Annotated in this window: 96 protein-coding genes and 3 pseudogenes (1 of these 99 running past the window's edge); 83 read left to right on the forward strand and 16 right to left on the reverse strand. The window is 38.1% G+C overall.

The window, feature by feature from the left end:
• Nucleotides 1–130 precede the first annotated feature (130 nt).
• The 4 genes from GF867_RS06785 (at nucleotide 131) to GF867_RS06800 (ending at nucleotide 4719) form a co-directional block, all read left to right on the forward strand.
• On the forward strand, nucleotides 131–847 hold the full coding sequence (locus GF867_RS06785; protein ID WP_311453963.1) for a metal ABC transporter ATP-binding protein: 717 nt from the start codon (nucleotides 131–133) through the stop codon (nucleotides 845–847).
• Entirely contained in the window at nucleotides 784–1602 is an 819-nt protein-coding gene (locus GF867_RS06790; RefSeq protein ID WP_153832356.1) for a metal ABC transporter permease, read from the forward strand. Before GF867_RS06785 ends, GF867_RS06790 begins: the two co-directional genes overlap by 64 nt.
• Nucleotides 1603–2051: 449 nt before the next feature.
• Nucleotides 2052–2837, forward strand: a complete 786-nt coding sequence (locus GF867_RS06795) for a hypothetical protein (RefSeq protein WP_153832357.1) — start codon at nucleotides 2052–2054, stop codon at nucleotides 2835–2837.
• A 208-nt stretch (nucleotides 2838–3045) separates the two neighbouring features.
• Complete coding sequence (locus tag GF867_RS06800; RefSeq protein WP_172973979.1) at nucleotides 3046–4719, forward strand: muramidase family protein; 1674 nt, start codon at nucleotides 3046–3048, stop codon at nucleotides 4717–4719.
• A gap of 286 nt (nucleotides 4720–5005) precedes the next feature.
• On the opposite strand, the gene GF867_RS06805 is transcribed toward GF867_RS06800, so the two are convergent.
• Together GF867_RS06805 and GF867_RS06810 are read right to left on the reverse strand one after the other, a co-directional pair.
• Nucleotides 5006–6148: a DUF1648 domain-containing protein gene (locus tag GF867_RS06805; protein WP_153832359.1), complete on the reverse strand. Its 1143-nt coding sequence runs from the start codon at nucleotides 6146–6148 to the stop codon at nucleotides 5006–5008.
• Between the two features lie 24 nt (nucleotides 6149–6172).
• Nucleotides 6173–6577, reverse strand: coding sequence for a GntR family transcriptional regulator (locus GF867_RS06810; RefSeq protein WP_153832360.1), 405 nt, complete (start codon nucleotides 6575–6577; stop codon nucleotides 6173–6175).
• Nucleotides 6578–6773: 196 nt separating this feature from the next.
• Here GF867_RS06810 and GF867_RS06815 point away from each other — a divergent pair, with 196 nt between their 5' ends.
• The 12 genes and pseudogenes from GF867_RS06815 to GF867_RS06870 all read left to right on the forward strand — a co-directional run bounded on the left by GF867_RS06815 (nucleotide 6774) and on the right by GF867_RS06870 (nucleotide 21233).
• Nucleotides 6774–7046 carry a hypothetical protein gene (locus tag GF867_RS06815; RefSeq protein WP_366927789.1) on the forward strand — a complete coding sequence of 91 codons (273 nt, stop codon included), beginning with the start codon at nucleotides 6774–6776 and terminating at the stop codon, nucleotides 7044–7046.
• Nucleotides 7034–8002, forward strand: a pseudogene (locus tag GF867_RS06820) (mannitol-1-phosphate 5-dehydrogenase); the annotation flags it as partial. The gene GF867_RS06815 and the pseudogene GF867_RS06820, both read left to right, overlap by 13 nt.
• Nucleotides 8003–8187: 185 nt before the next feature.
• Nucleotides 8188–9027, forward strand: coding sequence for a pur operon repressor (gene purR / locus GF867_RS06825; RefSeq protein WP_246168140.1), 840 nt, complete (start codon nucleotides 8188–8190; stop codon nucleotides 9025–9027).
• A gap of 100 nt (nucleotides 9028–9127) precedes the next feature.
• Nucleotides 9128–10498: a bifunctional UDP-N-acetylglucosamine diphosphorylase/glucosamine-1-phosphate N-acetyltransferase GlmU gene (glmU, locus tag GF867_RS06830; RefSeq protein ID WP_153832361.1), complete on the forward strand. Its 1371-nt coding sequence runs from the start codon at nucleotides 9128–9130 to the stop codon at nucleotides 10496–10498.
• 94 nt (nucleotides 10499–10592) lie between these two features.
• On the forward strand, nucleotides 10593–11570 hold the full coding sequence (locus GF867_RS06835; RefSeq protein WP_311454007.1) for a ribose-phosphate diphosphokinase: 978 nt from the start codon (nucleotides 10593–10595) through the stop codon (nucleotides 11568–11570).
• A 756-nt stretch (nucleotides 11571–12326) separates the two neighbouring features.
• On the forward strand, nucleotides 12327–13727 hold the full coding sequence (locus tag GF867_RS06840) for a sugar transferase (protein ID WP_153832362.1): 1401 nt from the start codon (nucleotides 12327–12329) through the stop codon (nucleotides 13725–13727).
• 139 nt (nucleotides 13728–13866) lie between these two features.
• A complete protein-coding gene (locus tag GF867_RS06845; RefSeq protein WP_153832363.1) occupies nucleotides 13867–14769 on the forward strand; it encodes a hypothetical protein in 903 nt (300 codons plus the stop codon).
• Nucleotides 14770–14918: 149 nt separating this feature from the next.
• Nucleotides 14919–16010 carry a hypothetical protein gene (locus GF867_RS06850; RefSeq protein WP_153832364.1) on the forward strand — a complete coding sequence of 364 codons (1092 nt, stop codon included), beginning with the start codon at nucleotides 14919–14921 and terminating at the stop codon, nucleotides 16008–16010.
• Between the two features lie 293 nt (nucleotides 16011–16303).
• On the forward strand, nucleotides 16304–17791 hold the full coding sequence (locus GF867_RS06855; protein WP_153832365.1) for a nicotinate phosphoribosyltransferase: 1488 nt from the start codon (nucleotides 16304–16306) through the stop codon (nucleotides 17789–17791).
• A gap of 31 nt (nucleotides 17792–17822) precedes the next feature.
• Entirely contained in the window at nucleotides 17823–18653 is an 831-nt protein-coding gene (nadE, locus tag GF867_RS06860) for an NAD(+) synthase (protein ID WP_153832366.1), read from the forward strand.
• Between the two features lie 29 nt (nucleotides 18654–18682).
• Nucleotides 18683–19711: an MraY family glycosyltransferase gene (locus GF867_RS06865; protein WP_153832367.1), complete on the forward strand. Its 1029-nt coding sequence runs from the start codon at nucleotides 18683–18685 to the stop codon at nucleotides 19709–19711.
• 652 nt (nucleotides 19712–20363) lie between these two features.
• Nucleotides 20364–21233, forward strand: coding sequence for a DegV family protein (locus GF867_RS06870; RefSeq protein ID WP_153832368.1), 870 nt, complete (start codon nucleotides 20364–20366; stop codon nucleotides 21231–21233).
• A gap of 75 nt (nucleotides 21234–21308) precedes the next feature.
• Here GF867_RS06870 and GF867_RS06875 read toward each other — a convergent pair whose 3' ends face one another.
• A complete protein-coding gene (locus GF867_RS06875; protein ID WP_153832369.1) occupies nucleotides 21309–21947 on the reverse strand; it encodes a YigZ family protein in 639 nt (212 codons plus the stop codon).
• A 134-nt stretch (nucleotides 21948–22081) separates the two neighbouring features.
• On the opposite strand from GF867_RS06875, the gene GF867_RS06880 reads away from it, so the two are divergent.
• From GF867_RS06880 to GF867_RS06900, 5 genes are all read left to right on the forward strand, one after another.
• Nucleotides 22082–23086 (forward strand): nucleoside hydrolase, encoded by a 1005-nt coding sequence (locus GF867_RS06880; protein WP_153832370.1) that lies wholly within the window; start codon nucleotides 22082–22084, stop codon nucleotides 23084–23086.
• 68 nt (nucleotides 23087–23154) lie between these two features.
• Nucleotides 23155–24024, forward strand: coding sequence for a DegV family protein (locus tag GF867_RS06885; RefSeq protein WP_153832371.1), 870 nt, complete (start codon nucleotides 23155–23157; stop codon nucleotides 24022–24024).
• An 814-nt stretch (nucleotides 24025–24838) separates the two neighbouring features.
• Nucleotides 24839–25915 (forward strand): LLM class flavin-dependent oxidoreductase, encoded by a 1077-nt coding sequence (locus GF867_RS06890; RefSeq protein ID WP_153832372.1) that lies wholly within the window; start codon nucleotides 24839–24841, stop codon nucleotides 25913–25915.
• Between the two features lie 20 nt (nucleotides 25916–25935).
• A complete protein-coding gene (locus GF867_RS06895) occupies nucleotides 25936–26502 on the forward strand; it encodes an NADPH-dependent FMN reductase (RefSeq protein WP_153832373.1) in 567 nt (188 codons plus the stop codon).
• Nucleotides 26503–26521: 19 nt separating this feature from the next.
• Nucleotides 26522–26698: a hypothetical protein gene (locus tag GF867_RS06900; RefSeq protein ID WP_153832374.1), complete on the forward strand. Its 177-nt coding sequence runs from the start codon at nucleotides 26522–26524 to the stop codon at nucleotides 26696–26698.
• Nucleotides 26699–26761: 63 nt separating this feature from the next.
• On the opposite strand, the gene GF867_RS06905 is transcribed toward GF867_RS06900, so the two are convergent.
• Nucleotides 26762–28117 (reverse strand): FAD-binding oxidoreductase, encoded by a 1356-nt coding sequence (locus tag GF867_RS06905; protein WP_153832375.1) that lies wholly within the window; start codon nucleotides 28115–28117, stop codon nucleotides 26762–26764.
• A gap of 168 nt (nucleotides 28118–28285) precedes the next feature.
• Between GF867_RS06905 and GF867_RS06910 the strand changes: the two genes are divergently transcribed.
• The 38 genes from GF867_RS06910 (at nucleotide 28286) to GF867_RS07095 (ending at nucleotide 73554) form a co-directional block, all read left to right on the forward strand.
• A complete protein-coding gene (locus GF867_RS06910; protein ID WP_153832376.1) occupies nucleotides 28286–29674 on the forward strand; it encodes an ATP-dependent helicase ComFA in 1389 nt (462 codons plus the stop codon).
• Nucleotides 29671–30501: a ComF family protein gene (locus GF867_RS06915; RefSeq protein WP_153832377.1), complete on the forward strand. Its 831-nt coding sequence runs from the start codon at nucleotides 29671–29673 to the stop codon at nucleotides 30499–30501. Before GF867_RS06910 ends, GF867_RS06915 begins: the two co-directional genes overlap by 4 nt.
• A gap of 249 nt (nucleotides 30502–30750) precedes the next feature.
• On the forward strand, nucleotides 30751–31317 hold the full coding sequence (gene hpf / locus GF867_RS06920; protein ID WP_153832378.1) for a ribosome hibernation-promoting factor, HPF/YfiA family: 567 nt from the start codon (nucleotides 30751–30753) through the stop codon (nucleotides 31315–31317).
• Between the two features lie 556 nt (nucleotides 31318–31873).
• On the forward strand, nucleotides 31874–34318 hold the full coding sequence (secA, locus tag GF867_RS06925; RefSeq protein WP_153832379.1) for a preprotein translocase subunit SecA: 2445 nt from the start codon (nucleotides 31874–31876) through the stop codon (nucleotides 34316–34318).
• Between the two features lie 147 nt (nucleotides 34319–34465).
• Nucleotides 34466–35576, forward strand: a protein-coding gene (gene prfB / locus GF867_RS06930; RefSeq protein WP_153832380.1) for a peptide chain release factor 2 whose coding sequence is annotated in 2 segments (ribosomal slippage) — nucleotides 34466–34537 and nucleotides 34539–35576 — 1110 coding nt in all. Because the reading frame shifts where the segments join, the coding sequence is not laid out codon by codon here.
• A 158-nt stretch (nucleotides 35577–35734) separates the two neighbouring features.
• Nucleotides 35735–36421 (forward strand): cell division ATP-binding protein FtsE, encoded by a 687-nt coding sequence (gene ftsE, locus GF867_RS06935; protein ID WP_153832381.1) that lies wholly within the window; start codon nucleotides 35735–35737, stop codon nucleotides 36419–36421.
• Nucleotides 36408–37298 (forward strand): permease-like cell division protein FtsX, encoded by an 891-nt coding sequence (gene ftsX / locus GF867_RS06940; protein ID WP_311453945.1) that lies wholly within the window; start codon nucleotides 36408–36410, stop codon nucleotides 37296–37298. The genes ftsE and ftsX overlap by 14 nt, the downstream gene beginning before the upstream one ends.
• A 527-nt stretch (nucleotides 37299–37825) precedes the next feature.
• Nucleotides 37826–38581, forward strand: coding sequence for a response regulator transcription factor (locus tag GF867_RS06945; RefSeq protein ID WP_153832382.1), 756 nt, complete (start codon nucleotides 37826–37828; stop codon nucleotides 38579–38581).
• Nucleotides 38578–40347 carry a two-component system histidine kinase PnpS gene (gene pnpS / locus GF867_RS06950; protein ID WP_153832383.1) on the forward strand — a complete coding sequence of 590 codons (1770 nt, stop codon included), beginning with the start codon at nucleotides 38578–38580 and terminating at the stop codon, nucleotides 40345–40347. Before GF867_RS06945 ends, pnpS begins: the two co-directional genes overlap by 4 nt.
• Before the next feature lie 339 nt (nucleotides 40348–40686).
• The gene (pstC, locus tag GF867_RS06955; RefSeq protein WP_153832384.1) at nucleotides 40687–41598 is read left to right on the forward strand and encodes a phosphate ABC transporter permease subunit PstC; all 912 of its coding nucleotides are present in this window, start codon (nucleotides 40687–40689) and stop codon (nucleotides 41596–41598) included.
• Entirely contained in the window at nucleotides 41598–42416 is an 819-nt protein-coding gene (gene pstA / locus GF867_RS06960) for a phosphate ABC transporter permease PstA (RefSeq protein WP_153832385.1), read from the forward strand. Before pstC ends, pstA begins: the two co-directional genes overlap by 1 nt.
• Nucleotides 42417–42429: 13 nt before the next feature.
• Nucleotides 42430–43233: a phosphate ABC transporter ATP-binding protein PstB gene (gene pstB / locus GF867_RS06965; RefSeq protein ID WP_153832443.1), complete on the forward strand. Its 804-nt coding sequence runs from the start codon at nucleotides 42430–42432 to the stop codon at nucleotides 43231–43233.
• A gap of 32 nt (nucleotides 43234–43265) precedes the next feature.
• A complete protein-coding gene (phoU, locus tag GF867_RS06970; RefSeq protein WP_153832386.1) occupies nucleotides 43266–43925 on the forward strand; it encodes a phosphate signaling complex protein PhoU in 660 nt (219 codons plus the stop codon).
• A 467-nt stretch (nucleotides 43926–44392) separates the two neighbouring features.
• Nucleotides 44393–45313 carry a substrate-binding domain-containing protein gene (locus GF867_RS06975; protein ID WP_153832387.1) on the forward strand — a complete coding sequence of 307 codons (921 nt, stop codon included), beginning with the start codon at nucleotides 44393–44395 and terminating at the stop codon, nucleotides 45311–45313.
• A gap of 256 nt (nucleotides 45314–45569) precedes the next feature.
• Nucleotides 45570–48398 carry an excinuclease ABC subunit UvrA gene (gene uvrA / locus GF867_RS06980; protein WP_153832388.1) on the forward strand — a complete coding sequence of 943 codons (2829 nt, stop codon included), beginning with the start codon at nucleotides 45570–45572 and terminating at the stop codon, nucleotides 48396–48398.
• A 658-nt stretch (nucleotides 48399–49056) separates the two neighbouring features.
• The gene (locus GF867_RS06985) at nucleotides 49057–50970 is read left to right on the forward strand and encodes a DUF4097 family beta strand repeat-containing protein (protein WP_153832389.1); all 1914 of its coding nucleotides are present in this window, start codon (nucleotides 49057–49059) and stop codon (nucleotides 50968–50970) included.
• Nucleotides 50971–51031: 61 nt separating this feature from the next.
• Nucleotides 51032–51214 carry a PspC domain-containing protein gene (locus GF867_RS06990; RefSeq protein WP_153832390.1) on the forward strand — a complete coding sequence of 61 codons (183 nt, stop codon included), beginning with the start codon at nucleotides 51032–51034 and terminating at the stop codon, nucleotides 51212–51214.
• 24 nt (nucleotides 51215–51238) lie between these two features.
• Nucleotides 51239–51550, forward strand: coding sequence for a PspC domain-containing protein (locus tag GF867_RS06995; RefSeq protein WP_153832391.1), 312 nt, complete (start codon nucleotides 51239–51241; stop codon nucleotides 51548–51550).
• A gap of 21 nt (nucleotides 51551–51571) precedes the next feature.
• Nucleotides 51572–51907 (forward strand): phage holin family protein, encoded by a 336-nt coding sequence (locus tag GF867_RS07000; protein ID WP_153832392.1) that lies wholly within the window; start codon nucleotides 51572–51574, stop codon nucleotides 51905–51907.
• A gap of 486 nt (nucleotides 51908–52393) precedes the next feature.
• Nucleotides 52394–53326, forward strand: coding sequence for an HPr(Ser) kinase/phosphatase (hprK, locus tag GF867_RS07005; RefSeq protein WP_153832393.1), 933 nt, complete (start codon nucleotides 52394–52396; stop codon nucleotides 53324–53326).
• Between the two features lie 5 nt (nucleotides 53327–53331).
• A complete protein-coding gene (gene lgt, locus GF867_RS07010; protein WP_436718602.1) occupies nucleotides 53332–54177 on the forward strand; it encodes a prolipoprotein diacylglyceryl transferase in 846 nt (281 codons plus the stop codon).
• Between the two features lie 17 nt (nucleotides 54178–54194).
• Nucleotides 54195–55226 carry an NAD(P)H-dependent glycerol-3-phosphate dehydrogenase gene (locus GF867_RS07015; protein ID WP_366927784.1) on the forward strand — a complete coding sequence of 344 codons (1032 nt, stop codon included), beginning with the start codon at nucleotides 54195–54197 and terminating at the stop codon, nucleotides 55224–55226.
• A 93-nt stretch (nucleotides 55227–55319) separates the two neighbouring features.
• Nucleotides 55320–56264, forward strand: coding sequence for a thioredoxin-disulfide reductase (gene trxB / locus GF867_RS07020; RefSeq protein WP_153832394.1), 945 nt, complete (start codon nucleotides 55320–55322; stop codon nucleotides 56262–56264).
• Between the two features lie 1317 nt (nucleotides 56265–57581).
• On the forward strand, nucleotides 57582–59303 hold the full coding sequence (locus GF867_RS07025) for a phospho-sugar mutase (RefSeq protein WP_153832395.1): 1722 nt from the start codon (nucleotides 57582–57584) through the stop codon (nucleotides 59301–59303).
• Between the two features lie 202 nt (nucleotides 59304–59505).
• Nucleotides 59506–60393 (forward strand): RNase adapter RapZ, encoded by an 888-nt coding sequence (rapZ, locus tag GF867_RS07030; RefSeq protein WP_153832396.1) that lies wholly within the window; start codon nucleotides 59506–59508, stop codon nucleotides 60391–60393.
• Nucleotides 60393–61421, forward strand: a complete 1029-nt coding sequence (locus GF867_RS07035) for a gluconeogenesis factor YvcK family protein (RefSeq protein WP_153832444.1) — start codon at nucleotides 60393–60395, stop codon at nucleotides 61419–61421. The genes rapZ and GF867_RS07035 overlap by 1 nt, the downstream gene beginning before the upstream one ends.
• 18 nt (nucleotides 61422–61439) lie before the next feature.
• Nucleotides 61440–62375 carry a DNA-binding protein WhiA gene (gene whiA, locus GF867_RS07040; protein WP_311453931.1) on the forward strand — a complete coding sequence of 312 codons (936 nt, stop codon included), beginning with the start codon at nucleotides 61440–61442 and terminating at the stop codon, nucleotides 62373–62375.
• 85 nt (nucleotides 62376–62460) lie between these two features.
• Nucleotides 62461–62865, forward strand: coding sequence for a single-stranded DNA-binding protein (locus GF867_RS07045; protein WP_153832398.1), 405 nt, complete (start codon nucleotides 62461–62463; stop codon nucleotides 62863–62865).
• Nucleotides 62866–63047: 182 nt separating this feature from the next.
• A complete protein-coding gene (locus GF867_RS07050) occupies nucleotides 63048–63761 on the forward strand; it encodes a response regulator transcription factor (protein WP_153832399.1) in 714 nt (237 codons plus the stop codon).
• Nucleotides 63761–65197, forward strand: coding sequence for an ATP-binding protein (locus tag GF867_RS07055; RefSeq protein WP_153832400.1), 1437 nt, complete (start codon nucleotides 63761–63763; stop codon nucleotides 65195–65197). The genes GF867_RS07050 and GF867_RS07055 overlap by 1 nt, the downstream gene beginning before the upstream one ends.
• A gap of 159 nt (nucleotides 65198–65356) precedes the next feature.
• Entirely contained in the window at nucleotides 65357–66502 is a 1146-nt protein-coding gene (locus GF867_RS13835; protein ID WP_216650279.1) for a cell division site-positioning protein MapZ family protein, read from the forward strand.
• A 167-nt stretch (nucleotides 66503–66669) separates the two neighbouring features.
• Nucleotides 66670–67371, forward strand: a complete 702-nt coding sequence (locus GF867_RS07065) for an NAD(P)H-dependent oxidoreductase (protein ID WP_153832401.1) — start codon at nucleotides 66670–66672, stop codon at nucleotides 67369–67371.
• 12 nt (nucleotides 67372–67383) lie between these two features.
• Nucleotides 67384–67563 carry a hypothetical protein gene (locus tag GF867_RS07070; protein WP_153832402.1) on the forward strand — a complete coding sequence of 60 codons (180 nt, stop codon included), beginning with the start codon at nucleotides 67384–67386 and terminating at the stop codon, nucleotides 67561–67563.
• A 162-nt stretch (nucleotides 67564–67725) separates the two neighbouring features.
• Entirely contained in the window at nucleotides 67726–69351 is a 1626-nt protein-coding gene (locus GF867_RS07075) for a peptide ABC transporter substrate-binding protein (RefSeq protein WP_153832403.1), read from the forward strand.
• A 370-nt stretch (nucleotides 69352–69721) separates the two neighbouring features.
• Nucleotides 69722–70654 carry an ABC transporter permease gene (locus GF867_RS07080; RefSeq protein WP_153832404.1) on the forward strand — a complete coding sequence of 311 codons (933 nt, stop codon included), beginning with the start codon at nucleotides 69722–69724 and terminating at the stop codon, nucleotides 70652–70654.
• Nucleotides 70655–70656: 2 nt separating this feature from the next.
• Entirely contained in the window at nucleotides 70657–71580 is a 924-nt protein-coding gene (locus tag GF867_RS07085; RefSeq protein ID WP_153832405.1) for an ABC transporter permease, read from the forward strand.
• An 11-nt stretch (nucleotides 71581–71591) separates the two neighbouring features.
• Nucleotides 71592–72653 carry an ABC transporter ATP-binding protein gene (locus tag GF867_RS07090; protein ID WP_153832406.1) on the forward strand — a complete coding sequence of 354 codons (1062 nt, stop codon included), beginning with the start codon at nucleotides 71592–71594 and terminating at the stop codon, nucleotides 72651–72653.
• A complete protein-coding gene (locus GF867_RS07095) occupies nucleotides 72646–73554 on the forward strand; it encodes an ABC transporter ATP-binding protein (RefSeq protein WP_153832407.1) in 909 nt (302 codons plus the stop codon). Before GF867_RS07090 ends, GF867_RS07095 begins: the two co-directional genes overlap by 8 nt.
• Before the next feature lie 446 nt (nucleotides 73555–74000).
• Here the strand turns inward: GF867_RS07095 and tyrS are convergent, their stop codons facing one another.
• Entirely contained in the window at nucleotides 74001–75269 is a 1269-nt protein-coding gene (tyrS, locus tag GF867_RS07100) for a tyrosine--tRNA ligase (protein ID WP_153832445.1), read from the reverse strand.
• Nucleotides 75270–76004: 735 nt separating this feature from the next.
• Between tyrS and GF867_RS07105 the strand changes: the two genes are divergently transcribed.
• From GF867_RS07105 to metG, 3 genes are all read left to right on the forward strand, one after another.
• Nucleotides 76005–77762, forward strand: coding sequence for an NlpC/P60 family protein (locus GF867_RS07105; RefSeq protein ID WP_153832408.1), 1758 nt, complete (start codon nucleotides 76005–76007; stop codon nucleotides 77760–77762).
• Nucleotides 77763–78296: 534 nt separating this feature from the next.
• Complete coding sequence (locus GF867_RS07110; RefSeq protein WP_153832409.1) at nucleotides 78297–79502, forward strand: MFS transporter; 1206 nt, start codon at nucleotides 78297–78299, stop codon at nucleotides 79500–79502.
• A gap of 188 nt (nucleotides 79503–79690) precedes the next feature.
• The gene (metG, locus tag GF867_RS07115; RefSeq protein ID WP_366927785.1) at nucleotides 79691–81739 is read left to right on the forward strand and encodes a methionine--tRNA ligase; all 2049 of its coding nucleotides are present in this window, start codon (nucleotides 79691–79693) and stop codon (nucleotides 81737–81739) included.
• A 97-nt stretch (nucleotides 81740–81836) separates the two neighbouring features.
• Here metG and GF867_RS07120 read toward each other — a convergent pair whose 3' ends face one another.
• The 7 genes from GF867_RS07120 to GF867_RS07150 form a co-directional block, all read right to left on the reverse strand.
• A complete protein-coding gene (locus GF867_RS07120) occupies nucleotides 81837–82166 on the reverse strand; it encodes an FUSC family protein (RefSeq protein ID WP_153832410.1) in 330 nt (109 codons plus the stop codon).
• 17 nt (nucleotides 82167–82183) lie between these two features.
• Nucleotides 82184–82777: a hypothetical protein gene (locus tag GF867_RS07125; RefSeq protein ID WP_153832411.1), complete on the reverse strand. Its 594-nt coding sequence runs from the start codon at nucleotides 82775–82777 to the stop codon at nucleotides 82184–82186.
• Between the two features lie 369 nt (nucleotides 82778–83146).
• Nucleotides 83147–84280: a metallophosphoesterase gene (locus GF867_RS07130; RefSeq protein WP_153832412.1), complete on the reverse strand. Its 1134-nt coding sequence runs from the start codon at nucleotides 84278–84280 to the stop codon at nucleotides 83147–83149.
• A gap of 30 nt (nucleotides 84281–84310) precedes the next feature.
• Entirely contained in the window at nucleotides 84311–85087 is a 777-nt protein-coding gene (gene phnE / locus GF867_RS07135; RefSeq protein WP_153832413.1) for a phosphonate ABC transporter, permease protein PhnE, read from the reverse strand.
• Nucleotides 85087–85866, reverse strand: a complete 780-nt coding sequence (phnE, locus tag GF867_RS07140) for a phosphonate ABC transporter, permease protein PhnE (RefSeq protein ID WP_153832414.1) — start codon at nucleotides 85864–85866, stop codon at nucleotides 85087–85089. Before phnE (GF867_RS07140) ends, phnE (GF867_RS07135) begins: the two co-directional genes overlap by 1 nt.
• 17 nt (nucleotides 85867–85883) lie before the next feature.
• Nucleotides 85884–86708: a phosphonate ABC transporter ATP-binding protein gene (gene phnC, locus GF867_RS07145; RefSeq protein WP_153832415.1), complete on the reverse strand. Its 825-nt coding sequence runs from the start codon at nucleotides 86706–86708 to the stop codon at nucleotides 85884–85886.
• A 92-nt stretch (nucleotides 86709–86800) separates the two neighbouring features.
• The gene (locus tag GF867_RS07150; protein ID WP_153832416.1) at nucleotides 86801–87721 is read right to left on the reverse strand and encodes a phosphate/phosphite/phosphonate ABC transporter substrate-binding protein; all 921 of its coding nucleotides are present in this window, start codon (nucleotides 87719–87721) and stop codon (nucleotides 86801–86803) included.
• A gap of 284 nt (nucleotides 87722–88005) precedes the next feature.
• On the opposite strand from GF867_RS07150, the pseudogene GF867_RS14040 reads away from it, so the two are divergent.
• Together GF867_RS14040 and GF867_RS07155 are read left to right on the forward strand one after the other, a co-directional pair.
• Nucleotides 88006–88299 (forward strand): annotated as a pseudogene (locus GF867_RS14040) (nucleotide pyrophosphohydrolase); the annotation flags it as partial.
• A gap of 108 nt (nucleotides 88300–88407) precedes the next feature.
• Nucleotides 88408–88650: pseudogene (locus tag GF867_RS07155) on the forward strand (MazG-like family protein); the annotation flags it as partial.
• Between the two features lie 427 nt (nucleotides 88651–89077).
• On the opposite strand, the gene GF867_RS07160 reads toward GF867_RS07155, so the two are convergent.
• On the reverse strand, nucleotides 89078–89857 hold the full coding sequence (locus tag GF867_RS07160; RefSeq protein WP_153832417.1) for a superoxide dismutase family protein: 780 nt from the start codon (nucleotides 89855–89857) through the stop codon (nucleotides 89078–89080).
• A gap of 277 nt (nucleotides 89858–90134) precedes the next feature.
• Between GF867_RS07160 and GF867_RS07165 the strand changes: the two genes are divergently transcribed.
• From GF867_RS07165 to GF867_RS07180, 4 genes are all read left to right on the forward strand, one after another.
• On the forward strand, nucleotides 90135–90914 hold the full coding sequence (locus tag GF867_RS07165; RefSeq protein ID WP_153832418.1) for a TatD family hydrolase: 780 nt from the start codon (nucleotides 90135–90137) through the stop codon (nucleotides 90912–90914).
• A 1-nt stretch (nucleotide 90915) separates the two neighbouring features.
• On the forward strand, nucleotides 90916–91524 hold the full coding sequence (gene rnmV, locus GF867_RS07170; protein WP_153832419.1) for a ribonuclease M5: 609 nt from the start codon (nucleotides 90916–90918) through the stop codon (nucleotides 91522–91524).
• Complete coding sequence (rsmA, locus tag GF867_RS07175) at nucleotides 91514–92395, forward strand: 16S rRNA (adenine(1518)-N(6)/adenine(1519)-N(6))-dimethyltransferase RsmA (RefSeq protein WP_153832420.1); 882 nt, start codon at nucleotides 91514–91516, stop codon at nucleotides 92393–92395. The genes rnmV and rsmA overlap by 11 nt, the downstream gene beginning before the upstream one ends.
• Before the next feature lie 103 nt (nucleotides 92396–92498).
• Nucleotides 92499–92732 (forward strand): Veg family protein, encoded by a 234-nt coding sequence (locus GF867_RS07180; protein ID WP_153832421.1) that lies wholly within the window; start codon nucleotides 92499–92501, stop codon nucleotides 92730–92732.
• A 472-nt stretch (nucleotides 92733–93204) separates the two neighbouring features.
• Here GF867_RS07180 and GF867_RS07185 read toward each other — a convergent pair whose 3' ends face one another.
• Nucleotides 93205–94173 carry an L-lactate dehydrogenase gene (locus tag GF867_RS07185; protein ID WP_153832422.1) on the reverse strand — a complete coding sequence of 323 codons (969 nt, stop codon included), beginning with the start codon at nucleotides 94171–94173 and terminating at the stop codon, nucleotides 93205–93207.
• Between the two features lie 169 nt (nucleotides 94174–94342).
• Between GF867_RS07185 and pth the strand changes: the two genes are divergently transcribed.
• The 6 genes from pth (at nucleotide 94343) to GF867_RS07215 (ending at nucleotide 102415) form a co-directional block, all read left to right on the forward strand.
• A complete protein-coding gene (pth, locus tag GF867_RS07190; protein WP_366927786.1) occupies nucleotides 94343–94912 on the forward strand; it encodes an aminoacyl-tRNA hydrolase in 570 nt (189 codons plus the stop codon).
• A gap of 99 nt (nucleotides 94913–95011) precedes the next feature.
• Entirely contained in the window at nucleotides 95012–98569 is a 3558-nt protein-coding gene (gene mfd, locus GF867_RS07195; RefSeq protein ID WP_153832423.1) for a transcription-repair coupling factor, read from the forward strand.
• Nucleotides 98570–98594: 25 nt separating this feature from the next.
• Nucleotides 98595–98876: an RNA-binding S4 domain-containing protein gene (locus tag GF867_RS07200; protein WP_153832424.1), complete on the forward strand. Its 282-nt coding sequence runs from the start codon at nucleotides 98595–98597 to the stop codon at nucleotides 98874–98876.
• 149 nt (nucleotides 98877–99025) lie between these two features.
• The gene (locus GF867_RS07205; RefSeq protein ID WP_153832425.1) at nucleotides 99026–99517 is read left to right on the forward strand and encodes an FtsB family cell division protein; all 492 of its coding nucleotides are present in this window, start codon (nucleotides 99026–99028) and stop codon (nucleotides 99515–99517) included.
• A gap of 98 nt (nucleotides 99518–99615) precedes the next feature.
• Complete coding sequence (locus tag GF867_RS07210; protein WP_153832426.1) at nucleotides 99616–100140, forward strand: S1 domain-containing RNA-binding protein; 525 nt, start codon at nucleotides 99616–99618, stop codon at nucleotides 100138–100140.
• A gap of 841 nt (nucleotides 100141–100981) precedes the next feature.
• Nucleotides 100982–102415 (forward strand): N-acetylmuramoyl-L-alanine amidase family protein, encoded by a 1434-nt coding sequence (locus GF867_RS07215; protein ID WP_153832427.1) that lies wholly within the window; start codon nucleotides 100982–100984, stop codon nucleotides 102413–102415.
• A 429-nt stretch (nucleotides 102416–102844) separates the two neighbouring features.
• On the opposite strand, the gene GF867_RS07220 is transcribed toward GF867_RS07215, so the two are convergent.
• On the reverse strand, nucleotides 102845–103903 hold the full coding sequence (locus GF867_RS07220) for a HAMP domain-containing sensor histidine kinase (RefSeq protein WP_153832428.1): 1059 nt from the start codon (nucleotides 103901–103903) through the stop codon (nucleotides 102845–102847).
• Nucleotides 103900–104571: a response regulator transcription factor gene (locus tag GF867_RS07225; protein ID WP_153832429.1), complete on the reverse strand. Its 672-nt coding sequence runs from the start codon at nucleotides 104569–104571 to the stop codon at nucleotides 103900–103902. Before GF867_RS07225 ends, GF867_RS07220 begins: the two co-directional genes overlap by 4 nt.
• A gap of 231 nt (nucleotides 104572–104802) precedes the next feature.
• Between GF867_RS07225 and tilS the strand changes: the two genes are divergently transcribed.
• The 9 genes from tilS to fusA all read left to right on the forward strand — a co-directional run.
• Nucleotides 104803–106263: a tRNA lysidine(34) synthetase TilS gene (gene tilS / locus GF867_RS07230; protein ID WP_153832430.1), complete on the forward strand. Its 1461-nt coding sequence runs from the start codon at nucleotides 104803–104805 to the stop codon at nucleotides 106261–106263.
• A gap of 64 nt (nucleotides 106264–106327) precedes the next feature.
• The gene (hpt, locus tag GF867_RS07235; protein WP_153832431.1) at nucleotides 106328–106882 is read left to right on the forward strand and encodes a hypoxanthine phosphoribosyltransferase; all 555 of its coding nucleotides are present in this window, start codon (nucleotides 106328–106330) and stop codon (nucleotides 106880–106882) included.
• Nucleotides 106883–106955: 73 nt separating this feature from the next.
• Complete coding sequence (ftsH, locus tag GF867_RS07240) at nucleotides 106956–109010, forward strand: ATP-dependent zinc metalloprotease FtsH (protein ID WP_153832432.1); 2055 nt, start codon at nucleotides 106956–106958, stop codon at nucleotides 109008–109010.
• A gap of 159 nt (nucleotides 109011–109169) precedes the next feature.
• Nucleotides 109170–110057, forward strand: coding sequence for an Hsp33 family molecular chaperone HslO (gene hslO / locus GF867_RS07245; protein ID WP_153832433.1), 888 nt, complete (start codon nucleotides 109170–109172; stop codon nucleotides 110055–110057).
• Nucleotides 110058–110214: 157 nt separating this feature from the next.
• Complete coding sequence (gene lysS / locus GF867_RS07250; RefSeq protein WP_153832434.1) at nucleotides 110215–111720, forward strand: lysine--tRNA ligase; 1506 nt, start codon at nucleotides 110215–110217, stop codon at nucleotides 111718–111720.
• Between the two features lie 86 nt (nucleotides 111721–111806).
• Nucleotides 111807–112091 (forward strand): GNAT family N-acetyltransferase, encoded by a 285-nt coding sequence (locus GF867_RS07255; protein WP_153832435.1) that lies wholly within the window; start codon nucleotides 111807–111809, stop codon nucleotides 112089–112091.
• A 290-nt stretch (nucleotides 112092–112381) separates the two neighbouring features.
• Nucleotides 112382–112798: a 30S ribosomal protein S12 gene (gene rpsL / locus GF867_RS07260; RefSeq protein WP_153832436.1), complete on the forward strand. Its 417-nt coding sequence runs from the start codon at nucleotides 112382–112384 to the stop codon at nucleotides 112796–112798.
• A 65-nt stretch (nucleotides 112799–112863) separates the two neighbouring features.
• Entirely contained in the window at nucleotides 112864–113334 is a 471-nt protein-coding gene (gene rpsG, locus GF867_RS07265) for a 30S ribosomal protein S7 (RefSeq protein WP_153832437.1), read from the forward strand.
• 88 nt (nucleotides 113335–113422) lie between these two features.
• A protein-coding gene (gene fusA / locus GF867_RS07270; protein WP_153832438.1) for an elongation factor G crosses the window boundary here: on the forward strand, nucleotides 113423–115343 show its 5' portion. 170 nt of this gene lie beyond the right edge of the window; only the first 1921 of its 2091 coding nucleotides appear in the window; it begins with the start codon at nucleotides 113423–113425; its stop codon lies beyond the right edge, outside the window.

The raw sequence follows: 115343 nt of genomic DNA on the forward strand, positions 1-115343 counted from the left end.
TAGCCTCTCAATCCAATAAACTAATTATCTCATATCTTAGGAGATGAGGTAATCGAAAAGAGGTTCATAGGGTTATCCAGTAAAAACCGGAAGGTTAAAACCCTAAATATAATATACAAGGATGAGTAGAGTGTCAATATTAGAAGTAAACAATCTTTCTTATTATTATGATAACGAAAAAGTATTGAACGATATTAGTTTTACCGTTGAACCCGGCGAGTTTATCATTTTAACAGGTGAAAACGGTGCTGCAAAATCAACACTCATTAAAAATATTATTGGTTTACTTAAACCAGCAACTGGCACAATTGATTTAGCTAAGAAAAATCATAATGGCGAGAAATTATCAATTGGTTACGTTGCGCAGAATGTCAGTTCATTTAACGCGGGTTTTCCAAGTACGGTTCAAGAATTTGTAGAATCAGGTCGTTATGCTAAAGGGCGTTGGTTTAAACGCTTAGACGATACTGATTATGAACATGTTGATCGAGCATTAAAATCTGTTGGGATGGATAAGTTACGTCATAAAAAGATTGGAGAATTATCTGGTGGACAAAAACAACGAATCAGTCTGGCGCGTATCTTTGCGACTGATCCAGATTTCTTTGTTTTAGATGAACCAACTACGGGAATGGATATCGAATCTCGTCGTTCATTCTATGAATTATTAAAGCATAATATTGATTATCATAATAAAACTATTTTGATGGTCACACATGCAGACGCTGAGATTGAAGGCTATTATAGCCGCGAAATTCGTTTAGTGCGAGAGGAGGGTTCACCATGGAGATGTTTCAGTATGACTTCATCCAACGCGCATTCATCGCCGGCGCAGCCATTTCATTAATTACTCCCATTTTAGGATTGTTCTTAATCTTAAAAAGACAATCTTTAATGGCGGATACTTTGTCGCACATCTCGTTGGCCGGTGTAGCGCTCGGGACCTTTCTAGGGATTATGCCAACTTACACCACTTTAATTGTGGTCATTATTGGGGCAATCCTTATCGAATATTTACGCCAAGTATACCGTGACTTCTCTGATGTTTCGGTTGCGATTATGATGGCTACCGGAATGGCAGTTGCGTTAATCTTAATGAGTTTGAATACCAATAGCGGTACTTTCCAAATAGACCAATATTTATTTGGGTCAATTATTCTGATTTCACCAGAAGAAGTAAAACTTTTACTGATACTAGCAGCGGCACTTGTTATTTTATACGCTATCTTTAGAAAGCCATTATACGTTATGAGCTTCGATGAAGCAGCCGCAAAAACTGCGGGTTTACCTGTGCGTTTTATTTCAATTGTGTTTTCAATTGTGACGGGAATTACGATAAGTATTATGATGCCAATTGTCGGTGCTTTACTTGTATCGGCTTTGATTGTCATTCCATCCGCAACTGCGATTAAAGTATCGCGTAGTTTTACGCAAACAATTTTTTTAGGTATTCTGATTAATGTGATTGGAATATTTGGCGGTTTGACAGCCTCTTACCAATTTGACACACCACCAGGTGCGTCGATTACAATCGGTTTTGTGATAATTTTTGTGATAGTCTCAATCTTTACTGCCGTTAAAAACCGTCTTGATCGTCAATAAATAATCAGCTGAATTAAAGCTAGTCTTCTTAATGGAGGCTAGTTTTTTTTATTTGCGTGTGCTCGCCATGTAAGTTCGCTAGGGTGGTAGCTTCTTTCAAAGCTTCACATTAGCTACTTTATATGCTTTACATTGAATTATCAGAGAATAGAGACGAGGCATTCTTACATAACTGGGCAATTCTATTTCAATGTTTAAACTCAGAGTATGAGTTTAAACATTGAAATAAAAACACTGCCTGTAAAATAATCTTCGCTTCACGGACCATGTCAGCTTTCCAAGACAGAGGTCACTACCACCCCACACTGACACACTTACTTTTCCAGCTAAATCGGCTAGTCTTCACTATACCAATGGACCTCGTATTTTTTATATAAAATTGCCATCAAAATCATATGGTTTGATAACTCGAGAGATGAGCGGTAAAGTTTAATTAGGAGGCGAAGAATATGGATTTCATTCGTAAAGTAACAGTCATCGGTATACTCAGTCTATTAACCGGTGCTCAAATAATTGTTCCCAGTAATCACACGTCACGAGAAAATTTCCCAATTTCAATCGCAACAGTTCAAGCTGCAACAATCACGCCGAAAGCGCATGCAGAAGACATTATTCAGACACTCGCAACAGCTTTTCCAGACGATGACTTACCGACATTTATGCTGATGGACTCAATGCCTCATTATATTACCGCCGCAACGACAGGTACGCATGATCAGGCCAACTATAATATTCTTTATTTTGCAGAAGACGAACCAATCGCGATTGATGACAAACAACTGAATGATTTGACGCCAATCGCTAGTTTTAATAAACAAACCTTTGACAGTGAAGAAGAAGCTACAGAAGCTGTCAACCAAGTGCTAGACCTTCAAGGTGAAGCCGTCGATTTAGGATTTGGGATAACAGGGTATTTACAAGGAGCAGCAGGTTCAACCTACTTAAATTGGCAAGAAGGGAATTGGAGTCTAGTTGTCAAAATGTTAAACCAATCGGACGATGACCCCACTCAACTTGCTCAAGCCGTCGTGACTTATTTGGAGGAAGTGTTCCTGCCAGCACCTCAATCAGTTGGACAGATTACTCTAAACGGCTCGACTAATGAAACAGAAACGACCTACCAATCACAAATAATTATTTGGCAAGCCGGACGCACAGTCTATCAAGTTAGCCACTCTGATCCAATGCAGGCTATTAAGATGGTAGGCTCTATCTCAGAACCAACTGAACAATAAACTTTATTTAAGGAATCATCTAATAAAAAGGAGGTTCCTTTTTCCAAAATATTAACCCAAATCACCTCGCCTAATGTGTGAATTTTCCATGAGTTTTCCGCGTAAAATCAATAAATGTATCCGCTTCCCTTGATTGTCAACCTTTTTGGGTGTAAACTTATAGTAAAGACAGTGTAATCTAATTGTAATATAGAAAGAGGTGTAAGAAGTGAGAAAGCGGATGGAAAGACAAAGAGGTCTAGCGTTTCCGTTGACCTTATTTGCAAGCGTAGTTGTATTATCAATGTCGAGTGAACTCATAACGATTCAAGCCCAAGCAGACACTGAAACCAACCAAACCTCAGAAAGTATTATTACAACTCCTGAGTCACTTCCTCCTTCTGAAGTAACAGAAGCGGAAGTAACGGAAGTAACAGAAGAAACGATTGTTGAAACCGTGGAGACGCCAGAAGTAGCACCAGTAGAAACCGATCTAGTTATTGAAACATTAAGTGTTGAGGAAGAAGACTACAGCACAGGAACGGTTATTAATCATACCGTTGTTGCTGGAGAGTATTTAACATTAATTGCACGCAACTATGGAGTGACCGTTAACGAATTGCGTCTTTGGAACCATTTAACAACGGATACGCTTCAAATTGGTCAAGTTTTAAAAGTAATCCCAGGTACTACAACGCCGGTTGAAACACCAAGCGAAGATGATGATCATAGTGGGGACGTTGTCAGCTATGTTGTAAAAGCAGGCGATAATCTCTGGTCAATTAGCCAAAGATTTGGTGTGACAATGAATGATTTACGTCTTTGGAACCATTTGACAAGTGACACATTACAAATTGGTCAAGTCTTGAAAGTAATTCCAGACATCACGGATCCGACTTATCCAGAAGATCCAGATGATCATAGTGGAGATGTCGTGACTTACATTGTCAAAGCAGGCGACACACTTTGGGGAATTGCCAATCGATTTGATGTCAGCTTGAATAATTTAAGACTATGGAACCATTTGACAACAGATTTATTGAGAATTGGTCAAGAACTAAAAATGATTCCACCTTTACCTGGACCTACTGATCCTGTTGAAGAACCAGGTTCTGTAACGACTTATACTGTTAAAGCAGGCGATACCCTATGGGCAATTAGCCAACGTTTTGGTGTAACCGTTCAGCAGTTACGTACTTGGAATCAGTTAACCAGTGATATCTTACAAATTGGTAAACAATTGACATTAGTAGCTAAAGATACCACTCCACCACCAACAAGTGAGAATACAATACATGTTGTTCAAGCAGGCGATACCCTATGGGCAATTGGTCAGCAGTATGGTGTATCTGTCAACCAAATTAAACAATGGAACCAACTGACTAGCAATTTCTTGTCAATTGGCCAACGTTTGTCAATCGGCACACCTACGACAACACCACCGGTTGATAATCAAACTAAGTATATTGTGAAATCTGGAGACACTTTATGGTCAATCGCGAATCGCTATGGAGTGACCGTTTCACATTTGAAACAATGGAATAACTTGACGTCAAATTTACTTGCGATTGGTCAGATATTAATCGTATCTGGAGAAGTTGAGGCGCAACCACCAGTTACTACGCGTTATACAGTTAAAGCTGGTGATACGTTGTGGTCAATTAGTCGTCATTACGGTGTGACAGTGAGTCAATTGATGTCTTGGAATAACTTAACCTCAAACTTTTTAGCAATTGGCCAAGTATTGAATGTTAACCAACCGAATGTTACTTATACTGTCAAATCTGGCGACTCCTTATGGAAAATTGCCGTGCAGTTTGGTGTGACAATCGAACAACTTAAAAACTGGAATGGTTTAACTTCAAATGTTATCTATGTCAATCAACAACTGATTGTCAAATAGATAGGACAAAGAAACCCATGAATAGTATTCTACCTGGTGTAAAATACTAAGTCATGGGTTTTGTTATTTTATAAGGGAGTGTAAGTTTTATGTTGATTTATCGTGATTTATGCTTCGCTCAGCTAATTGTTTTCTAAGGCGGTGGTCGCTTTCAAAGCCTCACGATTGTGAGGGCTTATCCAGCTCAATCGGCTAGGCTCTGACTGTTTTTACCACTTTGAGTAAGCTGTGCGTGATTTTCTTACTGTAGTTATAAAAATCAAGTTAACTGAAATTTCGTAAATGATTAACCGAGCATGATAGACCAAATAATTGTGATGACGAGGAATGCTATTAAACCAAGTACGGTTACCCAAGCTTGCCAACGAGCCATGTTTAATGTCGAGCCAATACCAAAACGTTTTTCAACAAAAATCGCAGCATCATCCGGATTATAATAGAAAATTCCTGCAATCCATTTGGCATCTTCTTCTGCATCTTGATAAACAGCTAAATCTTCATCAGAGTCACCAGGTAAAGATAATTTTTCTCCAGCTTGACCATAACGTAAAGATAGGTAAATGCTACCACCCAAGCTATAAAGCAGATAAATAATTGTGAGTGTCATTAGCCAGCCGAAGTGGCTATCTTGAATGAACAGTGAGTAAAGGTAAAGACTTGATAAAAGTAATTGCGTTAAAACAGCCAGAATAAAGATGAAGCGAGCCCAAGCTTCACGAAATAAACGACTTTTTTCGCTTGAAATCAAAGGAGCGACTGGCGAAAGCTTTTGACGCGATTTGATAAAACTGTAATAACCGAACTGCATGATGGGAATAAGTAATAATTGAATACCTGGAAGAGCTAGAACGATTTTCCAACTCTTTTCGACTGTTCGAGAGACTTCGAAATTTAAGTTCCAATTTAATGGAATCAATTCATGTATGCGATCATAATTAAGTACCGCAAGCAAAATAGTCACTAGCCAAATGACAAACTGGGCTAAGAAAAAAGTTGTAAAAGGAATTGCTGTTAATTTGTCATGATAGTGTGTGTCAATGATGATTCTATTATGTTGATTAAATGCTTCAGTAGGTAGACTTTGTTTCCATTGTTGAAGGGCCTTGCGGTATTTTAAGTAAAGCACAAAACTAAGAATAAGTTGCAATGTAATCGCAACTGTTACATAAATACTTAAGATTAATTCCAATTGTTGTTCAAAAGTAAAGAGCAATGGCAAGCCTAACATAGGAAAAATTAATAGAGCACTTATGCTTATAATCCAAATGGCATATTGCTTAACATATTTATGGACAGTGGGGTCTTTTACATATTGACTGGGTAAGCTAATACCGAAAGGTGTTGCTTGTCGGCTAATTAAAGGTGTGATCCCTACTATAAAGCCTGTAGCAACGACTGTAAGAATCATAATCGTATTAAAAATCCACATATAGTTTCCTCCTTGTAAATAAGTTTAGTTTGAATTGAATGATTCATTTTCAGAAAGATTCAATTCTTCAGCGATTTCTTGGGACCACTCTTGGAATTGTGTGAATGTAATTCCATGAATAAGACCATCAATTAAGACCGACTTAAATTGTTCTTGGACCTCTGTTCTAAAATTTGGAGCTTCTCGCAGTGTTTCGTTAAACTGAATACTATAGCCTTGCTGACTCTTGCGCAGAATCCCTTCATCGACAAGAATGTTGTAGGCTTTATTGACGGTATGCATGTTAACCCCAAGATCACTGGCTAAACTTCTTACGCTTGGCAATGTTTCGCCAATGTTTGCCTGACCATTTAAAATCGCTTGTTTAATTTGTTGAGTTAGTTGAGTATAGATCGGAATAGTAGTATCGGTTTCGATTTCAAAAATCATTGTAGCCCCTCCTTTTCACTTGTTCTATAACAACTATAACACAAAATGCATATTCAGTCTATAATGTTTGAGACGGTATATAGTAGAAATGGAGCCTGTCACTAAAGTTTGTGCCAAAACTATAGGTGAAAGAAATTGAAACCGCATCCAAATAGACGTACAATAAATTTGAAAGTAAATCAAAGGAGGAAATATTATGGCGCAAAACAATAAGGGCTTAAAGGCAAGTGTCCAAAAGCTCGGTAGTCATTTGAGTGGAATGGTTATGCCAAATATCGGTGCATTTATCGCTTGGGGGATTATTACAGCGCTCTTTATTGAACCAGCTAAAATTTTATTCTTAAATAATGCGATTAACCATGGTATCTTAACACCATTGGGAACACAACAAGTAGCTGAAGCTGGAAAATCAATTCTATACTTATTAGAAGCGAACCCTGGACCAGGTCTAGGTGTGTTACCAACGTGACGGGTTTGAATAATCAACAGGAACCTGAAGCGGTAGTCGCAGCGATTGCAGAAGCGGACCTAGTGACGACTGCAATCGGGCCGAACGTCTTGCCTTTTATTGCGGAGTTGATTGCAAAAGGTATCCAAGCTCGACGTGCTGCTGATATTCAACAGCCGATTGATGTTATTGCATGTGAGAATATGATTGGTGGTTCGGATTTCTTAAAAGAAAAAGTATTCACTTACTTGTCAGACGAGGATTTAACTTATGTCGAGGCTTATGTCGGTTTCCCGAATGCGGCTGTAGACCGAATTGTACCAATTCAGTCTCATGAAGATCCGCTATTTGTTTCGGTTGAACCATTCAGCGAGTGGGTCATTGATGCCAATATGTCGAAAGCTAAGCAGCTTCATTTGGAAGGTGTCACCTATGTTGAAGATTTAGAACCTTACATCGAACGTAAATTATTCTCTGTCAACACTGGACACGCAACAGTTGCTTATAACGGTAGCTATCAAGGTTACGAGACAATTGATGAATCGTTAAAAGACCCAGAAGTTTTGGCACAATTAAAGGCAGTTCTCAACGAAACAGGCGCCTTACTTGAAGCGAAGTGGCAGTTTGATCACGAAACCCATCAAGCCTATATTAATAAAATTGTTGGACGCTTTGAGAATCCTAATCTATCTGACTTGAATTCCCGAGTTGCGAGAACACCAATTCGCAAGCTAGGTTATGATGAACGTTTTATCCGTCCTTTACGTGAGGCGAGTGAACGCGGTTTAAGTTACCAAGCCTTACTTCAAACAATTGCCCGTATTTTCAAATATGATGATCAACAAGATGAACAAAGCGTTGAATTACAAACTCTATTAGCGGAGAAGCCTTTAGAAGCGGTTATTAAACAGGTAACTGGCTTAGAGAATGCACAGTTAATCAATGAAATCAAGGCAGCTGTGGATGCTTTAGCCTAATAAGAAGACTTAGCTGTTCTGCTCAAGATATGAGTGGAACAGCTTTTAGTCATGCACTCGCTTGATAGAAATAAACAAAACTCTTCCAAAATATGACTTACCAACACGAACAATGTTCATAAAAATATATCTTAACGTTAATTATTTTGGTATAATATATTTATTAAACAATGAGGAGTCATAATATGAGTGAAAGTCCAATGAAAATCAAACGGAATCACCGAATGTTATATATTAGTAATTACTTAACGGATCGTCCTAATCAATTAATCAGTCTGTCTTATTTCGTACAGTATTTTGACTGTGCTAAATCTTCAATTAGTGAGGATATTGATTTTATTCGTGAGGTATTTGCATACAATAAAATCGGTCAAATTTCGACTGTTGCGGGTGTTGCAGGTGGGGTTATCTTCTATCCACAAGTATCGCCAGCTGAGACACAGAAGTTATTAACTGGTATTGAGGATAAGTTAAAAACAGGTAAACGTATTATGCCAGGTAATTATATTTATTTAGCGGATATTCTTCAAGAAGCGGATACCTTGAATTTAATTGCACGTCATATTGCGGAACATTATCAAGAAGCGGATATTGATGCGGTAATGACAATCGAAACCAAAGGGATTGGCCTGACGGTAGCAGTAGCCCGTTATTTAAACGTGCCACACGTGATTGTACGTCGTGATTCTACAGATACAGAAGGTTCAACGATTTCAGTTAATTATATTTCAGGCTCACATCAGACGGTTAAAAAGATGGAGTTAACGAAGAGTAGTTTACCTACCGGTAGTAAAGTGTTAATAATTGACGATTTTCTACGTAATGGTGGAACAATCAATGGCTTAATTTCTTTATTGGAAGAGTTTGAGTGTGAACCAGCAGGAGTATGTGTGTTTGCTGAGAATACACATAAGGAACGTGTGCCCATCGAAAATTATGTTTCTTTTCTGAAAATTGAAATTGTTTACAATAAGGAAGCAGGGCATTTTGAGCTTCAGATGCTTCCAGGGAATTTTTTTGAATAGAAATATTTAATAGACCTAAGGGGTTCAAATCGTTATAATATATAATGGTAAAAAAATAATTGGATAAATTATATTTTAAATTAGAATGAGGAGTGTAGAAATGAGTAATCGGATGGCGATCGTTTTAGCCGCAGGTAAAGGAACACGCATGAAGTCTAGTCTTTATAAAGTGTTACATCCTGTGTGTGGTTTACCGATGGTAGAACATGTCATTCGCTCTGTTAAACAGAGTGGTGTCGAACAAATTGTAACAATAGTGGGTCATGGAGCCGAAAAGGTTCAAGAGGTTTTAGGTGATTCATCTGAATATGCTTTACAAGCAGAGCAATTAGGAACAGGACATGCGGTATTACAAGCTAAAGATTTACTAGCATCTCAAGAAGGAACAACACTAGTTATTTGTGGGGACACACCTCTTTTAACTGGAGAAACGTTACAGCAATTGTTTGAAACGCATGAAACAACTGGAGCGAAAGCAACTATCTTAACCGCGGTAGCGGAAGATTCGACTGGTTATGGTCGTATTGTTCGTTCAGCTAATGGTGAAGTTTCTAAAATTGTTGAACAAAAAGACGCAAGCGAAGCAGAACTAGAAATTAAAGAAATCAATACCGGAACGTATGTATTTGATAATCAAGCTTTGTTTGTAGCTTTAGCTAGTGTTAAAAATGACAATGCACAAGGTGAATATTACTTACCCGATGTGATTGAGTTAATTAAAGCTGACGGTGATAGTGTGTCAGCACATATTATGGATGACATGGATGAAGCAATCGGTGTAAATGATCGTGTTGCCTTAAGCCAAGCACAACGAACAATGATGCGTCGTATCAACTTAATGCACATGCGAAACGGTGTAACGTTTGGGAATGCAGATTCGACTTATATTGAACCTGATGTGGTGATTGGTAATGATACAGTGCTTGAGGCTGGTGTTCAATTAAAAGGACAAACTACAATTGGTTCAAATTGTTTCATTGGCATGAATTCAGAAATTATTGACAGCCAAATTGCGGATAATGTGAAGATTACTCAATCAGTCATTGAACATTCAAGCGTAGGTGAATTGTCAGATATCGGCCCATTCGCTCATTTACGACCAAACAGTGTGCTGGGTCAACATGTACATATCGGAAATTTTGTAGAAGTGAAAAATAGCAATATCGGTGATGAAACTAAGGCAGGACACTTAGCTTATATTGGCGATGCGGATTTAGGTAAAGATATTAATGTAGGTTGCGGCACGATTTTTGTTAACTATAATGGCAAGAGCAAAGCACGTTCAGTAATCGGAGATCAAGCATTTATCGGAAGTAATGCGAATATTGTTGCGCCAGTAAACATTGGCGATAAAGCATTTATTGCAGCAGGTTCAACAATTATTAATGATATTCCAGAAGAAGCATTAGCTATTTCACGTTCTGAACAGAAGAATGTTCCAAACTATTGGGAAAAATTATCGAAAAAATAGTCGATAAGGATAGGTTTTAACCTTAGTTAGCGTTATAATTGAGTTAGCAGAAGACAAGACTCAGACATAATTAAATGGAGGGAAAAAAGTGGCCATCAAACATTATAATGATCCGAAATTAAAGATTTTTTCTTTACGCTCAAACGAGCCATTGGCAGAAAAAATTGCAGAGGCGATTGGACTAGAATTAGGAAAAATTGAGATTTCACACTTCTCAGATGGAGAAATCAAAGTAAATATCGAAGAAAGTATTCGTGGTGATCATGTTTATATTATTCAATCTACGTCATATCCAGTAAGTGACAACTTGATGGAGTTATTGATTACGATTGATGCGTTGAGACGTGCAAGTGCCAAAACAATTAACGTTGTAATGCCATATTATGGCTATGCGCGCCAAGATCGCAAAGCTCAATCGCGTGAACCGATCACTGCAAAATTAGTAGCAAATATGTTACAAATGGCAGGTGCAACTCGTATGGTTACACTTGATCTACATGCTGTTCAAATTCAAGGATTCTTTGATATTCCTGTTGATCATTTAATGGGAGCGCCATTATTAGCTAACTACTTCTTGGATAACCAACTACACGGCGATGATGTCGTAGTTGTTTCGCCAGACCACGGTGGGGTAACTCGTGCGCGTAAATTAGCAGAGTTCTTAAAATCACCAATTGCGATTATTGATAAGCGTCGTCCACGTGCGAACGTTGCAGAAGTAATGAACATCGTTGGTGAAGTATCGGGTAAAACGTGTGTATTAATCGACGATATGATTGATACAGCGGGAACAATTACGCTTGCAGCAAGTGCTTTAAAAGAAAAAGGGGCTAAAGCAGTTTACGCTTGTTGTACGCATCCTGTTTTATCAGGACCAGCAATTGATCGTTTACGTGATTCTGAAATTGAAAAAGTGATTGTAACAGATTCAATTTTATTACCTGAAGATCGTCAATTACCGAACATGGAAATTGTATCTGTTTCTCAATTAATTGGTGAAGCAATTAAACGTATCCACGAAAACCGTTCGGTTAGTCCATTATTTATTGAAAAATTCAAAATCATCGACTAATCATTAAATAGTAAAACCATGTGTTCATTGAAAAAATGAACGCATGGTTTTTTAGTTTATAAGGGATTATGGGTTTAGGGTTGGTTTACCAAGGTTTGTCTTCGCTCAGCTTACTGGTTTCCAAGGCGGTGGTCGCTTTCAAAGCCTCACTGAAGTTCGTGCTTTTTCAGCTCAATCGGCTAGGGTGTGACTACTTCGCTGTGCTCAAAGTCACACCAAGCTGCGCCGATTGCCCTTTGTACCGTTTTGGAAAACAATTCGCTGAGCTGCGTTAAATATTCCAACAAAAGTAAAGTTATATGATCAAGTTAAAACTGCTAACCGGAATTTAAAGTCCTCGACTCGTCCGAGGTTTCATCGTTTAATTTTAAAGAACTTCGGTAAGTATTTTGTAGTTAAATATTTATTGAAAATTATTTTTTGTGCCTTGCTTTCAATGATAATGAGGGTTTCTATACCTAAATAAAATAATAAGATTATCTTATTCAAATGCTCAAAAGTAGCAAGTTGTGCGAAAAAACAATATAATAGTGTGGATGAAAAAGATTGTTTTCTGCCAAAGTCATGCTATGATAATAACTGTTGTAAAAATTGATTTACTTATGGCGAGATAATGACGAGGCAAGGTTATTTAATTTTGATGAAGCATTAAATCCTTAAGAACAGAAAAATAATTAAAAGCAGCTGGACCTATTATGTGATGGTGAGCTGTTTAAAGATGAAATGTAATCGTGTACTCGATTGGAGGTATTTAAAATGAATAAATTCCGAAACCGTTATGACTGGAATAAATTTCTGGTATTAGGTGTGACAGGAGTTGGAGCAGTCGTATCACTGTTTTGTATCTACATATCTTTCTTTTTGAAATTTTGGGGAGATATTCCTGCTCGTAACTTTAGAGCTTTTGAGGTAAGTTACCTTTGGATATTAGTTGGTTTTATTTTTATCAATATGTTGTTTGAAACATATGTCTTCTATAATAAGTCGCTCTTAGACTTATTTTATTTTACAATGTTAAGTCAATTTATGCTGAGTGTTTTCATGATGGCATTGACTTATGCAGGTAGTTGGTTAACTTTCCCACGCTCTGTTATTTTGGTTAATTTCTTTGTGGGAACGGCTGGTATCTATATTTATAATTCGATAGTGTACTTATTGTATCATCGTATACGTGGTAAAAAGCATGTACTAGTAGTGGGGAATCAAGAACGAGCGCTAGAAGCAGTACGTAACTTTGATCTGATGCAAAATCGTCGTCATGAAGTGACGCACGTAGTCTTATCTAATTACTATTATCATGTGCGTGAATTAGCGGATAAAGTGGATATTGTATATTTAACAGGCTATATTGAGGAAACGGAAAGAATTAAGATATATGATTTCTTGATGCGTCAGAATAAGAAGTTATTTATCAGTACTGAATTCCAAAACTTAATGATGGTAAACCCAAATATCATGAACTTTGAAGATGAAAGTATTATTGAAGTATCACCATTTAAAATTTCTGGTGAAGAAGAAATGATCAAACGCTTATTTGATGTATTCGTTTCATTAATTTTGTTAGTGATAACGTCGCCTGTCTTATTGATTACAGCAATTGTCGTAAAATTAGATTCACCCGGACCGATTTTTTATAAGCAAGAACGTGTAACGATGAATCATCGTTCGTTCAATATTCTGAAATTTAGATCAATGTCTTCAACCGCTGAGGCCGAATCAGGTCCAGTACTAGCAACCTCAAATGATAGTCGTGTAACTAAAGTAGGTAAAGTCATTCGTAGCACACGTATTGATGAATTACCTCAGTTGATTAATGTGTTAAAAGGCGATATGTCTTTAGTTGGACCTCGTCCAGAACGACCTTTCTTTGTGAACCAATTTAAAGCTGAAAACCCTTATTATTCACTTAGACATCATGTGCGCGCCGGAATTACAGGTTATGCGCAAGTTTATGGTAAGTACAGTACAGACTTTAACAGCAAGTTGAATTTTGATTTATTGTATATTAAAAATTACTCTTTAGCCTTTGATTTTAAATTACTATTCCAAACAGTAAAAATTTTATTTGATAAAGTAAGCTCACGCGGTGTCGATGCTGATAATATGGCACTACCAAGCTGGAGTGATTACGAAGAAAAAGTAAAAATCATTCGTTAAACACCCAATATTATCAAAATAGGACTCCCGGTTCTGTTCCTTTCACAAGGAATGGGCCGGGGGTCTTTTGTGACTTATTTTATATTAGGTTAATTATATGCCAGCATGCTATAATTTAGATGAAGTGAGGAGGGATTATGTGAAAAAAATTAGACGCAAGCTACTGATGCTATCTGTATTGTTTATTAGTGTGTTGTTTGGAAGTGTCAATCGTGTACAAGCTGTTACTACAGAATCTGTTATTGAAGCAATGCAAGAAAGAATACCTACGTTAGATTGGTCAGCAATGGCCTTGGAAGGTAAACTTGATATTGCGATGTCAACTGCTACACAATCAGCGGACTTAGCTCAAATTAAGGGGGATTTCCGTTATGATTTCACAGAAGCCTTACAAATGGAAGGCCACTTAAATATTTTGTCGCCGTTTGCTTCAAATCTACCAGCCTTTTCGCTATATTATTTAGACGGTGTATCCTATTCAACTGATGGTCAAGAATGGTACGTTCAGAATAATCAAAAGACAGAAGCTGAAATAAGAAAAGAACTTCAAAAGACTGCTGATCAATTTGACGCTGACCTTCATTCAATTACAACTGAACAAATTCAATTTATCGACACCTATATGAATTTAGATGAGACGACTGAATATTATGCGTTTCGTTTAAAAACTGATATTGATCCACAAGCGATGTGGGATGATTTACAAGAACTTGTGGATATAGAAAGTCTCCAGGAAAACGTTGATCAACTGGATAGTTATGGGGAATTAGATGGTATCGAAGATTATGAAGACTTGGCAGATTACGAAGCATTTGCGACCTTTATTACATCAAATCCAGTACTAGAACTACGTTTTGAAAAAGAGAATTATCGCCCGACTTATTTCTTGTTGGATGTAAGTGTCGATCCTGAAGCATATGGAGCAGAATCTTCAGATTTTGGGACAGTCAATGTAAGATTAGAGCTAAACTTTTCTGATTTTGGACAAACGTTTGATGTAATTGTTCCTTCCGAAGCCCTCGAAAGTACGGTAGATTATTGAATAATGTTGTAGAATTAGGTGGTAATCCTCCCTCTTTTCTGAGTTTCTTATTCGCAATATTGTAATACATTCGTAAGGCATTTGATTGGTAATGGATAAAATGTATGTGCTATACTTAACACATAACAAAGAAAGAAAAGGTGATTTTAATGAAAAAAGGATTTAAACTTCTAGGTAGCTTATTAGTAGCTTTACTAATGGCAATCAACGTTTTGCCAACTGTTTCAGCACAATCAACTGCACGTGATGTTTTAACACAAATTAATGCAGCAGGTCAAAACCAGTTGGAATCTATGAATGCGAATGGATTTGTATCGGTAGCATTCCAATCAGGTGAACAAACTGCAGATATTGGTCAATTCAATTTTGACATGTCTTTTAATATTGATCCACGTTTTTCAATGGAATTCCAAGGTGAAGTTGTCTCTCCATTCTTAGGATCAGAAACATACACTTTATCAGCTTGGGCACTTGAAGGTATTGCTTACCTTTATGATGGTTTAAATGATGATTGGACAATTGAAGATTACTCAGCACAAGAACAAGAAATCTCTGATCAAGTTTACGCTGCAATTAATGAAGCACAAGCACAACAAGGTGAGTTAACTGAAGAGCAGTTTGCATTAACTGAAAAATATTCAGACTTTAGTGAGACAGAAACTGACTATGTATTTACTTTAAAACAAGATATTGATGCAAATGAATTATGGGCAGACTTAAATTCAGCAATGGATATGGAAGCTTTAATTAATGATGCAATCGAACAAGCTAAAGCAACGGGTGCAGAACAAGGTGTAGAATTCACTGCTGAAGACGAAGAAATGATTCGCTCTTTATATAGCGTTGAAACATTAGAAGCTGTATTAGGTACAAACCCAGTTATTTCTGCAAGTTACGACAAAACAACTTACAAACCGACAGGCATCTCAGCTGTTTTAACTATTAACCCTAACGACTTTATGGGTACAACAGAAGAAGAAGCTGCTGCATCAGGAATGCCAGAAACGATTATTGTTACAAGCGAAATAACATTCGGTGGCCACGGTGAAACATTTGAAATTGTAGTTCCAGAAGCAGCATTTACAGCTCCAACTGAAGATGCAACAGAAGAAACAACTGAAGACGCTACTGAAGAAGAAGCTACTGAGGAAGATGCAGTAGAAGATACTGAAGAAGAGGCTCCAGCTGAGGAAGAAACAGAAGAAACTGTTGAAGAGACAGAAGAAACTGACGCAGAATAATCAGTAACACTCTATAAGCCGGTTTAGCTATCGCTAAGCCGGCTTTTTTTTATGCGGTTTTATAAGTTTAGTGTTAATTTAGTAGCTTTTTAGCTTCGCTCAGCTTAATGTTTTCAAGGTGTTGGTCACATTTCAGACAATCACTATTTTATTCGTTTAATTGAGACACACATAGTGACTGAAAGCTCATGCAGATTATATTTCGTAGCATTGTATGTTACAATAAGTAAAAGTTTTAAAACAAATGTTTACCAAGATTAACTAAATTAGGCTAATAAAAGGGGCTTATGGAAATGTATAAATTTGAAGATGATAGCTTGATGATGCATACGGATTTATATCAGATTAATATGTTGAAAACATACTGGGAAAAAGGAATAGATAAGAAACGAGCTGTTTTTGAAGCGTATTTCCGTTCAAATCCATTTGAGAATGGTTTTGCGATTTTTGCAGGTTTAGAACGTATTATTCACTACATCAATCGTTTGACGTTTACTGAATCGGATATTGACTATTTGCGTGAATTAGGTTTATATCCTGAAGGATTTTTAACTTACTTAAAAGAAATGAAATTTTCTTGTTCAATCCGCTCAATGGTTGAAGGTGAATTGTGTTTCGCTAATGAGCCTTTGATTCAAGTAGAAGGTCCTTTAGGTGAGTGTCAATTGATTGAAACAGCTTTATTAAATATCTTAAATTATCAAACATTAATTGCGACTAAAGCAGCTCGTATTCGCAATGTTATTGGTGAAGGTGATAAATTATCTGAATTTGGTACACGTCGTGCGCAAGAAATGGAGGCAGCTATCTGGGGAACACGCGCTGCTTATATTGGTGGTTTTGATAATACGAGTAATGTGCGTGCAGGTAAGTTATTCGGAATTCCAGTTTCGGGGACACATGCTCACTCGTTAGTTCAAGCATATCGAGATGAGTATGAAGCATTTAAAGCTTATGCCGAAACGCATAAAGATGTTGTCTTCCTAGTGGATACCTATGATACATTACGTTCAGGTGTACCAACTGCAATTAAAGTTGCCAAAGAAATGGGCGATAAAATTAATTTTATTGGCGTTCGTATTGATTCAGGCGATATGGCTTATTTATCAAAGAAAATACGTAAACAATTAGATGAAGCTGGCTTCCCAGATGCACATATCATTGCTTCTAATGATTTGGATGAATTAACGATTTTAAACTTGCGCATGCAAGGGGCTAAAATTAATGATTGGGGTGTAGGGACTAAATTAATTACAGCCTTTGATCAACCATCTTTAGGTGGTGTTTATAAATTAGTAAGTATTGAAAATGACGAAGGTGAAATGGTACCGACGATGAAAGTATCAAGCAACGCTTCGAAAATGTCAACGCCAGGTGTGAAACAGGTATGGCGTATTACGCGTAACCGTGATGGTAAATCTGAAGGTGACTATGTGGCATTAATCGAAGAACGTCCAGATCAATTAGATTCTCTATTCATGTTCCACCCTGTACATACTTATATCAATAAGACTGTTAAAGATTATACAGCTAGACCTTTGTTGCAAGATATTTACCGTGATGGTGAGCAGGTTTATCAATTACCAAGTTTGCTAGACATTCGTGAATATGCGGAACAGAATGTAACCCAATTATGGGATGAATATAAACGTATTCTTAACCCGGAACAATATCCAGTCGATTTATCACAAAAACTTTACGATAATAAAATGGAGAGTATTAGCGAAATTCGTCAGAATGTTAAAGAGAAAGCTAAGCAGTTAGAACAGGAAGAAGCATAATTCCGTTTGTTTTTAAACGAAGGAGATTGACATGAGACCATTACAAAAAGAAATTATAGATGCTTTAAAAGTACAACCCAAGATTGATCCAGCAGCGGAAGTTGCGCGCAGTGTAAATTTTCTAAAAGATTATTTAATAGCTAATCCAGGCTTATCAAGTTTGGTTTTAGGGATTAGTGGAGGACAAGATTCAACATTAGCAGGTAGACTCGCACAAATGGCTGTAGAAGCAGTGCGACAAGAGACGGGTGATAATCGTTACCAATTTATCGCAGTTCGACTACCGCATGGCGTCCAAGCTGATGAGGACGATGCTCAAGCGGCTTTAGCTTTTATTCAAGCAGACCGTGTGATGACTGTAAATATTGAACCAGCCACAAGTGCGATCAAAGCAGCAGTTGAAGCCAATGGTATTGTTATTAGTGACTACAACAATGGGAATATTAAAGCCCGCGAGCGCATGATTGCCCAATATGCGATTGCTGGTCAGACTGCAGGGGCAGTAATTGGAACCGATCATGCAGCCGAAGCAGTGACTGGCTTTTTCACGAAATTTGGTGATGGAGCGGCAGACGTCGTACCTTTATTCCGCTTAACGAAACAACAAGGTCGTGAGTTGTTAGCTTATTTAAATGCACCTGAGGAACTATATTTAAAAGTTCCAACAGCTGATTTAGAAGATAATAAGCCAATGCTTCCTGATGAAGTTGCTTTAGGTGTGAGTTATGAAGCGATTGATGCTTATTTAACGGGTCAAACCGTGGCAGAACATGACGCTGAAGTCATTGAGAAGTGGTATACGAAGTCTCATCACAAACGTCACTTGCCAATTACTGTTTTTGATGATTTTTGGCGCTCTTAATAACGCATAAAATTAAGTAAGAAGGAGGGATGCTTATTTTTCTAATTCAAACAATGTACCGTTTATTAGGAACTGCTTTATTTTCTGCTGTGCTGACGTTTAGCTTAATTAAGCTTTATCAGAAGTTCACGAATAAGCAAACGAAGCGTCAAGTCATTCCTCCATTAGGTGGTATTGCGATTTTTATTAGTTTTTGGACTGGCTTTTTTAGCCTGTTTCCCAGTTTAATGTTCAATAGTAGTCAGTGGAATGTTTTCCTAGCGTCTGGAATTATTTTGTTAACAGGCATCGTTGATGATCGATTCGTTTTGAATCCTCGGCAAAAATCGTTCGGTATTTTGTTAGCGGCGAATGTCATCTATTTTATGGCAGATATTGAATTTTCAACAGCATTGCTACCAGCTATTTCACCGAATGTATTCAATATATTGTCTTATGTGCTGACGATTGCGTGGATCTATTTTGTAACGAATGCCATTAATTTATTGGATGGGCTCGATGGTTTAGCGAGTAGTGTATCGGTGGTAAGTTTATTGACTTTAGCCATTACCACCTATTATTTCAGCTTATCAATTCGTATTGTCGTACTGATGATGTTGTTATTATTGGCTGCTTCCATTATAGGATTCTTACCTTTTAATTGGTTTCCGGCGCGTATTTACTTAGGGGATACGGGGGCTTTGTTTATAGGGTTTATGTATGCGACTTTGACGGTAACGAATTTAAAGAATGCGTCTTTTTTCTCGTTGATTATACCGGTCATTCTCTATATTGTGCCACTGTTTGATACATCTTATGCGATTTTTCGTCGTCTTATGACAGGTCGTTCATTAATTGAACGTGATGAGGACCATATACATCACCGGTTATTACGCTTAGGGATGAGCGAACCACAAGTTGTCTTGATTATGTTAGGGACAACGTTAGTATTTTCGATACTAGCAATTTTATCCCATGCTTATCCGCATTGGCGCAATTATATCTTAGGAGCTGTGATTTTTATCACGGCTGCAATGTTCGTAGCCATGCTTAAGTTATCAGATACCCGAAAAAAATAAGGGTATCTTTTTTGATTTGTCGAGCTTCATGCTTTGCTCAGTTTGTTGTTTTCCAAGGAGGTGGTCGCTTCCAAATCCTTCGCTGGCGTTTGTCTTTTCCAGCTAAATCGGCTAGGTTGTGACTAATTCGCTATGCTCAAAGTCACAGCAAGCGCCCTGTGTACGGCTTTGGAAAACAAGCCGCTAAGCTACGTTAAGTATTGCAACAAAAGTCAGTGCTAAAATTAAGTTAAAATTGCTAATTGGAATTTAAAAACCTCGGACGAGTCTGAGGTATTTAATATTATAAGAGATTAATCATTTAGTTCCAATGTACTTTTCACACCGTTTTGAAAATCATCAATATGAGCCGAGTTTTATGGACTAATTAGAATAATCCAAGAATAAGGTCGAGCAATTCTTACTTAGCTAGTCATACCAATTCAATGTTTAAACTCGCAGTTTGAGTTTGAACATTGAGTGCTTCAATCATCAAACTCAGAAGCCGAGTTAACACATTGAAAGAGAATTATCATCTTAAGGCGAAATGCAATTCATGTTCTGACAAATATTTCTCGAAATCTCAATAATAAACTTGTTCATATTCAGTTATTTTTATTTGCTACAATGATTTAAGATTATGGCTTAGAAATTAAGATGAGGGATGTAAAAAATGAAAACAGCAATTATTGTAGATAGTACGGCTAGCTTGGCAGAAGATTTGGCAAATCATCCTGATATTTACCAAATAAATTTACTGGTTACTTATGCGAATGGTGATGTGATTACCGATACGACTGATCCAGTGGTATTGAAGGAGTTTTATTACCGTATTACGAAGGATAAAGAATTACCGAAAACCTCTCAACCAGAACCGGTCCATCTGTATAAATTATTGAAAGAAGTAGTTGATAAAGGCTATCAATCAGTAATTTGTATCCATTTATCGGATAAAATAAGCGGAACATTCAAAACGAGTTCAATGATTACAGATGAGTTCAGAGATGCTTTGAACATTTATATGATTGACTCAAAAGGAACTTCTTTTGTCATCGAGAGCATGGTTAAACAAACGCTCCATATGTTAGAAAAAGGATTATCTGGCGAAGTTATCCAAGCGAAATTAGAGTGGTTGGCGGATAATTCTACGATTTATGTGATGTTTGAAAACCTAGAAAATTTAGTCAAAGGTGGCCGGTTAGGCACAATCAGTGCCTTTCTAGGGACTGCATTGAGAATTAAGCCAATTGTTGTCTTTGACCAAGGTGAAGTAAAGGTTTTTGAAAAAGTACGTGCTACTAAAAAAGTTGTGCGTCGTTGGCAAGAATTAGTGAGAGAAGCAGTTAAAGACTATCCAAATGGCATAGACATAGTGTTTGCTCATGGCGATGCTGAGACAGAAATCATTGAAATTAAAGAATTGATTCAGGCGGAGTTTCCGCAGTTCGAATACCGTGTTGGTTATCTAACACCTGTTTTAGGTGTTCATGGTGGGAAAGGCTGCAAAGGTATGGGATTAATTCCCAAGGTGACATTAGATTAAATCGCAAAAAAGCAGATGATTCAACCTTAAGTTAAATTATCTGCTTTTTATTTGCTGATGTATTTTGATTGGATTTTAACGGACTGGCAAGTTAACAGTCTGTTCGCCCAGCTCTGTCCAACTTAACTGACCACTAAAACGGTTTGTTAGTTCATCGTGAACCTCAGTGACAGCTTCTAAATTTATGGCTAAATTAAAGGTAACTGTATCGGTATAAACCTTGTCCTTGAGGGTAATCGGCAGTTCAGTTTGACTCATATAATAAGTAAAACTATCCATTTGGTCATAACGTAATTCAACATTAACCATCATTTGATTAATATTCTTAATAATCGTGGCCTCTTTTAAAGCTTCGCTGACAGCATTACTATATGCGCGAATCAAGCCGCCACTACCTAATTTAACCCCGCCAAAATATCGAACAACGACGGCCATTACATAGGTTAGATTTTCTTGTTTTAATACTTCTAGCATAGGTACACCGGCAGTGCCAGCTGGTTCACCATCATCACTCATCCTTTGAATCATGGAGTCATCGCCAAGAATAAAAGCTTGGCAATGATGGGTTGCTTTATAATGTTCTTTTCGAATCGCTGCTAATTCTTCTTGGAAGTCAGCTTCGCTTTCAATTGGTATTAAATAAGTCAAAAAACGTGATTTCTTAATTTCAATTTCGTGGATGAGTGGGGCCTCAATACTATAATAATTAACCATGTAGCTACATCTCCTTACTTGCGAACTATCTGATTCATTGTAGCATGTAAGTTAAGATAATTCATCGCCTTCGACATTAATCTTGAGTATAATAAAAGCTGTGAGACTAAAGCGATTGAAAAGGAGCAACTAAAATGAACAAACGTAAGGTAATTATTGATACGGATCCAGGTATCGATGATGCTTTAGCCATTATTGCGGCATTGAAGCATCCGGATTTAGAAGTATTAGGTTTAACCTCAGTAGCAGGAAACAAAGGGATTCAATTTACTACAGATAACGCAGCGCGTGTGTTGACGTACTTTGACAGTGGGGTAAAGGTTTATCGCGGTGCCACAAATGATTATCTGTCACTTAAAGCAGGTGCTGGTGAAAGAGCAGATGAGGCTGGTTTTGTTCATGGTGCGACTGGTTTGGGTTCAGTGGATTTACCGATTAATTCGGATGTGTATGCTGATCAGAATGCGATTGATTTTATTCTTGAGACAATCCAGGCTAACCCAGGCGAAGTAGATATTATCGCACTAGGCCCTTTAACGAATTTGGCTTTATGTGTTGAAAAAGATTTAGAGACGATGAAGCAAGTGCGCTCGATTCATAGTATGGGTGGAGGCGTGCACCGTGGTAACCGTTCGCCTGTGGCGGAGTTTAATTATTGGTTTGATCCAACAGCTGTTGATTTAGTGTTTACAGAGTTGGGACCGCATGCGCCGATTTGGATGATTGGTTTAGATGTGACACATCAAGGGATTATTGATATGAATGATCTGACTTTTATGAAGATGGCCGGTGGAGAATTAGGTGAAATGCTTTATGAGATGATGCAATTTTATGTGAATACTTATTGGCATCAAAATGGTTATATGGGTGCGGTTATCCATGATTTAATGGCTGTAATTGGCTATATTTATCCAGATATGTATTCTGAAATCTACCATGCCAACTTACGCTGTGTGTCGGATAGTGAGTTGGCAAAAGGGCAATGTATTGTTGATTTGCATGATCAATTCAAGTGGGAGAAAAATGCTTATGTGCCGATGAAGGCGGATATTGCGTTTTATAAGGAGCAAACGATGGCTATTTTATTTGGAGATGAGGCTGCTGAAGATTATAAAAAACGCGTAAAGTCTCTGGGATAAGAAGACATTTTGAAAGGTGTTTGATATAATTTGACTACTATTATTAACTATTATGAAAGGAAAGTGTGATGAAAACAGCATTTATTATTGATAGTACGGCCTACTTAAGTGGTAAAACTGCCCATCATCCGGATGTTTATCGGGTTAATTTGACGGTAAACTTTAGTGATGGCACTCTTGGCGAAGATGCTCAGGATTTGGCGGCCCAGCATATTTTTTATGAACGTTTAAAAACGGAAGTATCCATTCCTACAACCTCTCAACCTACGCCCGCTGTTTATTACGAGGTGATGGACAACATTATCGCTAAAGGTTATGAAGCAGTCATTGCGATTCACTTATCCGCAGGGATTAGTGGAACCTATCAAACTTCAAATATGGTTTTAAGTGAGTATGCGGATCGTATTAAATTATTCTGCTTGAATAGTAAAGCCGCTTCGGTTGTTATGGAAAGTTTATTAGAACAGGCGATGGATTTGTTAGACGCTGGTTTAACGCCTGAAGTGGTGTTTGAAAAGCTACAATGGGTTGCCGATAACAGTCATATTTATTTAATGGTTGAAGATTTGGATAACCTTGTCAAAGGTGGTCGTCTTAATGCAACCGGCGCGTTAGTCGGAGGCTTATTGAAAATTCGTCCTGTATTATTTTTCGATGAAGAAGGAAAAATTGTTCTTTTTGAAAAAGTCCGTACGAATAAGAAAGTTTATCAGCGTTGGATAGAAATTGCCAAGGAACGTCAGGCTTTGTTTCCAGACGGTATTAAAATTTCATTTGCTCACTCAGATGCCTTAGAAGAAATTCAGAGTGTGCGCGAATTATTTGCAAAAGAATTACCTACAATTGATTATCATATTTCGGGTCTTGGTCCTGTTGTTGGTGCCCATACTGGTGCCGGATCAAAAGGCTGTGCGATTATTCCAATCGCCAAACCGTAAGTTATTATTGAAATTATTATTATATTTTATTTTAAAGTCGCGCAAGCGGCTTTTTTTCGTGATAAAAGGCTTTTAAGTTTGGGAGTGCTTTAATAGCTTTTGAGCTTCGCTCAGCTTATTGTTTATCTAAGGCGGTGGTCGCTTTCAAAGCCTCACTGAAGTTCGTGCTTTTCCAGCTCAATCGGCTAGGCTCTGTCTACTTCGCTTTGCTCATAGTCAGAGCAAGCTACGCCGATTGCCCTTTGTACCGCTTTAGAAAACAAGTCGCTGAGCTACGCTTAGTATCTCAATAGAAGTAACGCTGTGTTATCAAGCTAAGACTGCTAAAAATAATTTGAAAGTCATCGAAATCGTCCGAAGTTTTCTCACGTGATAAAAGGCTTTTAAGTTTGGGAGTGCTTTAATAGCTTTTGATATGCTCAGCTTATTGTTTTCCAAGGCGGTGTCGCTTTCAAAGCCTCACTGAAGTTCGTGCTTTTCCAGCTCAATCGGCTAGGCTCTGTCTACTTCGCTTTGCCCAAAGCCACACCAAGCCATTATATAATAGCGATGCCTTGCCCTTTATACCACTATGGCAAACAAGTCGCTAAGTTACGCATAGTTTTTCAATAAAAGAAACGCTGTATTATCCTGCTAAAGCGATGAACTGTTTTGAAAAAAACAAAAGGTTTTCTGGGTGGGTTTGAGTATTTTGCTATGTGAGAATTTGAGAGTTTTAATCTGATTACTGACAGGGTCTTCATTTACAAAACACACTTTCAAATAACCACTTGAATATGATATAATGACTTTAAATGCCAAAGGAGTGTGAGAAATGAAAGCCAATCCACATGTTTTACCTAAATTTGATCTAAGTAATGGTCTTGAATTTGGCCTCTATACGCTTGGTGAACATGTGCCGGATCCACATACTGACAAACAGATTTCAGCTCAAGAGCGTATTAAACAAATGATTGAAATGGCTCAGTTAGCTGAACAAGCTGGCATGGATATCTTTCAATTAGGGGAATCTCATCAAGAATATTTCGTATCACAAGCACATTTAGTGATTCTTGCTGCGATTGCGCAGGCGACCTCAACAATAAAATTAGGAACGTCAGCTACCATTATTAGCACTTCTGACCCAGTGCGAGTTTTCGAAGATGCTGCAACGATTGACTTACTATCGAACGGACGGATGGAAATAGCGGCAGGACGAGCTTCGAGGACAGGTTTATATGATTTATTGGGCTATAACCGTGAAGATTATGAAGAATTATTTGAAGAGAAATTTGAACTACTATTGAAAATTAATGAAACGGAACGCGTGAACTGGTCAGGAAAGTTTCGTCCACCCCTCAAGGATGCAAATATATTGCCACGTCCACATAACGATAAGAAAGGTTTGCCAATCTGGCGAGCGGTTGGGAATTCAGCTGCCTCGGCGCAAAAGGCTGGCACATTAGGCGTGCCAATTTATCAAGCCCATCTTGGTGGTGCAGCATCGGTCTACCAAAGTCGTATCCGCCAGTTTAGGCAAGCGGCAACAGAGGCTGGCTTTGATGCGAAGGCAATACCTGTGACGACGGGCGGTTTCTTCTACGTCAGACAGAATACACTGGATGCTTACCGTGAATACTATCCTCACATCAACGAAGGTATGAAGTGCACCAATGGTTATGGCTTCCCTAAAAACGCATTTGCACAAGGGCAAGATGTCCGTAGCATTGTAAATGTTGGTGATCCAGAATTAGTCATTGAAAAACTCTTACAACAACATGAGTTATTTCAACATCAACGGTACGTGGCACAAATCGATTCAGGTGGAGTCAGTATGGACAACATTAAACGCACCATTGATATTATTGGTAATAAAATATTACCCAAAGTTAAACACTATACGAGAAAATAAACTTAAAAGGAGCAAACAGTTTGAAAATATTAGTACTATCAGCTTCAAATGTAGGCAACAAAACAGGTATTGTTACTCAAAAAGCTTACGAGATGTTACAAGCAAAACACTCAGAACATGACTTAACTTACTTAAATTTAAAAGATAAAGAACTTATCTTTAGTGATGGTCGTCATTATTTAGACTACACAGGAGATACTTTAGAAGTGACACAAGCGGTCATGGCGGCGGATGTGATTATCCTAGGCACGCCAATTTTTCAAGCATCTATTCCAGGAGTACTAAAGAATTTATTTGACCTACTCCCGCAAAATGCTTTGCTAGATAAAACGGTCAGTATGATTGTTACAGCTGGATCAGACAAGCACTTCTTAGTGGCTGAACAACAATTGAAACCAATTTTGGCCTATATGAAGGCCAATGTTTTACAAAATTATGTTTTTGTACGTGATATCGATTTTGGCTTAGATAGCATTGAAAATGATGACATTTATTTCCGTCTTGATACACTGGTGGAAGATACGGTTATGTTGGGCAAGACGTATCAAGAAGTATTACAAGCAAAAGAAGCAGCATTTGGTTTTTAAACAGGAGGAGACTTAGTCTATGGCAAAAGAAAACATTGAAAAAAAACAGTTAGAGGTTGAATCAACTGGTTTAAATGAAAAAATTAAGACGGTAAACGATTCAACAACTGTCAAACCATTTCCAACCTTAGTTAGCTTTGGTGACGGTACAGGCGCAAGTTGCCGTATTGTAGATGGAGAAATACATTGCAATTAATAAAATAAGGCGACCTATTTTGAGTATCATTACATCTCAAAATAGGTCGCTATATTTCTTTAACTAAACTAATTTTCCTGGATTTAAGCGATTCTCTGGATCAAAAGCTAGTTTAATTTGTTTTAAATAATGACGATAACTACTGTCAAAGACTTGATCGAAATATGGTTTCTTTGTCAAACCAATACCGTGTTCAGCAGAGGGTAAGCCCCCAATATCATGTACATATTGATACAATTCCGATAAAACTTCATGTCGTTTAACGGCCCATTCTGCTTCACTTAAGTCTCCGCGTAAGACGCAAGCATGGATGTTTCCGTCCCCAGCGTGGCCAAAGCTTACAAAGCGCAAACCACTTTTAGCTTCAACTTCTTTCGTATAATTAAACAAAGTCGCAATTTTATTCGTCGGAACAGATAAATCTAAAGGTTCATTCTCAGAAAGTTCCACTACTGCTGTCAGTATGCTGTCACGTAGTTTCCAAGCGGTCACTGTATCCGCTTCATTTAACAAGACAATTTCTTCAGGAGCATGCGTTTTAATTGTTGCTTCTAAACGGGCAATTTCAGCTAAAACAGATTCTTGGCTGGAGCCGTCAAAAGTCATCAATAGGTACGCTTGGCCTTTTTGGCTTGGGAAAGGTGTGTTTAACAATTTCTCACTGAGCGCGATCGCATCACGTTCGAAAAATTCACAAGCTGTAATATCAAGTCCGTTGCGCATAATTGAAATAACAGCCTCACATGCGACAGGTAAAGAAGGAAAGGCAGCAATGACTGATTGATTGACTGTCGGTAAAGGAATGATTTTTAAATCAATGCGCGTCGTCAAACCGAGTGTCCCTTCGCTTCCGATAAATAAGTGCTTCAAGTTGTATCCTGAACTGTTTTTAATCGCTAAACTTCCGACTTCTAAGACTTCACCCGAAATGAGTACCACTTCCATTTGACGCACATAATCACGCGTAGTTCCGTATTTGACAGCACGCATGCCACCAGCGTTGGTTGCGACATTACCACCAATCGTTGAGTGTTTAGAAGCTGGATCAGGCGGGTAGAAAAAGCCACGTTCTTGGACATACTTTTGAACTTCACCGATTGTAATTCCAGGCTCAACGCTAAGCGTTAAGGTATCCAAATCAAAATCCAAGATGCGATTCATTTTGCTGAAATCAATTAGTAACTCGCCTTCATGGGCTTCGGTAGCATGTGCTAGACCGGAATTTGCACCTGAAGGAATCACGACTAATTGTTTTTCTTTAGCATAATGCATTAAGTCTACTACTTCACCCTTTGTCAAAGGGTAAGCTAAGGCATGCAAATTTTTTGCCTTAGTTTGTTTTTCGTTTAAATAATCGCGAGGAATCTCATCGCCAATAAAAAGACGATCAGCATCCAGAATAATTTCTGATAAATTCATTCATTACACTCCATTTCACATATATACTTTTTTACGTATTATACCAAAATACGACCCAATTAACTTTTTTTAACACTTGTGTCGAAAAAAAGCACAAATTGCGAAAAAAATTGTATTTATATAGAGAGGGAGAAATAACAAGTAAACATAATGAAGGAGATGATGACGATGATACCAACATTTGAAAAAGCTTTGAGTTTACTAGAAGGGCGCTTACTGACTTATCACGAAGTTGTTCATACCCTGAAAGAATACCAACTCAATCAGCATTTGTCAGAACTACTTGAACGAGCTGACAAACAACCAGCTATTTTGACAAAACCAACAATGTGCTGCCAACGCTGTAATAATCAAGTGTTAGATAGATTTGAGCAGTTAACGGCAGACAAACATTATTGTTTAAATTGTTTGAATATGGGACGGATTTTACAAGGAGAATACTTATATTCTCTAAGAGAGCGAATAAGTAATGCGCCCCAAAAATCAGCAAGTGAACTGCTAACTTGGCAAGGACAATTATCAGCTGAACAGGCGAGAGCAGCGAATGATTTAATTAACAGTTTAGCTGATCCGCAACATCCGCATAGTATCATTGCTGTAACAGGTGCTGGGAAAACCGAAATGATCTTCCCGGTCATTGCGAAAGTACTCGCAGCTGGCGGACGTGTAGCCATTGCTTCTCCGCGAATCGATGTATGCCGCGAACTGTATCCTCGCTTACAAACTGCTTTTGCCTATACAGATAGTTGTTTACTTTATGGAGGAACAGATACGCCTTATGATTCGGTTCCGTTAATTGTCTCAACTACGCATCAATTATTGAGGTTTGCTGAAGCCTTTGATTTACTCATTGTGGATGAAGTGGATGCTTTTCCGTATGCCGGAGATGAGAGTTTACATTTCGCTGTCAAACGGGCTGTCAAAGCAGAAGGGAAATTAGTCTATTTGACCGCTACTCCAGATAAGACATTAGAAAAAGCCATGCGTAAAAAAGAAATAACCAGTACGACTTTGCCAGCAAGATATCATGGCTTTCCTTTGCCAGAACCTGTTTATTATTGGCTAGGTGATTGGCGCAAGGCTATAAGAAAACAACAAAATAATTCTAAGTTAGCTCGGTTACTAAAGGAGTTTAGTCAAATTCAAGGTGTAAAATTGATTTTTATGCCAAATATTTATTTAGCCGAGTGTTTATTTGCTTGGCTCCAGACATTGCTGCCGCAACAGTCACTAGCGTGCGTGCATTCGAAAGATCCTGATCGAAAAATAAAAGTTCAAGCGGTGCGTGAAGGGACAGTCGAACTGCTAATTTCAACGACAATTCTTGAAAGAGGCGTCACCTTCACCAATTGCCATGTGTGCATAGTAGGCGCAGAAAGCAAACTGTTTTCGCGGGCTGCTTTAGTTCAAATGAGTGGTCGAGTGGGGCGTAAGCAAGATTTCCCAACGGGGACACTTATTTATGCACATGAAGGCGTTAGTTTGGCGATGGCAAGCGCTAGAAAGCAAATTAAATTAATGAATCAACAAGCACGCGCGAGGGGGCTAATCAAATGAATCTACCGATAAAAAACTGTATTTGGTGTAATAGCGTCTTGCCTTTGGAGTTACAATTCGAGCAACTGTTTAGTTTTAAACCGTTAACCTTTGCGAATATATGTAAAGAATGCTGGCAGCAAATTTTACCGTATAAGGAAGCAGGCGATACTTGTAGGGCTTGTGGACGTGCGGTGAATAAAAGTGACGTGAGCTATGAAGCGATGCAGGGCATAGAAGATAATTTTCAATTTGGTTTTGTTCGTGTTTCTCAGACGGGATTTGAAGAAATATTTTGTTATGATTGTGTGAGGTGGTTGGAAGTTTATCCACGGACTTTGCTTGAGCATAAAGCTGTCTTGCAATATAATGATTTCTTTCGTGAGTGGCTCTATCGGTATAAGTATCAAGGTGATTTTCGATTGCGTTTAGTGATGCGGGATTTCTTGCAGGAGTTTTACCGTAATTATGTCGATTACCAATGGTTAATTTTGCCGAGTTCACCTAATAGTATGCGAGAGCGAGGGTTTAATGCGACGGCAGCTTTGTTAGAAGCGGCTGATATACCCTGTATGTGTCCTTTTGAGTATATCGGGGACGGTCAAAAGCAGGCTCAGAAAGATCGTTTGAGTCGCTTACAAATGCGACAACCCTTTGCTTTGTCGGACAAAAATTTTAAAAAAATATCGCGAAAAATTATTGTCTTTGATGACGTGTATACAACTGGAAGAACCTTGTTACATGCTAAAAGTTTATTGAGAGAAAAAGATCAGCAAGAAGCCTACAAAGCTGATAATATCAGTATTATAGGCGTGAGTCTAGCACGGGACCAGCAATTAAAAGATTGATAAAATTAAAAAATAATGAGAAAACATGAAAAAAAGATAGTGTTTGCGTTTTCAATTTTGTCATAGTGTGTTATAATTATAAAAAGCGAAGCAATCTAAGCTTTTTTATACTAAGAGTGTAAAACTAATCAAAATTATAAATTATTTTGAGAAGCTTGATGTGTAGTTGAGAGTTTCATTCGATTATAAATTTGATAACAGCGATTAGTTTTAGCTATTAGAAAATATAATGTGAAATGAGGGATTAGGATGTTTAATTATAACGTTCGAGGAGAAAATATTGAAGTTACAAAGGCGATTCGAGACTATGCAGAGAAAAAGGTCGCAAAATTAGAGCGTTTCTTTACAGATGTTCCAGATGCGACAGCTTATGTAAATTTAAAAGTTTATCCCGATAAAACAGCGAAAGCCGAAGTAACAATTCCACTATCATTTTTAGTATTGCGTGCCGAAGAAACTACTCCAGATTTATACGCAAGTATTGACTTTGTAGTGGACAAATTAGAACGTCAAGTTCGTAAATATAAAACAAAAATTAACCGCAAATCAAGAGAAAAAGGGTTTGACGGAATTAAACAAGCTGACTTAGCAGATGCAGTTGTCGTAGAAGAAAAACATGAAGAACCAGAATTAGAAATTGTTCGTTCTAAGCGAATCAATCTTAAACCGATGGACAGTGAAGAAGCTGTGTTACAAATGAACATGTTAGGCCATGACTTCTTTATCTATACAGACGCTGAAACAATGGAAATCAGTATTGTGTACCGTCGTAAAGATGGACGTTACGGTTTAATCGAAACGTCAGCACTATCATAATAAAAAGCATTAAATAAATTCGCTAGCTTCTTGATACGGATGTATTGAGAAGCTAGTTTTTGTTTATAGTATAAGAGATTATAAGTTTTATGTTGATTGACTAAGCTTTGTAATTCGCTCAACTTATTGCTTCCAAGGCGGTGGTCGCTTTCAAAGTCTCACTGGCGTTCGTGCTTTTTCAGCTCAGTCGGCTAGGCACTGTCTACTTCGCTTTCTATATCGATAGTCAGAGCAAGCGATTCTATTAGTAGCGATAGATTGCCCTTTATATCGCTTGGTAAAACAAGTTGCTGATCTACATTAAGTTTTCCAATAAAAGTAAAGCGATATAATCAAGTTAAAACTGCTAAACGGAATTTAAAGTCCTCGGACTCGCCCGAGGTTTTCTGAAACGAGAGTGAATATTGACAAATTTAGAAAACTCTGAATAAAGCGTTAAATAATGTTTCATTTTTACGGTTTGTCATGTTAAACTACAATAGTGAACGAATTTTATACATAACACTTTCGCTATATTTAGGGAAGTATTGAGAAGATACATAAAAGGAGCAGAGTAATGGCTAATTTTCTAAAGAATATATTTGAAAATGATAAAGCAGAATTAAAGCGTACGGGCAAACTTGCTGACCAAGTGATGGCTTTAGAGGCAGAATATGCTGCGTTATCAGATGAACAGTTACGTGCAAAGACAGTCGACTTTAGAGACCGTTTAAGCAAAGGTGCTAAGCTAGATGATATCCAAATTGAAGCATTCGCAACAGTACGTGAAGCTGCAAAACGAGTACTAGGTTTATTCCCTTACCGTGTGCAAATTCAAGGTGGTTTTGTTATTCATAACGGCGATATTGCTGAGATGAAAACAGGTGAAGGTAAAACTTTAACCGCAACAATGCCAGTATATTTAAATGCATTATCTGGTAAAGGGGTTCACGTTGTAACAGTTAACGAATACTTAGCGACACGTGACTCGAAAGAGATGGGGGAAGTATACCGTTTCTTAGGTTTAACAGTAGGATTAAACTTAAACAGTATGAACGCTACTCAAAAACGTGAAGCTTATAACTGTGATGTTACTTATAGTACAAACAACGAACTTGGTTTTGACTACTTGCGTGATAACATGGTAGTTTACAAAAATCAAATGGTACAACGCGATTTAAACTTTGCGGTTGTGGATGAGGTTGACTCAATCTTAATTGATGAGGCGCGTACACCATTAATCATCTCAGGGCAAGGAGAGAAATCAACAGCTCTTTACACTCGTGCAGATTATTTTGTAAAAGGTTTGCGTGAAGATGACGATTATACAATCGATTTGACATCAAAAACAATTGTGTTAACAGATACAGGGGTAGATAAAGCTGAGAAAGTTTTCCGTTTAGAAAACTTATATGATATTAATAATTCCGCTTTAGTTCACCACATTGACCAAGCTTTACGCGCTAACTATATTATGATTCATGACATTGATTATGTGGTTGATGAAGGTAAAGTGAAGATTGTTGATGGCTTTACAGGTCGTATTATGGAAGGTCGTCGCTACTCTGATGGTTTACATCAAGCGATTGAAGCAAAAGAAGCGGTTGAAATCGAAGATGAATCGAAAACAATGGCAACGATCACTTTCCAAAACTATTTCCGTATGTATAACAAGTTATCAGGTATGACAGGTACAGCAAAAACTGAAGAAGAAGAGTTCCGTGAAATTTACAACATGAACGTAACATCGATTCCAACAAATAAACCAGTTGTTCGTGATGATGCGCCAGATTTATTATACCCAAACTTAAAAGCTAAATTTAAAGCAGTAGTAAAAGATATTACAGAAAGACATGCGAAAGGTCAACCTGTCCTTGTAGGTACGGTTGCGGTTGAAACGTCTGAATATCTATCAAAATTATTAAATCAAGCAGGCATTCCGCATGAAGTATTAAATGCGAAAAACCACTTTAAAGAAGCTGAAATTATCATGCAAGCAGGTCAACGTGGAGCGGTAACAATCGCAACAAACATGGCTGGTCGTGGTACTGACATTAAGTTAGGAAGTGGCGTACTTGAAGCAGGTGGACTAGCTGTATTAGGTACAGAACGTCACGAATCACGCCGTATTGATAACCAATTACGTGGTCGTGCTGGACGTCAAGGTGACCCTGGTGCATCACAATTCTACTTATCATTGGAAGATGATTTAATGAGACGCTTTGGTTCAGACCGTATTCAAGCTGTATGGCAAAAATTGAACATGGATGAAGATGGCGACGATTTAGCAATCCAAAGTGGTATGTTATCGAAACAAGTTGAATCAGCACAGAAACGTGTTGAAGGAAATAACTACGATACGCGTAAAAACGTACTGGAGTACGATGAAGTAATGCGTGAACAACGTGAAGTTATTTACGGACAACGTATGGACGTTATTCAAGCTGAAGGTGGCTTAACACCTTACGTTAAAGGCATGATGAAACGCACGATTGAGCGTCAAGTAGCTGTTGCGACAGAAGGCGAGAAGAAAAACTGGAACTTAGACAGTTTATTAGACTTTGCCCATGCTGCCTTATTATCACCTGAAGCCATCGCTTTAAGTGACTTAGAAGGTAAATCAGCCACTGAATTAGTGAACTATTTATACGATCAAACAGTTGCCGTTTACGATGAGAAAACAGCAGCATTAAATGGTCCAGAACAAGTAGCTGAATTTGAGAAAGTTATTATTTTACGTGTAGTTGATAATAAATGGACTGATCATATTGATATGATGGACCACTTACGTCAAGGAGTTGGCCTACGTGCTTACGCGCAAACTAACCCGTTAACTGAATATCAAACTGAAGGTTACGAACGTTTCCAAGAAATGATCGCATCGATTGAATATGAAGTAACACGTTACGTGATGAAAGCTCAAATCCGTCAAAACTTAGAACGTGAACAAGTAAATACAACAGTCGTTAAAGGCCGCCCGGGCTCTTTACCAACTGAAGTAACGAAAGCAAGAACTAACTAATAGGCTTTAAGACTGGAGAACCGTATGCAACTGCTACGGTTTTTCCTGTTCCTAGGTTAAAATTGTACATATGAGCGAAGAGAACCCGAAATCATGCTAGCTAACGTTAGTCTCAATCTACGAGGTATGTAAAAAGGAGAATGTAAGATGGAATTATACGAAATAAAACAATTTGTTGAATCTGCTAAACAATTATTATCGAGTTTTAGGGGGTCTCTTTGACTTAGATCAATTGGAAGCAGACATTGCAGACTATGAGTATCAAATGTCAGCCCCAGGCTTTTGGGACGATAATGAGGCGGCTCAACAGACGATTTCTCAATTAAATATTGCCAAAGGGACCTATCAAACGATTCAAGATTTAGAGAGCCAACTAGAAGAAATTGAGATGGCGCTTGAATTATATGACGAATCACAAGATCAAGAAATTTTCGATGAAGCAGTCGCGCAAACTGAGACACTGAAACAACAAATTAATGACTATGAATTAAAATTACTTTTATCCGATCCTTTAGATGCTAATAATGCCATTCTGGAAATTCATCCAGGTGCAGGTGGTACGGAGTCACAAGACTGGGGTAGCATGTTATTACGTATGTATCAAAGATATGCAGAAAAACAAGGCTTTAAAGTCAATGTACTCGATTATCAAGATGGTGACGAAGCGGGTATTAAAAGTGTGACGCTAGAAATCGAAGGCCATAATGCCTATGGTTACTTAAAATCTGAGAAAGGTGTTCACCGACTGGTTAGAATCTCGCCCTTCGATTCTAATAGCCGCCGTCATACCTCTTTCTGTTCGATTGATGTCACACCAATGCTAGATGATAATATTGAGATTGAGATCAATTCGGATGACCTACGCATTGATACATATCGCGCGAGTGGTGCAGGTGGACAGCATATTAACAAGACTTCTTCAGCAGTGCGAATTACCCATATTCCCACTGGTTTAGTCGCTCAAAGTCAATCGCAAAGATCACAATTTCAAAACCGTGATTTAGCGATGAATATGTTGAAAGCCAAATTATATCAACGTGAAGAAGAAGAGAAAGCGAAAGAATTAGCCGCTATTAAAGGCGAGCAAAAAGAAATTGCGTGGGGTTCTCAAATACGCTCTTACGTCTTCCATCCCTATTCAATGGTTAAAGATCACCGCACAGATTACGAAGTAGGGAATACTCAACCTGTCATGGATGGAGATTTAACAGGATTTATCGATGCCTATCTAAAATGGTCAATGCAAGCGAACGATTAACGAGCTAAAATGTAAGAATTCGTTAATGGATTGTTAAGTGTTTGTGATTCGTTCGAGTTTACGCCATGTTATGGTAGAATAGTGGCACTAATAGAGAAAAGTTTGAGTATCCTTAAACTGACTTTCACCCAATAGAGCTAGAGAAAGAGAGAAAGCAAATGATTCAATTAACGAATATAAGTAAACAATATGATAATGGTATTGTTGCTGTGAATGATATTACGTTGCGCATTGAGCAAGGCGAGTTTGTCTATGTCGTTGGACCAAGTGGTTCAGGTAAATCAACATTTATGAAATTACTCAACCGTGAAGTGAAGGCAACAACAGGCAGTCTAACGGTCGGTAAATTTAAATTAGACCGCATTAAGAAAAGAGAATTACCGATGTTAAGACGTGAAGTTGGGGTAGTCTTCCAAGATTTTAAATTATTACCTAACTTAACAGCTTTTGAGAATATCGCTTATGCGCTTGAAGTGACTGGCGCAAGCGGTAAAGAAATCAAAAAACGCGTTAATGAAGTCTTGCAATTAATTGGCTTGAGTCATAAGATTCATCAATACCCTGATGAATTATCAGGTGGTGAACAACAAAGAATTGCGATTGCACGTGCGATTGCGAATAAACCACGTATTCTGGTAGCGGACGAGCCAACTGGGAACTTGGACCCTGATACAGCAATGGAAATTATGGAAATTTTAGAAGACATTAACCGCACGGGAACAACCGTTATTATGGGAACGCATAATGACTATCTTGTGAACCAACGTAAACACCGTGTGTTGAGATTAGAACGTGGTCGCTTAATCAGTGATTTGTATAAGGGGGATTATCGTGAAATTAATTAGAAACTTCTTTCGTCATATTCGCGACTCCTTCCGAAATTTATTTAGAAACGGCTGGATGACCACAGCATCAATCTTGGCGATGACCGTTACAATGTTTATGGTTGGAAGCCTTGTGTTAGTCTTTGCGAATGTTCAAAAATTAACTAACGAAGTTGAACAAGAAATTCAAGTGCGTGTTAACATTGATCCTGTTGCAAGCGAAGCAGATGAAGAAACATTGGGTGAAGAAATTGCATCCATTGAGTTTGTCGAAGAAGTGATTTATCGATCAAAAGAAGATGAATTAGCAGAATATCAGGAAATTATTACAGAGAATTTTGATGAACTTGAAGGTGATTCAAATCCACTCAACAACATGTACTTAGTTCATGTAACAGGACCGCAAAATATTGAAATAGTCGTAGATCAAATTAACGCTCTAGATAATGTGCTGGTGGCTAACTTAGGATCGATTGACCTAAGTGGTTTAATCAATGCGATTGAAGTAACGCGTTATGTGCTTGCTTTATTAGCAGCGGTCTTTGTAGTTATTGCAGTCTTACTCATTTCAAATACAATTCGTCTAACGATTTATGCCCGTCAAACAGAGATTGAAATTATGCGTTTAGTTGGAGCTAAGAATAGCTTTATCCGTGCACCTTTTGTTTACGAAGGGGCGACGATCGGACTAATTGGTTCTGCTTTTGCCATCGCGGTTTTATATGCTGTTTACCAAGGATTGCAGAATGCAGCGGGTGAGTTATTTGCCATCAATACCAGTTTCTTAATACCGACGATGCCAAGTATTATTTTTATCGGAATTGGCATAGGAATCCTAGGGATTTTACTAGGTGTTATGGGCGCAAGACGTTCAGTTAGAAAATTATTAGTGAATTAATATCAACTTGGGGCTGAGAATTTAGGAACCATCTGTGAGAAAAAGCAGTTTTGTATCATAGCTTTTATAAGCTTGATACGAAGCTGTTTTTGTATTATAAGAGAAGATTAGTTGTATGTTGATTACCGTGCTTGATGCTTCGTTCAGCTTATTGTTTTTCCAATGCTGTGGTCGCTTTCATAGCCTTCGCTATCGTTCAAGCTTTTCCAGCTCAATCGGTTAAGCTTTGTCTACTTCGCTTAGCTTATAGTGAGAGCAGCTGTGCCAATTATACCGCTTTGGAAACAAGTCGCTTAGCTATGCTGAACTAAATTTCGGGTAGCGATTCAACTAAAAGCTCGGAATATTATTGGCAAAGAAAATAAACTGTTCTAGATAGGCTTCGGGCACAGTTCGAGGCGTATTTGTCAAATAAGTTTGTGGTTCAAATCTTTCATTCTTGAATTTATTTTGTTACGATAGGAAAAGGTAAGGCTTGAAAACTTACAAGACAAAGCACGATTGTTTGGTCTAATAGGAGGCAGAAAATGAAAAAGGTTTTAGTCGTAGATGACGAAATATCGATTTTAACGTTGCTAGAATATAATTTAACGCAAGCGGGTTACCAGGTTGAAACCGCAGGAGATGGTGAGCAAGCCTATAAGCTTATCAGAGAAAATAAGTATGATTTTATTATTTTAGATATTATGTTGCCAGGTATGGATGGGATGGATGTTTGCCGCCGAGTACGTCAAGATCGCATCAAAACACCGATTCTTATGTTAACTGCTAAAGGTGATGAGTACGATAAGATTATCGGCTTAGAGCTAGGGGCAGATGATTATATGACCAAACCTTTTAGCCCGCGTGAAGTATTAGCGCGTATTAAAGCTATATTTAGAAGAACAGAAGTAGAACCAGTTTTAGATTTATCTTCTAATTCAGTGGATAAAGATTCTAACAGTTCAGCATTTCTTGAAGATGATGACGAAGAAACAGTGATTCGTTTGGGCGAAATTGAAATCTACTCGGAGCGTTATGAAGTGAAAGTAGGTGGAAAGGAAGTCGAAGTTACACCAAAAGAGTTTGAGTTGCTTTTATATATGGCAACACGTAAAGGCCGAATTTTAAGCCGCGACCAACTTCTAAACCGTATTTGGAACTTTGATTATGCGGGTGAAACGCGTATTGTAGATGTTCATATTAGCCATCTACGTGAGAAAATTGAAAAAGATACGAAAAATCCAGAGTATATTAAAACCGTTCGTGGTTTTGGATATAAATTTGAGGTGCCAGGCGAATGATGTGGGGGCAGAAAATACGACGGAATCGTCGCATGTTGTTGAGCTTAATCGCAATTATTGGCTTAATAATAGGTTTTGCCCACTTACTTCAGAATGAAATAAACGAAGATCTAAATGCATCCTTAGTAGCAAATGCTGAGATTCATGCACAAAGTATCGAGTCAGTGATTGAAGAGGTTTCTTTAGATGCTTATATTGACGAAATTAAACTATACTCACAGCTTATTCCAGATGAACGTGCTGTTTTACTAGTAGAAGATGATCAAATAAGAAACAAAGCCGTGCCTGAATTTTTATGGACACAAATAGATAATCAAGCAATTGAACGACCTCATATTATGGCAATTCAGTCAGCGATTAAGTCAACTGATGATGAAGTTGTCCGTTGGAAAAGCCAAGGACTTAATGGAATCGCCTATAGAATTGGGCAGGCAGATGTTGACTTATGGATTATTGAAAGCTTGCCGGAAGATTATTTTAAACTTCATGAACATATCTTTTGGCTAACAGTTGTCTTGATGTTGGTTTTAATTTCTGTGTTAACTTTTATTGTTTACCGCGAAGTGTTACAAAACTTTAGCGTACCCTTGGAGAAGATTGAAAGTGGTGTCAAAGGCTTACTTGATTCTAATGAGACAATAGAATATATCAACCACGATTTACCCGTTGTCGACCGAGTGGGACAAACTTTAAATCAGACTGGACAACGTTTACTGAGACAAAGAAAGGTGTTACTCGCTAGCCAACAACAATTATCTGTTTTGCTAGATCACATTAACTTGGGCGTAGTTGTCGTTAATCGTAGAGGCTTGGTTGAATTATTTAATCCAACAGCGCGGAAGTTATTGGCGCTCGACATTACTTCTTTAGGTAAATCCTATGAGTCAGTTATTAAGAGTTTCCTACTCATCAATATGATCAAATTAGTGGGTGAATCTGGAGAGGCGATGAGTGATGAGGTTGAGATGTTCATCCCTACTTCGAGGTATATCGATGTGAACATTGTACCCTTTACACAAGACGCAACGCGTATGGAAGGCTCTGTGCTAGTGCTGCTTTACGATGTGACTGAAATACATCGCTTAGAGACTGTCAGATCAGAATTTGTGGCCAATGCCTCGCACGAACTTAGAACGCCAGTCACTTCGATTAAGGGTTTTGCGGAAACTTTACAAGCTGGTGCATTGAAAGATCCTGAGAAGGCTGAAACTTTTGTTGGTATTATTGCCAATGAAAGTCAAAGATTAGAGACGATTATTAACGATATACTCGAACTATCACGTGTAGAAAAACGTGCCGTACCAGTTATAAATACAGAAATAGATCTTGTGCAAGTCGCACATGATATGGCAGACTTCTTTAGAAAGAAAGCCAAGAAAAAAAACATATCAATTGCGGTCATTGCTGATAAGCCAGTTATTTATCGAGGCGACAAGCACCGAATTGAACAAATTTTAACCAATTTAATCGATAACGCGATTAACTATTCAGATTTAGGGGATCACATTGATATCCTTTTATGGGACAAAAAACGCCACATCAAATTTGCGGTTAAAGACACCGGAATGGGCATCCCTGAAGAAAACAAAGAAAGAATTTTTGAAAGATTTTACCGTGTTGATAAAGGTAGAAGCCGAAACTCTGGTGGTACCGGACTAGGTTTATCAATCGTACGCAATCTAATCAAAAACATGAATGGAAAGTTAGATTTAGATAGTGAAGTCGGTAAAGGGTCAACCTTCTCCGTCACATTACCGAAAAATTAATCTGAAGACTATGTGGATAATTCCATGTAGTCTTTTTATTTAACCGAAATATTTGAATTTATCATTGTGGGTGACAACTTTAGATATAACGATCTAATTTCTCTTGAAAAATCAAAGCTTGGTTTAACGATTGTGCCTCCTTATGGAAATTCAAGAGAAATATTGCGATAACAACGTAAAGGCTTACATATTAAGACTGGCTAAGAAAGCGCAATTGACGTAAAATTTACACTAAATTTACAAGAAATTTACAAAGCAACTGTACAATGGATGAGAATTAGTTTGTTAAAATGACCCAGTAGTCATCGTGTGTGAAAATACATGTGGAGGAGAAAAATTATGCAACGTGATTTTAGTGAGAAATTTATGAAATATGTGTTTATGTTCTGTGCACTTATTTCAATCATCTCTATTTTATTGATTTTCTACTTTATTTTTATCGGAGGTAGAGTAGTAGATACACCAAATGGAAGAATTCTTGAATTTGATGGAGGCTTACCATTCTTAACAGAAAAAGGCTTCTTGGATGTAATTTTCGGAACAAATTGGAGACCAAACGCTTCAACCCCTTCATTTGGAATCTTACCAATGATTATTGGATCAATTCTAGTAACTTTGGGAGCAATTATTGTAGGTGTGCCAATTGGAGTATTAACTGCAATATTTATGGCAAAGTTCTGCCCCCCAAAATTATATAAAATTTTTAAGCCAGCTATTAACTTAATGGCTGCTATTCCATCAATTGTTTATGGTTTCTTTGCACTACAAATTCTAGTACCACTAATGAGAAATATCATGCCAGGTAATGGTATGAACATGGTGACGGCATCAATTCTTTTAGGAATTATGATCTTACCGACGATTATCGGGATGTCAGAAGCATCAATTCGTGCCGTACCAGATTCTTTCTATCAAGCGAGTGTCGGCTTAGGCGCAACCCATGAGCGATCAGTAATGAGAGTAGTTGTACCAGCAGCGAGTTCAGGGATTTTATCTTCGATTATTCTAGGAATTGGTCGTGCAATTGGTGAAACGATGGCCGTAGTATTGGTTGCTGGTAACCAACCAAGAATTCCAGATAGCCTATCTGATGGTGTACGTACATTGACAACGAACATTGTCCTTGAAATGGGCTATGCTTCAGGAGATCACCGTCAAGCTCTAATTGCGACGGCGGCAGTCTTGTTCGTCTTTATTATTGTGATTAACTCAGTCTTCATGGTAGTTAAGGCGAGAGGAGAGCAAAAATAATGAAAAAATTTAACTTAACAAAATTTCTAGTTTGGGGCTCAGCACTATTTACATTAGGTGTACTGGCCTATATTATCCTATTTATTTTATGGAATGGTATTCCAGCAATGAACTTAGGTTTGTTCGAATGGAAATACACATCTAATAACGTTTCGATGATGCCGGCCATTATTTCAACGTTGATTATAATTGGTTTATCATTACTTATCGCAGCACCGATTGGCGTGTTTACAGCTTTCTACTTAGTAGAATATGCCGACCGTGGCAGTCGTTTCTTACGAGTGATTCGTTTAGCAACGGATACTTTAGCAGCAGTGCCATCTATTGTATTTGGTTTATTCGGGATGTTATTCTTCGTCATTCAAATGGAAATGGGCTACTCACATATTGCAGGTATTCTAACATTAACGATTATGATTTTGCCTGTCATTATTTCTTCAACAGAAGAAGCCTTACTATCTGTAGATAACTCATTAAGAATGGGTAGTTTAGCTTTAGGAGCAGGAAAATTAAGAACAATCTTTACCGTAGTACTACCCGTCGCAATGCCTGGAATTCTTTCAGGAATTATTCTAGCAATTGGTCGTATTGTCGGTGAATCAGCAGCTCTACTTTATACAATGGGATCATCAAGTGGTATGATTAGCAGTTTAACTTCATCAGGACGAACATTAGCAGTTCACATGTATGTGTTATCGAATGAAGGTTTCCATGTGAAAGAAGCGTATGCGACAGCGACAGTATTAATTGTCATTGTTTTGATTATCAACAGTCTATCGACATTCATCGGTAACAAATTAGGTTCGGGAGGAAAATAATATGGCGAACAATATGTCTGTAACACTAAAAGCAAAAGATGCCAACGCAAGTAACGGTACTGGTAAAACAAAATTCAAAATAAGTGATCTTGATTTCTATTATGGCGATTTCCACGCTTTGAAAAATTTAAATATGGATATTGAAGAGAGTATCGTAACGGCCTTTATTGGACCTTCTGGTTGTGGGAAGTCAACGTTCCTAAAAACATTAAATAGAATGCAAGACTTAGTATCTTATGCAAAAGTTGACGGTTTAATTTCTTTAGACGGACAAGATATTTACCAAAAAAACTATGATGTCAATGAATTAAGAAAACGCGTTGGAATGGTATTCCAACATCCAAACCCATTCCCTAAAAGTATTTATGACAACATTGCGTATGGACCTCGTACGCACGGAATCAAAGATTCAGCGCAATTAGATCAAATCGTTGAAGAAAGTCTTCGTGGTGCAGCAATTTGGGATGAAGTTAAAGACAAATTACACCGTAAAGCTACAGATATTTCAGGAGGGCAACAACAACGTATTTGTATCGCCCGTGCGATTGCGAATGGACCAGAAGTATTATTAATGGATGAGCCAACATCAGCGCTTGACCCGATTTCTACAAACAAAATTGAAGATTTAATCAATGAATTAAAAGAAAAATATACAGTAGTTATCGTAACTCACAACATGCAACAAGCAGCACGTATTTCGGATAAAACCGCTTTCTTCTTGAACGGAGAAGTGGTAGAATTTGATGATACAGAAACAATTTTTAGTACGCCAAAAGACCAAAGAACTAACGATTATATCTCAGGTCGATTCGGATAATCTAAACAACACCCAAATTAGGAGGGGTACTTTTGAGAAAAGTCTTTGAAAAAGAATTAAAATCTTTATTTGTTCACTTAACTAAATTAGGTATTGCAGCAAATGAAGCCGTACATAAATCAATTAAAGCCCATAATACAGGCGATAAAGAATTGGCTAAGGAGCTATTCGCAGATGATCTAAAGATTAATGCCTTAACTATTGAAATCGAAAAAGAAGCTTATCGTATTATTGCATTACAACAGCCGGTGGCTTCAGATTTACGTTTAGTTTTCACGGTATTAACAGCTAGCTTGGATATTGAAAGAATTGCTGACCATGCGGTATCAATTGGCCGAGCGGTTATTCGTCGTAATGAGTCCGATCAACAAGTTGAAGGCTTAAATGATGTAGTCAATAAAATGGCAGAGACAGCTCAAGGTATGATTTCAGATGCAATGGACGCTTTTGTAAACCGTAATGCTGATCAAGCACGTGAAGTTGCTTTGCGTGATGAAACTGTCGATGCTGGATTAAAAGAAATCTATCAAGAAAGTGCAAAACGCATGCAAAAAAATACTGAAATGGTTCCAAGTGGTATTAGCTATATCAATATTGGAAACAGTTTAGAGCGTATTGGTGACTACGTCACAAATATCTGTGAACGTGTGGTTTACCTAAACACGGGCGAGATTGTTGAATTAAATAAATAGAAAGTATGCAAAACTGATGTTGAAAAACATTGGTTTTTTTTACTTAAAAGGATTATAAGTTTAACGTTGTTTTACCCAGCTTATGCTTCGCACAGCTTATTGGTTTCCAAGGCGGTGGTTGCCTCCAAAACTTTCGCTGGCGCTTCGGGATTTTCTAGCTCAATCGGATCGGTACTTTAGTTAAACTACTATTCAATGTTTGTACTCGCGAACTGGGTAAGTACGTTGAAACATGCCTCGTTAATTGGAATAGTATTGTGGCTATGTTGATGGTGTTAGTTGAAATTTCTTAAACAGCCTATTAAGACGGCACCGAAAGGACTTTACACAAAATTTACATTAGATTTACATGGAATTTATAATGCATCGCTATAATAATAGATGTACTGATAAGTAAGTGCTTATTAGACGATTGATTAATGTATGTTGACAGTCGATCAGAGTTAAAATCAAAGGAGATGTAATTAATGAAAAAATCATTAAAAGCTTTACCATTATTAGCAGTTGCAGGATTAGCATTCTCAGCAGTAACACCTGTTTTAGCACAAGAAGGTTCAATTGGTGTTGTATCTCGTGAGGATGGTTCAGGTACTCGTGGCGCATTCGTTGAAATCGTTGGTGTAGTTGACGAAGACGACAACGACATGACAACATTAGATGCAGTTATCCAAAACTCTACAAACGGAGTAATGCAAACTGTTGCGGGTGACTCACAAGCAATTGGTTATATCTCTTTAGGATCAGTAGATGATTCAATTAAAGTAGTGCCAATCGATGGCGTTGAAGCATCAGCTGAGAACGTTACAAACGGTACTTATCCAATCGCACGTCCATTCAACGTCGCATGGTCAAATGAAGGTGATTTATCAGAAGTTGCAGCAGACTTCTTAACATTCATTCACTCAGCTGACGGACAAGCAATTGTTGAAGAAGAAGGTTACGTACAAGTAACACCAAAAGCTGATGAAGAAGCAGCAACAGAAGAAGAGTCTACTGAAGAATCATCAGAAGAAGCAGTTGAATTACCAGCTTACGAAGTAGCTGGTTTAGAAGGAACAGTAGAGGTAGTTGGATCAACTTCAGTAACACCAGTAATGGAAAAATTAGCAGAAGCATACTCAGCATTAAACGAAGGTGTAACAATCAACATTACATCTAACGGATCATCAGCAGGTATGGAAGCAGCAATGAACGGAACAGCTGACTTAGGTATGGCTTCACGTGAATTAGACGAAGAAGAACAAGCAGCATTAAACTTCGACGCAATCGCAATTGACGGAATCGCCGTGATTGCTCACCCAGAAAACCCAATCTCAGGTTTAACACTAGAAAACGTTAAACAAATCTTCTTAGGTGAAGTAACAGAGTGGGAAGAAGTAGCTCAATAATCACTAACCCCAACTAAAACTCCTAACACACTACTGACTCTAAACAATCAGTAGTGTGTTTTTTTGCTCTAAATATGCCCCCACATAAGCAAGCACAAAACTAAATCTAAACCAACCACTCCCCATAACTTGGCAAAGAGTTGACTAACAAAAGTATAAGAATTCAATAAATGCGAACATACATTCTGCTTGTTCCTGGAAAATGTGATATAATAATACAGTGAAAATCCAAATGATGAAATGAGGACACTTTGGGATGGCAAAAGATAAAATAATCGTGCGCGGCGCACGCTCACATAACTTAAAGAATGTCGACGTAGAAATTCCACGCGATCAACTCGTCGTAATGACAGGACTCTCAGGGTCAGGGAAAAGTTCATTAGCCTTTGATACGCTATACGCTGAAGGACAAAGACGTTACGTTGAGAGTCTTTCTGCATATGCTCGTCAATTCTTAGGGCAAATGGATAAGCCTGACGTCGATTCAATTGAAGGCCTAAGTCCAGCGATTTCAATTGACCAGAAGACAACTAGCCATAATCCGCGTTCAACCGTCGGAACGGCTACCGAAATCAATGACTATTTAAGATTACTCTATGCGCGTGTAGGCGTTCCTTACTGTCCAACGCACCATATTCCAATTGAAAAACAATCAGCTGAACAAATGGTTGATCGTATTCTGGAATTGGAAGAACGCACTCGCATTCAATTATTGGCTCCGGCAGTCCGTAATCAAAAAGGGCAACATAAGAAATTGCTCGAGAAAATTTCGAAAGATGGTTTTGTACGTGTACGCGTTGACGAAGAAATTTATGATGTGACAGAAGTACCAGAATTATCTAAAAACAAAAAACATACCATTGAAGTCGTGGTTGACCGCCTTGTCATTAAAGAAGGTATTCGCTCACGCTTATATGACTCAGTAGAACAAGCCTTACGCTTCTCAGATGGTTATATGGTCGTGGATGTTATCGGCGAAGAACCTCTTTATTTCAATGAACATTATGCGTGTCCATTTTGTGATTTTTCGGTTGATGAATTACAGCCACGTTTATTCTCTTTTAATGCGCCTTTCGGTGCATGTGCGAGCTGTGACGGGATTGGTTCACGTTTAACGGTCGATCCAGAATTAGTCATACCAGATGAGAACTTAACATTAGCTGAAGGAGCTTTTGCACCTTGGCAGTCGATTAGTTCAAATTATTATCCATCAATGTTGGAACAATTTGCGAACAGTCGCAATATTCCAATGGATGTACCCTATAAGGATTTAGATAAAGACACGCAAAAATTACTGAAATACGGTGCAGCAGATGCAACGTTCAGATTTACTTATACACAAATGTCAGGTGCTAAACGGACCGTTGATCACGTGTTTGAAGGGATTTTTAATAACGTTGAAAGACGTTATAACGAAACATCTTCTGACTTTACGCGCGACGTGATGCGTCAATATATGTATGAATTAGAATGTCCGACTTGTCGCGGCCAACGTTTAAATGATTCAGCTTTATCAGTTAAAGTAGGCGATAAGAATATCGCAGAAGTATCTGAACTATCAATTGGTGATGCGCTAGAATATTTCAATAATATGAAGTTCTCAACGAATCAATCAATTATTTCGGGCCCAATTATCAAAGAAATTCGCGACCGTCTCACTTTTTTAGACAATGTCGGTTTGGATTACTTGACGATGAATCGAATTGCAGGTTCCTTGTCAGGTGGTGAAGCTCAAAGAATTCGACTTGCGACTCAAATTGGTTCACAACTAAGCGGTGTGATGTATATTTTGGATGAGCCTTCGATTGGTTTACATCAAAGAGATAACGCACGTTTAATTGAATCGTTACAAACAATGCGTGACTTAGGGAATACGCTAATCGTAGTCGAACATGATGAAGAAACGATGTTAGCAGCTGATTATTTGATTGACATTGGACCAGGTGCTGGTGAAAAGGGTGGTCAAATTGTGGCTCAGGGGACTCCTGAGGAAGTCATGGCCAATCCAGCTTCTCTAACCGGTAAATATTTAGCGGGTATTGAAAGTATTCCAATCCCAAGCGAACGTCGTCAAGAGGATTTAGGCTGGGTTAAAATAACCGGTGCGAGCGAAAATAACTTAAAAAATATTGACGCTGAGTTTCCAATTGGTCGCCTAACTTGTGTAACTGGTGTGTCAGGTTCTGGTAAAAGTACGTTAGTTAATCGAATTGCGAAAGTAGCTTTAACGAAATTAACCACCAGTACCAAAGAAAAACCAGGTAAATTTGACGAGATTTCTGGATACGAGAGTATTGAGAAAGTGATTGATATTGATCAATCACCAATTGGCCGAACACCAAGAAGTAACCCAGCTACTTATACGAGTGTGTTTGATGATATTCGTGCTTTGTTTGCGATGACGAATGAAGCGAAATTGCGCGGTTATAGTAAAGGGCGCTTTAGTTTTAACGTTAAAGGTGGGCGCTGTGAAGCTTGTCAAGGTGGCGGAATCAATAAAATCGAAATGCATTTCTTACCAGATGTCTATGTTCCTTGTGAGGTATGTGGTGGCGCGCGTTATAATTCAGAAACGCTTGAAATCAAATATAAAGGCAAGAACATTTCTGAAGTATTAAACATGACGATTGACGAATCTGTGGACTATTTCTCAGCGCATCCGAAAATTGCACGTAAACTTCAAACGCTTGTTGATGTTGGTTTAGGCTATGTGCGCTTAGGTCAATCAGCGACAACTTTATCTGGTGGGGAAGCTCAACGAATGAAACTTGCTGCTGAGTTACAAAGAGTTTCAACTGGTAATACTTTCTATATTCTGGATGAACCCACAACTGGTTTGCATCATCATGATATTCGTCGCTTGATTAAAGTAATCAATCGTTTGGTAGAATCTGGTAATACAGTTGTTATCATTGAACATAACTTAGATGTAATTAAAACAGCAGATTATGTCATTGATCTTGGACCAGAAGGCGGTGTCAACGGAGGACAAATAGTCGCTACAGGGACTCCAGAAGAAGTTGCTGAAGTTAAAGGTAGCTATACAGGACAGTATTTGAAACAGATACTGGCTAAAAATAAATAATATTACTTAAATAAGTAACCATCGGACTCGATGACACTTTGCATTTCATGTGAAGAGTTATCGAGTTTTTTGTCGTTCAAAAAATAAGTAAAACTAATCTAGAAGTTTCACTCGCCGCTGTAGTTTTCTGTGGCGATGATCGCTTTCAAAGCCTCATTGGTATTCATGGGGGTTCGAGATGTTCGGGCTTTTCCGGCTCAATCTGATAGGCTTTGTCTACTTCACTGTGCTTCGCGTGGATGGTTTAATGAATGTCTATTTGGGTGACAATTGTAAGAGTTGTGTTAAAACATCTAGTAAGTCCCCTCGTTTTTCAAGCGACCTGCTTTGAGGTATGTAAAAGCCTCTCGTAGATAAATCGAGGGGCCGAGATTCGATAAAGTATATAGATTTTCTGGGAAGGCATTTTATTCATTCTCAATTACTCGCGCTATCACCATGCATATTTTGGCTGTGGTTAAATGAGGAGCATCGCATATATTAGCACGATTGACGAAAAAAGTTAGCTAACTCAACCACTCTCAGTCTTAGGGTGTATCTTGTAAAAATCGGCCTCGAGTCCTATGCATTGTGTCGGAGTTCTTGGCATAATTGGTAGTGTAGACAGGAAGAATTGCAACGTAACCAATTAGAATAGAAAATATTAGGAGGAACTTCAATGAATGAAAAAGAAAGAATTATTGAATTAGTACGCCAGAACATTATTACGATGGATGAAGCGTTACGCTTATTAGAAGCGGGAAATACTTCAAGTTCCGATGTAAAAACAAAAACTGAAGAAGAAGTCGTGCATGAAAAAGTAACAGATACCAAATCAGAGGACCATACAGAACCAACTGAAAAACAAGAAAAGGTGGATTATGGTAAGCAATTCTCTTCAATTGTATCTGAAGTAGTGGATCAAAGTTTAAACGTTGCGCGTAGTGTGACGGATTATGTAGCAAAAATGGCCAAGGATTCAAGTGTAAAATCAGAAGACGAAGCAGCCGGAACTACGGATTATAGTGAAGAGTACCGTCAAGCACAAGCGGATGTTGAAGCTGAGGTGCGTGAGAATGCTTCAGAATCAGTCAAAGCGAGTGACAAGTTGTACTCACTTAAACAACAATTGGTAGAGTTGCATGCTAAATATGAGCAACTTGAAGCAGAAAGAAATGTACCAGGTTTAGATGAAACACGCTACGAAACATTAGAAGAAGAAATTGAAGCGATTGAATTAGAAATTGAAGCTGTTGAAATTGAATTGGATTTATTGGCAGACGGAGTAAATGATGATGAAGAAGCCAAAGCTGCGAAATTAGCTGAAAAATCGAGTGCTTTATCAGCCAAAATTGATCAATTGACTGAAGAAATGAAAAAGAAAACAGACGCTTTAACCATTGCAAAACAAAGACTAAGAGAAATCGAAATCTTTAGAGAATTAGATGAAATCACAGATGAAATGTCAGAACAACAACAACGTTTGGCTTTAAAAGTGACAGAATTAGAAACGAGCATTCAAGAAATGACGGATGAACTCGCTGCAACGAAAGCAGAACAAGATGAATTATATGCCTCCCACTTTAACGTTTATAAAGAGCAGGTGAAAAATTTCGTCGATTCAGCTTCCGAAAAAGTCAGTGAAGCTGCAAGCCAAATTGGTTCAGATGCTATCCGTGAAGGAAAGAGCTTTGGAAAAATGGTTGGCGAACAAGTGAAAGACTTGTTGCATAACTTTAATATGAAAGAAGTGAATTTGTCAGTCAATGTGCCGTGGGTCAAAACTCAAACGATTAATCATACATTTGTCTACCCAGCGGAAGACTTAACATTACTAGATTTTAGAGTAAATAATGGTTCAATTGAGTTTGCAACATATGATGGCTCAGAGATTATCATTGAAAGTGAAATTCGTTTCCATGGTAATCATTCATCTATCAATATTGACCGCTTTATGGAACTTAGCACTATTTCACACACACCAGATCAATTGATTTTCCGAGTAAATCATGCGAAAATCTCATTAGATGCAGTAGTTAAATTACCGAAACATCTTTATAATGAACTTAAAGTAGTGGCAATGAATGGCGATTTAAAGTTTAAAGGCATTGAAGCCAAAGATGTTTTACTTGAAAACAAAAATGGTGATGTTAAATTTAAGAAAACTCAAGCTAATTTTCTAGAATTAGACTTGCTAAATGGTGATGTTATCATTAAAGACAGCGACATTGATGATATTAGCTTGAAGAATTTAAATGGTGACTTCAGAGTGATCGGTAACTTAGGTAATTTGATTTCGAACACAGTCAATACAGATTATTTCATCACTAAACGAAATATTACGCCATCAAAAATTAAAATCAAAGGCGTTAACGGTGATGTCAAAATATCACTACCAGCAGCCGTTAATATAGAAGCAGATTGTCGTGTGAGCTTTGGCGACATTCACCAACGCTTAAGTAACTTAAGCGACGTGACTGCTAGAAAATCACATACAGACGTTCAGCGCTATCTGAATGCTGATGCAGCTTTAGTTGATATTGATGTATCACTTACTACAGGCGATGTTTTCTTGAAAGATACAACCAAATAAACTGTCAACTGTCAGCCGAAAAAAGAAACTATCATGGAAGGTTATAGAAAGGGGAAGCAACATGAAAAAATTAAAAGTATCCAATACTGATCGAGTGTTAATGGGAGTATGTGGAGGTATCGCAGAATATTTTAGTATCGATGCAACCATTGTGCGCGTGCTGTACGTTCTATTAGCCATCTTTGGTGGGGTAGGTATTCTAGCATACTTACTGATCGGTTTTATTATGACACAAAACAGTTAATTGATTATACAGGAGGAAAACATCATGAATAACAAAAAAAGACTTTATAAATCATCCACAGACAAACAAATTATGGGGGTATGTGGTGGTTTAGGTGAATACCTTAACCTTGACCCGACAATTCTACGTGTTGTATTATTAATCTTATTCTTCATGGGCGGCGTTGGTTTTTGGTTCTATATCATCATCGGTATACTATTACCTTATGATTACCAAGTGGATGGTTATGTCCAAAAACGCTCGACTAAATCTGAAAGTGTCATGAATCGCTTTGCCCAAGACGAACGCAAAGATGTGACACCAACAACTAAAGAAGACGACTGGAGCGACTTCTAATATTAGAAGGAGAGATTCGCTATGAAAATAATTATTAATGCGTTCATCTTTTTAGCATTAGCTGTTATTATTCCAGGGTTAGAAATTACAAGTATTTGGGCAGCTTTATTCGGCGCCATAGTTTACGGAATCTTAAGTTTCTTTGTGGGAACAATCCTTAAACTGATTGCGCTACCCCTAAACTTTCTATCTTTGGGTTTAGTTAATGTCTTAATTGGCGGGCTTATTCTCTATATGACAAGCGGTTTGGTACATGGTTTTAGTATCAGTTCATTCTGGGTAGCGGTATTTGCCTCGATTATTCTAGGCTTTATCCAATCACTACTCTACAAAAATGAGCGCGATGATCATTATTAACGTAAATAAAGCATTGAAGGTCGTTTGCATTTGCAAACGGCTTTTTTTCAATATAAGATATTATAAGTTTTATGTTGATTTATCAAGCTTTGTACTACGTTCAGCTGATTGTTTTCCAATGCGGAGGTCGCTTTCAAAGCCTCACTGACGTCCGTGCTTTTCCAGCTCAATCGTCTAGGGTGTGTCTAATTCGCTGCGCTCAAAGTCACACCAAGCTACGCCGATTACCCTTTGTACCGCTATGGAAAACAATTAGCTGATCTACGTTAAATATTCCAACAAAAGTAAAATGATATAATCAAATTATACTGCTAAACAGAATTTAAAATCCTTGAACTCGTCTGAGGTTTTCTGATTTATAATAACGAAGAACATAACTCGGCTACTCAGGTTTCAAGTGATTGTTTATGGTAAGCAACGCCTAGATGTGATACCATTATTGGAGTAAAGTGACCTGATAAATAAGAAAACTACGGAGGTAGCATTATGGAAACAAGTGTTACAGTAAAAGAATTAGTGACGACTTTAGATATCGAGATTTTACATGGGGCTGAGTTTGAAAAACGCCCCATTGTATCAAGTGAAGTCTCACGACCAGGATTAGTTTTAACGGGATATAAAGATTTTTATCCGCATGAACGTATTCAATTAATTGGACGTACAGAAATTTCCTATATAAATTCAAAAACCGCAGAAGAGCGGATTGAAATCTTCAAAATGCTTTGCCATAAAAATACACCAGCCATTGTCATTTCGAGAGGAATTGAAGTGCCAGCTGAATTAATTCCATTAACGGAAGTGTTAGGTATTCCGATTTTAGGTTCACGTTCTAAAACGAGTCGTGTATTAGCCAATATTACGAACTTTTTAGAAGGTAAATTAGCAGAACGCCTATCTAAACACGGCGTTTTTGTCGAAGTATTTGGGATGGGGGTTTTACTAGTCGGTTCAAGTGGTGTTGGTAAATCGGAGACGGCTTTAGAGCTCATTCAAAGAGGGCACCGTTTGATATCAGATGACCGTGTTGATTTGTATATGATTGATGAATTGACGTTAATTGGTGAAGCGCCAGAAATCTTACAAAATCTATTAGAGATTCGTGGTTTAGGAATTATTGATGTGATGAGCTTGTATGGTGTTGCGGCGATTCGTCGTTCTAAGAAGCTAGAGGTGATTATTGATTTAGTCATTGACGATGGGACGGTAGAATACGACCGTCTAGGCTCGAAGAAAGAATTCGAACAAGTTTTTGAAGTACAAGTTCCCAAAATACGAATCCCCGTAAAAACAGGACGTAACTTGGCCGCAATTGTTGAGTCGGCTGCAATGAATTTCCGTGCAAATTCAATGGGTTATAATGCGACTGATGCTTTTAACAAGAAACTCGACCGTCTGATTACGCAAAATCGTGAGGAGTAAACGCAGTGAAATTTTTATTAATTGGCAACCTTTTAGCAACGATTGATCGTGTAGCTTTTGAAATAGGCGGCTGGCCAGTGCATTGGTATGGTATCATTATGGGCCTGTGTATTGCGATTGGTTATATCGTTTTCAGCCGTGAAGGTAAACGTAAAGGCATCGATGAAGACACATTATTTAATTTCTTATTCTGGATGGTGATTATTGGTTATTTAGGCGCTCGTTTGTATTATGTGGCCTTTAAATTAGATTATTACTTAGTAAATCCTGAACAAATTTTGATGATTTGGCAAGGTGGGATTGCGATTTATGGTGGTATCATTGCGGGATCTCTAACACTTTATGTGATGAGTAAAAGGAGTCAAATAAATCCAGTCCTAATGTTTGATATTACGGCACCGGCAATTATGCTGGCACAAGCGATTGGGCGTTGGGGGAATTTTATGAATCAAGAAGCTTACGGTGGCGTTGTATCGCGTAGCTTTCTTGAGCAGTTGTACCTGCCGGAATTTATGATTCAACAAATGTATATTAATGGTGAATACCATCACCCGACATTTCTGTATGAGTCGGTTTGGAACTTATTAGGATTTATCTTGCTTCTCCTATTCAGAAGAAGAAAGCAATTTTTCCGCCAAGGCGAAGTGGCAGCCAGCTACCTGATTTGGTATGGCGTTGGGCGTGCGGTTATTGAAGGCATGCGTACCGACAGTCTATACTTAGGACCATTACGTGTTTCGCAATGGTTATCAATAGTGCTAGTTGTCGTGAGTATCGGTTTTGTGGTTTACCGCCGCAAACAAAGTTTTCCTGAGGTTCCATATTACGAGGAAGAAACAAGCAGTTTATAAGAATTAGGAGTGAACAGGTGAAAGTTGCAGTATTAGGGGCTGGTTCTTGGGGAACCGCCTTAGCGAAAGTATTGGCTGAAAATGACCATGAAGTTTATTTGTGGGGGCGTAATGCAAGTCAAATCCAACAAATAAATGACACACAGATCAATCAGAAATATTTGCCTGACACAGTGCTTCCTGAAAGTATCATGGCAACGACTGATATGACAGTTGCATTGCATGAGGCACGTATGATTTTGATCGTTGTACCAACGAGCGCAATTCGCCAAACAATGGCAAATTTAAATGATTTGCTCGTTAATGAATCGCAACCGATTATTGTACATGCGACCAAAGGTTTGGAACAAGAGACTAAATTGAGAATTAGTGAAGTCATGGAAGAGGTCTTAAAGCCAGAACTTTATGAAGCTTTAGCTGTTCTATCTGGTCCAAGTCATGCGGAAGAGGTAGCGCGTCAAGACATTACAACCGTGACAGTTGCAAGTCATTCTTTAACCGCTGCCCAAATAGTTCAAGACGTCTTCATGAATAGATACTTCCGTGTTTATACGAATACGGATGTGATTGGCGTAGAATTAGGCGCCGCATTAAAAAATATTATTGCGTTAGGTGCAGGCTTGATTGAAGAATTGGGTTATGGTGATAATGCGAAAGCGGCGTTAATTACACGTGGCTTGGCTGAAATTAGTCGCCTTGGTGTGAGAATGGGCGCTGATCCTTTAACGTTTATTGGCTTAAGTGGTGTTGGTGATTTAATTGTAACGTGTACGAGTCCGCATTCACGAAATTGGCGTGCAGGTCGTCTGATCGCACAAGGTTTAGCTAGAGAAGAAATATTTGAGAAAGTTCAAATGGTCGTCGAAGGTATTCTGACTTGTAAGGCAGCTTATGAGCTGGCTAAGGAGCATGAGATTGAGATGCCGATTACCGAAGCGCTCTATCATCGTCTGTATGAAAATGCATCAGTAGCAGAGAGTTTAGAGGCTTTAATGATGCGCGAAGGTAAGCAAGAAGTATCTTTACAAAAGCATCTTGAACAAGAATAGTCGAATCATTAAGTTTGATACAAGAGACTAGTCAAAAGAATAATATTTTGGTATAATTATTCTAACGAACATTTGAACGAGGAGTGAAGAAGTTTGACAGTAGAAATAAATAAAGAACGTATTGAAGCAGATGTAGTAGTAATTGGAGCGGGACCTGGCGGTTTAACGGCAGCTTTATACGCTTCACGTGCGAATTTAAAAACGATTTTATTAGAGAAGGGTGCACCTGGTGGTGAGTTAATTAACACAGCGGACGTTGAAAACTACCCAGGTTACTCTTTAATTGGTGGACCGGAATTAGCAACTAATATGTACGAAGGTGCGATGCGCTTTGGTGCCGAGCATGTGTACGGGGATGTAACCCATATTGAAATTCATGGAAATGAAAGACATATCCATACAAGTGATAAAGTTTATGTTGCATCAGCAGTTGTGATTGCCACAGGTGCCTATAATCGTAAATTAGCTGTTGAAGGTGAAGAACGTTTAGCTGGACAAGGTGTTTCTTACTGTGCGGTATGTGATGGTTTCTTTTTCCGTAATAAAAACTTAGTTGTAGTAGGTGGCGGAGACTCGGCTGTTGAAGAAGGTACATATTTAACTAACTTTGCAGATAAAGTAACGATTGTTCACCGTCGTGATGAGTTACGCGCACAGAAAATTCTTCAAGATCGCGCGTTTGCCAATGAGAAAGTAGATTTCATTTGGGATACTGTGGTTGAAGAGGTTAAGGGCGAGAATGCGGTTAACGCTGTTCAATTACGTAACATCAAAACAAATGAAGTGACAGACTTCGCAGCAGATGGTGTCTTTGTTTATGTTGGAATCGTACCAAATTCGGCAGTCGTTGCTGACTTAGGTGTGACGGATGAAGAAGGTTGGATCGTAACAAACGAGAAGATGGAAACATCTGTACCTGGTATTTATGCGGTAGGTGACGTACGTAAAACTGTTTTACGTCAAATCGCGACAGCTGTAGGTGACGGAAGTATTGCTGGCCACATGGCTTACCAATACATCGAGTCTTTAAAAGATTAAGTGTTAATAGCCTCGCATTCATTGAGTTGAGTGTGAGGTTTTTTTGCGTACGCTCTCCTGCTTGGTTTGCCAAGACGGTGGTCGCTTTCAAAGCCTCACTGGCGTTCGTGCTTTTCCAGCTCAATCGGCTAGGCTCTGCCTAATTCGCTTTGCTCATAGTCAGAGCAAGCTGTGCCGATTGCCCTTAATACCGCTATAGGCAAATCAACCAGTTGAGCTACGCAAGATGGCTTAAATGAAACGCTTGAAGAAATATGTCGAAAAATTTCTTAAGCAGTTACTGGATTCAGTTCAATGTTTAAACTCGCGGTTTGAGTTTGAACATTGAGTGCTTCAATCATCAAACTCAGATTCTGAGTTAGCACATTGAACAGAAATCATCACCTGTAGGGTGATATACAATGCGTTATTTGCACTTAAATGTTCAATTTTCACCGAGATTAATTGATAAATCTGACTAAATCCAATTCAATGTTTAAACTCGCGGTTTGAGTTTGAACATTGAGTGCTTCAATCATCAAACTCAGATTTCGAGTTAGCACATTGATTAGAAATCATCACCTGTAGGGTGATGTACAATGCGTTATTTGCACTTAAATGTTCAATTTTCACCGAGATTAATTGATAAATCTGGCTAAATCCAATTCAATGTTTAAACTCGCGGTTTGAGTTTGAACATTGAGTGCTTCAATCATCAAACTCGGATTCCGAGTTAACACATTGACCAGAAATCATCACCTGGAGGGTGATGTCCAATGCGTTATTTGCTCTTGGAAGTTAAATTTTTACCGAAATTAATTGATAAATCTGGCTAAATCTAGTTCAATGTTTAAACTCGCGGTTTGAGTTTGAACATTGAGTGCTTCAATCATCAAAATCAGATTCCGAGTTAGCACATTGACCAGAAATTATCACCTGGAGGGTGATGTCCAATGCGTTATTTGCTCTTGAAAGTTAAATTTTTACCGAAATTAATTGATAAATCTGGCTAAATCTAGTTCAATGTTTAAACTCGCGGTTTGAGTTTGAACATTGAGTGCTTCAATCATCAAAATCAGATTCTGAGTTAGCACATTGAATCAGAAACATCATTTTGACCTGTGAAACTGTGAGTTTCTGTTGAAAATTCAATTGACTGAATCAGTTCTGCAAGCTGCTGATAAAAATTTTTTTTAAGCGGAATAGTTGATTTGGTAGCGTTTTTGAATGGTGTGGGGGAATATTTTGGCTGAGATTTAAAGATTTAGTATGAAAATACGTAAAAATTGGTAAAAAATGTTATAATGAAAACGATAAATAGAAAGGTGGCGAAGAATAATGGAATGGCGCGAAACTTATGAATTATGGCAAAATTTCGAAGGTTTAGATGCAATCTTAAAAGAAGAATTAGCAAATAATAAGGATGAAGAATTATTAAAGGATTCCTTTGGGGCTAGCTTGAGCTTTGGTACAGCTGGAATGCGTGGTGTATTGGGTGCAGGACCAAACCGCATGAATATTTATACAGTTAGACAAGCAACAGAAGGTTTAGCTACTTTAATAGAGCAAAGTGGAGAGGAAGCGAAGCGTCGTGGCGTTGCGATTGCTTACGACTCTAGACATTATTCGCCAGAGTTTGCGATGGAAGCTGCGATGGTATTAGGTAAACATAACATCAAGAGTTATGTGTATGAAAGTTTAAGACCGACTCCGGTATTATCGTTTGCAGTTAGACATTTGAATGCTTTTGCAGGAATTATGATTACAGCGAGTCACAACCCCGCTGAGTATAATGGTTATAAAGTTTATGGTGCAGATGGTGGGCAAATGCCGCCAGAGGATGCAGATAACTTAACGAAATTTGTAAGAGCTGTTGAAAATCCATTAACAGTTGAGGTTGGAGATAAGACGGAATTATTAGGTAATGGGACGATCGATATTATTGGCGACCGCGTCGATGAGGCTTATTTAGAAGAAATCAAGGCTGTTACGGTAGATCAAGCGTTGGTTAACGAAATGAGCGATAAAGTGAACATCGTCTTCACACCTTTACATGGAACAGGTATGTATTTAGGGATGAAAGCTTTAGAACAAGCTGGTTTCAAATCTGTTCACGTTGTGGAAGAGCAAGCAAAAGCTGACGGTGATTTCCCAACAGTTGCTTCTCCAAACCCTGAATCGGAAGAAGCCTTTGATTTAGCAGAACAACTAGCTCGTTCAGTTGAAGCGGACATCTTGTTAGCAACCGATCCGGATGCTGACCGTTTAGGTGCAATGATCCGTACGGCTTCCGGTGATTATCAGTTATTAACAGGGAACCAAATTGCGTCAATTATGTTGGACTATATTCTAAATGCACGTCAAGCGCAAGGCGACTTGCCAGCGAATGGTGTAGCGATTAAATCAATGGTTTCAACGAACTTGGCTGATGCAATTGTTCAAAGTTATGGCTTAGAAATGGTTGAAGTGTTAACTGGTTTCAAATTTATCGCTGAGAAAATTCAACAGTACGAAGAAACTGGCGCTCACACATTCCTAATGGGCTTCGAAGAAAGTTACGGTTACTTAATCAAGCCATTTGTTCGTGACAAAGATGCCATTCAAGCGTTGGTTGTCTTAGCTGAATTGACAGCTTATCACAAGAAACACGGCCGTACTTTAGGTGATGCTTTACAAGCAATGTATGATAAATATGGTTATTTCTACGAGAAGACCATTTCACTATCATTCCCAGGTTTATCTGGTGCGGAACAAATGAAACAAATCATGCATACAATCCGTACAGAAGGTATCGCAGACATGGGTGGTTTGAAAGTTGAGACAGCTGCAGACTACTTAGCAGGGAGCTTAACTTATGCGGATGGTAAAGAGAGTAAATTAACTTACCCAAGCTCGGATGCTTTGAAATATGTCTTAGAAGACGGTAGCTGGGTTGCTTTTAGACCAAGTGGCACGGAGCCTAAGATTAAACTTTACTTAGGGGTTCAAGGTGAATCGCAAGCTGAAGTTGAAGCAAAGGCAACGAAAATTGAAGCAGATATCCGCAACTTAACTAAATAATTTAGAGAATATTAAACTCAGTCAGATTGCTTACAGCGAGTGACTGAGTTTTTTTGCGATTAAAGAACAATCCTTAGCCAAAATACTATTCAAGATAATCGTCATATAATAGTATTAATATCTAAAGCTTGGAGTAATGAATTAATAGGATAAGATGTGGTATACTGAGACTACAGAAATTATCAGAAACGAGGCGAATAAGATGTCAGATACTTTAGAATTAGTCATTATTACAGGAATGAGTGGGGCTGGTAAAACAGTAGCGGTCCAAAGTTTTGAGGACCTAGGTTTTTACTGTATTGATAATATGCCACCAACCTTATTGCCAACGTTCTGGGAGTTAGTGAAGGAATCAGGGAAAATTACGAAAATCGCCCTGGTAATTGACTTGCGTACTCGTGACTTCTTTAATGAATTAGAGAATATTATTGGAACTCTAGATAATACACAATTTATTACGACACGTGTTTTATTCCTCGAAGCGAGTGATGAAGCACTAGTGTCGCGTTACAAAGAATCAAGACGTAGTCATCCTTTAGCTAATGAAGGACGTGTATTAGAAGGTATCCAAAAAGAACGTGCTTTACTACATGATTTAAGAACGCGTGCACAAATTGTTGTCGACACGACCGATAAAACACCGAGAGAGTTACGTACATTTATTACGCAACAATTCTCTTCTATTGAACATAATACCTTCCATATCGAAGTTGTTTCATTTGGTTTTAAATATGGTGCGCCCATCGATGCAGATGTGATGATGGATGTGCGCTTCTTGCCGAATCCTCATTATGTGCCAGAATTAAGACCGCAAACAGGTCAAGATCCAGAAGTGTATGAGTATGTCATGAAACAACCTGAAACGGAAGAGTTTTATACGAAATTTATTGATTTAATTGAGTACTGTTTACCAGGCTATAAACGCGAAGGTAAATCGAGCGTTACGATTGCGATTGGCTGTACAGGAGGCCAACACCGTTCTGTCGCATTGGCTGAAAGAATTACAACTCGCTTAAGAAGTGATCAATATACGGTGAATGTCTCTCACCGTGATCAACATAAACGAAAAGAGTCTACAACACGCTCATGATGGAAGAGAATCTACCTAAAAGCCGCTACAATGTAGCGGTAATCGGTGGTGGAACAGGTTTACCTGTTATTTTAAAGGGCTTAAAAAAACTAGATGCCAATATCTCGGCTGTAATCACAGTTGCTGATGATGGTGGCAGCAGCGGCGCCATTAGAGACTATATTAATGTTGTGCCTCCTGGTGATATACGAAATTGTATGTGTGCCCTTTCGGATGCTGATCCGACTTTAATTGAGCTATTTCAATATCGTTTTAATACGGATGATGATTTTCTTGCTGGCCATGCGATAGGGAATCTCCTAATTGCTGCGTTGAAAGAAATGAAAGGTTCCATGAGTGAAGCAATCGATTTTTTATCACGCTTTATGAAAATAAGAGGCCAAATTTTACCAGCTGCTCCAGAAGCGTTAGTGTTGAATGCCTTGTTTGAAGATGGAACAATTGCGATTGGTGAATCAAAAATTGCCCATCACCGTAAGAAAATTCAAGAAGTCATTGTGACCACAACTTCAGGAGACGAAGCGGTTAAAGCGTCACCGCGTGTGGTGGATGCAATTCTTGAAGCGGATTTAATAGTTCTTGGTCCAGGTAGCTTATATACAAGTATTCTGCCTAACTTAATGGTTAAAGAAATTGGTGAGGCGCTCTTGAAGACAGATGCAGAGGTTGTCTATATTTGTAATATTATGACGCAGTTGGGTGAGACAGAAAACTTTACAGATTCTGATCACGTTGAAGTACTGCATCAACATTTAGGTGCTTGCTTTGTCGATACAGTCTTAGTGAATACGACTGAAGTACCGCGAGATTATATTCTGACACAACCTAATGAAGAGTATTTATTACAAGTAAAACATGATTTTAAAGGCTTAAGAAATGCGGGTTGTCGCGTAATTTCAAGTGAATTTTTAAGCATGAAACAGGGTGGTGCTTATCATGATACAGATCGTGTGGTGGAAGAATTAGGACATATTCTTAACACTACTAAACTGCATCGTAAGAATGCCTCTGATGTGAATGTTTATTAAAAATAGGAGGTGACGTTGGTGACTTTTGCTTCTGACGTCAAAAAAGAATGCACGCTTTTAGAAGTGCACATAGAACATGCTAAAGCCGAACTAGCTGCCCTTATTCGTATGAATGGGGCTGTTAGTTTGTATCAACAACGATTTATACTGAATGTGCAAAGTGAAAATGCTGCGATTGCGCGTCGTATTTATAGTTTATTGAAGGATCATTATAAGATAGAAGGCGAACTCATTGTCCGCCGCAAGATGAAGTTGAAAAAAAATAATGTCTATATAGTTCGTTGTCGTCAAGGGGTGCGCGAATTATTGTTGGATTTGGATATTTTTGATGGTTTGTCGATCATCACAAATGTTTCAAAAGAAATTATGCAAGATAATCAGAAAAAACGCTCATATTTAAGAGGAGCTTTCTTAGCGGGGGGATCGGTGAATAATCCGGAAGCTAGCAGCTATCACTTAGAAATCTATTCGAACTACGAAAATCATAATGACGACTTGTGTCAGATTATGAATGATTTTGATTTGAATGCTAAGACAGTGGTACGTCGTAATGGTTTTATTACGTACATTAAAGAAGCGGAGAAAATATCTGAATTTCTAGCGGTTGTTGGCGCTAACCGTGCAATGTTGAAATTTGAAGATATTCGAATTGTGCGCGATATGCGTAACTCAGTCAATCGCTTGGTAAATATGGAGAATGCCAATTTAAACAAAACCATTGATGCGGCTCAACGTCAATTAGAGGCAATACGGTTGATTGAAGCGACCCATGGATTAGCAGTGTTACCAGAGAAGTTACAGGTGATGGCACGTTTCCGTTTGGAGAATCCTGATTTAAGCTTAAAGGAGTTAGGCGAACAAGTGCCTGGCGGACCGATTTCGAAATCGGGTGTTAATCATCGTCTAAGAAAAATAGTGGAAACAGCGGAGCGAATTTCTGAAGGAGATTCTTAATTTTTTGTTAAGAATTAATTTTTGACACATTTTTTCGACCTTTTTTACGTATTTAATAGTAGTACAAAAAAAGGAGTGGAAAACTATGAATCAAGCTGTTTTCGTTGGTCGTTTATGTCGGGATATGTCATTGCGGAAAATTGGTGAAGATCATCGGGTCTTAAATAATACAATTGCGATTAATCGGCCACATCGTGATCGTAATGGCGAAACAGTGACGGATTATATTCCGATTGTTGTGTGGGACCATTTAGCCGATTTACTGCATAATAACGTTCAGAAAGGCTCTCAAATTAGTGTTTCTGGTCTTATGCAAAGTCGTAATTATGTAAACAAGGAAGGCTTAACTGTTTATGTAGTTGAATGTTTAGTAACTGAAGTGACATTAATTGACCGCAAGAATAAGGTGACTGAGGACAAAACTGTAGCAGGCACTAAACCTTCTCCAACTGAGGTGGCAACTCAAGCCCATGCCGTAACGAGCGCCTAAATTTATCGACTAACGAACAACGATTTTCTGCAGACCAAGCAGGAAATCGTTGTTTTTGTCTTGGAATAAGATTTTTGGTCGTATTTTGACCATAGTTTATTCAATCTTTTTGAGTGTGATTATTGTATAATAGGGATGTAGCTGTCTATTAGGACAGAACTGTTAAATGAGGAGGTATTTCGATGAGAATTTTAATGATTGAAGATAATGAGTCTGTATGTGAAATGATGTCGATGTTTTTCGAAAAAGAAGAGTTTGAGGCAGCTTTTCATCATGATGGGGCTGAAGGTTTCGAGGCTTATAAGGCATCACCTGCTGAATGGGATATTGTCGTTTTAGATTTGAATTTACCATCAATGGATGGGATGACAATTTGTCGAAAAATGCGTGAAATATCAAAGGAAACGCCTATTATTATGTTAACAGCCCAAGACTCAGAAAGTGATCAAGTGATTGGTTTAGAAATGGGTGCCGACGATTATGTGACGAAACCATTTAGTCCGCTAACTTTATTGGCTCGTATGAAAGCCTTACATCGTCGTGCGCAAATTGTGCCAACGGAAGTAGAAGTGGATGCGGATGCTGCTTTCAATGTAGAAGCGGGTACGGTGAAAATTAATACCGTTACACGTGAAGCTTACTATCAAAATCAAGCAATTGAGAATTTGACGCCCAAAGAATTTGATTTATTAGTCATGTTTGCTAAAAATCCGAAACGAGTTTTTAGCCGTGATCAACTATTAAAGAGTATTTGGGAAGATCCATTTTATGGAGATGAGCGAACCGTTGATGCGCATATTAAGAAATTACGTCAGAAAATTGAAGTGGTTGGTCCACAGTTAATTCAAACTGTTTGGGGTGTCGGTTATAAATTTGAGGATCCAGGTGAAAGTTAATGAAGTTTCTCTGGCAACAAATTTTAGGCTTTTTATTAGTGATCATCACAGCCTTAGCGATTAGTGCTTACCGAATTTCAAATTATATGACAACGGAGATTTTCAAAGAGCGTGAAGCGCAATTGTTGCAATATGGAAATAATATAGTATCGAATAATTTTACACGTCCAGACTTAGTGCGGGCGTCTCAACTGCTTGAAAGTGAAAATATTGTCATTCAAGTCTACTTGGATGATGGGCGAATTATTTATCCAACTTATGATCAGCGTTTCAGTTCCAACTTGAGCGATATAGATTTGAAACGTATTGCGGAAGGTGCGAGTTTAGGACTTCAATATGCCCAACGTTTTGTGGATCCTGAGACGCAACTTCAGATGACAACTGTATATATTCCATTGCAACAGAATGAAGTAGCGGGTTTTCCAGCTGGTTTCATTAGTTTGGGTGCACCATTAGAGTCTCTAGAAGAGCAGATTGCTCAATCGCAAAATCATATATTGATTTCATTTATTATTGCGACCATTGTCGGCATTATTATGAGTGTTTTCTATGCGATTTTCCAAACGCGGAAAATTAAGAAACTACAACAAGCTACTAGAGAAATTGCTTCGGGTAACTATGAAGTAATTGTTGATACAGGAAGCGCTGATGAATTTGGTGATTTAGCACGTGACTTCGACGTCATGTCAGAATCCTTACGTAATTCTCAGGAAGAAATTAAGCGCCAAGAGAATTTACGTCGTCAATTTATGATGGATGCGGCACATGAGATGCGTACCCCGCTGACAACAATGAGTGGACTCTTAGAAGGTTTGCAGTACGATATGATTCCTGAAGCTCAACGAGGACGTAGTTTGGAATTAATCAGCAAAGAGACAAAGCGTCTAACACGTTTAGTTAATGAGAATCTTGACTATGAAAAAATACGTAGTCGTCAAATCACGTTGAAAAAACAAGTATTGAATGGTGTTTCGTTATTAACGCAAATTAAAGAACAACTGAATGTAAAGGCTGAACAGAAAAATAATCAGATTATCGTACAAGCTCATCCGGATTTAGAAATTTGGGCAGACTATGACCGAATTGTTCAGATCTTGATTAATTTAGTCACGAATGCGATTCAATTTTCGCAAGATAGTGAGATTATTTTAGTAGGCACGATGAGCAAAACACAGACAATTCTGAAAGTGATTGATGAGGGAATCGGGATTGATACTAAGCAAATTGAAAGTATTTGGGAAAGATTTTATAAAGTAGACGTGTCTCGTAAGAATACTCAATTTGGCGAATCTGGTATCGGTTTAGCGGTTGTTCATTCGTTAGTTGAAGCGCATGAAGGAACCATTGAAGTAGAAAGTGAATTGGGTCATGGCTCAACCTTTATTATTAAATTACCTTGTAAATTAACGGAAGATTCAGATGATATGGCAACGTAAAGCGCGCTATTTATCGCAAAAGTTATTAATTTTTACTAAGAAATGCCTTATAAAGCAAAATATACTACCCAAATCACTAATTAATGTGTTAGTATATGAAATGGTGTAAATACGATATTTACGATGTAAATCCATACTAAAAAAGGAGCAACGAGCTAGATGAGTAATAAAGTGAAAGTTTTAGTGATCGCAGCGTTAGTCGTTATCTTAGTCGCTGTACTAAATTTATATACATTCTTAGAATCGAGTTCAAAAACTGATCGTCCGACAGTTACGAACAATATGAGTCAAACAGTTCAAAAGAAAATTGCAGATTTATATATTGATGAAGAAACAGGTTTTATCCAAGAAGATATTACTGAAGAATATGTAGAGAGCTTAAGAACTGAAATTGATGATTTAAATGAGTCAACTTTAGATAAGAACGTTTTAAATCGTCAGTTAGACGAAATCGTTCACCGTGTTGAAGCGAAAGAAGCTGTTAATGGATTCTATCCTGAAGAAACGCCAGCGATTAAAGCGAATCAAGTAGCTGAGAACCTATCTTTCAAAGAAGGTTTAACAATTGAACAGATAGAAGAAGCAAAAGAAAAATATTACTTCGTTTTAGAAGAAGCGGAAGAAGCAACGAATACTGTTTCTACTAAAGTAGAAGAAGTTGAAGAAGAAGTAGAGGCTTTAGATGACTTCCAAACTGCCATTAACGCACATATTGATTATGCATTAAAAGGATTTGATGCTTATGAAACAGCGAAGAAAGCATTAGAAGAAGTAAAAGCTTTACCAATCGAAGATGGACAAATTGGTACAATTGCGCAAGCAATGGCAAAATTTGAAACAGCTATTGAATTAGTAGAAGCTGGTTCAGCTAAAGATGAATTAACACAAGCAGCGGATGAATATGTAGCAGGTTTTATTGTTGTGATGCAAGAATTAACCGCAACAATTCCTCAATACTATGATTTAGCCTTAACTGCAGTTGAACCATCATCTTTATTAACAGCAGCTATGTTAGCGAATGTTGAATTATTAAATCCTGTAGAAGAAAGTTCAGAAGAGTCTTCTGAGCAAGAAGTGATTATTGAAGAAGAGTGGTCTCAAGATACAACGACACCTACAGCTCCAGTAACACCGCCAGCAATACCGTCGTTACCAGAACAACCAGAACAGCCGGAACAACCAGAACAGCCGGAACAACCAGAACAGCCGGAACAACCAGAACAGCCGGAACAACCGGAACAGCCAGAGCAACCGGAACAACCAGAAGTTCCAAATGCTTCAGATGAAACAGGGGCTAATAGTTAATTCAACTCAAATCAATAATTAAAAACCAAGCGTACCCAATCGAAGTGAGCAACATATTGCTATGTGCTTAACGATTGTGGTACGCTTTTTCTAATGAAGAAATAGAACCGAAAATAGAAGCATTCTAATATAAAGAAGACAGAAATTTTTATTACAAAGGAGACATTATGCGTACAATTGTATACATCGCACATCCAGATGTGACCAAATCGAGCAGCCATCAGTTCCTCTTGAGCTCCGGCCAAGCAAATACAGAAGTGGTCTATGTTAATTTAAATCAAGAATATCAAGCTCAAAATGGAAGCTTTGATAGTCAAGCGGAGCGTAAGCGTTTAATGGAATTTGACCGAATTATTTTTCAATTTCAACTTTACTGGTATCAAGCCCCAGCCATTATGAAAATTTGGCTTGACGCTATTTTTGATACTGAAGTGGGTAATGCCGCTTTTCAGCAAAGTTTACATGGTAAACAGCTAGGATTAGTTGTATTAGCAGGTGTGAAGGCAGAGCATTATCAAGCGGGTGGTCGCGAGGGGCGAACACTTTCAGAATTACTCTCACCTTATGAATTATTGGCTAGACATTTTGGCATGCATTATTTAATGCCTTTCACCGTTCACCAATTCCATTATATGGATGAGCCGCAAAAATTTTCACTTATGATGCGGTATGCTTGTTTCTTAGAAACGGGAGAGGCGAGCAGCTTTAGAAACTTGCAGTACTATATTCTGAATAAATTAGAGAATTTAAGTGATGATGAATTAGAATTGTCAGCCACAGATCAATTATTAATGGATATGTTTATTAATGAGTTACAGGATCAAGCGGATGACTTAGATGAATTGACAGATATTAATGAAGCATGGTAAAGGAGGATTCAGATGACGAATTGGCAAACAGATATCATCCCTAAATGGCTAGAAGAAGCAAAGACCTATCCAACGAAAGCGCTATTGTATATGGCAGGAGAGGTCTACGCAGAACAAGCTCGTCGCCTTGAAACTGAAAAGGGAAAATTAGATGGAATGATGTGGAGTCCAGAACAATGGAACAAAATATAACAATAAATGTTATATTAGTAACGAAATAATTAAATATTTCTAAGAATTTCATTTGACATTCTCATTGAAATGGATTACATTTTATATTAGAAAAACTAATGTTGTGACAAAGAGTTAGCCGTCGGCGTCAGAACATCAGTATAAAATGTTAGGAGGAATTTCATGAAAAAATTTCTGAAAAAAGCTGTATTATTAGGTGCTGCATTATTAGCATTTAGCCCAATCGCTGAATTATCAGCAGCAACTGTTGCTGCACAAGAAGAACAAGTCTTAAACTTAGCAATCGGTTCTGAGCCACCAACCATTGACCCTGCTCTTGCAACAGATTCAACTTCAGGTGCGATTATTAAAAACGTATTTGAAGGTTTAACAGCAATGAATAACGAAGGCGAAGTTTTACCAGCTGCTGCTGAATCATGGGAAGTAAGTGAAGATGGCTTAACGTATACTTTTACATTACGTGATGGTAACGTATGGTCAAACGGCGACCCTGTAACTGCAAGTGATTTTGAATTTGCCTGGAAACGTGTTTTAAACCCAGAAACAGCTTCTCAATACGCTTCAATTTTATACGTAATTGAAGGCGCAGAAGCATATAACGCTGGTGAAGGTGAAGCGGACGCTGTAGGTGTTACTGCAGTTGACGAGAAAACTTTAGAAGTTAAATTAGCTAACCCTACTTCATACTTCTTAGAGTTAACAGCATTCTATACTTATATGCCAGTTCACCAAGCAACTGTTGAAGCAGATGCTAACTGGGCATTAGACGCTGGTGATGCTTATGTATCAAACGGACCATTCTCATTACAAGAGTGGGCACACAGCAGCCACTATGTATTAGTGAAAAGTGATAGCTACTGGGATGCAGAAAATGTTGCTTTAGACACAGTTAATGTTCAAATTATCGAAGCTGAGTCAACTGCTAACGCTGAGTTCCAAGCTGGTGGTATTGACTACTTAGGTTCACCATACAGCACTGTTTCTTTAGACGCGATTGACTTATATAAAGCGAATGAAGAATTAAACGTAGCACCATATGCTGCAATTTACTGGTACAAATTGAACACAACTGATGAAGTAACATCTAATGTTAACATCCGTAAAGCTTTAGCTTTAGCAATTGACCGTCAAGGTTTAGTAGACAACATCACTAAAGGTGGGCAACTACCAGCTTTAGGATTAGTTCCTCCAACAATTGATGGATTTGAAGATGACCGTGGTTACTTTGCAGATGCTGACTACGATGCAGCGAAAGAATACTTAGCTACTGGTTTAGAAGAGTTAGGTTTAGCTGACGCTAGCGAATTAACAATCAACATCTCAATCAACACAAGTGAAGCTCACTCTACAATTGCTCAATTCATTCAAGAAGGATGGGCACAAAACTTAGGAATCAATGTTAATATTGATAACACTGAGTGGCAAGTATACTTAGAACGTCTAAACGTATTAGACTACCAAGTTGCTCGTTTGGGTTGGATTGCTGACTACAACGACGCGTCTTCATTCTTAGATATGTATCGTACAGCTGATGCAGGTAACAACGATACTGGCTGGGAAAATGAAGAGTTCAAATCATTAATCGATCAAGCATCTGCTGAACAAGACCCTGCAGTAAGAACTGACTTACTATTACAAGCAGAAGCAATCATAGTTGATGCAATGCCAGTTATCCCACTTTACTACTATACTAACTTATACGTAGTACATGATCATGTTGAAAACATGTCGCCAGACGCATTAGGTAACATTAACCTTAAAGATGTATCAATTTCTTCTGGTGAATAATATTTGCTAACAAAGAGAGCTTATTCATTTGAGTAAGCTCTCTTTTATTGTAAAGAGAGAATCTTAATCATTTACTTGTCTTTAAATTATTGTCAACAAAGCATTAGAATCGGATAAGAGGTTGACATTGATAGTGAAATAGGCTAAATTTTACTAAGTGATTTATTATGTGACATCGATTAGGATGATATGAAAAATTTCATATTTCGGTTGATTAAATTAAAAGTAGTTAATAGTAAAACTTATTAAATGCTTACTTTAGAAACTGAAGTTATTGTTGATTTTATTTAATTTATAGCAAACTCATGTTATCTCTAAAGCTGTTCCGTAGGAGCGGTTTTTTGATGTCTTTATATACAAGGAGGACACAATGACAAAATATGTACTACATCGACTTATTCACATTGCGATTGCATTGTTCTTTATTGTGACAGCTACTTTCTTCTTAATGAGGTTAGCGCCAGGTAACCCATTTGCAAGTGAGCAAACCGTCATGACTCAAGCAATTCAAGATCAACTGAATGAGCAATATGGATTAAATAACCCATGGTACGATCAATACTGGGATTATTTAAAAAACGTCGTTCAATTTAACTTTGGTGAATCAATGAAATACCGTGGTCGTTCAACGAATGACATGATTTTTGAATCATTCCCAGTTTCTTTAGCCTTAGGTGGACAAGCGTTATTAATCGCTGTTGGGGGAGGAATCCTTCTAGGAGTGGTTTCTGCCATGAACCATAACCGAGCTGGAGATTATATTTCAACAATTATTGCGGTATTGGGTATTTCTATTCCGTCATTTGTTTTAGCTGGATTATTACAATATAGTCTAGGTTTAAAATTAGGTTGGTTCCCAATTAGTGGTTGGAGAGATGCAGCAAGTACTGTATTACCTTCGATTGCATTAGGAATTAGTTATATGGGGAATATAGCTAAAATGACACGTTCTAGTTTACTTGAGCAGAATACCTCTGAGTATGTAAAACTAGCAAGAGCCAAAGGTTTAAAACGTTGGGCAGTTGTGTTTAAACACTCGCTACGTAATGCTTTATTGCCAGTAGTTTCTTATTTAGGACCATTAACAGCAGGAATTTTAACCGGTAGTTTTGTTATTGAAAACGTCTTTGCTATTCCAGGCTTAGGACGTCACTTTGTCACAAGTATCAATAACCGTGACTATACTGTTATCATGGGTACGACAGTATTCTATGCGATTTTATTATTGTTCGCAGTTTTAATTGTGGATATTCTTTATGTATTAATTGACCCAAGAATCAAATTGGAAGGAGCTGACAACTAAACATGCAAGAACATGAAGTATTAAATGCAGAGGATTTTAGAATTGTCGGCGTTAAAGAAGATGAAACTGATGTCTTGAGTGAGAAAACAATCTCATTCTGGGGCGAAGTTTTCAGAACCTTTATCCGAAATAAATTAGCAATTTTTGGCTTAATTCTATTAATCATTATTTTCTTAATGGCTATTTTTGTACCGGTATTCTCACCGTATTCATTTAGTGAGCAAACAGGACTTTACAATGCGCCACCTAGTATGACCAACTGGTTTGGTACAGATAACTTAGGGCGTGACATCTTTGTTAGAGCTTGGTACGGAGCACGAATCTCTCTATTAATTGGTTTATCAGCAGCTGCAATTGACGTTGTGATTGGTGTCCTTTACGGTAGTGTGGCTGGAGTTATTGGTGGTAATACTGATAATTTCATGATGCGTATTTGTGATATTTTAACAGCGATTCCTAACTTATTAGTTGTTATCATGTTATTAGTTGTAATGGAACAAGGTTTATTAACAATGATCATCGCTTTATCAATTACAGGTTGGGTTAGAATGGCTCGTATTGTACGTGGTGAAGTATTGCAAATTAAAAACCAAGAGTATGTTTTAGCTGCTCGTACATTGGGAGCTAACACGAACCATTTAATTTTCAAACATTTAATTCCAAACGCAATGGGATCTATTATTGTAACGATGACGTTAACAATTCCGGGAGCAATCTTTAGTGAAGCTTTCTTAAGTTATATCGGTTTAGGTGTAACACCACCAACAGCTAGTTGGGGTACAATGGCTTCAGAAGGTAATGAAGCTATTTTAACAGCGCCTTGGCGATTAATTTTCCCAGCTATATTAATTTCAGTGACAATCTTTGCATTTAATGCAGTAGGTGACGGTTTGCGTGACGCACTCGATCCAAAATTACGTAAGTAGGAGGAAAGAACATGTCAGATTTATTATTAGAAGTTAAAGATTTACGCGTGTCTTTCAAAACTTACGCTGGATTAGTCCAAGCAGTTCGTGGCGTTAACTTTACATTGAAAAAAGGTGAAACACTAGCTATTGTTGGGGAGTCAGGATCAGGTAAAAGTGTGACGGCTAACGCCTTAATGCGTCTAATTCCACAACCTCCAGGACAATATGATGGTGGAGAAATTCTATTGAACGGTGTCAACATCTTAGACAAAACTGAAGATGAAATGACTGGAATTCGAGGCAAGGACATTGCGATGATTTTCCAAGATCCAATGACAGCTTTAAACCCAACCATCCGTGTAGGGAACCAAATTGTTGAAGCAATTCGTATTCATGATAAGAAAATTTCACGTGAAGCAGCAGAAAAACGTGCAATAGAATTATTGGACGAAGTTGGTATACCAATGCCTGAAAAACGTTTCAAGCAATATCCACATGAGTTCTCAGGTGGGATGCGTCAACGTGTTGTTATCGCGATTGCCTTGGCAGCAGAACCCAAATTATTGATTGCGGATGAGCCTACAACAGCTTTAGACGTAACTATTCAAGCTCAAATTATCGAGTTGATGAAAGAAATTCAAAAGAAAAACGAAAACTCAATCATCTTTATTACGCATGACTTGGGTGTCGTAGCGAATATTGCAGATAAAGTTGCTGTTATGTATGCGGGGCAAATCGTTGAATACGGTGATGTAAACGAGATTTTCTATAACCCTAAACATCCTTATACATGGGGCTTATTAGGTTCAATGCCTGACCTAGAGAGTAACGATCAAGATGAGTTGTATACAATTCCAGGAGCGCCACCAAACTTAATCAGCCCACCAAAAGGTGATGCATTTGCGGCACGTAATCGTTATGCGATGGCAATTGATTATGTTAAAGAGCCACCAATGTATAAAGTTAAAGAGAACCATTATGCTAAAACTTGGTTATTGCATCCAGATTCTCCGAAAGTTGAAGTACCAGCTGTTATTCAAAAACGAATTAATCGCTTTTTAGAAGCTGAAGGAGGAGCAACGAATGACTAAGAAATTATTAGAAGTTAAAAACCTTAAACAATATTTCGGTAAGAGCTCTTCTCCGATTAAAGCTGTTGACGGGATTAGTTTCGATATTTATGAAGGTGAAGTTTTAGGTCTAGTAGGTGAATCCGGAAGTGGTAAATCTACAACAGGACGCTCAATCATTGGTTTATATGATATTACAGAAGGTGATATCATCTACCAAGGTAAAAATATTAGCGATAAAATATCAGCGCAAGAACGCAAGGAATTAGCGAAAAGCATCCAAATGATTTTCCAAGATCCTTATGCCTCTTTAAACCCTAGAATGACAGTTAGCGAAATCATTGGTGAAGGATTCGATATTCATGGTTTATATAAAAATAAACATGAACGTTACGAAAAAATTGCTGAGTTATTAGAATCAGTAGGTTTGAACCGTGAACATGCGAACCGTTATGCGCACGAATTCTCAGGGGGGCAACGTCAACGTATTGGTATTGCCCGTGCGTTATCATTAGGACCTAAATTCATCATTGCCGATGAGCCTATTTCAGCGTTAGACGTTTCGATTCAAGCGCAAGTTGTTAACTTGATGAAAAAATTACAACGTGAACAAAACTTTACTTACTTATTTATTGCCCATGATTTATCAATGGTTAAATACATTAGTGACCGTATTGCTGTAATGCACCACGGTAAAATTGTAGAGTTAGGGCCAGCTACTGAGATTTATTCAAATCCAGTACACCCGTATACACAATCATTGCTTTCAGCAGTTCCACAACCGGACCCAATTAGTGAAAGCAAACGTGTACGTGTGGCTTATACACCTGAAGAGGTAACTGGCGAGTTAGAACAATTCGAAGTAAGCCCAGAACATTTTGTTTATGGAACTAAAGAACAAGTAACGAGATGGACTAACTAGTACTATTAAGTATAAAATCAACCTTTCAACGACGTCTATGGATGTTGTTTGAGAGGTTTTTTTGCATTTTAAGGAAATGTAGGTTTGTTTTAATCGTATTTGTGCTGCGCTCATCGTACTAGTTTTTTCAAAGCGGTGGTCGCTTTCAAAGCCTCACTAGCGTTCGCTCTTTTCCGGCTCAATCGGCTAGGCTCTGTCTACATCGTTATGCTCTAAGTCAGAGCGAGCTGTGCCGGTTGCCCTTTATACCGCTTTGGCAAAACTAGCACGGTGAGCTACCAAGACAGACTAAATAGAAAATAGCGGTCTAATATAAAGTGAATAATACTAATCAAATTTTCTAGGTGTTGAGTGTAGATAGAGTGTTAAAATCGAAAAAAATCGTGTCTGTAAGAGCAATACTCACAGACACGATTAGATTGTTTTACTTTTGAACTTCTAATGACTTAGTTTTCGAAAGTTACTAAGTAGTAGTTTTTCTTACCGCGACGTACGATAACGTATTGATCGCCAATAGCGTGTTCCGGACTAATTTCAAATTCTAGGTCATCAACTTTGTCACCGTTAATTGAAATAGCACCATTTTGAATAAATTCTCGTGATTGGCGACGAGAACTAATTAAGCCGATATCTACTAACCAAACTGCTAGGTTTTTAGCTTCGCGAGGTGCAGTAAATTGAGGCATATTCTTAAAACCTTCAGCAATTTGTTTGGCTGTTAAGTCTTTAACGTTACCTGTAAACAATGCTTCAGTAATCAATAATGCTTCGTCTAAAGCTTCTTGTCCATGAACAAAACGAGTAACTTCTTCAGCTAAACGCTTCTGTGCATTACGTAGATGTGGTTGTTCAGCTACTTCTGTTTCCAAAGCGCTAATTTCATCCTCTGATAAGAATGTGAAGTATTTCAAAAATTTGATTACATCATTATCTTGTTGGTTTAACCAGAATTGGTAGAATTCGTAAGGTGTTGTTTGTTCCGGGTCTAACCAGATTGAACCACCAGCAGATTTACCAAATTTAGTTCCATCAGATTTTAACATCAAAGGAATAGTCAAACCGTAAGCTTCAGCTTCAGAACCTTCTACACGACGAATAAAATCAAGACCGGCTGTAATATTTCCCCACTGGTCAGCTCCACCAATTTGAACTTGAATATCATGTTCTTTAAACAAGTGTTGGAAGTCAATTGATTGTAGAATTTGGTATGTAAATTCAGTGAAAGAAATACCAACATCTAAACGACTTGCGACGACATCTTTTGCTAACATTGTATTAACATTAAAGTGTTTACCGTAATCACGTAGGAAGTCTAATAATGAGAATTCACTTAACCAATCATAGTTATTAACAATTCTAAACCCACTCGCTTCAACATCACCTTTTAAGAACAAGTTGTCCATTTGAGCGGTTAATTTACGAGCGTTTTCCTTCACTGTATCCATTGTCTGAAGCGTACGTTCACTATTACGTCCACTTGGATCTCCGATTGACCCAGTAGCGCCACCGATAACCACCATTGGTTTATGTCCCGCTAATTGGAATCTTTTTAAAATCATAAATGGAATCAAGTGCCCAATATGCATTGAGTCACCAGTAGGATCAACTCCACAATAAATACCGACAGCTTTCTCACCTAGTAATTTTTCTAAGCCATCTGCATCGGTTTGCTGATTAATGGCACCGCGCCATTCTAATTCCTGTAATATTGACAAGCCAAACACTCCTCTTTCCATAATTTCATTCATAGTCATTATATTCATTAATTTTGACTTTCGCAACGACCTATCCTCCTTTAATTAACGAAAGCTGGTAGCTAGTTCGTCATTAATACTTGCGGATAAATTTCGTACGTACAAAACAGCCGGAATATTACTGAACCTATTGTTTGTGCGTATAAAAATAACCTAGCAATGCAAGTCATTAAATGACGAGCGTCGCTAGGTTGAATTATTGCAAGAAAACTTCTGCAAATCATCCTAAATATGTGCAACACAAATCACTTTTACTCAAATTGTGTAAAAGTAATAATAATATGTATGTAACATTGCACTATTAGAAATACGCATAAGTTTGCTCCTTTTCACTAGGTTAGAATTACTTTACCATACAAAAATAAATATTACAAGTGATAAAACGACTGGAAATGCTGATTTAATAAGCTTTTAAAGCTTTTTTTCTAAAGTGAAGTGACTTCATGAAAATTAGAAAAAAATTAGTCACAAAAAACTCACAAATGAGCGACAAACATCAATAAAATTACAACATTACAGTAATGTTACAGAACATATACGAATTGAATAATTCAGCCTAAAGTCCGATAGAATATGTTATATTACATTCAGGCAAAATTTTAGATGATTTTATCTCTAAGATTTTATGAATAAACTTTGAATTTTAAACATAGACGAAATACATTCGAGGTAACAAACAAGGAGAGCAAATAAATTATGAAGAAGACTTTAGGTAAAGGCATATTCAAAACTTTATTGACATCAGCTGTAATTTTAGGATCAGTTGCATCACCAGTTGCAGCGTCAGCTCAAAGTTACGATGAGTTAATTGGAGAAACACAATGGGCAATTGATAGCCTATCAGCAGAGCAAACAGCACTTTACGCTGAGTTAGCAACAGCATACGCAGAAATCGACACATTACAAACTGAAGTAACAACTTTATTAGAAAGCATTACTGCAGACGATGAGCTAATCTTTGATTTAGAAACAGAAATTACTGAATTAGAAGCAGTAATCGCGAAACGTCAAGAATTGATTGCAGAACAAGCTGTATCAATTCAAATGAATGGTGGTACTTCAAACTACTTAAACGCAGTAGCATCTTCAGAATCAGTAAGTGATTTTGTTGGTCGTTTAGATGTTGTTCGTAAAATGGTAACAGCTCATAAAGACTTATTAGATGTTCAAAAGGTTGACAAAGCAGCTGTTGAAATGAAAGTTAATGAAGCTGAGGAAACTAAGCAAGCTAAAGTTGACAAAAAAGTTGAATTAGAAGCTCTTAAAAATGAGTTAGAAATCAATTCAGCTCAAGCAGAAGTTGTTTATGAACAATTAACAAATGACATCAGTTTAGCAGCAGCTAATCGTGATGCTTTAATCGCAGAAAAAGCAGCTTTTGAAGAAGCTCAAAGAATCGCAGCTGAACAAGCAGCAGCAGCCCAAGCGGCAGCAGCGGCTCAAGCTCAGGCTCAAGCAGAAGCAGCGGCAGCAGCTCAAGCGCAAGCTGAGGCGGATGCAGCAGCGGCGGCGGCAGCTCAAGCAGCAGCAGATGCAGCTCAAGAGGCAGCTAACGAAGCGGCTAACCCAACTGTTGAAGAACCAGTTGCAGAAACTCCAGTAGAAGAAGTTCCTGTAGTTGAAGAACCAGCTTTAGAAACTCCGGTAGAAGAAGTTCCTGTAGTTGAAGAACCAGCTTTAGAAACTCCGGTAGAAGAAGTTCCTGTAGTTGAAGAACCAACTGTAGAAGCTCCAGTAGAAGAAGTTCCTGTAGTTGAAGAACCAGCTTTAGAAACTCCAGTAGAAGAAGTTCCTGTAGTTGAAGAACCAACTGTAGAAACTCCAGTAGAAGATAATACAGATGCAGCAGCTCAAGCAGAAGCAGATCGTATTGCAGCTGAACAAGCAGCTCAAGCAGAAGCAGATCGTATTGCAGCTGAACAAGCAGCTCAAGCAGAAGCGGATCGTATTGCAGCTGAACAAGCGGCTCAAGCAGAAGCAGACCGTATTGCGGCTGAGCAAGCAGCACAAGAAGCAGCGGCAGCAGCCCAAGCAGAAGCAGATCGTTTAGCACAAGAAGCAGCAGATGCGGCTCAAAAAGCTGAAGAATCAGCAGCGAATGCAAGTACTTTATTAGCGAATGCAGCTCAATACTTAGGAACACCGTATGTATGGGGCGGAAAATCACCAAGTGGTTTTGACTGTTCAGGTTTTGTTCAATACGTATTTAAAGAAACTTACGGTATCGATGTAGGTGGTTGGACAGGTGCTCAAGAAAATGCTGGTACAAAAATTGGCGTTTCTGAAGCACAAGCTGGAGATTTATACTTCTGGGGTTCACCAGGAAGCACTTATCACGTAGCAATCGCTACAGGTAATGGAGATTACATCCACGCTTCTCAACCAGGTACTCCATTAGAATATAACAGCGTAAGCTCTTACTTCATGCCAAGTTTTGCATTAAGAGTTAACTAATTTAAACATTTCAAGGCAGACTCTAGGGTCTGTCTTTTTTTTTTTATATACGGGATTATAAGTTTTATGATGATATATTAAGCTTTATGCTTCGATCAGCTTATTGTTTTCAAATGTGGTAGTCGCTTTTAGAGCCTCACACTTGTGAGGGGGTATTACAGTTCAATCGGCTAAACTTTGGCTATTTTTCTGTGCTTAAAGCCAGGGAAGCTGTACCAAATACTCTTTGTGCCGCTTTGAAAAACAAGTGGCTGAGCTGCGCTTAGTATTCTAATAAAAGTAATGCTATATTATCCATTTAAAACTGCCAAACGAAATTTAAACGCCTCGTACAAAACTCCGACGGTTTCTCATTTATATTGATCGCTAATTTTTTGAAACCCATTTTATAAATTTTCTTAACTACTGTATCTCTACTTTATACTGTTAATAGACTAATAACTACAGTACTATGACCTAAAAGTGGCTGGATTTGAAAGCGTTTCGATGATATGATTGTGTGGATATTTATTAAGGGTGAGAGGGATTTGGAGTATGAAATCATTTAATTTTCAAGATACGCTACGTGCGAGTTATTTGGGCTATATAACTCAAGCAATTATTAATAATTTTGCGCCGTTATTGTTTTTAATTTTTAGAGATTCGTTTGGTATACCTTTGGAACAAATGACCTTATTGATCACTACCAATTTTCTGACACAATTACTTGTAGATATGTTGGCTATAAAGTTTGTTGATCGAATAGGTTATAAAGTTTCAATAGTGGCAGCACATGTATTTGCAGCAGTTGGGATTGCGGGCTTGGGATTATTCCCAATGTTTACTGAACATAAGTTTCTGGCTTTATTATTAGCGGTTATGATTTATGCAGTGGGTGGCGGTTTAATTGAGGTATTAATTAGTCCGATTGTTGAAGCAGCACCTACAGAAAATAAGTCATCATCAATGAGTCTGCTGCATTCATTTTACTGTTGGGGAATGGTGTTGGTCGTCGTATGTTCGACTGCCTTTTTATACGTATTTGGTTCTCATTCTTGGCGATTACTCTCAGGTATTTGGGCATTATTGGCTCTAGGCAATGCGTTTTATTTCTCGCAAGTTCCGATTGCTATGTTGACAGAAGAGGGTGAGTCTGCGACTGTACGTAGTCTTTTCTCCATGAAAACTTTCTGGCTATTTATTGTATTGATGATTACGGCGGGCGCATCAGAGCAAGCGATGGCACAGTGGGCATCTGCCTTTGCAGAGAGTGGTTTAGGTTTAACGAAAGCACTTGGCGATCTCGTTGGTCCGATGATGTTCGCAATCTTTATGGGACTATCACGTGTTTTTTATGCCAAGTATAGTGAGAAAATAAATTTGTTGTCTTATATTATTGGAAGTGGCTTATTGTGTTTAATTGCTTACTCCTTAATTATTCTAACCACTAACCCGATTCTTTCTTTAGTCGGAAGTGCCTTATGTGGTTTATCTGTGGGAATTTTATGGCCGGGTATCTTTAGTATTGCGGCTGAGAGTATCCCTAAAGGCGGTACAGCATTATTTGCTATTTTAGCTTTAGCAGGTGATGTGGGGTGCGCGATTGGACCTAGTATTGTCGGAGGTGTAGCAGGTTTATTTAATGAAAATTTGAAGTATGGTTTCATGGTAGCAATGATTTTCCCGGTGATCTTAGTTGCAGGAAGTGCCATTTATCGCTATCGTTATAAAGTTAGAGGCTTGTTAGTTAAGGCTTCATAATGTTTACTATAAAACGGCTAATCACAGAGGATGGTTGGTCGTTTTTTGGGCTAATAATTTCAGAATAAATGTTTGATAAAGCTTGAGATATAATCTAGAGGAAAGCTTGCTGTTTAGGTATATTATGGCTCGAGTTCTATGTTATAATAGGACCCAGTGAACATAAAATATAAAGGGGGCACCCATTCGTGACCGAACAAACTAATAAACCAACTTTTTACATAACAACGCCAATCTATTACCCAAGTGGCAAGCTACATATTGGGAATGCGTATTCTACTTTAGCGTGTGATGCAATGTCGCGTTACAAACGTTTGATGGGCTATGATGTATTCTTTTTAACAGGTACAGATGAACATGGTCAAAAAATTGAAGCGAAAGCTAATGATTTAGGTATTAGTCCTAAAGAATATGTTGATGGTATGGCTGAATCGATTCAAGCGCTTTGGAAAACGTTAGACGTTTCCAATGATTACTTTATTCGTACAACAGATGATTATCATGTGACATCAACGCAAAAAGCGTTTGAGCAATTATTAGCACAAGGTGATATTTACTTAGGTGAATACCAAGGCTGGTATTCAGTTAGTGATGAAGAATATTTTACAGAAAGCCAATTAGCTGAAGTTTATAAAGACGAAGCAGGAAATGTTATTGGTGGTAAAGCACCAAGTGGGCATGAAGTAGAATTAGTTAAAGAAGAGTCATATTTCTTCCGTATGAGTAAATATGCAGATCGCCTTGTAGAGTATTATGAAGCACATGACGACTTCCTAGTGCCAGCCTTCCGTAAAACTGAAATGATTAATAACTTTATTAAACCAGGCTTGGAAGATTTAGCAGTTTCACGTACGACATTTAGCTGGGGGATTCCAGTTGAGTCAGACCCTAAACATGTTGTCTATGTATGGATTGATGCTCTAATCAACTATATTACAGCTTTAGGTTATGGTAGTGAAGATGAAACTCTATTTAACAAATACTGGCCAGCTGATGTGCATGTGATTGGGAAAGATATTTCACGTTTCCACATGATTTATTGGCCAACAATGTTAATGGCTTTAGGTTTACCATTACCTAAGAAAATTTTTGCGCATGGTTGGATGTTAATGAAAGACGGTAAAATGTCTAAATCTAAAGGTAATGTTATTTATCCAGATCAATTAATTGATCGTTATGGTTTAGATGCGACGCGTTTTTACTTATTACGTGAAATGAGTCAAGGTAATGATACGGTCTTTACGCCTGAAGATTTTGTAAACCGTGTGAACTTTGAGTTAGCCAATGACTTAGGGAACTTGTTGAATCGTACAGTTGCGATGATGAACAAGTATTTCGATGGTGCGATTCCAGTAGCGTCAGATGCTCTAGAAGCGACTGAGTTTGATAGCCAATTAGAAGCGTATGTTAACGCTGAATTAGAAGGTTATCATGCTGCTATGGAAAACCTAGCCTTTAATCAAGCCTTAGATCATCTCATGAAAATAGTTTCACGTGCGAATAAATACATCGATGAAACGGCTCCTTGGGTATTAATCAAAGAAGAAGCATCGCACCCACAATTAAAATCAGTCATGAATCATTTAGCGGATGTTTTACGTCTGTCGGCTCATTTATTACGTCCATTTATGACAAGTGCGCCTCAACAAATTTTTGACCAATTAGGTTTAGAAAATGAAGCAGATCGTGATTTACAAACATTAGCTTGGGGACAAATTGAAGGTCAACCAAATGTTATCAAAAAAGGTGTACCAATTTTCCCTCGTTTAGACACAGAAGTTGAAATTCAATATATTCATGATTTAATGGCAGTGGATAATCAAGCGGATGAAGATGCTGAAGACAGTAATTCAGTAGATGACCCAAATTGGGAGCCAGCCAATGTTGAATTAGTTCATTACGAAACAGCTGCGATTGAGTTTGATGACTTCATTAAAGTTGAAATGAAAGTGGCTGAAGTCATTGATGTGAAGCCTGTTGAAGGATCGAATAAATTACTACGTTTTAGATTAGATGCGGGTGATAAAGGCCATCGTCAAATCTTATCAGGAATAGCTAAATACTACCCTGATCATGAAGCTTTAATTGGTAAGAAAGTAACCATTGTTGCGAACTTAAAACCAAGAAAGATGATGGGACATGTCAGTCAAGGTATGATCTTATCAGCTGAAAGTGATGGGCAATTATCTTTAGTATTTGCTCCAGAAGATGCAGCTAACGGTGCATTGTTAGGTTAATCAATAATGAAAAAAGTTGCGGATACTAGCCATTCTAGTATTCGCAACTTTTTTGCATTGGTATTTTGTTTTAGTGTTAGAACAATCTTAAATTGTCTTATAGACTGTGATTAGGGTCGATGTGTTCTTTGAAATTATCAGGACTGTAAGTTCTCTCGTTGATAATGGTTTGGCTATAAAAGTCAAATAAGCGATATTGAATAAAAGCAGAGGCAGCGCCAATTAAACTCCCAATCACAATTCCAAAGAAGCGTGAATGAGCGATGCTTGGCCAAATCGATGGGGCGGTTAAAGTAGTTTGTAGCAACACCATATTTGTCACGAAGAAAATGCCGATCGAATAGTTTCGAGGCATGAAATACTCAACGATCACATACACAATAACGATGAGCGCTATTCTGGCTTCAATCGTAAATGGGATGAACATTAACAAGATAGCTACGATTAAACCGGCGAAGTACCGATGATACGTTGGAAGTTGCGACCGTACATTTGGAGTAAGGTGTTACCTTGTAAGATGGCTGCCGCTGAAACAATTAGCCAACTTTTCTGATCAAGACCAATCGCTAGGTTGATATAACTTGCGAAGAATAAAGTGATGGCATAACTCACGCTATCAACCATCGCGCGTAGATCATTACGAACTCTTTCTCTTAGGTTCAGATTAAAGCTTAGAGATTGCTTCGGTGCGCCTTCAATTTTGAGCGCTACGTAACCCATGATTAATGAAAGAACCACTCCAAAGATAAACAATAAGCTGAGTTCAGGAATTTCGCTTAAAGAAACTGGTCTGGAAGCGCCAACCGCTGAGCATAGAATGACAAACAGATCACCAGGTTTATCGATGTCAAATAGAAGGAAAAGTAACCGAGAAACTAGACCAACCAGTGCAGTAATGATCGGCCCCATTAAGATATAAACCGTTGAAAGCATTCCAAGCATATATCCGGATAATAGACAGATGCCGACAAAAGTCATCCGTTTGAGGATACGACTGCCTTCATTAGGTGTGTAATGTAGAAAAGTGAAAACCCCCAAGGAAGAAACTGCATTAATATGATAATTGCCAGTAAAATAACCAAGTAAGTTAATGACTAATATACAAAAACCAGCGATTAGCAGCCTGACTTTACTATCATTCGGCCGATTGTACTGGAAGATATATTATTTTAAGTTCTCCGTGAACTTCAACTCCTTAGGTAAAAATATTGTTTGTTTTGATATTATAACACGATATTGAAAATCAAGTGAAAAAAACTAATTAGCCAAAATACGCTGCTAGAAAAATTTGACGTAGAATCCTATAGCTTTCTAACGGACAAAAACACCGCCATACTCATTAAGTGGCGGTGTGAGGCTTGATGGACATTTAAATATGGAGGCTGCAGAATAACAGCTTTCTAACATTTAACGATTTTGAATAATCTCATCAAACAAAGGAAGTAGAAATTCCTGTCTCAAACGATGTTTCGGGAATGTATCCGTAATCGCAAGTACCTGATAGTATCGTTGTTCTTCCACATCTTCTATAAATGATTGAAGTTCACTGCCAGGTAAATAATATAAACTTAGTGGAAAAGGTTGTTTAATTTCTTGAACCAATTCAGCTAAAGTAGTCGCTGTGAAATCAACAAAATATAATTCTGCAGAATAGCGTGTTTGAATATAGTGTTGAATAACCTGTAAATCAATTGATTGTGATAGCCATGCTTGATAGGCATTCCGTATATCGCTCGTTATAGGATACGTGATGGCTTCTAAATGGATTAATTGATTGTGGATAATTTCATTCTTCAATTCAGTGACATTGAATTGCTGATAGCCTAAATGATGGGCTCTAGTCCCTACTTGTAGAAAGGCAATGTTCTCTGGATGAATCGCTGCTTGAGTAAAGTGTTGGTGTCCGCAAATTAAGCTATCAATTGAAGGAAAAGCTTCTAATAATTGATAGGCTTGATCTTCTAAAGATGGATAAAACCAAGTGTCACCATTCACAGGGTTATTTGTCAAACCACCATGGTAAGCGACCACTACGAAGTCTGCGCCTAAATCGCGGACTTTTTTCAGTGTGGCTTCGAGCGCAACAAAAGGATCATCAACGATTACTTCTTGCGCTACTGCTGGCGAGCATAACTGATTAAAGGCTGCGGTCATCAAGCCGATTATCGCAACTTGGACACCTTTAATAGAACGCAAGGAATACGCTGGAAAGACTAAATGGCCTGTTGCGTCTTTTAAGTTTGCGCATATGTAATCTGCATTTAAAGCTTTGACTTGAGTTTGTAGCCATTTGAGACCGAAATCTAAATCGTGATTGCCAGGCACCATCACATCATAAGCTATTTCATTCGCAATATCGACTAATGGACTAACTTTAGTTTGGGCATAACCGAATGTTGCGAATGGACTTCCGACGAAGAAGTCGCCATTATCAATTAATAAGTCCGTACTGAGCTGTTCACATACACTCGCGACGTTAGCCAAGCCTTCATCGATAAAGCCATGTACATCTGTGGTAGCTGTAATAGTAATTGAAGCCATCAATAGCCTCCTTTCGATAAGCTCATTATTTTACAATAATTTCTGGCGGATACGACTACTGAAGAAGTCTATCACAACCACGACCAGAATAATGGCCAATAAGATGATACTAACTCGTGACCAATTTCTCTGTTGCAAAGCAAAAATGATAGGCGCTCCGATACCACCGGCTCCTACTAAGCCTAAAGTGGTTGCGCTACGTACATTGATTTCAAAATGATTGAGAATATGCGAAGCGGCGATCGGTAATACTTGAGGTAAACGTGAGTACTGGAAAGCTTGTACATTACTCGCACCAACTGCGTGCATCGCTTCAATTGGCGTTCCGTCGACGCGATCTAACTCTTCGCTGACTAACTTACCAAGCATGCCTATCAGTTGAACACCCAAAGCTAATGCGCCAGCAAATGGTCCAGGACCAACAACGCGTACAAATAAAATTGCATAAATTAAAGCGGGTACCGAGCGCATTAAATTTAATAAACCGCGCATTGCTAATGCGAAAATTTGAAAACGACCCCAAGTTGATTTGGCGCTAAGCAATATAAATGGCACCGATAAGACTGAGCCGATGAGAGTCCCATAAAAGGCAATTACAACGGTCTGAAACATTAAGTGGACGAGATCTTCGCCGGTCCCATCATAGACATAGCTTAAATCTGGTTGCAATAAACTAATAAAAATATGCCAGAGGTTACTGAATTGTAAATTGATTAGGTTGGAATAGTCTAAACTAATGAATGAGTAGAGTAAGGCAATGATTAGAAGACCAAGTAAGCCATAATTAATAAATTTCTTGATCGTCATTAGATAACCTCCCGTCTAATATATTCACTGATTAAGCTGGTTAAGAATACTAGGAACAAAATAATCAAAATAATCAAGCTGACACGACCGAATTGCATAAAGCTCAAAGCGGTATTCAGCATCACGCCAATACCACCAGCTCCGACATAACCCAAGACGGCCGAAGCACGAATGTTGACTTCGAAAGAATATAAAGCATAGGCGTAGACACTGTGCGCGACTTGTGGCCAAACAGCATTCACTGCAATTTGAAAACGAGTTGCGCCAATCGAATTATCGGCTTCAAGTGGCCCGATATCAATGGTTTCAATACTGGCGAAAATTAATTGCGAAACCATTCCAAATGTGAAAACAGCAATTGTTAGCACCCCGGTTAACTCCCCAATCCCGATAATGGCAACGAATAAAGCCGCTAAAAGTAGGTTGGGAATTGTTCGAATCAAACTGAAAAATGTTCTAAAAATAAATGTAATCACTGGATTGCGTGTCACGAGATTGGTGCCCAGAAAGGCAGCCGGCACAGCGGTGATAACACCTAGAAAAGTACCTGAAATCGACATCAAAATAGTTTCAATCATCGGCTCGATTAAGCGGTCAATATAAGACCACTCTGGTTGAAGAAAACCTTCTAAAAAGAAAGCTGCTTGTTTTCGGTTTTCTACCACTTCGGACCAGTCAGCATTAATGACTTGACCAGCTGCTAAAAATAACAGGATCAGCAGGAGGCTGCCGCCTAATTGTTTAAAAAGGTGGTCGTGAATTGTATCTTTGCGTTTCATCTCAACAACCTCACTTTCTATAGTTCAGTTGAGACATCTTGTTGAAGTCTGTGTTCAATTTCAGCTTCCAAGGCTTCTCGACTGGCTTGTGCTTCGTTCTCAAAGATAGCTTTTCCGTAAATTTCGTTAAGTTTCTGATCAGTGGCTTCAGAAGCAGGACCATCAAAGACAATCTCACCATTACGCATCCCTATAATACGCGAAGCATAACGGCGCGCTAACTCTACTGAGTGAATATTAATAATAATCGTTCTTTTTAATTCTTCGTTCAAGCGTTTAAAGTCATTCATGACGGTTTCTGAAGTAACGGGATCTAGCGCTGAAACAGGTTCGTCAGCAAGAATGAGATCCGCTTCTTGGACAATTGTTCGAGCGATCGAAACGCGTTGTTGTTGCCCACCACTTAAAGAATCGCTACGAACTTTTAGTTTGTCTGATAAACCTACTTTTTCTAAAGCGGCTTCAGTTCGTTGGTAATCTTCTTTGGAGAAAAGTCCCAGTAAAGTTTGCCAATTGTTATAGTAGCCTAGGCGACCGGAAATGACGTTTCTTTGTACCGTATTCTTACGGACTAAATTAAATTGCTGGAAAATCATCCCAATATTACGACGCATGCGACGAAGTTCTTTAGCGTTAGCGTGTGTAATGGACTCACCATTGATGATAATCTCGCCTTCTGAGACATCATTTAAACGATTTAAGCTACGGAGCAAAGTGCTTTTGCCGGCACCACTTAAACCAATGATGCAAATGAATTCTCCTTGTTCGATGGTGAGATTAATGTTGTTAAGACCCACGACACCATTCGGAAAAGTTTTGCTGACATTCTTCAGTTCAATCATAATTCTACCTCCATTTTCAGACAAAAATAGCCAACTTCCAAACGTTAATCGTTAGTGAAAGTTGACTATCTGCCTGGTTAAAAGTCTGCTAATTATTGAGCAGCGATTTCAGTGTATTCTTTAATTTGATCATAAATCGCTTCGTCGACTTCAGTATAACCTAAATGACTCCAAAGTGACATGATTTCAACGCCTTCTTCTGTATCTGCCATCGCTAAGAAAGCTTCTTTAATTGCTTCTTGTAAAGCTTCGTCCATGTCAGGTTGTACAGCAATCGCATCGTTAGGAATTTCACCTTCTGTTAAGTAAAGAACGCGTAATTCTTCCATTAAATCGTTATCTGGAAAAGCACCACTGAAGACCACGCGAGCTCCTTCGAAGACGAAGGCAGCATCTTGTTGTCCGTTTAAAACGGCTGTAATTTCACTTGGAATATCATTAACAGTTGTTAATGTCACATCTTTAGTGATATCCATACCTGCATTAATCATTTCGGCAACAGGATATATATAGCCAGATGCTGAGTTAGGGCTTAAAGTCGCAATTTTCTTGCCCGCCAAATCGGTTAATTCTTGCATATCACTATCCGCTTTAACTAAAATTTCACCTTGGAATGAGCCGGTTGTTTCGCCTTCTAATGGTAAACCTGTTTCGTCATCAAATTTACCTAAAACAGATGTTAAAATTGCCTTAGCTGAACCTAAATCGCGTGCTTGTACATATGCTGCAGGAGGCATAATCCCTAAATCAACTTGGCCAGAAGCCATTGCTTGGACAATTGTTGTGTAGTCCGTTGCTAATGTTACATTAACTTCGCGACCTAAAGCTTCAGATAAATATTCTGCTAACGGTAAGGCACGGGCCTCCATTGTACCATCGTTGTTCGTTGGAACGAATTGAACCTCTAAGGCCTCTTCGTCTTGAGCTGTAACTGTTTGACTAAAAGTAGCTGCATTTACCATAGAACCTAGAACTAAACTACCTAAAAGTAAAGCTTTGATTGATTTAAACATTATTCAATCTCCTTTAATATGATATTTGACTCCAGTATACGTTATAAATTGTAAAAATAGTGTAAAGTTTATTAAAACTAAAGAATTTTATAAATGAACGTTGGGAAAGTTTGGGGTGTCTTGACTGTTAGACTAGTCTAGTAGAATGAGACAGGAGGTTGCTGGGAGTAATATTTTGTTGTCAGTATATTTATAGTTTAGAAAAGCTTAAGAAGTGTTTCTGTTAGGGAGTGTGATATAATATAAAGGGGAAAATTCTGTAAATAAAGAAATGAGTTGATAAAATGAACAATATTGAAAAAGTGAATAATTTCCGAGATGCGAGAAATTGGCGTCAGTTTCATAATGAGAAAGATTTAGCTTTATCACTGACTTTAGAAGCTTCAGAATTGTTAGAAATTTTTCAGTGGAAAGAGGCGGAAGAAGGTGTTGCTGAAATTGATGCGATTAAGGATGAATTGGCGGATGTCTTAATATACAGTCATATGATTGCAGCCAATTTAGAATTAGATGTTGATTTTTTAGTGAATCGTAAATTACAACGGAATACGGAAAAATATCCGGCTAAACCTAACGCATTGGAGGTTTCGGCAGACTTAGAGCTAGAAGATAAAATTGTCGCTTATCGAGCAGCGCGTAATTGGGCTCTTTGGGATAATGCGAAAGATGTAGCGATTGCGATTGCAGTTGAAGCGGCTAGATTGTTGGAAGTATATCAATGGCGTGAGCCAGAAGAAGTTCTAGCAAATGCTGAGTCGGCGGAAGAGTTGAAAGATGAATTAGCGGATGTGATTATCTACGGTTATGTATTGGCTCAATCTTTAAATTTGAATGTAGATGAGTTGATTGATCGTAAATTGGAGAAAAATAATCTTAAATATCCAGTAAAAAAAAGCCGTGATAATAAAGAGAAATATAATGACTTGTAAATCATAAAATTATTCATTAAAAACACCAGTTCTTAACATTAAATGTGTAAAGAACTGGTGTTTCAATTTGTAATCATTGTGTGAAAATAGTTATTGGGCTATTCTTTGTAATATAAATGATGATATGATTTATGTTGATTTAACGAAGTTATATTTCACTCAGTTGATTGATTTTCCGATGCGGTTGTAGCTTTCAAAACTTTATTGATGATTGTGACGATCGAGTTTTTTTCAGCTCAAAAGACTAGGCTCTGTCTACGTCGCTTCGCACATATTCAGAGCAGCGCCGCCGCTTGCCTTTTATACCCTTTTGGAAAATAAATCGCTGAGCTACGTTAAGTATTCCAACAAAAATAAAGTTATATAATCAAGTTAAAACTGCTAAACAGAACTTTATGACCTCGAACGTAGTTCGATTTTTATATAATTATTCTGTGTCTTCAGTTGTTTCTTCATCTACTTCTTCTTCAGATGTAGATGTATCATCATTGCTTGTTGCACTATCGCTAGCTTGATAAAATTCACTATCTTCTAAAGGAGCGAAAATGACTGCTGCTGCTTGACGGTCACCCGCATCTCCGGTTGGTTGCGTCATATAATCGTCAGTTCCCGTATGAATAATTAAGCTGGTTCCATCGGTTGAGTTGAGCGTATTTTCTCCTTCAGGATCTAAAGACACGTTTGGAATTTCAATCGTTTCGTTGACTGTGCCGTCTTCGCCAACCACTAAGTTCGGTAAGTCCCCAGCGTGCGGTCCTGTTTCAGATTCTGTTCCATGTTCAACCTCTTCAGGATTGAAGTGTCCACCGGCATCTTCAAAAGTAGGGGCAGTAGCTAAGCCGACTGTATGGATGTGCATACCATACTCGCCTTCAGATAAGCCTTCTAAAGCTAACTCTAAAGTCACAACACCTTCAGTATCTTGTCGGAAAGTAGCGGTTCCTAGTACTTTTTCTTCATTATTAATTACTTCAGTTTCAACCTCGAATGCATAGTCTGAGTCGTTTGCTGCGTCCTCGGTTGTTTCTTCATTTGCTTCTTCAGTTGTTTCGTTGCCTTCAGTGTCAGTTGATTGACTATCCATTACTTCAGAAGTTTCCTCCGAACCTGTGTCCTCTTGGGCAAATAAAGTAACAGTGGAAGGGCTGAACGTACTAAGCAGTAACCCTGCGCTTGATAAAGTTAATAATTTTCTTAAATTTTTCATTGTAATTCTCCCTTTCTATTTATTAAATCAATCGTATCACGTGCATTATGGGTAGTCACATGATACGCACCAGTTTGCTCGTTACAATGTTGTGTCAAGAAGATGACAACATTTATAAGTGGATTCTAAACCTCCATGTCATTAGCTTTCACGGAACTCGATATGATAAAATTAAATTTGTATAAAGGACTTTAAATGTTCATTTGAGGCCGTCAATAATTATGGTATGATAAATAAGTTGCCCAAGAGATTATAGGGCGAAGGGGAGAGTTTTAGATTGAAATTATTTGATACACATACACATTTAAATGCAGATCAATTCGTTGATGAAGTGCCAGAACTTATTCAAGCAGCAGCAGCTCAAGATGTTCACTATATGGCGGTTGTCGGTTTTGATGAAGTTACGATTGAACGTACGCTAGAATTAAGTGAAAACTATCAAAATATTATTAGTGTAGTAGGGTGTCATCCAACAGAAGCAGGCAACTATACTAAAGACTTTGAAAAACGATTAGAGAACTGGTTAGAATTGCCTAAAGTTAAAATGTTAGGTGAAATAGGTTTAGATTACTATTGGGATACAGCGCCAAAGGATGTACAAGCAGAAGTGTTTAGACGTCAAATCGCGATAGCCAAGGAACATCAATTACCGATTACCATTCATAACCGTGATGCTACAGCAGATGTTTACCGAATTCTTAAACAAGAAGGCGTTCCAGCAGCAGGTGGGATTATGCATAGTTTTGGCGGAACATCAGAAGAAGCGAAGCAATTCCTAGATTTAGGGATGCATATTAGCTTCAGTGGGGTTTTAACTTTTAAGAAATCAGAAGCTGTTCGAGCAGCGGCAGCTATCGTTCCAAAAGAATTCCTTTTAATCGAAACTGACGCGCCTTATTTAGCTCCCGTACCAAAACGTGGTAAGCGTAACGAACCAGCTTATGTGCGTTATGTTGCAGAGGTTTTAGCTGAGGTCCGCAACGTTAGCTTAGAAGATATTGCCGCTTTAACTACGAAAAATGCCTGCGACTTATTCCGCTGGCAACCAGGAGTTTAACATGATAGAAGAAAGTTTTAAGCTACCTAGAGAGGTGATTATCGTCGAAGGCCGCGATGACACAACTCGTTTAATTGAAACATTTGGGCCAGATATTAAAGTAATTGAAACAGGTGGTTCTGCCTTGAACCGAGCAACACAAGCGCGTATAAAACAAGCAGCGGAACAATTTGGTATTATTATCTTTACGGATCCAGATTACCAAGGTTTACGTTTACGTCGTTTAATTAGTGAGGCACACCCTACAGCTAAACAGGCGCACTTAACACCGGAAGAAAGTAAGGCTAAGCAAGAAGGGGCTAGTTTAGGTGTGGAGCATGCGGCGCCAAGCGCGATTCGTGCCGCGATAGCCGCGGTAGCACAGTTAGATACCTCAGTAGCAGTCGACCGGATTCCAATGTCAGACTTAGTGCGTTTGCAGTTAATCGGACACCCGGAAGCAACAAAGCGTCGTCATGCAGTGGCTCAAGAATTTCACTTAGGTCACCTTAATGGCAAGCAGCTTCAAAAGCAACTTGCCTTATATCAAATCGATTTAGAGACACTTACAACATTTCTTAGACAATATGAACTTGAAAAGCACAAGGAGGGACAAAATAATGGAAATTAATAAACCAATTGCAACACCAACTCGTACCATTGAGATTATGCAAGCTCACGGTATTAAAATGAAAAAGAGTTTAGGTCAAAACTTTCTAGTTGAACCACACATGTTAGAAAAAATGATCGAGGCTGGTGAAGTTGATAAAACAACCACTGTTATTGAAATCGGACCAGGTATCGGTGCACTAACAGAATATTTAGCAGTCTATGCTAAAGAGGTGCTCGCTTTTGAAATTGATCCGCGCTTTGTGGAGATTCTATCAGATACACTATCACCTTATAATAATGTGAAGGTAATCCATCAAGATATCCTAAGAGTGAACTTTAAAGATGAGACTTACGCGTGGCTGCATGATGTAGAGCGTTTAGTGGTAGTAGCGAATTTACCTTATTACATTACAACACCAATCATTATGAATTTGATTTCGAGTGGACTACCTTTCCAAAGTTTAATTATGATGATGCAAAAAGAAGTAGCAGATCGTATGACGGCTAAAGTGGGAACAAAAGCATATAACTCACTGACTATTGCAATTCAGAATGAGATGGAAGCCGAAACTGCTTTTATCGTGCCGAAAACAGTCTTTATTCCTAAACCGAATGTAGATTCAGCAGTGCTAAAATTAACGCGTCGACCAGCACCACTAGTCGAAGTGGCTGATTCAAATGCATTTCAAAAGTTTGTCCAAGTCTGCTTTAGACAAAGACGTAAAACGTTATGGAATAATTTAAAAGCAGAATTCGTGTCTGAAACAGTAAGTGACGCCGATTTAAAAGCAGCACTTGAAGCAATCGATATCGAAGGCTCTAGAAGGGCAGAAACATTAGATATTTATGAATTTGCAAAACTTTATGAAGCGTTTTCAACTTTTTATTAAAAAATAATAAGAATTTATCCAAACCTCTTGCACACTATGAGTGTGTATGTTAATATTGATTATTTTATTAATCTGTGTTACACTGTATAGGTGAGGTGATACCATGCCAAAAGATTTGATTGAAATAAAATCATTACTTGATGACAAGGTTGGAGAAGAAATTATCGTAACGGTGCAAATGGGTCGTAAGAAGAAGAAAGAACGCAAAGGTATTTTGAAAGAAACATATCGCTCAGTGTTCATTGTTGATTTAGATCAGGAGCACAACAAAATCGGTCGAGTTTCTTTTAGTTACCAAGATGTATTAACGAATTCAGTTGAACTAGAATTTGTTTAGATATTATTATAGTTTGTAAAATAAGCTAGAGTTGCTGTTGTGAGCACTCTAGCTTTTTTGCGCCTTAAAGATTTATAAAGTTAGTATTGATTTAATAAATTTTGTGCTTCGCTTAGCTTGTTGTTTTTTCAAGACGGCGATCGCTTTTTACTCAGTGGGAGCTAAACTAGCCGATGCTCCCAGACTACCAGCTAGATTAAGCCGTATTCAACCAGTCTTTTTTTTCTCGAAAGTAAACCAAGGCGGTGTCGTTCTCTGCCGTTCACGACGATTATATAAGAAACGCACACCTTTGAAATCGTGGCGGTCGATTTGACCGACACTCCGTGCGGATACGGCAGTTGTGACACTAGCCGCTTGAGAACTATTGTTTACCACCTTCTAAGACGTGTTATAGACTCAATTGAGTCGAAATAAAAACGCCGCTAATCGATAGTTAGCGGCGTGAATACTGAGTCATATTTTGTTAGGGTTAGGCTTCTAAGCGGGCGAAGCCGTCATGGATGACTTGTTTTAACGTTGTAGATGAATGTTCCATTTGTTTCGTTTCAAGTTCATTTAATGGAATTTCGATAATCTTTTCGATACCGTGGCGTCCAATAATGGCTGGAGCACCAATGAAGACATCTGTTTGACCGAATTCACCATCTAGATAAACCGATAAAGGTAAAATAGCCTTTTGGTCTTCGAAGATAGCTTGGCAAATACGTGTCAGAGCAGATGCGATACCGTAATATGTAGCTCCTTTGCGAGAAATGATTTCGTATGCAGCATCTCTAACTTTAACGAATACTTTATCTAAAGCTTCTTCAGTTGTGCTGTCGTCAATTTTCAACCATTCGTCAATTTGTAGACCACCGATGTTAGCATGTGACCAAACAGGGAATTCTGTATCGCCATGTTCACCCAGGATATAACCGTGGACATTACGAGCGTCAACGCCCACTAAAGTTGCAACTTCTTGACGTAAACGAGACGTATCTAATGAAGTTCCTGAACCAATGACACGCTCTTTCGGGAAACCACTAAATTTCCATGTGGCATAAGTCAAAATATCCACAGGATTTGCTGCGACTAAGAAGATACCATCAAAGCCTGATTCAACGATTTGTCCAACGATATCTTGGTAAATGCGTAAGTTTTTATGTACTAAATCTAAGCGTGTTTCACCAGGTTTTTGCGCGGCACCCGCACATAAAACGACGATGTCTGCATCAATGCAATCTGCATACTCAGCAGCGTAAATAAATTTGGGTGAGTAGAATGGTACAGCATTGGATAAATCTAATGCATCGCCAGCGGCTTTATCTTTATTAACATCAATGATTCCTAATTCTCGACCTACACTTTGTGTGACAAGTGAATAGGCAAAACTAGATCCGACAGCTCCGTCGCCGACAAGAATGATTTTGTGTTTAGAAAAGCTATGTGTTGGATTCATACAAATTAACTCCCTTTTTAAACGATTTATTAAGAATATTATAACAGATTGTGAAGAACTGTGCTAATGATTTGATTGGTTTTTTTTTGAGACTGTAAATTAACTCAGTTAAGATAGTTTGTGGTATAATAGGCAACGATAAGAATAAGGAAGTTACGGTGATAGAAACGTGAAATTAATTATTGGATTAGGGAATCCCGGGAATCGATACGATGGGACACGTCATAATATCGGTTTTCATGTCTTGGATACGTTAATGAAACGTCATGATTTAGTTATGATGGATCAAAAATTTAGGGCTGATTATACAATTTGGCGTCATCCTCAAGATAAAGTTTTATTGATTAAGCCATTTACGTACATGAACTTATCTGGTGAAGCATTATTACCTTTCATGAGTTATTATGGCATCGCGATGGAGGATATTGTGGTCGTATACGATGACTTAGATTTAGAGCCTGGGAGAATTCGTTTAAGACAAAATGGAAGTTCCGGCGGACATAATGGCATGAAGAGCATCGTTCAAATGCTAGGCGCACAAGATTTCAAACGTATACGCGTTGGGATTGGGCGTCCTCAAGGTGGTTGGAAAGTGGTTGACCATGTATTAGCACCGTTTAGACCGGATGAACAAGAATTAGTGAATGAATCGGCTGAATTAGCTGCTGATGCTTTAGATGACTGGGTAGATGGTCAAGACTTTCTAAAAATCATGAACAAATATAATCAAAAAAAATAATCTAAATGAGGGGTCAGGTAGCTGAGCCCTCAGTTGTCCGTTTAAAGACTGAGTAATCACACATTTAACGGACCAAATGGAAGTAAGGAGTTTTATAGAATGCTATCGAAATTAAATACACAAGCGTTTCAACCTGCGGTTAAACAGATTAATACAGCTTCTCAAAAAGGCTTGCCGCATTTAGTAACAGGCTTGGATGCGAGTGCTCGTTCAGTCATGATAGCCGAGTTATATCGCCAGCGACCTCAACAGTTATTGATTGTTGAACCGTCTGCAACAGTGTTAACACAACTTTACGAAGATTTACAACAGTTATTACCTGGTGTTAAGATTTTACAATTTGCTGCTGAAGAGTCCTTGGCTTTAGAGTTTTCTCACGCATCTCTAGATAGCGTTGCTCAACGCGTGGTGGCGTTGAATAGTTTAGCCAGTGGTGAAGATTGTATTGTCTTAACATCAGTAGCGGGTGTTAGAAAACGCTTAACTCCTGTTGATAAATGGCGTTATGAAATGATGCGTTTATCCGTAGGAAGTGAAATGGAAAGAACGGTATTAGAACAGAAACTAAGCTATTTTGGCTTCGCACGTCAAGCGATGGTTCAAGCTCCAGGAGAATACAGTGTGCGCGGAAGCATTGTGGATGTTTATCCATTAAACACAGACTATCCCGTGCGTTTGGATTTCTTCGACACTGAGCTAGATTCAATTCGCTATTTTGATGCGGAAACTCAAACATCGATTGAGAATATTGAACAGTTCGATTTGTTACCGGCCAAAGATGTACTATTTAGCATTGCTGAACAGCAGACAGCTTTCAAGTCCGTTGAAATCCATCTAGCAAAAGTTGTGGAACAAATTGAAGACGATGAATTTGCGAATCTCGTTCAACGAGGTATGCAGCATCAAAGAGAGTTATTAGCATCTGGCGAACCCTTGAAATTCCCATTGGCTTATTTGGAGTTTTGGGACACGGAAGATACTTCGTTGGTAGATTATCTCGGTTCAAACGGTCTGTTAGTCATAAATGAGTTCGGCAAAATACATCAAACCGAGCTTCAATACACTAACGATGATATGTATTGGTTGGAACAAGAAATTACTCATGGACAGCTTCCGCCGAAACTTAATATTCGCTTGAGTGCTTTTGAAGTATTGAAACATAGCCAAGTAGCTCGTGTGCATTTCGTGATGATTCAAAAGAATATGGGAAATATGGCATTCGAATCAATGCATTCTTTCCAATACCGTAGTATGAACCCGTTCTTCAACCAAATGCCTTTAATTAAGACAGAGGTAGATCATTGGTTTAAACAAAAAGTGACTGTGCAAATATTGGTTAGTAGCCATAAACAAGCGGTTAAAACACAACAACTATTTGAAGAGTACAATGTGAAGCCAACCGTTATTCAAGAGAGTGAACAAGCTCAAGCAAATGCTGTGAATATTGTCGTTGGTGGCTTGGCTAACGGTTTTGAATTGCCTTTAGACAAATGGGTTGTTCTGACAGAAAAAGAATTATTCAATCAAGTAAAGAAACGTAAAATTAAACAACAACATTTATCGAACGCTGAGCGAATTAAGAGCTACAGCGAGTTAAATATTGGCGACTACGTCGTGCACGCAAGCCACGGAATTGGACAATATACTGGCTTGGATACAATCGAGATTAATGGTGTCCACCGAGATTTACTCGCAATTGAATATCAGAATAATGCTCGTGTTTTGATTCCGGTTGATCAGATTGACATGATTAAAAAATATGTCTCAGCTGAATCGCGCACACCCAAAGTACATAAACTTGGTGGCACGGATTGGGCTAAAACTAAGAAAAAAGTTGCCTCAAAAATTGAAGATATTGCCGATGAATTAATTGCTTTATATGCTAAACGTGAACAAGAAGAAGGCTATGCATTTGGTAAAGATACGCCAGAACAAGCTGAATTTGAGAATGCCTTTGCTTATGTTGAAACGGATGATCAACTACGTAGTGCATCAGAAATTAAAAAAGACATGGAAAAAATACGTCCCATGGATCGTCTGTTGGTAGGTGATGTGGGATACGGAAAAACAGAAGTGGCGATGCGGGCGATATTTAAAGCTGTGATGGATGGTAAGCAAGTAGCCTTCTTAGTTCCGACGACCATTTTAGCCCAACAACATTATAATTCCTTGATTGAGCGTTTTGCAGAATATCCATTTGAAGTTGGCATGTTAAGCCGTTTCGTTACACGTTCTAAACAAAACGAAACAATAAAAGGGCTTGAGAATGGGGCCGTGAATATCGTAGTGGGCACACACCGTGTCCTTTCTAAAGATATTAAGTTCCAAGATTTAGGACTCTTAATTGTCGATGAAGAGCAACGCTTTGGTGTTAGACATAAGGAAAGACTAAAACAATTAAAAGCTCAAGTGGATGTCTTAACGCTTACCGCAACACCTATTCCACGTACTCTGCATATGTCGATGATTGGTGTGCGTGATTTATCTTTAATCGAAACACCACCAAGCAATCGTTATCCTGTCCAAACCTATGTAATGGAGCGCAATGATGGCGTTATTCTATCAGGGATTGAGCGTGAGATGGCAAGAGGTGGGCAAGTTTTCTACTTACATAATCGTGTCGCAACAATTTTCCAAAGAGCAGAAGAGATTAGCCAATTAGTACCAGAGGCTCGTATTGGAGTGGCACATGGTCAAATGTCGGAAGTTGAATTGGAAAATGTCTTAATTGATTTTATCCAAGGTAATTATGATGTACTTGTTACAACGACAATTATTGAAACGGGTGTCGATATACCGAATGCGAATACGATGTTTATTGATAATGCAGATCAAATGGGCTTATCAACGCTGTATCAATTGAGAGGCCGTGTTGGGCGTACGAATCGTATTGCCTATGCTTATTTAATGTATGAGCCATTTAAACAATTGAGTGAAGTCAGTGAAAAACGACTGCAAGCGATTCGTGAGTTTACTGAGTTAGGTTCTGGTTTTAAGATCGCGATGCGTGACTTATCCATTCGTGGAGCAGGAAATTTATTAGGTAAACAACAATCTGGCTTTATTGATTCAGTTGGTTTTGATATGTATTCACAGATGTTGAAAGAAGCTGTCGATGTGAAACGTGGTAAGAAGCCAGTTAGCAAACAAGCAAGTAGTTCTCAACAAATAGAATGGGATATTGCAGTTGACGCCTATATTCCAAGTAGCTATATTTCGGATGAATTGCAGAAAATCTCTGTCTATAAATCAATTCAACAAATTGATTCAGAAGAGGAGTATCGTAACTTACAAGATCAACTTATCGACCGTTTTGGTGAGTTTCCAGGTGAAGTGGCAGACTTGTTGGATATCGCCTTGATTAAACATTTTGGTTTATTATCAGGTGTCACACTTATCAAACAACAAGGTCAGTATGTAAATGTCTACTTTAATCCAATCGCAAGTGATATTCTAAAAGGTCCGAAAATCTTTGAGGCCTTACAAGATATTAAATTGCGTGCTGAATTGGGCATGGAAGATCAACAGCTGAAAGTCTCACTTTTAATTCAAGGTAAACCTAGCTACCAGTGGTTAGATATATTACGTCACTTTGTAGTCAACACAAGCGAAATGATCGCTGCTGAAGAAAATATAACAGAAGAAGTTGAAAATTAAGTAGAAGATATTAGGAGGAAATGTGATGAGATTAGACAAGTTTTTAAAAGTTTCGCGTTTGATTAAACGTCGTTCAGTTGCTAAAGAAGTAGCTGACCAAGGTCGTATTGATATTAATGGCGTGACAGCTAAGTCAAGTTCAACTGTCAAAACAGGTGATGAATTGACAATTCGTTATGGGAATCGTATTTTGACGGTTAAAATCGCTCAAATTCTTGATACAACGAAAAAAGATGAAGCAACAAAGATGTACGATATTGTGTCAGAAGAAAGAATTGAAACCAATCAATTTACCCCTTACGATTAATAACAAACAACCCTTTCTGAAATAGGCACTTAAAATTCCAAAATACACAATAAGGAATAATCAAGAAAGTTCAGAGAGTATTTTAGCCAATAGCATGGAAATATTTATGTATTAGTGGTAAACTCGTTAAGTATAAAGGGGGGGATGGATTGAATTATCGTCTTGAAACGCAAACAAGCAATCGTAAAGTCATTGAGTTTCAAAAACGTCGTCAGAATCAAGATGCTGAAGCAGAAGTAGAGCTTACACCAGCAACGAGACGTATGGCAGAACGGATTGAAGTCAAACCATCTACTAACTCTAAGGGACGCAAACTGGTTTTAGTGATGGTAGGATTAATCGCTATCGTATTGGCAGGGATACCCTTGCTACAGACCATGTCCCGCTCGGCTGAAGTTGCGGAGAATTTCGAACAAACGCAACAGGCACATAATCAAGCAGTACAACAAAATCGAGTCGTACAACAAGAGTATCTACGATTACAAGATCCGGAGTATTTAGCTGAAATTGCTCGCCGTGACTATTATTACGCAAAACCTGGAGAAATTATTTTTGATTTAGGTGATGCTGAGACAGAAGCTGATTTGTTTCAACAATCGTTAAACGAGGAAGCAAATAATGGAGATGCAGATTCTGAATAAGAAAAGGCTGCAATCGAGAAGTTAGTTTATTAGTTTTTATGCTGGTTATCAGCCAACGGTATGACACCGTATAATATTTTAGGAGGAACATATTTTTTATGTCATTTGAAGTAGGTCAAAAGGTTGCAGGGAAAGTAACGGGAATTACACATTTTGGAGCATTTGTCTCATTGCCTGATAATAAAACAGGATTGATTCACATTAGTGAAATTTCGGACTCGTATATTAAAGACATCAATACTGTATTAACGGTAGGTCAAGAAGTAGAAGTTAAAGTTTTAACAATCGCTGCAGATGGAAAAATCAGTTTGTCATTGCGTCAAGCGAGTGAACAAGCGCAAGCTAAACCAGAAACAGCTAGCAGACCAAAACCTGCCTTTAATAAAGATGGTGATCGCAAGTTTAACAAACAACCGCAATCAGATAATGCACCGCGTTTTAACAAGGGTAAAGACGCACCGGCTCGTCCAACATTCTCGTCTAATCAGAATACACCTGTTAAAAAAGAAGGCGACTTTGATTCATTAATGAGTGGCTTCTTAAAAGATAGTGAGGATCGTTTATCATCATTAAGACGTAATACCGAAGGTAAACGTGGTGGTCGTGGCGGACGCCGTAGCTAATCCACTACCGAACGTAAAATAAGTAATAAATATGCGCATCTAGTATTTGAGATATTCTCAAATACTAGATGCGTTTTTTGGTAATATAAGGTTTTATAAGTTTTATGTTGATTTACTAAGGTTTATACTACGTTCAGCTGATTGTTTTCCAAGGCGGTGGTCGCTTTCAAAGCCTCACTGAAGTTCGTGCTTTTCCAGCTCAATCGGCTAGGCTCTGTCTACTTCGTTCTGCTCATAGTCAGAGCAAGCTACGCCGACTGCCCTTTGTACCGCTATGGAAAACAATTCGCTGATCTACGTTAAGTATTCCAACAAAAGTAAAGCGATATAATCAAGTTATACTGCTAAACAGAATTTAAAGTCCTTGGACTCGTCCGAGGCTTTCTCATGGTATAAGAAATTATAAGTTTTATGCTGGTTTAGCGTGGTTTGCGCTTCGCTCAGCTACGCAGGGTAGTTCAACAATAGTAAATCTATACGATCAAGTTGAAGTTGTAAAACTGAATTTAAGGGCAAAGGACTAGCCAAAGTTTTTCTTATCTTTTAAAAATAAAGTGTGTGCTTCACCACTTAGATGCAAGCTCTATGTTAGAATGCAATTAAGTAAAAAGGACTAAATTTCTATATAGTAATTATGACTTATAAATAGTAAGATACTGTAGATGTATTATCTAGAGAATACTAGCACAAATATTACTTAAGGTTTGCTTTAGGTTAATCACTTAGAATTAATAGTGGTATTCAGCTAGCGATTTTCAGGGATATATTGCTAATTGAATTATGTATATTGATTAATGCAATTATTTTTAGAGTATATTTTTAGATTTCGGGGGAAGTTCATTTGGTAAAAAGAAAAACAAGTAAGTTATTTCAACCTCGTGTTTTTATGTTTGTCATAGTTATCGGTATGATGATTTTGGCTTTGTTAGGTATTATTAATTTAATGACGGGTAAAACGATATCTGTCAATCGTGAGCAAGTAATAGTCAGACAAGCTCCAGATACGACTTCAGAAGCGTTAGTTGAAATAGAAGCCGGCACTGAAGTGAGAATGGTAGAAGAAAGTGATGGCTGGGCGCGGGTAAAAGTGAATAAACAAATAACAGGCTGGATTCCACAGTGGTTATTGAACAGGTCAGATCTTGTGAATGATCAAGATCTAGGGGCTCAGTTATTGATAGAAACGTCTGTTTATAGTGAAAAAAACGAAACGAGTGAAGTATTGACTAGTCTGGCAGCGGGAAGTTATATTTTGGTTGACGAAGAAGCAGCTGGGTGGTTAACGGTTTCTATCCAAATGGATGACGATCAAATATCACGTACCGGTTATATTCCAACCCGATTAGTCAATTTGGTTACAGAAACTTTAGCGTTGACTAAAATAAATGAAAATAAGTTAGCGGATTTATCTCGATATGATGCGGAAGCTATTGCTTGGGCGAGAGCTGAGGATGACTCAGTAGTGATTGTTAAACAGAATAATGAGCCCGTATTAGAGGGAGAGAACTACTATGATGATGTATTGTTTTATGCGGAAGCTGGAGATGAATTTTCTTTAGTTGGCGACTTAGCCACTTATGCCAATGCAGACTATTATTTAATAGAAGATGAAGCAGGGGGAAGGGGTTATATTAACTCTGACCGTGTGCAAGTTTCGACTTATTCAATAGGTCGTTTAGACTTACCTGTTGCAACTGAACTTTCAGAGGCAGTCATTATGCTGGATCCAGGTCATGGAGGTGTTGATACAGGTGCCCTGAGTTGGGATGGCGAGTCTGAAGAGAAAGTGGCAACGTTAGAAATCGCCTTAGTGATTAAAGAACAGCTGGAAGCAGAGGGGGCTACGGTTCTTTTAACAAGGGGAGCAGATGATTACCTTGAATTAGCAGAAAGAACAGAAGCGAGTAACGTGAGCAAAGTGGATCTGTTTATAAGCCTCCACTACGATAGTTCAGAGGATTCCTATTGGAGCGGAACGACTACTTATTATTATCATGATTCAGATAAACTATTTGCTGAAAGTGTTAATCAAGAACTAGACATACAAACTTTGGAGAACTCGGGTGTCGTTTTTGGGAATTATCATGTGTTACGTGAGAATACGCGACCGGCTATTCTCCTGGAATTAGGTTATATGAGCAATTATTATGATGTTGATTTGATTTTTTCTGAAGAATATCAGACAGATATTGCAACTGCAATCAAGACAGGAATCGAAAATTATTTCGTGGAAGTATCTGCTATTCAAACTGCGAACTTAGATAAATCAGAATAGAGAAAATATCCCACTGAGTGCCATGGCCTTGGTGGGATGTTTATTTGTCATATAAGAGATTATAAGTTTTGTATTAATTTACCAAGTTTTTTGTACTTCGCTCAGCTTATTGTTTTTGAAAGACAGTGATCGCTTTCAAAGCCTCACTGAAGTTCGTGCTTTTCTAGCTCAATCGGCTAGGCTCTGTCTATTTTGCTTTCTTTGTTGATAGTCAGGGCAAGTTTTCTGGTAATAGTGACGATTGCACTTTATTCCGCTATGGAAAACAAGTCGCTGAGCTACGTTAAGTATTCCAACTAAAGTAAAGCGATATAATCAAGTTAAAACTACTGTACGGAATTTAAAGTCCTAGGAATCGTCCGAGGTTTTCTCATGATGATCTCTTCAATCTAATGTAGGTTATGCTGTCGTTCGAGTATCGGCTTGAAATCAATCATTTGCTTTAGTATGTTTGGGTAAGATAACAGTTACTGTAGTTCCTTGGCCTAAGCTGCTTTTATACTTGATTTCAGCTTGGTGTAGTTTGAGTATTTGCTTGACTAAAGAGAGCCCGAGGCCATTTCCACTATTCAAGCGACTGCTATCGGCTTGATAAAATTTATCGAAAATTTTATTCACTGTTTCGGGTGTCATGCCGATACCGGTGTCGCTTATGTCGAATCCAATGCGTCCATCCTCTAATTCATGCTGAGTAATTGTAATTTCTCCATCTTGGTGGTTATATTTTATTGCATTGTCTAGTAAGTTTACCCAGACTTGTTGCATTAACTCTTCGTTTCCTTCGAATTGTGTACGCTCAAGAATGATGTTAAAACTGATATTATACTTTTCCCATTTAGCTTGTAAAAAAAGCAACGCTTGTCTTATTTGTTCATCAATGCGGATGATTTTGCGTTCAAGGCTAATGCCTTGGTGCTCTATTTTAGTAAGTTTAAGAATATTGTCAGTTAATTGAGTTAATTGTTGAGTGGCCACTATTAATCTTTTGGACAAATCTTGTTGAGTATCATCGTCGATTTCAGGATCTTGTAGTAACTGGGCATAACCTTGAATAGTCGCTAAGGGCGTCTTAAATTCATGAGAGACTGTCGATACGAAGTTATTTTGTAAGGCGTCGATCCCTCCCAACTCATGAACCATTAAGTTAAAGTCACGATATAGCTGGCTTACTTCTTCAACTTTTTGTTCTGGATCCAATTCTACTGTGAAATCACCAGCGGACACTTTTGTCATATTTTCTCGTAAAACTTCGATAGGCTCGATGATTTGAAGCCCTACGTAAGTTGTGATAAAAGCAGAAATCATACCGCTCAGAATAATCAAGAAAACCCAAACGTAGAAGCGACCGCTGAACATGATATCCCAATTAAAATAACTGTTTAAAGCATAAAGGACTGTCGAAAAAACGGTAAGAGACACAAACGTTGCGATACAGGTAATAATAGCGAAGTGGAAACGTAATTTTCCGTAAATGAATTTTTTCATCATTCAATTACCGCCTTATATCCTAAGCCTCTGACAGTCACAATTTCAAAATCACGATTATCTGAAAAGCGATCGCGCAATCGCTTTATGTGGACGTCAATTGTTCTTTCATCCGTATCTGTATCCAAGCCCCATATTTCATCCATCAATTGTTGGCGGGTAAATATTTTGTCAGGATAGGAAAGTAATTTATATAAGAGTTGGAATTCCTTTTGTGGTAGGGTTAATTGTTGGTTGTTGAACATCACATTATAACTACTTTGGTCGAGTATTGTTTCGTTAACGGTTAATTGTTTAGTGTGAGCAATTTTGGCACGTCGTAGCAGCGCTTCGACTCTAAGTACCATTTCATCTAAATCGATTGGCTTGACCATATAATCATCAATACCTAATTTAAAGCCTCGTTTCTTATCTTCGAGTGAATCGAGGGCGGTAATCATTAAAATTGGCACCTCAAAACCAGCATCTCTCATCAAACTTGCGAATTCAAAACCGTCCATGTTTGGCATCATGACATCGGTAATGATTAAATCAACATGAATTTTTTCAAGTAAATCGAGGGCTTGTTGACCATCACTTGTTATAAACACGTCAAAATAGTTTTTTGAAAGAATGGATTGATAAATGCGGGCCAAGTTTTCATTATCTTCAATAACTAAAATTTTATTCATGTATATCCCTCCTAATTGGCATGAGTGTAACAATTCTATATGAATTGATTGTTAATTATCGATGTATTGTTCATAGTCATTTAATAATTTCACTATACACTAAGCTTGCTTATTATTTAAATATTATTAATTTTACGAAATAAAATAATCAATTTGTAAATAAGTGACTATGGCTTTGCAGACAAATAAAACGTTATAATAGGTATATTAAATAGTTTAGGAGAATTATTGATGGAAGCTTTACTTAGACAAGTTAAACAACAACTCGAATCATGGCCTGAATGGAAAAATGCCCATAAGATTGTGCTCGCTATTTCTGGCGGTGTAGATTCTATGGTGCTATTAGATTTGATGAGTGAAATGGTTAAGCTTCAAGAATACTCAGATAAAGAAATAATTGTCGCGCACTTTAATCATCAACTACGCTCGCCTGAAGAGCATATAACTGAGCAAAACTTGGTTAAGAAGCAAGCAGAGGCCAAAGGCTTTACCTATTTCTTAGGCAAATGGGAAACACCTGTTGAAGTGAACGTAGAAGCTGCAGCGCGTGATGCGCGTTATCAGTTTTTTGCGGATGTTTTAAAAGGCAGTGAAGCAGATACCTTAATGACAGGTCATCATTTGAATGACACGGTTGAAACGTATTTAATGAGAGTGTTACGTGGTACATCGATGAAGGGAAGTCGAGGTATTCCCGCTAATTATCGTCGGATTTTAACAGATCAACATCGCCATGCTGTTTTGGTTAATGTACTGAGACCTTTGATTGCGGTCCCTAAACAAGAATTATATGATTATGCGGCAGAGTTTTCAGTAGAGTATCTTGAAGATGCGACAAATGATAGTCATAAATTTTTGCGTAATCGCATTAGACACCAATTGGTTCCGTTCTTTGAAAAAGAAAATCCGCAGTTTTTAAATAATATGCTAGCGTTACAAGAACAATTTCAAGCCAGTTATTTAACGCATTTCGAAGATTATCTTGCGATTGAACCTCAGTTGCTTATGCGGGCGGAGCAAGGTTATTGGATTCTTTATGTGCCGACCTTGCGAGACTTAAGTGCTAATAAATTAAAAACATATTTATCAATTTTTTTTGAAGAACGTCTTATAGAAGATGTACCGAATTACAATAAAGCAATGTTAGACCAAATGCATCAGCTAGTTTTGAATGACTCGGATCCTAATGCGGTGGTAATGTTAGGGGCAGGTTGGGAAGCTGTACGTCAGTATGATTTCATCTATATTCGCCCAAGTGGTTTCGTAATGGAGCCGAAGGAAGAACAAATAATTCGTATTGACCAGATGAATCAATGGATTAGCTTGTCGGAAGATGAAGAATTAGGTTTGTTTGAAATAGATTTCGTGACTACTCGTATGAAGAATGAAGCGGATCACCTGTTAACGTTAAGTATCCCAGATCATTTAACAGATGGGTTTTACATGCGCCACCGCCAAGATGGTGATGAAATGGCAGTAGTAAGAGCGGATCAAACAATCTTTCATAAGAAAATTTCACGGATTATGATTGATCAAAAGATACCATCCGATCAGCGTTTTGCTATGTGGTTACTCTGTGATAAAGCCGACCGAATTGTATGGTTAATCCCGCTCAAATACTCTGGATTGTATCAGCCGCAACAAACTGATACAATTACACATATCTTTTTATATAGAAAAGTGAGAAAATAATACATTAATATGGTACAATGCAACTTGTTACATCAAGATTACGTTGATTAGAAGGAGAACCTGAATGTTAGAAAATGATATTAAAGAAGTCCTTGTCTCAGAAGAAGAGCTTAAAGTAGCAATTAAGCGATTAGGTCAACAATTGACAGAAGAATATAAAGATAAGGAAGTAGTCGTGGTTGGTATTCTGCGAGGTGCTGCTTTATTTATGGCGGACATCATTCGTGAAATGGATTGCTATTTGGAAATCGACTTTATGGACGTTTCAAGTTACGGAGAAGAATTTGTTTCTTCAGGTGAAGTTAAAATCGTTAAAGATTTAGATACGCGTGTTGAAGGCCGTGACTTCTTAATCGTTGAAGATATTATCGATACTGGTCGTACATTGAATTACTTAGTAGAGCTGTTACATTATCGTAAAGCAAAATCTGTTAAAGTTGTGACGCTTTTAGATAAGCCAGAAAGACGAATTATCGCGGATTTAGTTCCTGATTTTGTAGGAATTCAAGTTCCAAACGAATTTGTAGTTGGCTATGGTTTAGACTATAAACAAAAATACCGTAACTTACCTTACATCGGTGTGTTAAAACCAGAAGTTTATACTGAGCCAGAAGAGTAGTATTGTTCATTCAAATTGTGGTATGATTAACAAGATATATGTTTAATACACAGATAAGGAGGAGATATATCTAATGCAAAATCCAAACCCGAATCGAAATCGCAATGTATTTAGAGGCACACTCTTCTACATTCTTGCGTTTCTTGCGATAGCAGGAATATTCCAAATGATTTCCGGAGATTTCGGTTTTAATAATCAAACAAAAGAATTATCATCATCTGAATTTATGACAGAGTTGGAGCAAGGTGCATTTAAAGAGTTTGAAGTCCAGATTGGATCTGGCGTTTACCATATTAATGGTGTCTACGACTCTACGAGTAATGTAAATGAAGAAGAAGAGAACTTAGTTCAAATTTTTCAAAGCTCTAGTTCAGAAAACCGATTTGAGACAGAAATATTAGGTAATGATGCGACGCTTGAACGCGTAACTCAGTTAGCTTTAGCGACCGAAACTCAAATGACTTCAATTCCAGAATCAAGCACAGGCTTATGGTTAAGTTTCTTACCATTCCTAATCTTAATGATTCCAGCTTTCTTCTTAATGTATTCAATGATGCAACAAGGTGGCGGCGGTGGTGGCAAAGGCGTAATGAACTTTGGTAAATCGAAGTCTAAGGACGTATCTAAACAAAAAGTTAAGGTCCGTTTTGAAGATGTCGCTGGAGCAGAAGAAGAGAAACAAGAATTAGTCGAAGTGGTTGAATTCTTAAAGGATCCTAAACGCTTTACTGCATTAGGTGCTCGTATCCCAGCGGGTGTTCTTTTAGAAGGCCCTCCAGGAACTGGTAAAACCTTATTAGCAAAGGCGGTTGCCGGTGAAGCTGGCGTTCCATTCTTTAGTATCTCAGGTTCTGAGTTCGTAGAAATGTTCGTCGGAGTTGGTGCGAGTCGTGTGCGTGATTTATTTGAGAATGCAAAGAAAAGTGCACCAGCAATCATCTTCATTGATGAAATTGATGCAGTAGGTCGTCAACGTGGCGCTGGAATGGGCGGAGGTCACGATGAACGTGAACAAACGTTAAACCAGTTACTAGTTGAGATGGATGGTTTTGAAGGTAACGAAGGTGTTATTGTAATTGCTGCAACAAACCGTTCAGATGTCTTGGACCCAGCTTTATTACGTCCAGGTCGTTTTGACCGTCAAATTTTAGTAGGTAATCCAGACGTTAAGGGTCGTGAGGCGATTTTACGTGTACATGCTCGTAACAAGAAGTTTGCTCCGGATGTTGATTTGAAAGTGATTGCTCAACAAACGCCAGGTTTCTCTGGTGCAGACCTTGAGAACCTATTGAATGAGTCAGCTTTAATCGCAGCTCGTTTCGACCGTAAGCAAATTACAGCTGATGATGTGGATGAAGCGCATGACCGTGTCATTGCGGGACCTGCTAAAACTGATTCAGTTATTTCAGAAAAACAAAGACGTACAATTGCTTTCCATGAGGCTGGACATACTGTTGTAGGGATGGTCTTGAGCGATGCTCGTGTGGTCCACAAAGTAACAATTGTTCCTCGTGGTCGTGCAGGTGGTTACGCCATTATGTTGCCGAAAGAAGATCGTTTTATTGTAACGAAGGTAGAACTTTACGAACAAATCGTTGGTTTACTAGGTGGGCGTGTGGCTGAAGAGATTGTCTTCAACTCACAATCAACTGGAGCAAGTAATGACTTCCAACAAGCAACACAAATTGCGCGTAGCATGGTAACTGAATACGGAATGTCTGATTTAGGTCCGATTCAATATGAAGGAAACTCTAAAGTGTTTATTGGCCGTGATTACGGTCAAAGACCTGCTTATTCCGAACAAGTAGCTTACGAAATTGATAAAGAAGTACGTAATATTGTTGAACGTGCTCATCAAGACGCTCACGAAATCATTAACAAGTATCGTGATAAATTAGATGTTATCGCTGAGAAACTATTAGAAATCGAAACGCTAGACAAGCGTCAGATTAAAGCTTTGTTTGAAACTGGTGAAATGCCTGAAGATGAAACGAAGAAAGTTGAACCGATTGAAACAGCAGATACATTTGAGGAAGCTTCAGAAAAAGTTGCTCATGAAGAAGATGTAAAACATTCGACTTCAGAGACTGCTGAAGAACCATCAGATTCATCAGAGTCTGCAGAATAAGATATTATAAAATCGAACTTCACCTTGCTAAATGATTGCAAGCGTGATGTTCGATTTTATTTTGGTCAATTAAAAGGTTTGTTAAAGAATACTTTCAATCAAATCAATTTTTGAGTAAAATAAAGAGGAATTTGTAAAGATAAAGGAGATTATATAAATATGACAGATCAATTATTGAAAGCTTTGGCTTATGATGGACAAGTTCGAGTTTTTGTTTTAGATGCAACAGCAACCGTTAATGAAGCGCACGAAAGACACGACACATGGCATACTGCAACTGCTGTTTTAGGTCGTACGATTGCAGCTACGGCTTTATTATCAGCAAATTTAAAAGGTTCAGATCGTTTAAGTGTTGAAATTATTGGTGATGGCCCGATAGGTCGAGTGCTAACCGACGGCGATGCGAATGGTAACGTTAGAGGTTATGTGACAAATCCTAAAGTGGCCTTAGAATTAAACGGTGCCGGTAAATTGGATGTTGCAGGTGCAGTAGGCTTACCAGGTACATTGGTAGTTCGTAAATATATTGGCGATAGCGAGCCGTTTTCTGGTCAAGTGCCACTAATTAGTGGTGAGTTAGCAGAAGACTTTACTTATTATATGGCCGTATCAGAACAAACACCTTCTGCGATTGGCTTAAGTGTCTTAGTAAATCCTGATGAAACAGTTGCAGCTGCCGGTGGGTTTATGATTCAAGTAATGCCGGGAGCTACTGAGGAAACACTAACAGCGATTGAAGAGAAAATCGGCTCTTTAGGTCGTTTCTCAGATCGTTTAGAAGAAGCTGAAAGCATTGAATCTTTATTGGATATATTAGTGGGTGAAAATAATTCTGAGATTTTAGCTTATCAAGATGTTAACTTTTCGTGTCCATGTAGCAAAGAGAGATTTGCTGAAGGAATAAAATTAATCGGTCGTGATGAAATTGTCGCAATGATTGCGGAAGATCATGGAGCAGAAACGGTATGTCACTACTGTAATAACCATTATGATTTCACAGAGGAAGATTTAGTGGCTTTATTAGAAGAGACTAGTTCAGAAGAATAGAAGGCAAGCTATACCATTTAAATCATTTCAAGGAATGCAAAATACTAAAAAACACTGAAAATGGAAGCTTCTCAAGAAATATTGAGGCTTTCAATGACATTTGTGCGATTTTCGGTTAGAATATTCAATGTGAAAGATAAAGTTAGGAGTGAAGTGGATGACAGATCAACACATAACTGAAGAAGAATTAAACGATCAGTTACTGGTTCGTCGCGAAAAAATGCAAGCGATGGCTGAAGCTAATATTAACCCATTTGATATTGGGTTTGAAAGAAGTCATTTATCGCAAGATGTAATTAAAGAATTTAACCATTTAGATAAACAAGAGCTAGAGGAACAAGAGCCAATTATTGTATCTGTAGCAGGACGTGTAGTATCAAAACGAGGAAAAGGTAAAGCAGGTTTTGCACACGTTCAGGATATGCAAGGGCGTATCCAATTGTATGTACGTAAAGATGGTATTGGTGAAGAACAATACGACTGGTGGAAAACAGTCGATTTAGGAGATATCGTCGGAATTACTGGTAAACTCTTCAAGACTAATACAGGTGAGTTATCAGTTTGGGCGAGTGATTTCAAACCGTTAACGAAAGCTTTACGTCCGTTGCCGGATAAGTATCATGGTTTAACTAACGTTGAACAACGTTATAGACAACGTTATTTGGACTTAATTAGTAATGAAGAAAGTTTCACTCGTTTTACTAATCGCTCAAAAATTATTCGTGAGATTCGTCATTTCTTAGACGATAAAGGCTATTTAGAAGTTGAAACACCAACTTTACATAACTTAGCAGGTGGAGCATCAGCGCGTCCGTTTATTACACACCATAACGCCTTAGATATGGAATTGTACATGCGTATCGCTTTAGAGTTACACTTAAAACGTTTAGTTGTAGGTGGTATGGAAAAAGTTTATGAAATTGGACGAGTATTCCGTAATGAAGGAATCGATACAACTCATAACCCTGAATTCACAATGTTAGAGGCTTATACGGCTTATTCTGTATACACAGATGTAATGGATTTAATTGAAGAAATGATTCGTACAGTAGCAGAACGTGCATTGGGCACAAACAAAGTGACTTATGCAGACCATGTTGTAGACTTAGGTTCTCCGTGGCGTCGTGTTCATATGGTGGATATCATTAAAGAACATACGGGCGTAGATTTCTGGCCAGAAATGGACTTTGAAACTGCCAAACAATTAGCAGCAGAACATAATGTTTACTTAAACCCTCATGACAATACTGTAGGTCATGTAATTAATAACTTCTTTGAAGAGAAGTGTGAAGAGACAATCGTTCAACCTACATTTGTTTATGGACATCCTGTGGAGATTTCGCCATTAGCGCGTAAAAATGACGAAGATCCTCGTTTCACTGACCGTTTTGAATTATTCATTGTTGGTCATGAATACGCAAACGCCTTTACTGAATTAACTGATCCAATTGATCAACGTGAACGTTTTGAAGCGCAAATTAATGAAAAAGACGCTGGTAATGATGAAGCCCATCCATTAGACGAAGATTTCATTGAAGCGTTAGAATATGGTTTACCACCAACTGGTGGTTTGGGAATCGGTATTGACCGTCTGGTAATGTTATTAACGGACTCACAATCAATTCGTGATGTCTTATTATTCCCAACTCTACGTAATAATTAAATCTAACTAGCCTGATTCCTTCGATGCCTTGAAATACTTTAGGATATGTTATACTGATTATAGTATAGATAGATGGAGGAGATATTATGGAATTAGTAAGAGAAAATAATGCGATTGTTCATCGTAATGAGAACGGTGAGAAACTTGCAGAAATAACATTTCGCCCAACAGCTGACCCAGATGTAGTTGTGGCAGACCATACATATGTATCGCCTGTTTTACGAGGACAAGGAGCGGCTGGCAAGCTATTAGATCGTTTAGTTGATGAAATGAAAGCAGAAAATAAAAAAATCAAACCACTTTGTTCTTATGTAGTTAAAAAGTTTAACGAAGAACCAGAAAAATTTGATCATATTAATGCGAATGCATAATTCATTAAGAAGATAGTTGCTCTATGCGCTGTCTTCTTTTTATATTTCGTGCGTTAAATGACAATACGATTAGAAAAATAAAAATTATTGAACAAAGGTTGACGTACTGAAAAGTGCATGCTATTATGACTAAGGTGTTTTTTATTGACAGATTCCTGTAATACAGTCGTGCTGACTGCTATAGATTCACCCATAAAACGTGATACTATTAGTATCGCGCTTGTATTTTATAAAAAAATGACACACTTGGATGTGTGGACTAAGATGAAAATAAGGGAGGAGGACTTTAAATGCCTACTATTAACCAATTAGTGAACAAACCACGTAAGTCAAAAATGACTAAATCAAATTCACCAGCATTGAACAAAGGTTATAACAGTTTCAAGAGATCTCAAACAAACACAATGTCACCACAAAAACGTGGTGTATGTACTCGTGTGGGAACTATGACACCTAAAAAACCTAACTCTGCTTTACGTAAATATGCTCGTGTACGTTTATCAAACTTAATGGAAGTTACAGCATATATCCCAGGGATTGGACACAACCTACAAGAACATAGTGTTGTTTTAATCCGTGGTGGACGTGTAAAAGACTTGCCGGGGGTTCGTTACCATATCGTACGTGGTGCTCTAGATACAGCTGGAGTTAACGAACGTAAACAAAGCCGTTCTAAATACGGTACTAAGAGACCTAAAGCTAAATAATTTTAGCCTTAAACTTAAATGTTCAATTAAACCTAAATAAACCAAGTATGAAAGGAGGAATTTGAATGCCTCGTAAAGGAGCAATCGCAAAACGTGAAGTTTTAGCGGATCCAATTTACAATTCGAAGTTAGTTACACGTACAATTAACCGTTTAATGGTTGATGGTAAACGTGGTAAAGCTGCTACGATTTTATATTCAGCATTTGACATCATCAAAGAACAAACAGGAAACGATCCTTTAGAAGTCTTTGAACAAGCAATCGAAAACATTATGCCACTATTAGAAGTTAAAGCTCGCCGTGTAGGGGGTTCTAACTACCAAGTTCCAGTTGAAGTTCGTCCAGATCGTCGTACAACTCTAGCTACTCGTTGGTTAGTAAGTTATTCACGTCTACGTGGAGAAAAAACAATGGAAACTCGTCTAGCTCGTGAAATTATGGATGCTGCCAACAACACTGGTGCATCTGTTAAGAAACGTGAAGATATGCATAAAATGGCAGAAGCTAACAAAGCCTTTGCACATTACCGCTGGTAAGATTTATAATGATTGTGTCGGTTGGTTAAACCAACTGACATCAATCGTTGTTAAACATCTATTCACTATATGAGAGGGGTAAACATAGATGGCAAAAAGAGAATTTTCTCTTGAGAAAACTCGTAATATCGGTATAATGGCCCATATTGACGCGGGTAAAACTACAACTACAGAACGTATCTTGTATTATACTGGTCGTATCCACAAAATTGGTGAAACTCACGAAGGTGCTTCACAAATGGACTGGATGGAACAAGAACAAGAACGTGGTATTACTATTACATCAGCAGCTACAACTGCTCAATGGAATAACCACCGCGTAAACATCATCGATACACCTGGACACGTGGACTTTACTGTTGAAGTAGAGCGTTCATTACGTGTACTTGACGGTGCGGTAACATTACTTGATGCACAATCAGGTGTTGAACCACAAACTGAAACAGTTTGGCGTCAAGCTACAACTTACGGTGTTCCTCGTATTGTATTCATTAACAAAATGGATAAAATTGGTGCAAACTTCTTGTACTCAGTTGATACATTACATGAACGTTTACAAGCAAATGCTCACCCTGTTCAATTACCAATTGGTGCTGAAGATAACTTCACAGGTATTATTGACTTAGTTGACATGAAAGCATACCTATATACGAATGACTTAGGAACTGATATTCAAGAAATTGAAATTCCAGAAGACATGCAAGAATTAGCTGAAGAATGGCGTGGTAATTTAGTAGAAGCAGTAGCGGATACTGATGAAGACCTTATGATGGCTTATCTTGATGGTGAAGAAATTGATGCTGAAACATTAAAAGCTGGAATCCGTAAAGCTACTTTATCAGTAGAATTTTACCCAGTGTTCTGTGGATCATCATTCAAAAACAAAGGTGTTCAATTATTATTGAACGGTGTTATTGACTACTTGCCAGCTCCAACAGATATCGCATCTATTAAAGGTGTTGATGCTAATACTGGAGAAGAAATTGAACGTCATGCAGACGATAGCGAACCATTCTCTGCTTTAGCGTTTAAAGTTATGACTGACCCATTCGTAGGTCGTTTAACATTCTTCCGTGTGTACTCAGGTACTTTACAAGCTGGTTCTTACATCAAGAACGCAAGTAAAGATAACCGCGAACGTGTTGGTCGTATTTTACAAATGCACGCGAACTCTCGTGAAGAAATCCCAGAGGTTTTCTCAGGTGATATCGCAGCAGCAGTAGGATTGAAAAACACTACAACTGGTGATACTCTATGTGATGAAAAAGATGCTGTAATCTTAGAATCAATGGAATTCCCAGAACCAGTTATCGAAGTAGCGATTGAACCAGATTCAAAAGCTGACCAAGATAAAATGGGTATTGCTTTACAAAAACTTGCTGAAGAAGATCCAACTTTCCGTGCATCAACTGATCACGAAACTGGACAAACAATCATCGCTGGTATGGGTGAGTTACACTTAGATATCATCGTTGACCGTTTGAAACGTGAATTTAAAGTTTCTGCAACTGTAGGTGCGCCACAAGTTTCTTACCGTGAAACATTCCGTGCATCAACTCAAGCAGAAGGTAAATTCGTTCGTCAATCAGGTGGTAAAGGTCAATTCGGACACGTTTGGATTGAGTTCTCACCTAATGAAGAAGGAAAAGGCTTTGAATTCGAAAACGCAATCGTTGGTGGTGTGGTTCCACGTGAATACATCCCAGCTGTTGAAGCAGGTCTAAAAGATGCACTAGAAAACGGTGTGTTAGCAGGCTTCCCATTAGTAGATATTAAAGCTAAATTATACGATGGATCATATCACGATGTCGATTCATCTGAGACAGCCTTCAAGGTTGCTGCTTCTTTAGCATTACGTAATGCTGCTAAAAAAGCTAACCCAACAATTCTAGAGCCAATGATGGCTGTAGAAGTAACAGTTCCTGAAGAATATTTAGGAGATGTTATGGGACACGTTAGCTCACGTCGTGGACGTATCGAAGGTACGCAAACACGTGGTAACGCACAAA

Origin of the sequence: Fundicoccus ignavus, assembly GCF_009659375.1 — a bacterium.
GTDB classification, from domain to species: domain Bacteria; phylum Bacillota; class Bacilli; order Lactobacillales; family Aerococcaceae; genus Fundicoccus; species Fundicoccus ignavus.

What these genes read in the sequence shown, in the direction of transcription:
- GF867_RS06790 (WP_153832356.1), top strand. Translation starts at nt 784, where the DNA reads ATGGAGATGTTTCAGTATGACTTCATCCAACGCGCATTCATCGCCGGC.
- GF867_RS06795 (WP_153832357.1), top strand. Translation starts at nt 2,052, where the DNA reads ATGGATTTCATTCGTAAAGTAACAGTCATCGGTATACTCAGTCTATTA.
- GF867_RS06805 (WP_153832359.1), bottom strand. Translation starts at nt 6,148, where the DNA reads ATGTGGATTTTTAATACGATTATGATTCTTACAGTCGTTGCTACAGGC.
- GF867_RS06810 (WP_153832360.1), bottom strand. Translation starts at nt 6,577, where the DNA reads ATGATTTTTGAAATCGAAACCGATACTACTATTCCGATCTATACTCAA.
- GF867_RS06815 (WP_366927789.1), top strand. Translation starts at nt 6,774, where the DNA reads ATGGCGCAAAACAATAAGGGCTTAAAGGCAAGTGTCCAAAAGCTCGGT.
- purR (WP_246168140.1), top strand. Translation starts at nt 8,188, where the DNA reads ATGAGTGAAAGTCCAATGAAAATCAAACGGAATCACCGAATGTTATAT.
- glmU (WP_153832361.1), top strand. Translation starts at nt 9,128, where the DNA reads ATGAGTAATCGGATGGCGATCGTTTTAGCCGCAGGTAAAGGAACACGC.
- GF867_RS06840 (WP_153832362.1), top strand. Translation starts at nt 12,327, where the DNA reads ATGAATAAATTCCGAAACCGTTATGACTGGAATAAATTTCTGGTATTA.
- GF867_RS06850 (WP_153832364.1), top strand. Translation starts at nt 14,919, where the DNA reads ATGAAAAAAGGATTTAAACTTCTAGGTAGCTTATTAGTAGCTTTACTA.
- GF867_RS06855 (WP_153832365.1), top strand. Translation starts at nt 16,304, where the DNA reads ATGTATAAATTTGAAGATGATAGCTTGATGATGCATACGGATTTATAT.
- nadE (WP_153832366.1), top strand. Translation starts at nt 17,823, where the DNA reads ATGAGACCATTACAAAAAGAAATTATAGATGCTTTAAAAGTACAACCC.
- GF867_RS06865 (WP_153832367.1), top strand. Translation starts at nt 18,683, where the DNA reads ATGCTTATTTTTCTAATTCAAACAATGTACCGTTTATTAGGAACTGCT.
- GF867_RS06870 (WP_153832368.1), top strand. Translation starts at nt 20,364, where the DNA reads ATGAAAACAGCAATTATTGTAGATAGTACGGCTAGCTTGGCAGAAGAT.
- GF867_RS06875 (WP_153832369.1), bottom strand. Translation starts at nt 21,947, where the DNA reads ATGGTTAATTATTATAGTATTGAGGCCCCACTCATCCACGAAATTGAA.
- GF867_RS06880 (WP_153832370.1), top strand. Translation starts at nt 22,082, where the DNA reads ATGAACAAACGTAAGGTAATTATTGATACGGATCCAGGTATCGATGAT.
- GF867_RS06885 (WP_153832371.1), top strand. Translation starts at nt 23,155, where the DNA reads ATGAAAACAGCATTTATTATTGATAGTACGGCCTACTTAAGTGGTAAA.
- GF867_RS06890 (WP_153832372.1), top strand. Translation starts at nt 24,839, where the DNA reads ATGAAAGCCAATCCACATGTTTTACCTAAATTTGATCTAAGTAATGGT.
- GF867_RS06900 (WP_153832374.1), top strand. Translation starts at nt 26,522, where the DNA reads ATGGCAAAAGAAAACATTGAAAAAAAACAGTTAGAGGTTGAATCAACT.
- GF867_RS06905 (WP_153832375.1), bottom strand. Translation starts at nt 28,117, where the DNA reads ATGAATTTATCAGAAATTATTCTGGATGCTGATCGTCTTTTTATTGGC.
- GF867_RS06910 (WP_153832376.1), top strand. Translation starts at nt 28,286, where the DNA reads ATGATACCAACATTTGAAAAAGCTTTGAGTTTACTAGAAGGGCGCTTA.
- GF867_RS06915 (WP_153832377.1), top strand. Translation starts at nt 29,671, where the DNA reads ATGAATCTACCGATAAAAAACTGTATTTGGTGTAATAGCGTCTTGCCT.
- hpf (WP_153832378.1), top strand. Translation starts at nt 30,751, where the DNA reads ATGTTTAATTATAACGTTCGAGGAGAAAATATTGAAGTTACAAAGGCG.
- secA (WP_153832379.1), top strand. Translation starts at nt 31,874, where the DNA reads ATGGCTAATTTTCTAAAGAATATATTTGAAAATGATAAAGCAGAATTA.
- ftsE (WP_153832381.1), top strand. Translation starts at nt 35,735, where the DNA reads ATGATTCAATTAACGAATATAAGTAAACAATATGATAATGGTATTGTT.
- GF867_RS06945 (WP_153832382.1), top strand. Translation starts at nt 37,826, where the DNA reads ATGAAAAAGGTTTTAGTCGTAGATGACGAAATATCGATTTTAACGTTG.
- pnpS (WP_153832383.1), top strand. Translation starts at nt 38,578, where the DNA reads ATGATGTGGGGGCAGAAAATACGACGGAATCGTCGCATGTTGTTGAGC.
- pstC (WP_153832384.1), top strand. Translation starts at nt 40,687, where the DNA reads ATGCAACGTGATTTTAGTGAGAAATTTATGAAATATGTGTTTATGTTC.
- pstA (WP_153832385.1), top strand. Translation starts at nt 41,598, where the DNA reads ATGAAAAAATTTAACTTAACAAAATTTCTAGTTTGGGGCTCAGCACTA.
- pstB (WP_153832443.1), top strand. Translation starts at nt 42,430, where the DNA reads ATGTCTGTAACACTAAAAGCAAAAGATGCCAACGCAAGTAACGGTACT.
- GF867_RS06975 (WP_153832387.1), top strand. Translation starts at nt 44,393, where the DNA reads ATGAAAAAATCATTAAAAGCTTTACCATTATTAGCAGTTGCAGGATTA.
- uvrA (WP_153832388.1), top strand. Translation starts at nt 45,570, where the DNA reads ATGGCAAAAGATAAAATAATCGTGCGCGGCGCACGCTCACATAACTTA.
- GF867_RS06985 (WP_153832389.1), top strand. Translation starts at nt 49,057, where the DNA reads ATGAATGAAAAAGAAAGAATTATTGAATTAGTACGCCAGAACATTATT.
- GF867_RS06990 (WP_153832390.1), top strand. Translation starts at nt 51,032, where the DNA reads ATGAAAAAATTAAAAGTATCCAATACTGATCGAGTGTTAATGGGAGTA.
- GF867_RS06995 (WP_153832391.1), top strand. Translation starts at nt 51,239, where the DNA reads ATGAATAACAAAAAAAGACTTTATAAATCATCCACAGACAAACAAATT.
- GF867_RS07000 (WP_153832392.1), top strand. Translation starts at nt 51,572, where the DNA reads ATGAAAATAATTATTAATGCGTTCATCTTTTTAGCATTAGCTGTTATT.
- hprK (WP_153832393.1), top strand. Translation starts at nt 52,394, where the DNA reads ATGGAAACAAGTGTTACAGTAAAAGAATTAGTGACGACTTTAGATATC.
- GF867_RS07025 (WP_153832395.1), top strand. Translation starts at nt 57,582, where the DNA reads ATGGAATGGCGCGAAACTTATGAATTATGGCAAAATTTCGAAGGTTTA.
- rapZ (WP_153832396.1), top strand. Translation starts at nt 59,506, where the DNA reads ATGTCAGATACTTTAGAATTAGTCATTATTACAGGAATGAGTGGGGCT.
- GF867_RS07035 (WP_153832444.1), top strand. Translation starts at nt 60,393, where the DNA reads ATGGAAGAGAATCTACCTAAAAGCCGCTACAATGTAGCGGTAATCGGT.
- GF867_RS07045 (WP_153832398.1), top strand. Translation starts at nt 62,461, where the DNA reads ATGAATCAAGCTGTTTTCGTTGGTCGTTTATGTCGGGATATGTCATTG.
- GF867_RS07050 (WP_153832399.1), top strand. Translation starts at nt 63,048, where the DNA reads ATGAGAATTTTAATGATTGAAGATAATGAGTCTGTATGTGAAATGATG.
- GF867_RS07055 (WP_153832400.1), top strand. Translation starts at nt 63,761, where the DNA reads ATGAAGTTTCTCTGGCAACAAATTTTAGGCTTTTTATTAGTGATCATC.
- GF867_RS13835 (WP_216650279.1), top strand. Translation starts at nt 65,357, where the DNA reads ATGAGTAATAAAGTGAAAGTTTTAGTGATCGCAGCGTTAGTCGTTATC.
- GF867_RS07065 (WP_153832401.1), top strand. Translation starts at nt 66,670, where the DNA reads ATGCGTACAATTGTATACATCGCACATCCAGATGTGACCAAATCGAGC.
- GF867_RS07070 (WP_153832402.1), top strand. Translation starts at nt 67,384, where the DNA reads ATGACGAATTGGCAAACAGATATCATCCCTAAATGGCTAGAAGAAGCA.
- GF867_RS07075 (WP_153832403.1), top strand. Translation starts at nt 67,726, where the DNA reads ATGAAAAAATTTCTGAAAAAAGCTGTATTATTAGGTGCTGCATTATTA.
- GF867_RS07080 (WP_153832404.1), top strand. Translation starts at nt 69,722, where the DNA reads ATGACAAAATATGTACTACATCGACTTATTCACATTGCGATTGCATTG.
- GF867_RS07085 (WP_153832405.1), top strand. Translation starts at nt 70,657, where the DNA reads ATGCAAGAACATGAAGTATTAAATGCAGAGGATTTTAGAATTGTCGGC.
- GF867_RS07090 (WP_153832406.1), top strand. Translation starts at nt 71,592, where the DNA reads ATGTCAGATTTATTATTAGAAGTTAAAGATTTACGCGTGTCTTTCAAA.
- GF867_RS07095 (WP_153832407.1), top strand. Translation starts at nt 72,646, where the DNA reads ATGACTAAGAAATTATTAGAAGTTAAAAACCTTAAACAATATTTCGGT.
- GF867_RS07105 (WP_153832408.1), top strand. Translation starts at nt 76,005, where the DNA reads ATGAAGAAGACTTTAGGTAAAGGCATATTCAAAACTTTATTGACATCA.
- GF867_RS07110 (WP_153832409.1), top strand. Translation starts at nt 78,297, where the DNA reads ATGAAATCATTTAATTTTCAAGATACGCTACGTGCGAGTTATTTGGGC.
- GF867_RS07120 (WP_153832410.1), bottom strand. Translation starts at nt 82,166, where the DNA reads ATGTTCATCCCATTTACGATTGAAGCCAGAATAGCGCTCATCGTTATT.
- GF867_RS07130 (WP_153832412.1), bottom strand. Translation starts at nt 84,280, where the DNA reads ATGGCTTCAATTACTATTACAGCTACCACAGATGTACATGGCTTTATC.
- phnE (WP_153832413.1), bottom strand. Translation starts at nt 85,087, where the DNA reads ATGACGATCAAGAAATTTATTAATTATGGCTTACTTGGTCTTCTAATC.
- phnE (WP_153832414.1), bottom strand. Translation starts at nt 85,866, where the DNA reads ATGAAACGCAAAGATACAATTCACGACCACCTTTTTAAACAATTAGGC.
- phnC (WP_153832415.1), bottom strand. Translation starts at nt 86,708, where the DNA reads ATGATTGAACTGAAGAATGTCAGCAAAACTTTTCCGAATGGTGTCGTG.
- GF867_RS07150 (WP_153832416.1), bottom strand. Translation starts at nt 87,721, where the DNA reads ATGTTTAAATCAATCAAAGCTTTACTTTTAGGTAGTTTAGTTCTAGGT.
- GF867_RS07160 (WP_153832417.1), bottom strand. Translation starts at nt 89,857, where the DNA reads ATGAAAAATTTAAGAAAATTATTAACTTTATCAAGCGCAGGGTTACTG.
- rnmV (WP_153832419.1), top strand. Translation starts at nt 90,916, where the DNA reads ATGATAGAAGAAAGTTTTAAGCTACCTAGAGAGGTGATTATCGTCGAA.
- rsmA (WP_153832420.1), top strand. Translation starts at nt 91,514, where the DNA reads ATGGAAATTAATAAACCAATTGCAACACCAACTCGTACCATTGAGATT.
- GF867_RS07180 (WP_153832421.1), top strand. Translation starts at nt 92,499, where the DNA reads ATGCCAAAAGATTTGATTGAAATAAAATCATTACTTGATGACAAGGTT.
- GF867_RS07185 (WP_153832422.1), bottom strand. Translation starts at nt 94,173, where the DNA reads ATGAATCCAACACATAGCTTTTCTAAACACAAAATCATTCTTGTCGGC.
- mfd (WP_153832423.1), top strand. Translation starts at nt 95,012, where the DNA reads ATGCTATCGAAATTAAATACACAAGCGTTTCAACCTGCGGTTAAACAG.
- GF867_RS07200 (WP_153832424.1), top strand. Translation starts at nt 98,595, where the DNA reads ATGAGATTAGACAAGTTTTTAAAAGTTTCGCGTTTGATTAAACGTCGT.
- GF867_RS07210 (WP_153832426.1), top strand. Translation starts at nt 99,616, where the DNA reads ATGTCATTTGAAGTAGGTCAAAAGGTTGCAGGGAAAGTAACGGGAATT.
- GF867_RS07220 (WP_153832428.1), bottom strand. Translation starts at nt 103,903, where the DNA reads ATGATGAAAAAATTCATTTACGGAAAATTACGTTTCCACTTCGCTATT.
- GF867_RS07225 (WP_153832429.1), bottom strand. Translation starts at nt 104,571, where the DNA reads ATGAATAAAATTTTAGTTATTGAAGATAATGAAAACTTGGCCCGCATT.
- tilS (WP_153832430.1), top strand. Translation starts at nt 104,803, where the DNA reads ATGGAAGCTTTACTTAGACAAGTTAAACAACAACTCGAATCATGGCCT.
- hpt (WP_153832431.1), top strand. Translation starts at nt 106,328, where the DNA reads ATGTTAGAAAATGATATTAAAGAAGTCCTTGTCTCAGAAGAAGAGCTT.
- ftsH (WP_153832432.1), top strand. Translation starts at nt 106,956, where the DNA reads ATGCAAAATCCAAACCCGAATCGAAATCGCAATGTATTTAGAGGCACA.
- hslO (WP_153832433.1), top strand. Translation starts at nt 109,170, where the DNA reads ATGACAGATCAATTATTGAAAGCTTTGGCTTATGATGGACAAGTTCGA.
- lysS (WP_153832434.1), top strand. Translation starts at nt 110,215, where the DNA reads ATGACAGATCAACACATAACTGAAGAAGAATTAAACGATCAGTTACTG.
- GF867_RS07255 (WP_153832435.1), top strand. Translation starts at nt 111,807, where the DNA reads ATGGAATTAGTAAGAGAAAATAATGCGATTGTTCATCGTAATGAGAAC.
- rpsL (WP_153832436.1), top strand. Translation starts at nt 112,382, where the DNA reads ATGCCTACTATTAACCAATTAGTGAACAAACCACGTAAGTCAAAAATG.
- rpsG (WP_153832437.1), top strand. Translation starts at nt 112,864, where the DNA reads ATGCCTCGTAAAGGAGCAATCGCAAAACGTGAAGTTTTAGCGGATCCA.